This window comes from Niallia nealsonii, from assembly GCF_002835805.1.
Lineage (GTDB): Bacteria > Bacillota > Bacilli > Bacillales > Cytobacillaceae > Niallia > Niallia nealsonii.
Genome location: NZ_PISE01000006.1, coordinates 1 through 81,232, shown reverse-complemented (window position 1 = coordinate 81,232; position 81,232 = coordinate 1). Strand labels below are relative to the sequence as shown.

The window sequence follows — 81,232 nt, the reverse complement described above, 5'->3', positions numbered from 1 at the left end:
CCTAAAGCTTTTTTTATTTTTAGGAAAAGATTTATAAAAAATTCCACATCCGACAATTGTTGTTATCGCTGTTAAAAGTTAAGTGGATTGCTGACTTGTTTTTTAGGGGAATCTAGTCTTAACAACATAGGAACGGAGGAAATCGTATGAATATGAAATTAGAAGAGCTTTATACAGAACTCCGTATGACACAAATTGAATTAATAACAACACTTCGAGTAAAAAGAGCATCCAAAATTAATCAGTATATTGAAGCAGAATTAAAAGATGTGGAAGAATCAATGAAACGTTTAGAAAATGGCGATTTTGGCACATGTGAAATTTCAGGTGAACTTATTCCTGAAGATATACTAGCGATGATACCAATCGTTAAATCGAAACAAGATATACAACAAATGCAGTATTTTTATCGTAAAGGTTTTTACTATTAACAGAATGATTTTTATTTATTCAGGTTATAAAACACTTTTGAATTTAGGGAGAAAAGGGAAATCTGTCTTCGCTGGCGCGAGAATATTAATTTGTATTAACATGCCTTTGTTAATACAAATCAATGATAGAGACGATAGTGTTTTTAAGTGTTAGTGACAAAAAGAGTAAGAAATGCTTGTTGGGAGGATTAGGATAAACTATCGTTTTTATGCAGTTTATGCTAAAATGCTAAAGGAGACTCGAGAAATGGAGGAAACTTTAGTGTTTTATTACATAATTGCACTTTTTGTTATCATAGTGGATCAACTGACAAAATGGCTAGTAGTTAAAAATATGGAGCTTGGCGAAAGTATAGAAGTAATTCAAAATGTTTTTTATATTACATCCCACAGAAATGCTGGTGCAGCATGGGGGATTTTGCAAGGTAAAATGGCATTTTTCTATATTATTACAACTGTTGTGATTGTGGGGATTTGCTACTTTATTCAAACGACAACAAAAGGCAAAGTAATGTATGGCATTTCATTAGGGTTAATATTAGGCGGTGCTATTGGCAATTTTATCGACCGCATCAGACATCAATATGTAGTCGATTTTATTAATACGTATATCTTCAGTTATGATTTTCCAATATTTAATATAGCAGATTCAAGTTTAGTAATCGGCGTTATCTTATTGTTGATTGTAATGCTGAAGGAGGAAAGCGCAGCAAAAAAGGAGAAAAAACATGGATAAAAGGGAACATACTATTACTGAAGAGCAAGTAAATGAAAGAATTGATAAAATTGTTTCAACGATAGATAAAGATTGGTCTAGAACACAAGTGCAGCAATGGATTAAGGAAGGTCATGTTACCGTAAATGGGAATGTTGTGAAAACAAAATATAAAGGTGTTTTAAATGATATGGTAGCAATAGATATTCCCGATCCTACTGAATTAGATGTAGTAGCAGAAGAGATGAACTTGGATATCTATTATGAAGATGGAGATGTCATTGTTGTAAATAAACCAAAAGGCATGGTTGTCCATCCGGCGCCAGGTCATGTCTCAGGTACACTTGTAAATGGCTTAATGGCTCATTGCAAAGACCTATCCGGAATTAATGGGGTAATGCGTCCAGGAATCGTTCATCGTATTGATAAAGATACATCTGGTCTATTAATGGTTGCAAAAAATGATGCTGCTCATGAGAGTTTAGTCAATCAGTTAGTTGCAAAAACAGTTACGCGCAAATATAAAGCACTTGTTCATGGCTCAATTCCTCATGACTATGGAACAATTGATGCTCCTCTTGGTCGTGATCCGAGAGATAGGCAAAGTATGACGGTTGTTGATAATGGCAAAAATGCGGTAACTCATTTTCATGTATTAGAGCGAATGACGGACTTTTCATTTATTGAATGCCAGCTTGAAACAGGCAGAACCCATCAAATTCGTGTGCATATGAAGTACATTGGCTTTCCTCTTGCAGGAGATCCAAAATACGGACCACGCAAAACAATGGATATCGGCGGACAAGCGCTCCATGCAGGAGTTTTAGGCTTTAATCATCCAAGAACAGGGGAGTATATGGAGTTTGAAGCATCACTTCCACAATACTTTGATGCACTTCTAAATAATTTGCGAAATAATCGTTGACATAAGCTTGAATTTATATTAATATAACGTTAGTTGAATAAGTCCTTTAAGTCAATCCAGAGAGGTTGAGAAGGAAACGGATATGCCATATTTATATGGCGGGTTATACTATCAGTTTATCCTCTCAAACCTTAGGTTGAGAGGATTTTTTTATAGACAGAAGAAAGGTGAATATATATGTCGCAGAAAGCACTTGTACTAGATGAACAAGCAATTAGAAGAGGTTTAACGAGAATTGCGCATGAAATTATCGAAAAGAATAAAGGGATAGAGAATTGTATTCTAGTAGGTATTCGTACAAGAGGGATATATATTGCCAATCGTCTAGCAGAAAAAATCTCTCAAATCGAAGGTAAAAGCATTCCCGTTGGTGAACTAGATATTACATTATATCGAGATGATTTATCAGAAAAGACAAGCAATCAAGAGCCCCTGGTAAAAGGTTCGGATATTCCAACAAGCATTAAAGGGTTAAAAGTCATATTGGTGGATGATGTGCTCTATACAGGGAGAACCGTTCGAGCAGCATTGGATGCTTTAATGGATATAGGAAGACCATCTTCTATACAGCTTGCGGTATTAGTGGACAGAGGACACAGAGAACTTCCTATCCGGGCAGATTATGTCGGAAAAAACATTCCAACATCGAGCTCAGAAAAAATTGTCGTGGAATTAGCTGAAGTAGATGGTCACGATGAAGTGAATATTTATGAGAATTAAATAAAGCCCTTTTAAGAGCAGTCCTGTGAGGCTGATAAGGGGAGTAAACAAGGGAGGCTTATTTCCTCCTGCGTAAAGCCCCTTATGTGCCATCATACATGAGGGGTTTTATTTTGATCAAAAACACATACTATCTTAAAATAAGGTAGAAGAAAAGTTATCTTAGCATAATCGTACTAGAGGAGATTACAGCATGAATCATAATAAACCAATATTAGGCATTAAAGATAAACCATCTTCAGTGCAATGGTTGACATTAAGTTTACAGCATTTATTCGCCATGTTTGGCGCAACAGTTTTAGTTCCTTATTTAATTGGATTAAGTCCAGCAGTCGCCTTAATTTCAAGTGGACTTGGAACAGTGGCTTTTCTTTTGATTACAAAATTTAAAGTGCCGGCATATTTAGGATCATCCTTCGCATTTATCGCACCAGTTATTGCAGCGAAAGAATTAGGGGGACCTGGGGCTGCTATGATCGGAACCTTTATCGCAGGTATCGTTTATGGAATTGTCGCATTATGCATTAAAAAAGTTGGCTATCGCTGGATTATGAATATCCTTCCACCGATTGTAGTAGGACCAGTCATTATGGTAATTGGGTTAGGGCTTGCTGGCACAGCAGTTAATCAAGCAATGAACAACCCGACAACACAAGAATACAGTTTATTATACTTCTCAGTAGCACTTGTAACATTACTAGCAACGATTCTTTTCACCATGTTTGGCAAAGGGGTATTCAGCTTTATCCCGATTTTAGCAGGAATTATCGTTGGATACATTTACGCATTAGTGGCTGGCGTAGTTAATTTTCAGCCTGTGTTAGATGCGAAATGGGTAGAAATGCCAGACTTTATCTTCCCTTTTGTTGACTATGACATAAACATAAATACAGCAATATTGGCACTATTTATTCCAGTGGCGATTGTAACATTAGCTGAGCATATTGGACATCAGCTTGTATTAAGCAAAGTAGTAGGAAAAGATTATATTAAAGATCCCGGTCTTCACCGCAGCATTTTAGGCGATGGAACGGCAACAATGATCTCAGGACTTATGGGTGGACCGCCAAAAACGACATATGGCGAAAATATTGGAGTGCTTGCTATTACAAGAGTATACAGTGTCTATATTCTAGCGGGTGCAGCGGTACTTGCAATCTTGTTCGGCTTTATCGGCAAAGTGACAGCATTAATCAATTCTATACCAGCTCCAGTAATGGGCGGTGTATCCATCCTTTTATTCGGAATAATTGCATCATCAGGTCTAAGAATTTTAGTAGATGCAAAAATGGATTTCAGCAAAAATCGCAATTTAGTAATCGCATCAGTTATTCTAGTAACGGGAATTGGCGGAGCATCCATCCACTTCGGAGAGCAGTTTAAGTTAGAAGGAATGGCTTTGGCAGCGATTTTAGGTGTAATCTTAAATCTAGCACTGCCAGGAAAAGAAAAGGTATCAGATGATTTATTTGAAGAAGCAATAGATGTAAAAGAAACAAAATAGAAGCACCTTTTAAAAAAGTACAGAGAGACTTCAAGGGTGTTGAATGTTTATATGTAAAAGCGCTAGGCAGTTTATTTACTGCAAAGGTTGCAAACATAAAACATCTCAACTTAGACACCCTATTAATAATAGGGTGTCTTTTTTAAAGGGAAACAGCAACATTTAAGCTTTCTATTGATAAAGGAGGAAAAATAATGGAAAACTTATTAACAACATCGGAATTAACGGTTGTAGAAATTCAGCAGATCCTTCAAGATGCACAAAACTTTGCAAATGGGGCTGAATGGAAACCGAATAAACAAAGCTTTGTTGCAAACCTATTTTTTGAGCCAAGTACAAGAACGAAATGCAGCTTTGAGGTGGCGGAAAGAAAATTAGGACTTGAAGTCATTCCGTTTGAAACAACTAGTTCAAGTGTTGTTAAAGGAGAAACATTATACGATACAGTCCGTACTCTTGAATCAATCGGGGTAAATGCAGTTGTTGTAAGACATAAAGAGGATAATTATTTCAACGAGCTTGTAGGAAAAGTTAATATTCCTGTCATCAATGCCGGGGATGGATGTGGTAATCATCCGACACAGTCGCTGTTAGATCTTTTGACAATCAAACAAGAGTTCAACAAATTTGCGGGCTTAAAAATAAGTATTATTGGTGATATCCGTCATAGCCGTGTTGCTAGATCAAATGCAGATGCCTTAACAAGACTCGGAGCAGAAGTTGTTTTCTCAGGGCCGAAAGAATGGTTTGATGAAAATGTTCTAAATGATGCTAATTATGAGGATATTGATACAGCAATAGAAACATCTGATGTAGTCATGCTTCTGCGCATTCAGCATGAAAGACATGGTGAAAATGATGTAGAGATGACAAAAGAAGATTACCACAAGCAATATGGTTTGACAGTAGACAGAGAAAAACGGATGAAAAAAAGCAGCATCATTATGCATCCAGCACCTGTTAACCGCGATGTCGAGATTGCAGATGAGTTGGTTGAATGTGAACGTTCCAGAATCTTTAAACAAATGCAAAATGGTGTTTATATCCGCATGAGCGTATTAAAAAGATCACTTACAACTATTGAAGGGGGAAATTTACATGTCAATGATTATAAAAAATGGCCAATTGCTTACTAATACAGGGGAACTAGTTGAACAAGATATTCTTATTGAAAATGGTGTTATTAAAGAAATTGCTTCATCTATACAAGAAGAGGCAGCAGAAATCATTGATGCAAAAGGTAAAGTCGTTTCTCCAGGATTTATTGATGTACATGTTCATTTAAGAGAGCCAGGCGGAGAGAAAAAGGAAACAATAGCAACAGGTACAATGGCAGCGGCAAGAGGGGGATTTACAACTATTGCAAGTATGCCAAACACAAGACCGGTTCCAGATACAGTGGAACATCTACATAATTTAAATGAAAGAATAAAAGAAACGGCAAATGTTCATGTACTTCCATATGCATCTATTACGATTAGACAGCTTGGCCAAGAATTAACCGATTTTAAAGCATTAAAGGAGCTGGGAGCATTTGCTTTTACAGATGATGGTGTTGGCGTACAAGAAGCTGGCAAAATGCTTGAAGCAATGAAACTTGCAGCAAGCTTAGATATGGCAATTGTTGCCCACTGTGAAGACAATAGCTTAATTAATAAAGGCTGCGTTCATGAAGGAGAATATTCAAAAGCAAATGGACTAAACGGTATTCCATCTGTTTGTGAATCTGTACAAATTGCACGAGATGTATTATTGGCAGAAGCGGCAGACTGCCACTACCATGTATGCCATATCAGCACAAAAGAATCAGTGCGCGTTGTAAGGGATGCGAAAAAAGCAGGCATTAAAGTAACGGCAGAGGTTTCACCACATCATCTATTATTATGTGAACATGATATTGTCGGCAAAGATACAAACTATAAAATGAATCCCCCATTAAGAGGGAAAGCAGATAGAGATGCATTAATAGAAGGTTTATTAGATGGTACAATCGATTTTATTGCAACAGATCATGCCCCGCATACAGCAGAAGAAAAAGCACAGCCAATTGAAAAGGCGCCATTTGGGATTGTCGGTTTAGAAACAGCTTTTCCACTTCTTTACACACATTTTGTGAAAAATGGAAAAATGACGCTTGTAGAACTAATCAATTATTTAACAAAAAAACCTGCAGATACATTTAAATTAGCTACTGGAACATTAGAAGTAGGAGCTAAGGCAGATATTGTTATCCTTGATTTGGAAGAAAAAGAAAAAATCAACCCAGATAGCTTTTTATCAAAAGGTAGAAATACACCATTTGCAGGTTGGGAATGTCAAGGATGGCCAATTGCAACATTAGTAGATGGCAAGATTGCTTGGAGAAAGGAAAGTGTACACGCATGAAAAAACAATTGATTCTTGAAGATGGTACAGTGTTTATTGGAGAAGGATTTGGTGCAGACAAAAGCACAATCGGAGAAGTAGTATTTAATACAGGAATGACAGGCTATCAAGAAATATTATCAGATCCATCTTATTGTGGACAGATCGTAACATTAACATATCCTTTAGTAGGCAACTATGGCATTAATCGCGATGATTTTGAATCAATCACTCCGGCCATTCAAGGATTTATTGTAAAAGAAGTTTGTGATTTTCCTTCGAACTGGAGAAATGAACTTTCTTTAGATGAATATTTTAAACAAAAAAACATTCCAGGATTAGCTGGAATTGATACAAGAAAATTAACAAGAATTATTCGCCAGCATGGAGCATTAAAAGGTGCTTTCTGCAATATAGAAGAAGATGTAGAAGCAGTATTGGAAAAACTTCGCAGCACAAGACTTAGCACAGACCAAGTTAGTCGTGTTTCTACAAAAAAACCTTATCCAAGTCCAGGGCGGGGCCACAGAGTAGTGCTTGTTGATTTTGGAATGAAACATGGTATCTTGCGCGAGTTGAATCAGCGTGATTGTGATGTAATTGTAGTGCCATATAATACAACAGCAGAAGAAATTTTAAGTTTAAGCCCAGATGGCATTATGCTGTCGAATGGACCTGGAGATCCAAAGGACGTTCCAGAAGCAATTGAAATGATTCAAGGATTAGTCGGCAAAGTTCCTGTATTCGGCATTTGCTTAGGCCATCAGCTATTTGCACTTGCAATGGGTGCTGATACAGAAAAAATGAAATTTGGCCATAGAGGAAGCAATCATCCTGTAAAAGATTTATTAACAGGAAAAGTTTCTTTAACAGCACAAAACCATGGTTATACAGTAGAAGAATCATCTGTAGCAAATACAGATCTTGAAGTAACACATATTGCGTTAAATGATGGGACAATTGAGGGCTTGCAGCATAAAAACTATCCGGCATTTACCGTTCAGTATCATCCGGAAGCATCACCAGGACCAGAAGATGCAAATTACTTATTCGACCGTTTTATCTCCATGATTTTATCACATAAACAGGAAGGTGCAGCATATGTCAAAGCGTAATGATATTAAAAGTATACTAGTAATCGGATCAGGGCCAATTATTATTGGTCAAGCGGCAGAGTTTGACTATGCCGGAGCACAAGCTTGTATGGCTCTAAAGGAAGAAGGATATCGAGTAGTTCTTGTTAATTCAAATCCTGCAACTATTATGACAGATACAGAAATGGCAGATGCCGTATATATTGAACCATTAACATTAGATTTTGTAAGCAGAATTATCCGCAAAGAAAGACCGGATGCAATCTTGCCGACATTGGGCGGACAAACAGGACTAAATTTAGCAGTTGAATTATCAGAAGCTGGCGTGTTGGAAGAATGCGGTGTGGAAGTATTAGGAACAAAACTATCAGCTATCCAGCAAGCAGAAGATCGAGATCTTTTCCGAAACTTAATGAATGAGCTTGGAGAACCAGTGCCAGACAGTGATATTATTCATAATATGGAAGAAGCAAAAAGCTTTGTAGAAAAAATAGGTTATCCAGTAATTGTGCGCCCTGCCTTTACACTGGGAGGAACAGGCGGCGGAATTTGCCATAATGACGAAGAATTACAGGAAACTGTTACAAGCGGCTTAAAAAACAGCCCAGTAACACAATGTTTATTAGAAAAAAGTATTGCAGGATTTAAAGAAATTGAGTATGAAGTAATGCGCGACAGCAATGACAATGCAATTGTAGTATGTAACATGGAAAATATTGATCCAGTCGGCATTCATACTGGCGATAGTATTGTTGTGGCGCCAAGCCAAACCTTAAGTGATAGAGAATATCAATTATTGCGCAATACATCTTTAAAAATTATTCGTGCTCTAAAAATTGAAGGTGGCTGTAATGTTCAGCTTGCACTAGATCCAGATAGCTTCCAATACTATATTATTGAAGTAAATCCACGTGTAAGCCGTTCATCAGCACTTGCAAGTAAAGCAACAGGCTACCCGATTGCCAAACTTGCCGCAAAAATAGCAGTAGGTTTAACATTGGATGAGATGCTGAACCCTGTTACTGGAAAAACATATGCAAGCTTTGAACCAGCATTAGATTATGTCGTAAGTAAAATTCCTCGCTTCCCATTTGATAAATTTGAATCTGCGAAACGTAACTTAGGAACACAGATGAAAGCAACAGGGGAAGTAATGGCAATCGGGCGTACATTTGAAGAGTCCTTATTAAAAGCAATTCGTTCATTAGAGGCAAAAGTGTATCATTTTGCATTAAATGGAGCAGAAGAAATCAGTGATAGTCTATTAGAAAAACGAATCCGCAATGCAGGAGATGAGCGTTTATTCTATATTGCTGAAGCCTTAACTCGCGGTGTTACAATTGAGACAATTCATGAATGGAGCAAAATTGATTTATTCTTCTTATATAAATTAGAAGGAATCATTAAGATGGAAAAAGAACTTGCAGCACATGCATTTGATTTAGAATATGCAACAAAAGCAAAAGAAAAAGGATTTGCCGATATTCAACTAGCAAAACTATGGAATACAACAGAACTTGAAGTATACAACTGGAGAAAAGAAAATAACTTAATTCCAGTATATAAAATGGTTGATACATGTGCAGCTGAGTTTGAATCGGAAACACCATATTTCTATGGAACATACGAAGACGAAAATGAATCAGTTGTAACAGATAGAAAAAGCATTGTTGTATTAGGATCTGGCCCAATCCGCATTGGTCAAGGGATTGAATTTGATTATGCAACAGTTCACTCTGTTTGGGCAATCAAAGAAGCAGGCTATGAAGCAATCATTATCAATAACAATCCAGAAACAGTTTCAACAGATTTCAGTATCTCAGATAAACTGTATTTTGAACCATTAACAATTGAAGATGTTATGCATATTATTGATCTAGAAAAACCAGAAGGAGTAGTTGTTCAGTTTGGTGGACAAACAGCGATTAACTTAGCCGATCAACTTGTTGAACGCGGTGTAAAAATTCTTGGAACATCATTAGAAGATTTAGATCGTGCAGAAGACCGTGATAAGTTTGAACAAGCTCTTCAAGACCTAGGCATTCCACAGCCAGAAGGAAAAACAGCATTAACAGTAGAAGAAGCAATTGCAGTTGCACAAAAAATCGGCTATCCTGTACTTGTGCGCCCTTCCTATGTATTAGGCGGAAGAGCAATGCAAATTGTCTACAATGACTCAGAACTTGTTCCATACATGGAGAATGCAGTAAAAGCAAGTCCAGGACAACCAATTTTAATTGACCGCTATTTAACAGGAAAAGAAATTGAAGTAGATGCGATTTGCGATGGAACAGACGTTGTTATCCCGGGAATTATGGAACATATTGAACGAGCAGGAGTTCATTCAGGAGATTCCATTGCTGTATACCCACCGCAAAGTTTAACAAATGAAATTAAACAAACATTAATTGATTATACAACTCGCTTAGCAAAAGGATTAAATATAATCGGCCTACTAAATATTCAGTATGTTATCTCGAAAGGGGAAGTATTCGTACTTGAAGTAAATCCTCGTTCAAGCCGCACAGTACCATTCTTAAGCAAAATTACGAATGTGCCGATGGCTAACATAGCGACAAAAGTAATTTTAGGGGATACATTAAAAAATCTTGGCTATACATCAGGATTAGTTCCTGAAAAGGCTGGAGTTTTTGTAAAAGTGCCGGTATTCTCTTTTGCAAAATTAAGAAGAGTAGATATTACCCTTGGACCTGAAATGAAATCAACTGGGGAAGTAATGGGGAAAGATACTACATTAGAAAAAGCTTTATATAAAGGATTAGTTGCATCCGGAATGAAAATTCAAACATTTGGTACAGTATTGTTGACAATTGGAGATAAAGATAAAGAAGAGGCTGTTCAGCTTGCGAAACGATTTATGAATATTGGCTACAGCCTAATGGCAACAAGCGGTACAGCAACTTATTTAGAAAAACACCAAATTCCTGTAAAAGTTGTTGATAAAATTGGCGGAGACGGCACAACCTTAATTGATGTCATCAGAGATGGACAAGCGCAATTTGTCATCAACACGTTCTCAAAAGGAAGCCAGCCAACTCGTGATGGATTTAGAATCCGCAGAGAGTCTGTTGAAAATGGTGTTCCATGTTTAACATCACTAGATACTGCTGAAGCAATTTTACGTGTTGTAGAATCCATGACATTTTCTGCTGAAGCAATGCAATCAGGACAAAAAAACTTGGAGGCAGTATTTGCATGATAAAAAACGAATTATGTACAGTCGTAAGCCACGCAGAAATTGCTGAAAATATAATGGAGCTCACCCTTAGAGGTGAGCTTGTTCATGAAATGGATGAGCCAGGTAGATTTGTTCATATTAAAGTAGGGGACACGTTTGAACCATTATTAAGAAGACCTATCAGCATCTGCCGCATTGATCAAAAGAATCTAACCTTTACGATGATTTACCGTAAAGAAGGCAGAGGAACGCAATTGCTTGCAGCAAAAAAAGAAGGAGAGTTAGTGGATGTTCTTGGTCCGCTCGGAAATGGCTTTCCAGTAGAAGAAGCAAAGTCACAAGAAACAGCACTTTTAGTAGGAGGCGGCATTGGAGTGCCTCCATTATATGAACTGGCACACCGCTTAACAGCAAGTGGAGTAAAAGTAATCACTGTTTTAGGATTCCAAACTCGTGATGTTGTTTTTTATGAAGAAAAGTTTCGTGATTTAGGGGACACGTATGTTGCAACAGTGGACGGAACACATGGTACAAGAGGATTTGTAACAGATGTGATTGCACAAGAACGATTAGACTTTGACATTTTGTATTCTTGCGGTCCAACTGCAATGTTAAGAAATTTAGAAAAGTCATTTCCAAAAAAGCGTGTGTTTATCTCACTAGAAGAAAGAATGGGCTGTGGAATCGGCGCTTGTTTTGCATGTGTTTGTCATACACAAGAAGATCCAACAGGCTTTACGTATAAAAAGGTATGTACAGATGGACCAGTGTTTAAGGCAGGGGAGGTAGTAATATGAATCGATTACAGGTCAGTTTGCCTGGATTAGAGTTAAAAAATCCTATTATGCCTGCATCCGGCTGTTTTGGATTTGGACGCGAATTCAGCAATTTATATGATTTAAGCAAACTTGGAGCAATTATGATTAAAGCAACAACCGCAGAACCTCGTTTTGGCAATCCAACACCACGTGTAGCAGAAACAACAGCAGGCATGTTAAATGCAATTGGGCTGCAAAATCCTGGCTTAGAAAAAGTGCGGGACGTGGAACTGGCATGGCTTGCAAACTTTGATGTGCCAATTATTGCAAATGTGGCTGGGTCATTGGAAGAAGATTATGTGGAAGTAGCAAAAGAAATTTCAAAGGCTCCTAATGTACAAGCATTAGAATTAAATATTTCTTGTCCGAATGTAAAAACAGGCGGAATTGCTTTTGGCACCATTCCGGAAGTTGCGAAAAACTTAACAAAAAAAGTAAAAGAAGTGTCAGAGAAACCTGTTTATGTGAAACTATCTCCAAATGTTACCAATATTGTAGAAATGGCAAAAGCGGTAGAAGACGGTGGAGCAGACGGTTTAACGATGATTAACACATTGCTTGGAATGCGTTTGGATTTAAGAACAGGTAAACCAATTTTAGCTAATAAAACAGGGGGGCTATCTGGTCCTGCAGTAAAACCTGTTGCCATCCGCATGATTTACGAAGTAAGCCAAGCGGTAAACCTGCCAATCATCGGCATGGGTGGTGTGACAACAGCTGAAGATGTATTGGAATTTTTCTACGCAGGTGCAAGTGCAGTCGCTGTGGGGACAGCAAACTTCGTAGATCCATTTGTATGTCCAAAAATTATTGATGAATTGCCAGAATTGCTAGATCGATACGGGTTTGAACACATCTCAGAATTAACTGGAAGGAGCTGGGGAAAACATGAGCAATTCGCTTATCATCGCTCTTGATTTTGCTAATAAAAAAGAAGTAGATATATTTCTTAGCCAGTTTGAACAAGAACAGCTGTTTTTAAAAGTAGGCATGGAACTATTTTATAAAGAAGGACCAAGTATTATTGCTGCATTAAAAGAAAAAAATCATCAAATTTTCCTTGATTTAAAACTTCATGATATTCCTAATACAGTAAAAAGCGCTATGCGCAATATGGCTTCACTTGGGGTAGATTTGGTTAATGTCCATGCTGCAGGGGGCATTCCAATGATGCAAGGCGCTCTGGAAGGCTTAGAAGCAGGCACATTGTCTGGAAGCAAACGTCCAGATTGCATTGCAGTAACCCAGCTTACAAGTACGTCTGAGGAGCAAATGCAACAGCAACAGCTAATTAATGTACCATTATTAGATTCTGTGCTGCATTATGCGTCCATTACAAAGGAAGCAGGCTTAAATGGTGTCGTTTGTTCCACATTGGAAGCAGGTGCCATCCGCGAAAAAATAGGAACTGACTTTTTAACGGTTACACCAGGAATTCGTTTAGATTCAGATAATGTTCAAGATCAAGTCCGTGTTGCAACGCCAAAAAAGGCAAAAGAAAATGGCGTTTCATCTATTGTTGTCGGCAGATCAATTACAAGAAGTGCAAATCCATATGAAAGCTATCTATTGTTTAAAAATGAGTGGGAGGGCGTTACACAATGAAACAACAAATCGCAGAACAACTATTAGAAATAAAGGCAGTTTTTTTACAGCCATCAAATCCATTTACATGGGCTTCTGGCATTAAATCACCTATTTATTGCGATAATCGTTTAACACTTTCCTATCCTTCTGTCAGAAAAGATATTGCGAATGGATTGGCACAATTAATTAAAGAGAAGTTTCCAGAAACAGAAGTAGTGGCTGGAACGGCAACAGCCGGGATACCACATGCAGCATGGGTAAGTGATGTATTGAATTTGCCAATGTGTTATGTTCGTTCGAAAGCAAAAGAGCATGGAAAAGGCAATCAAATTGAAGGAAAAATCGAAAAAGGGCAAAAAGTGGTTGTGGTAGAAGATCTTATTTCAACAGGAGGCAGTGTCATCACAGCAGTCAAGGGACTTCGTGATGCAGGTTGTGATGTGTTAGGGGTTGTTTCCATCTTTACATATGAACTGCCAAAAGGAAAAGGATTATTGCAAGAAGCAGAAATTACAGCTTATTCTTTAACAGATTATACAACTCTATTAGAAGTAGCAGAAAAAAGCGGCTATATTCAAGCAGAGGATATGCAAAGTCTACAAAACTGGCAAAAAAATCCCGGAGAATGGGGTAAATAATTGAAAAAGGCCGATATCGATGAATTTCATTGATATCGGCCTTTTTAGGTTTTTAATGCTGTTTTAAGCGTAGTACGGTATCCTCGTCTGGCGTAACATAAACAGTCTGTTGATTATCATAAATAACAAAACCAGGTTTTGCACCGCTCGGTTTTTTCACATAACGAACTAATGTGTAATCAACTGGCACGGAACTGGATTGTTTTGCTTTGCTGAAATATGCCGCCAATTTTGCCGCCTCTATTATTGTTTCTTCACTAGGCTCTTTGCTGCGAATGACTACATGAGATCCTGGAATATCCTTTGTATGCAGCCAAATTTCATCACGAGCCGCCACTTTATTTGTTAAGTAATCGTTTTGTTTATTGTTTTTGCCTACTAATATTTCTGTGCTGTCACTAGCAAAATACTGGTCAAGCACAGGTTTTAGGTTTTGCTGTTTTTTTGTTTGCTTTTTCTGCCGTTCTCGAAGATAGCCTTCTTCTATCAGCTCTTCCCTAATTTCCTGAATATCTTTAGGAGATGCGGAAATGATTTGCTGCAGCAATGTGTCGAAATACACTAATTCTTTTTCAGCTAGGCTTATTTGTTCTTTAATAATATCAATTGAATTTTTTGCTTTTTGATAGCGTGTAAAATACTTTTGCGCATTCTCGGAAGGCGTTTTTCTTGGATCAAGAGAAATTGTCACCATTTCTCCATCTGGATGATAATAATTTGTGACTTCTATTTCTTTCATGCCTTTTTTTGCTGCATAAATATTGGCTGTCAACAATTCCCCAAGCAATTGATATTGTTCTGCATTTTCTGCTTCTTGCAGTGATCTTTTCAGCTTTTTGATTTTTTTTTCATTTTTATCCCGTTCATTTACGATAAAGCGTTCTAAATCATTGCTTTGCTGTTTTACCCGATCCCGTTCTGCTTTGCCAAAATAAAAACGGTCAAGCATTTTGCTTAAAGTGGAAAAGGATTTACTTTCTCCTTTTAAATGAAGCAAATTTTGAAAATAAAAATATTCTTTGTCTGCTGTCTGTATAATAGAAGGATTATATTGTGCCTCTTTTATTTCTTTCATTTTGGCAAGAAAGGCTTGCGGCAATGTATCTCGATTAGCTAAACCTGCTTGGAAAACAATTTCTTTTGCTAGCAGTGGAGAAATGCCAGAAAACTGCTGCACAATTTGTTTATCTAGTTTCCCGCTATTAAAGTCAAGCGCTTTTAAAATATCCTCTTTTTCTGTAGCAAGAGGGTCTTGTTTATCCTGTGCAGGCGGCGCTTTGTATTCATAGCCTGGAAGAATAGCCCGATGGCTGTTAACTGCATAGGAAACATGTTTTATACTATCAAGAATCGTGTTTTTTTCCTGATCCACTAAAATAATATTGCTGTGGCGTCCCATAATCTCAATCATCAATTTTTTATAGGATGTATCGCCAATCTCATTTCTTCCCCTTACTTCTAGGACAATGATCCGATCATGGCCAATTTGATACAAATTATCGATAAAATAGCCTTCTAAGTGTTTACGCAAAAGCATGCAAAACATTGGGGGCTCTTTTGGGTTTTCATATGTTTCTTCTGTTAATTGAATGCGGGCATAACTAGGATGAACAGAAAGAAGAAGTTTTTGATTTTTTCCATTTGCCCGAACAACAAGGACAATTTCATTAGTAAAGGGCTGCTGAACCTTTGTGATACGGCCGCCTTTTAAGCTTTCTAGCAATTCAGAAGTCATTGCTCTTGTAAATAATCCATCAAATGACATGTTTAACATCCTTTTCTTTATGTATCTATTTGTTTTTCATTAACTATCTTTTTATCCCTTCTCTTATATTGGCTAAAGATTTATGCTTTGTCAAAAAGAAGTGATCTCTTTCTAGCATTTTTTTTAATTTGGCTGAATATGATTTGTTAAGAGTGGTGTTGGGACAACTTTGCAGTTAGGTTTTGCTTATGTTTTGTTCAGAACAACTACGATTTTTTTCATCGCCAATAGGAAGAACAAAATTTTTGCTTTTTTGTTTTGGCGAGCTTGAATTGAAAAGGGGGAAGTGAGGTGGCCGGATGAATTATCATGAAATGAACGAAAAAGAAGTGGAGCGAACATTAAATACGGATTTTTCGGCTGGACTGACAAATGAAGATGCTAGTAAAAGGCGCAAACAGTTTGGGAAGAATGAACTGGATGAAGGAGAGAAGCAATCTGCGCTGCTTTTATTTTTTAGTCAATTTAAAGACTTTATGGTTCTAGTGCTGTTGGCGGCAACATTAATTTCTGGACTTCTCGGAGAATATATTGATGCAATTGCAATTATTGCAATCATCATTTTAAATAGTTTTTTAGGTTTTTTTCAAGAAAGACGAGCAGAAAAGTCTTTATCCGCATTAAAAGAGCTTTCGCAGCCGCAAGTGCAAGCATTAAGAGATGGGGAATGGGTAAAGATTTTATCAAAAGAATTAGTGCCTGGCGATATTATTAAGTTTGTCAGTGGAGACAGGATCGGGGCAGATGTCCGCATTATTGAATCAAGAAGTCTAGAAGTAGAAGAATCTGCATTAACAGGAGAATCAGTGCCTGTTCAAAAAACAGTATCTCCAATACAAAATGCGAATCTAACACTTGGAGATATGGAAAATATGGGCTTTATGGGCACAATGGTTTCAAGAGGAAGCGGCGTGGGTGTTGTTATTGCCACAGGAATGAAAACAGCGATGGGACAAATTGCAGACCTGCTGCAAAATGCTGAATCACAAACAACACCGCTGCAGCGGCGTTTAGAGCAGCTTGGAAAAATATTAATTGTAACTGCTTTATTATTAACCGTTCTTGTTGTCGCTATTGGTGTTATTCGAGGAAATGATTTATATGAAATGGTGCTAGCTGGTGTATCACTTGCTGTTGCGGCTATTCCTGAAGGATTGCCAGCCATTGTTACCATTGCTTTATCGCTTGGCGTGCAAAAAATGATTCGAAAAAATGCGGTTGTCCGTAAATTGCCTGCTGTTGAAACATTAGGCTGTGCAAGTGTCATCTGTTCTGATAAAACAGGTACGTTAACACAAAATAAAATGACCGTTACAAAGGTTTGGAGCGGCGGCAAAATTTGGACGGTAGATGGAATTGGCTATGAGCCTCAAGGAAAGTACTATGAGGATAATGAAATCATTGACCCACGAAAAGATAAAGTGCTGCAGCAGCTGTTGACATTCGGCATGCTTTGCAATCATGCAGAAATTCTCCAAAAAGACGATGAGTTTGTTTTAAATGGCGATCCAACAGAAGGAGCAATGCTTGTTGCTGGGATGAAAGCAGGGTTTACGAGAAAACAGCTGTTAACTCAATTTGAGATCGTTAATGAATTTCCTTTTGATTCTACAAGGAAAATGATGAGTATTGTGGTGAAAGATTCTTCTGGAAGACAGTTTATTGTGACAAAAGGGGCACCAGATGTATTAGCAGGAAAAAGTAGCTCTATTTTAATGGGAAATAAAACACAAGCCTATGGAAAAGATGTCAAAAATATGGTGCAAGAAGCAATTAATGGACTTGCCTCCCAAGCTTTAAGAACCATTGCGATTGGTTTTAAAGAAATATCGCCAAATACGCTTATACTGCATGAACAAGAAGCAGAAAAAGATTTAACCTTTATTGGTCTTCAAGGGATTATTGATCCGCCAAGACCTGAGGTGAAACAAGCAGTAAAAGAATGCAAAGAAGCAGGCATTAAAACCGTTATGATCACAGGGGACCATGTGATTACAGCAAAAGCAATTGCAACAGAACTCGGCATTGCCAATAAGCGCTCCAAAGTATTAGAGGGAAAAGATTTAGCTAAGATGAATTTGAAGGAATTGGAAGAGGTAGTAGATGAAGTAAGTGTATTTGCAAGGGTATCCCCTGAACATAAGCTGAAAATTGTGCAGGCATTCCAAAATAGAGGCCATATCGTTGCCATGACAGGAGATGGTGTCAATGATGCACCAGCAATCAAAACAGCGGATATAGGAATTGCAATGGGCATAACAGGTACAGATGTTGCCAAGGAAGCTTCATCTCTTGTACTAATGGATGATAACTTTGCAAGCATTAAAGCTGCAATTATTGAAGGAAGAAATATTTATGAAAATATTCGCAAGTTTATCCGTTATTTATTGGCTTCAAATGTAGGGGAAATATTGGTGATGCTGTTTGCCATGCTTTTGGCGCTGCCTTTGCCACTTGTTCCTATTCAAATACTGTGGGTTAACTTAGTAACAGATGGCCTTCCAGCAATGGCGCTAGGGCTGGATCGACCGGAAGATAATGTGATGAAGCGGCATCCGCGGAATCCAAGTGAAGGAGTATTTGCAAGAGGGTTAGGATGGAAAGTCATTTCCCGAGGCATTTTAATTGGATTAGCTACCATACTTGCGTTTATGTTTGCATATGACAATAATCCTGAAAATTTGCAATATGCACAAACGGTTGCTTTTATCACATTAGTATTGGCACAGCTGATTCATGTATTTGACTGCCGCAGTGAAAAATCTATTCTCTCCCGTAATCCCTTTGGCAATATGTACCTAGTATGGGCAGTTATTTCTTCACTAGTACTTGCCCTTATTGTTATCTATGTACCATTTTTGCAAGAAATCTTCCATACCGTTCCAATTCTTGCCAAAGATTGGCCGATGATTATCGGGCTTGCTTCTGTTCCAACTTTTTTACTTGCAGGATCATTTTTGTTAAGTAAATCAAAATAAAATATGTTATAATCCAAAAGGTACTAGAGACAATCTCTACTACCTTTTGTTTTTGTATTAGGTATTATTTATATATACACGGTAAAACATATTTGGAAGCCTTGGATGAAGTTGTTGCGTAGATAATAGATATGCATAGAGGCTTATTGGCTTGTTAAAATCAATGTTAACAATTGCCTGGCAAGTTTTAAATAAATGGATGTGTGATTATGGTTAAAAGTATGACAGGTTTTGGAAAAAGCAGAAAACAAGGTGATGGTTTCACTGTAAATGTGGAAATGAAAACAGTAAATCATCGTTTTTGTGAACAATTGATTAAACTGCCTAAGCAGTTTTTAATGATAGAAGAACAAATCAAAAAAACTATTTCAACATGTATACATAGAGGTAGAGCAGAAGTATTTATTGCAGTAGAGGGCAATGCGCTGAACAACCAAAAAGTAGAAGTAGACTGGTTGCTGCTTGATCGTTATCACCAATTATTAACCGATATAAAAAATAGATATTCTATACAACAAACAATAACAATTGATGATCTTCTTCAAAATAAAGATTGTTTCCAGCTTGTAGATGCTGAATTAAATAAGGAAGAAATAGAAAAATTGATTCTTCTTGCAGTAGAGGATGCTGTTTTGGAATTAGATAAAATGCGAGAAAAAGAAGGAGAAACTTTAAAAAAAGATATTCTTTTTCTTTTAGAAAGTTTTAAGCAGTCTACTAGCGTTCTAGAAAAACTAGCACCCCAAGTTATTGTTAGCTACCGGGAGAAAATCAAAGCAAGAGTAGAAAGTTATTTGCAAGATGTTCTGGATGAGTCAAGGCTTGCTTCTGAGGTTGCTGTTTTTAGTGAAAAAGCAGATATTAATGAAGAGCTTATCCGCCTTAAAAGCCATCTTCAGCAATTCCATGAAATTATCGAAGAGAAAAAAATGATTGGAAGAAAGCTGGACTTTTTGCTGCAGGAAATGAATAGAGAAGTTAATACGATTGGTTCGAAAGCAAATTCTGCAGAAATCGGCAAAGAAGTAGTCGAAATGAAAAGTTATCTAGAAAAAATAAAAGAACAAATTCAAAACATGGAGTAACATGGGTTTAGAAAGATGCTGACCCGTTAAAAATAAAATAATATGATTGGAGAAAAAACATGTCCATCAAGTTAATCAATATCGGTTTTGGCAATATTGTCTCTGCCAACCGAATTATATCGATTGTAAGTCCTGAATCGGCTCCAATTAAACGTATTATCCAAGATGCACGGGATCGAGGCTCGCTAATTGATGCCACCTATGGAAGAAGAACAAGGGCCGTGATTGTAACAGACAGCGACCATGTTATTCTTTCAGCGGTTCAGCCAGAGACAGTTGCACACCGGCTAAATGATCGCGATGAAATTATGGATGAAGGGTAGGAGAAGACCTTGATAGAAAAAGGGCTGTTAATAGTATTGTCAGGACCTTCCGGTGTAGGAAAGGGAACTGTAAGAAAAGAAATTTTTTCTCAAAAAAATAATGCATTTGAATATTCTATTTCCATGACAACAAGACTTCCACGTGAAGGAGAAGTGGATGGCACTGATTATTTTTTTAAAACAAGAGAAGAGTTTGAAACATTAATTGAACAGGGGAAATTGCTTGAATATGCAGAGTTTGTCGGCAATTATTATGGCACTCCTGTTGATTATGTAAGAGAAACAACAGATAGAGGAAAAGATGTTTTTTTAGAAATTGAAGTAGAAGGCGCTAAGCAAGTTAGAGATAAATTCCCCGACGGGTTATTTATCTTCCTAAGCCCTCCAAGTTTGTCTGAATTGAAAAATAGGATTGTAACAAGAGGAACAGAAACAGAAGAAATTATCAATAATCGTATGAATGTAGCAAAAGAAGAGATTGAAATGATGCATCTATATGATTATGTAGTAGAAAATGATACAGTAGAAAATGCATGTGAAAAAATCAAAGCAATTATTATTGCAGAACATTGCAGAAGAGAACGTGTTGAACCAAAATACAAAAAAATGCTGGAGGCCAATTAATTATGTTATACCCATCTATTGACTCACTATTAACAAAAATTGATTCTAAATATTCACTAGTTTCTGTAGCGGCAAAAAGAGCGAGAAAAATGCAGCTTCATGCAAAACCACAATTAAACAAATATGTTTCCCATAAAAATGTTGGTAAAGCTTTAGAAGAAATTCATGCAGATCAATTAACATACCGTGTGAATTTGGCAGAAGGCGAAGAATAAAAGCACGGCAAAAATTAGATACAAATTAAATGAAAGGCTTGATCGAACAAAGAATTTTTCTTTATTCTCGATCAGTCTTTTTTCATGAAAACTAATGCTGCTTTATCCTAGCAAAAGACCGTTATATTCAAAAAATCGACTATCTATTGATTAGGCATTTATGTTAATGTACTGTTATTAAATAACAAGGATAAAATCGTTTTTTATTAGGGAGAAAGGAGAAGCGCGATGCTAAAAGGAAAAAAAATCTTATTGTGTATAACAGGAGGAATTGCTGTTTATAAAATGTGTGCTTTAACAAGCAAATTAACACAAAAGGGCGCACATGTAAAAGTAATCATGTCAGAGTCCGCAACAGAATTTGTTGCGCCTTTAACTTTTAAAGCATTATCAAAAAATGAAGTGTATACAGATACTTTTGATGAAAAAGATGCAAGGGTTATTGCGCATATTGATTTGGCAGATTGGGCGGATTTGATTTTGGTAGGACCTGCAACAGCAAATACCATCGGTAAATTGGCAAATGGTATTGCTGATAATATGGTGACAACCACATTGCTTGCGGCAACCTCTGATGTTTGGATCGCTCCTGCAATGAATGTACATATGTATGATCATCCAGCTGTGCAAAAAAATATTCAAACATTATATGATTATGGATATCGATTTATCAATCCAGGAGAAGGCTATCTTGCTTGCGGATATATCGGAAAAGGCAGATTAGAAGAGCCAGAGAAAATCATTGCACATATAGAAGAATATTTTTCGAAAGAAAACCAATTTTTAAAAAATCAAAGGGTACTTGTAACAGCAGGCCCAACGAGAGAAAAAATTGATCCAGTACGTTTTATTTCAAACAGCTCAACAGGAAAAATGGGCTATAGCGTAGCACAACAAGCACTAAATTTGGGAGCAGAGGTTATTCTGGTAACAGGTCCAAGCCATCTGACGCCGCCAAAAGGGGCGAAAGTAATTTCTGTCGAAAGTGCAGAGGAAATGTATGAGGCGGTTATGGATCATTACGATAAGACAGATATTGTCATTAAAACAGCAGCAGTTAGCGACTATAAACCTACTTTTGCATATGAACATAAAGTGAAAAAGCAAGAAGGAAAAGAATCCATTGAATTTGTGCGTACAAAAGATATATTGCTAGAACTAGGCAAACGAAAAAAACATCAGATATTAATTGGTTTTGCTGCAGAAACACAAAATATGGAGAAATATGCAAAAGATAAATTAGCAAAAAAAAATGCAGATATGATTGTTGCTAATAATGTGAACAGCAAAGATTCTGGATTTGGCACAGATACAAATCGTGTCAGCTTGTATTTGAAAAATGGGGAAGCAATAGAATTGCCTCTATTATCAAAAGAGGAAGCAGCTTTTAAAATTTTAGAAAAAGCTTACCAGATGAAGGGTATGGTAAATAAATGACAGTAGCAAAAGTGATTGTGGATGTTCCTGCAAAACAAACAGATAGACCATTTGATTATCTTATTCCAGAACATTTAGAAGAAATGATCCAACCAGGCATGCGAGTAATAGTTCCTTTTGGCCCAAGAAAGGTACAAGGATTTGTTGAAAGATTGGAAAGTGAATCTTCTTTTTCTTCTTTACGAAAAATTAGTGAACCAATGGATCTTGTTCCTGTATTAAATAAGGAATTGCTTGATTTAGCAGAATGGTTATCCATTCATACACTTTGTTATAAAATATCGGCTTTTCAAGCTATGCTGCCTCCAGCTTTAAAAGCAAAATATCAGCGGAAAATAAAATTACTTGCTGCAAAAGAGGTTGTTTCAGAGCCATTCCACTTTTTATTCCATGAACGTTCGGAAATATTGTGGGAGGATGCATTACAAACAGTTTCTCTTTCTTCTATTCAAAAGGAAGTGAAAAATGGGAATTTAGAAGTAATCTATGAAGTTCAATCCCGTGCTAATAAAAAAAAGGTGAAGCATATTTATTCCCGTTTAGATGAGCATGAGCTGAAGACAGCATTAGAATCCCTTAATAAGCAGGCAAATAAGCAGCGAACTGTCATCGAATATTTTTTGAAACATAATCAATCGATCGAGCAAAGGCTTTTATTAAGTGAATTGAACACATCTAGTGCTGTAATAAAAGGGTTAATAGAAAAAGGCATTTTAGCGGAACAAGAAGTAGAAATGTACCGGGATCCTTATAAAGAAAGAGAATTTGAAAAAACTTTCCCGTTAAAGCTGACAGATGAACAAACGAAAGTGATTCAACCTATTCATGCGTCTATTCACAATAAAGAGCATGAAGTATTTTTATTATACGGAGTAACAGGAAGCGGGAAAACAGAAGTATATTTGCAGTCAATTGATAAAGTGCTAAAAAAAGGGGAGGAAGCCATTGTACTCGTTCCAGAAATTGCGTTAACGCCACAAATGGTCAACCGCTTTAAAGGACGTTTTGGCGATAAAGTGGCTGTCCTTCACAGTGGGCTTTCTGTTGGAGAAAAATACGATGAATGGAGAAAAATCCAGCGTAAAGAAGTGCAAGTAGTAGTTGGAGCACGATCTGCCATTTTTGCCCCATTCGAAAATTTAGGCATTATTATTATCGATGAAGAGCATGAGATGACGTATAAACAAGAAGAAAACCCAAAATATCATGCAAAAGATGTTTCAATTAAAAGAGGAATGACCCATAACTGTCCCATTATATTAGGAAGTGCGACACCTTCTTTAGAAAGCTTTGCACGTGCACAAAAGGGAGTTTATACCCTATTGACATTGCAAAAAAGAATGAATAATAATCCCCTTCCACCTGTTGAGATTGTTGATATGCGGGAAGAGCTTCGCGAAGGAAACCGTTCCATGTTTTCAAGGTTGCTATTAGAAAAGCTTGCTGATCGACTGGTAAAAAAAGAACAGACGGTTTTGTTTTTAAACAAACGGGGTCACTCCTCTTTTGTTATGTGCCGAGATTGTGGGTATGTGATGAAATGTCCCCATTGTGATATTAGTTTAACGTATCATCAATATAATAATCTAATGAAATGTCATTACTGCGGCTATGAGGAACCTACAGCAAAAATTTGTCCAGAATGTTCAAGTGAACATATTCGCTACTTTGGAACAGGGACACAAAAGGTAGAAGAAGAATTGACAAAAATTATGCCAGAGGCTCGTGTCATTCGCATGGATGTAGATACAACAAGCCGTAAAGGAGCCCATGAAAAATTATTAAATCAATTCCAAGACGGCAAAGCAGATATTCTTTTAGGAACACAAATGATTGCAAAAGGTTTGGATTTCCCAAGAATTACTCTTGTTGGTGTTTTATCTGCCGATACGATGCTTCATTTGCCAGATTTTCGCTCTTCAGAAAAAACATTTCAATTGTTGACCCAAGTAAGCGGCCGTGCTGGAAGACATGAATTAGAAGGAGAAGTAATATTTCAGACATACACTCCAGAGCATTATAGTATTGAGCTTAGCAGCCAGCAAGATTATGATTTATTTTATTCTCGGGAAATGATGATAAGAAAATCTCACTCCTACCCTCCTTATTATTATATTACGCTTATCACCGTCAGTCATGAGCAGTTAACAAAGGCAGTTAGTGTAACGGAGCAAATTACAAAAGTCGTCAGACAAAAACTGCTTCCAAATACGGTTGTGCTCGGACCAGTTGCTTCCCCAATTTCCAGAATAAAAAATAGATATCGGTATCAGTGTCTGATAAAATACAAACAGGAGCCTAACTTAAAAACCGTGCTAAAATCTATTTTAGATCATTATCAAGGTGACATTTCGTCAAATGGGCTGCAAATTTCGATTGATGTTAATCCCTTTTTATTAATGTAGAAAAAGGGCTATTCAGGTAAAGAAATTTATAAGTTATTGGAATGACCTTTTTATCTGCTGAAATAGCCTCTTTTCATCACAATGCTTGTATTATCTCTCTATTAGGTTTAAAATAGATCGTTATGTGATTGAAATAGATAGACATAAATGTTTGGAGGAAATAAAGTGGCAGTAAAAAAAATTGTAATGTTTCCAAATGAAGTATTAGAACGTTCATGCGAAACAGTTACAGTCTTTGATAAAAAATTAACAAAACTATTAAATGATATGTATGATACGATGATTGCGTTTGATGGGGTAGGTTTAGCTGCACCGCAAATCGGCATAGGAAAAAGAATTGCAGTGGTGGACATAGATGATGAAATGGGAACAATTGAGCTGATTAATCCAATATTGCTTTCTTTTTCAGGGGAACAAATTGGGCCAGAGGGCTGTTTAAGTTTTCCAGGACTATATGGGGAAGTAAACCGTCCTTTCTCCATTAAAGTACAAGCCCAAAACCGCAGAGGAAAAACATTTATTATGGAAGCAGAAGACTTTTTAGCGAGAGCCATTTTACATGAAATGGACCATTTGGATGGTGTGCTGTTTACATCAAAAGTCATTCGTTATTTAGAGGAAGAAGAGTTAGAAGGAGTGGAATCTTAAATGACAAAAATCGTATTTATGGGGACTCCCGATTTTTCTGTGCCAGTACTGCAGCAAATTTTAAAAGATGGGTATGAAGTGATTGCAGTTGTAACACAGCCAGATCGACCTGTTGGCAGAAAAAAAACGTTAACGCCGCCACCTGTTAAAGTGGAGGCGGAAAAACATAATATCCCTGTATATCAGCCGGAAAAAATTCGTCAATCGGAAGAATTAACAGCCATTATTAACTTGCAGCCAGATTTAATTGTAACAGCAGCATTTGGTCAAATACTGCCGAACGAATTATTGGAAGCGCCGAAATTCGGCTGCATTAATGTACATGCATCTTTGCTTCCTGAACTTCGCGGCGGAGCCCCTATTCATTACAGCATTATACAAGGAAAAGAGAAAACAGGCATTACAATCATGTATATGGCTGAAAAACTGGATGCAGGCGATATTTTAACACAAGTGGAGGTTACGATTGCTGAAAGTGATACAGTAGGCACACTGCATGATAAATTAAGTTTAGCTGGAAGCAAACTTCTTTCCGAAACATTGCCAAAACTCTTAAGTGGATCGTTAACGCCTATTCCACAAGAGGATACTCTTGCAACATTTGCATCTAATATAAAAAGAGTAGATGAACAGATCGACTGGTCGAAAAACGGGGAAGACATATATAACCAGGTTCGGGGTATGAATCCGTGGCCGGTTGCTTTTACAACGTATAAAAAGGAAATAATGAAAATCTGGTCGGTACAAAAGGTAGCACAAAAAAATGATAGCGCTCCTGGAAGGATTCTTGCAATTGAAGAAGACGGATTTATTATCGGAACAGGTAATGATACAGCAATCAAAATTATCGAACTTCAGCCAGCAGGCAAAAAGAAAATGACAGCAGAAGTATACTTAAGAGGCGCTGGAGCAAAAATGGAACTACAAGAAACTTTAGGAGCTTAAGAAATGACAAGTAAAAAAAATGTTCGGGAATCGGCTTTAGATATTTTAGAGACAATAAACAATAATCAAGCATACAGCAACCTACTGTTAAACAATGCGATTAAAAAAAATGAAATTCCAGCGAAAGATGTTGGTCTATTAACAGAATTGGTATATGGAACACTGCAAAGAAAAATGACCTTATCTTATTATTTGCAGCCATTCTTAAAAAACAGCAAAAAAATGCAAAGCTGGGTAGTAACATTATTGCAGCTGACACTTTACCAAATTATTTATTTAGATCGCATTCCCGATCATGCAGCCATTCATGAAGCTGTAGAAATTGCCAAAAAACGTGGGCATAAAGGCATTTCAGGTTTAGTTAATGCTGTGTTAAGAAGCATACAAAGACAAGGTTTAGCAAAAACGGAATTCATAGAAGATCCAATTGAGCGTATTGCTATTGAGACAAGCCATCCAAATTGGCTGGTAAAACGCTGGGCAGAACAGTTTGGCTTAGAAGAAACACAAAAAATGTGCGAATTAAACTTAACGCCGCCAACACAAACAGCGAGGATTAATACAACAAAAACAACAGTAGAAGAATGTATTAGCCTATTAGAAGCAGAAGGCTATAATGTAAAAAATAGTGAGATTATTCCAGAAGGGATTCATTGTCTAAAAGGAAATTTAGCCAATTCCCGTTGTTTTAAAGAGGGATTTTTCACCATACAAGATGAAAGTTCGATGCTTGTCGCATATGCATTAAATGTGAAAGAACCTTTATCCGTGTTAGATGCATGTGCAGCACCTGGCGGTAAATCGACTCATATTGCTGAAAAAATGGGCAATAAAGGAAATGTTCTGTCTGTTGACCTTCATGAACATAAAGTAAAGCTAATCCGCCAAAATGCAGAGAGACTTCATTTAGACAATATTGAAACAAAAGCAATGGATGCAAAAAAACTGGCAGATGTACTAGAAGCCAATTCTTTTGATCGAATCCTTATTGATGCCCCATGTTCTGGTTTAGGTGTTATGAGAAGAAAACCGGATATTAAATATACAAAAGACGAAAAAGATATGGACCGTTTGCAGATGATTCAACTTAAGCTTTTAGAGGAAGTTTCCCCTTTATTGAAAAAAGGTGGTTTGTTAATCTATAGCACATGTACTGTTGATCGCAAAGAAAACGAAGAGGTGGTCGCAAGTTTTTTAGAAACTCATCAAGAATTTACAAAAGATACAACATTGGCTAGTCGCCTGCCAGAAAGTGTACAAAGTTTTGTAGAAGATTATCAATTACAAATAATGCCCCAACATTTTGGGTCAGACGGCTTTTATATTGCCGCATTAAAAAAAGAGGTGTAAAAATGGAACAAGTAAGAACATCGAAGAAAGAAGCAGCAATTGAGACATTGCCGTCTATTTATTCTTTGCAATTAGATGAATTAAAAACATGGTTAAAAGAAAACAACGAAAAAGCATTTAGAGCAGATCAAATATTTGAATGGTTATATAAACAAAGAGTAACGTCTTTTGAAGACATGTCCAATCTGTCGAAAAGTTTACGTCAATTATTGGCAGATAACTTTACGATTACGACATTAAAAACAATTATTGAACAAACTTCAAGTGATGGCACGATTAAATTTTTATTTGAACTTCATGATGGATATTCAATCGAAACAGTTTTAATGAGACATGAGTATGGCAATTCTGTATGTGTAACAACACAAGTAGGCTGTAGAATTGGCTGTACATTCTGTGCTTCTACTCTTGGCGGATTAAAAAGAAATTTAGAAGCAGGAGAAATTGTTGCACAGGTCGTAAAAGTACAACAAGCTCTTGATCAAACAGATGAGCGTGTCAGCTCTGTTGTTATTATGGGAATAGGAGAGCCCTTCGATAATTTCAATAATATGTTAAGTTTCTTAAAAATTATCAATCATGACCAGGCGTTAAATATTGGAGCAAGACATATTACTGTTTCTACAAGCGGAATTGTTCCAAAAATTTATGAATTTGCCGATCAAAATATGCAAATTAATTTTGCTGTGTCCCTACATGCTCCAAATACAGAATTAAGAAGCAGATTAATGCCAATTAATAGAGCATATAAACTGCCTCAATTAATGGAAGCAATCCGCTATTATGTAGAAAAAACAGGTCGCCGTGTAAGTTTTGAATATGGTTTATTCGGAAATGTAAATGACCAAGTAGAACATGCGGAAGAATTGGCTAAACTGGTAAAAGGCATTAAATGCCATGTTAACTTAATTCCAGTAAACTATGTACCAGAAAGAGACTATGTTCGCACACCAAAAGATCAAATCTTCTTATTTGAAAAAACATTAAAAAACCATGGTGTAAATGTAACCATTCGCAGAGAGCAAGGCTCCGATATTGATGCTGCTTGTGGCCAGCTTCGTGCTAAGGAGAGACAAGAAGAGACGAGGTGACAAGTTTTGAAACAAGTGTTTAAAACAGATAAAGGAAAAGTACGCCAGCATAATGAAGACAATGGAACAATATGCTTTAACCAAAACGGCCAACGCCTTGCCATCGTAGCAGATGGCATGGGCGGGCACCGTGCTGGTGATGTTGCAAGCCGTTTAACGGTTGATAAATTATCAGAGTTTTGGTTGGCTAATGATGAAATTGAGACAGCAGACGATGCAGAGAATTGGCTGAAAGCAAAAATCCTGGAAGTGAATCAATATGTTTATCAATATGCTTTAAACCATCCTGAATGCGACGGAATGGGCACGACCGTTATAGCTTGTATATGCACGGAGAATTTTTCTACTATTGCACATGTTGGCGACAGCCGCTGCTACCTTTACAATGAAGATGGTTTTAAACAAATAACAGAGGATCATTCATTAGTAAATGAATTAGTGAGAATGGGAGAAATATCAAAAGAAGATGCAGAACATCATCCAAGGAAAAATGTTGTTCTTAGGGCTTTAGGAACGGATGAAAAGTTAAATGTAGATATTATGACGATTATGTTTGAAGAAGGAGATGTTATTTTAATCTGCTCTGATGGCTTATCGAATAAAGTGTCAGAAGTCGAATTAATGACCGTTCTACAAAAAGAAGCTTCCCTTGATGAAAAAGCGTCTATGCTTGTGCAGTCAGCCAATGACAGTGGCGGAGAAGATAATATTACAGTTATTATCTTAGAGCATTTGGATGCCCATCAAGCAGGTGAAGCACCATGATGGTTGGCAAAAGAATAAACGGCCGCTATAAAGTAATGGATATGATTGGCGGCGGTGGAATGGCAAATGTCTATCTGGCTCATGATATGATTTTAGATAGGGATGTTGCTGTAAAAATGCTTCGTCTAGATTTTGTAAACGATGAAGAATTTATTAGACGTTTTCATAGAGAAGCGCAATCTGCTACAAGTTTAACCCATCCTAATATTGTCACTATTTATGATGTGGGGGAAGAAGGTTCCATCTATTATATTGTGATGGAATATGTGGAAGGCTACACATTAAAACAATACATACAAAAACACTCCCCTGTACCTGTTGAAACAGCAATTGAAATGATGAAACAGTTAACTTCTGCCATAACCCATGCTCATCAAAATAGCATTGTTCATCGGGATATTAAGCCCCATAATATTTTGGTTGATAAACAGGGAAATGTAAAAATTACTGATTTTGGCATTGCGATGGCTTTAAGTGCAACAAGTATTACACAGACAAATTCTGTTCTCGGTTCTGTTCATTATCTATCTCCAGAGCAAGCCCGAGGAGGAATGGCCAATAAAAAGTCTGATATTTATTCCCTTGGAATTGTTATGTTTGAACTGTTGACAGGAAGATTGCCGTTTTCAGGAGAATCAGCTGTGTCTATTGCTCTAAAACATTTGCAGTCAGAAACACCAAGTGTAAGACGGTGGAATGAAACAATTCCTCAATCTGTTGAAAATATTGTATTAAAAGCTACAGCAAAAGATCCATTTCATCGTTATGCGAGTGTAGAAGAAATGGAAGCGGATTTAAGGACTGCACTTAATCCGGAAAGAGGAAACGAAAAAAAATTCGTGGAGCCAATTGATGAAGAAGCAACAAAAGCGATCCCAATTATAACAAATGACATACCTTATCAAAATTTGGAAGAAACCATTGTTCATGGCAAAGAAGAAAAAAAACTTCAAGGTAACAAACAAGAAGGACAAGAAAAAAAGCAAGCTGCTCCCAAAAAGAAAAAGAAAGATGGAAAAAAGCTGACGGTTGTATTATTGTCTGTTTTTTTTACCCTTTTATTAGTGGGAGTGCTTATAATTACGGTTCTTCCAGGACTGTTGCTCCCTAAAGATGTGACCATTCCAGATGTAAGCGGCGCGGAAGTAGAAGATGCTGTTAAATCATTAGAGTCAGCAGGTTTTGTAATTGGCAAAACGCTTCCGTTAAACGATGAGGAAGTGGACGCCGGATTGATTATTCGCACAAGCCCTAAGGCAGGAAGAAAAGCGAAAGAAGGCGCTGAAATTGATCTTTATGAAAGTTTAGGAAAAGAAAAGTTTGAGTTGGATAATTATGTTGGAAAACAATATGAAGATGTTTTGGAACAGCTGACGAAAGAAGGGTTTAAAAACATCGATAAAATCGAACAGTTCGATGAAAATGAACCCTCAGGAACCATTATTGCTCAAAATCTAACTAGCGGACAAGAAGTGGTGCCAGAAGATGCTGAATTAGAGTTTACCGTTAGCAAAGGTGCTGAACTTATCTCCTTGCAGGATTTAACCGGATATAATAAAAAAGGTGTGACTGAATACGCTAGTTCGAATGGGATTGTAGTAAACTTTACGGAAGAATACAGCGACACGGTCGGCGAAGGACTAGTGATTTCGCAATCGCCAGCTGCGGATACAAATATAAGAGTAGGCTCGACTCTGGATGTCGTTATTTCAAAAGGTGCAAAAGAGATTCCAACTAAAGAGGTAACCGAAGAGATTACAATTCCCTATGAGCCGTTAGTCGAGGGAGAACCCCAAGAAGTATTAATTTATGTACAAGATTTAGATAATAGCATGACAGAACCGTATGAAACATTGACGATAACGGAAACAACGAAAAAAACGTTAACTTTGCGAATAGCAAAAGGAGAAAAAGCAGGTTATAAAATTATTCGTGATAAAAGCGTTATTATTGATCAAGTAGTGCCATATCCAGATTAAGGAGAGTTAAAGCATGCCAGAAGGCAAAATCGTTAAAGCATTAAGTGGTTTTTATTATGTATTAGATGAAGATGGAATTGTGACACAATGCCGAGGCCGTGGTGTATTTCGTAAAAAAAAAATTACTCCCCTTGTAGGAGATGAGGTAGTTTTTCAAGCGGAAAACGAAACAGATGGCTATATTTTAGAAGTGAAACAACGAAAAAATGAATTGGTGCGCCCTCCTGTTGCCAATGTGGACCAGGCCATTCTCGTGTTTTCTAGTGTAGAGCCAAGTTTTAGCACTGCTCTTTTAGACCGATTTCTTGTGCTGGTGGAATTTAATCATATTGAACCGATTATCTGTATAACAAAAATGGATTTAGCAACAAAAGAAGAAGGAAAAAAGATGGAGGAATACGCCGATCATTACCAAAAAGTTGGCTACCCTGTTATCCTTACATCATCGGAAACAGATGAAGGAATCCATGATTTAGCTCCTTTTCTAGCAGGAAAAATATCCGTTTTTGCAGGGCAATCAGGTGTTGGGAAGTCCTCTTTACTAAATGCTATTCGTCCAGATTTAGCATTAAAAACAGATGAAATATCGACACATCTAGGCAGAGGAAAGCATACGACAAGACATGTAGAGCTTATAACAATCGATAATGGTTTAGTGGCGGATACCCCAGGGTTCAGCTCCTTAGAATTTACCGATATAGAGCTGGAAGATTTAAATTATTGTTTTCCAGAAATTCAAAAAGCGAGTGAAGACTGTAAATTTAGAGGCTGTCTTCATTTATCTGAACCGAAATGCAAGGTAAAAGAAGAAGTGGCAGCTTTTAAAATTCCAGCTTATCGATATGAACACTATACAGAATTTATTCAAGAAATAAAGGATCGAAAACCTAAATATTAAGATTTTTTTCCTAATATTTAGGTTGCGATTGACACATATTCATGAAGCATAGATGGTTGATAGAAGGAAGTCTTCTTTTGAGCATGGGGGATTTATCCCATGCTTTTTTTTACATTATCAGATAAAAAAGCTAATATAGAGCAATAGAATGCGTGGGATTGAAAGGAAGGATAGGGGAAAAATGGATATATATATTATGGCAGGTGGACCAGAACAATATGTGCCAGATCTTGTCCGATATACAAAAGAGGAGTGCATCTGGGTTGGGGTTGATAAAGGGGTGCTTTATTTAATCAACCGATCTATTCCTGTGGAGGCAGCTTTCGGGGATTTCGATTCTGTAAGTGAGGAAGAGTGGGAGACAATTTGTGAGCATTCTGCAACTATAAAAAAATTTAAACCAGAAAAAGATGAAACAGATATGGAACTGGCACTAAATTGGTCTATAAAACAGCAACCAAAAAGAATAGGTATCTTTGGAGCGACAGGTGGACGACTTGATCACACAATCGCAAACATTCAGCTGTTATTAAAAGAACTGCTTAGAAATGAGCAGATTCATATTGAGTTAATCGATGATAAAAATAAAGTTCATATTGCAACAAGTGGTGTACATATAATAGAAAGAGAGGAAATATATCCATATATCTCCTTCTTTCCCTATAGTGAAGAGACTGTAGGTTTAACTTTAGAAGGCTTTAAATATCCTTTGAAGGATAAATATCTTTCTGTCAGCAGTGCACTTTGTATCAGCAACGAACTTATTAGTGAATATGGTACTTTTTCTTTTGCTAAAGGCATATTATTGGTAATAAGAAGTCGTGATTAATAATAAAAATTCAAGTACTATTTTGCATGTTTTGAATAGGATGTAAATGGTGTTACTGGTTAATTCGCTTTTAAGGAGGGACAGTATTCATGAGATTTTATACCATTAAACTGCCAAAATTTTTAGGAGGACTTGTCCGCGCAATGTTAGGAACATTTAAAAAAGAATAGAACAAATGTTTTTTGCCTTTTTTTGAACGTACAACCTTTAAAAGATGAGGCGATAAAGGGGAGAGGAAGCTTCTTTCTTTTCTCTTTTTAAAACATATTTTAGCAGGCCCTAAAAATTAGCCAAAATAAAAAAGGACATAAAAATGTCCTTTTTTATTTATTGTCCAGTTTAGTAATTTCACCTTTTTTGTTTCCTTTAGCATATGTTAACAAACACTAAAGGATAAGGAGAAAAGCGTGCTAATTAAACGCGCTCTACTTTACCAGATTTAAGTGCTCTAGCAGAAACCCAAACACGTTTAGGTTTTCCATCTACTAAGATACGAACCTTTTGAAGGTTTGCTCCCCAAGTACGCTTGTTAGCATTCATGGCATGGGAACGAGCATTACCTGTAGTTGTTTTTTTACCAGTTACAACACATTTACGTGGCATGTATATTTCCCTCCTTATAACCAAAACTCTTGAATAAAGAGTTTCCAAATTCCTAGTTAACGTTTTAATCCCTTAGAAAATCATAAATAATCCTCATAAAGATACTTTAATAATTTATCATACAACTACTTTGAATGCAATAGTTGTGATAAAACCTTTCAAGAAAATTTCCTTGACATTGTTTTTTTGCGTATCTTATAAATAAGATGCGGCTTTTCATATATAATAGGAATAGATAGGCGATGATTCAGTTAAAAACAGGTGGGGAATGAAGCTCTTTGCCCTATTAAAGATTTCGCTTTAACTTGTCGAATGTTTTCTCTTTGGAAGGGATTTCTTTCAAAAAGGCAAATAAATAGAGGGCAATCACAGTCTAATTCAACTATCGCTTTTAAAAATTATTATGTTATAGTAAAATGTCAGTAGTCAAGGAGCAATTCCAAAGGGGGAAGACTCATGTCCATCGAACTAAAAACAAATTTCGGGCAAATAGATATTTCAACAGAAGTTATTGCAACAATTGCAGGAGGAGCAGCAGTAGACTGCTACGGCATTGTAGGAATGGCGTCGAAGCATCAAATTAAAGATGGTCTGACGGATATTTTGCGCAAAGAAAACTTCACACGTGGGGTAATTGTTCGAAAAGAGAATGAAGAAGAGGTACATATTGATATGTATATTATTGTAAGTTACGGAACAAAAATTTCCGAAGTTGCGCATAATGTTCAATCAAAAGTGAAATATACACTCAATAAAACAGTTGGACTTGCCGTTGACTCGGTTAATATTTACGTTCAGGGAGTTCGTGTGACGAACCCGTAGTGAGGAGGAAACGAATAGTGTCGATTACAGTTTTAGAAGGAAAGAGATTTGCCGAAATGGTTATCCAAGGAGCAAACCATTTATCCTCTAATGCTAAATATGTAGATGCGTTAAATGTTTTTCCAGTACCAGATGGAGATACCGGGACAAATATGAATTTATCGATGACATCAGGTGCTAAGGAAGTTCAAAATAATATTCAATCACATATAGGTAAAGTAGGGCTGAGTTTATCAAAGGGTTTGTTAATGGGAGCAAGAGGGAATTCTGGTGTTATTCTTTCGCAATTGTTCCGTGGATTTTCTAAATCGATTGAACAAAAGGAAAGCATTACAGGCAAAGATTTTGCTGAAGCCTTGCAATTTGGAGTGGAAACAGCTTATAAAGCAGTAATGAAGCCTGTTGAAGGAACGATTTTAACAGTTGCAAAAGACGCTGCAAAAAAAGGGCTTCAAGCAGCTGAACAACATGATGATATCATCACGATATTGGAAGAAGTGGTAAAAGAAGCGAATGCATCGTTAAATCGCACTCCAGATTTGCTTCCTGTTTTAAAAGAAGTGGGAGTAGTAGACAGTGGAGGCCAAGGCCTTGTGTTTGTGTACGAAGGATTTCTTGCAGAACTTAAAGGGGAAAAACTGCCTGATACTGTGAAAGCGGTTGTTTCCATGAATGAGCTTGTTAATGCAGAGCATCATAAAAATGTTCATAGTGTGATTAATACAGACGATATTGAATTTGGCTATTGCACAGAGTTTATGGTTCGTTTAGAACAAGAAAAGTTAGGAAATAAACCTTTTTCTGAAGAAGAATTTAGAAAAGATTTAAGTTCATATGGAGATTCTCTTTTAGTAATTGCAGATGATGAAATGGTGAAAATACATATTCACTCCAATGTGCCTGGCGAAGTATTAACGTACGGCCAAAAATACGGCAATCTGATAAAAATGAAAATTGAAAATATGCGCGAACAGCACAGCACATTAGTGGAAAATGCAGAAAAAGAAGCAACAGCAGCATATTCAGCTCCAAAGGAACAAAAGGAATATGGAATCGTAACGGTTTCAATGGGCTCAGGAATTGCAGAACTGTTTAAAAGCATCGGTGCTCATTATGTAATTGAAGGTGGACAAACAATGAATCCAAGTACGGAGGATATTGTCAATGCCATTCAAAAAGTGCATGCAAAAAAAGTGTTTATTCTTCCAAATAATAAAAATATTATTATGGCAGCAGAACAAGCAGTTGATGTACTGGGCGATCATGTCGTTGTAATCCCTTCTAAAACGGTGCCACAAGGGATGGCGGCGCTTCTTGCGTTTAATCCAAGTGCAACAAAAATGGATGCCAATACAAAAAGCATGACAAGCGCAATGGAACATGTAAAAACAGGACAGATAACATATGCTGTCAGGGATACAAATATTGATGGCCTTGCTATTGAAACAGGCGATTTTATGGGGATAGCAGATGGCAAGATTGTTGTAAAAAGCAAAAAAAAGCTTGAATCTGCACAAAAATTATTAACTTCGATGATAAATGAAGATGCAGAAATTTTAACGATTATTAAAGGGGAAGATGCATCTGATGAAGATGTAGCAGCACTTGCTTCCTTTGTAGAAGAAGAATTCTCTGATGTTGAAGTAGAAATTCATGATGGAAATCAACCTTTATATGCGTTTATTTTTTCTATCGAATAATTAATTTATGTAAACTGCATGCTTAAATATGAGCATGCAGTTTTTTGTTTTTTGAGAAATAAAGAAAAACGTTATAATCTAAAATCATGTGGTAAGATGGAAAATGGTTATTTAAAAAACGATTTTATATTAATATAATGATATAACATAAAAATTAATGGTTTGCGATAATAAATAGTGAAGCAAATTAAGAGGGGGACGTATCTGAGAATGAAATTTAAAAGTGTTTTTGATATTATCGGGCCTGTGATGATTGGTCCTTCAAGCTCTCATACAGCAGGAGCGGCCAGAATTGGCAGAGTGGCAAGAAACCTTTTTGATCGACAGCCTAAAACAGCATCGATTCATTTATATGGTTCCTTTGCACAAACATATAAAGGTCATGGAACAGATGTGGCGATTGTTGGTGGGTTACTTGATTTTGATACATTTGACGAAAGAATTAAAAACTCGCTGCACCTAGCCAAAAATCTTGGGATGGAAGTATCTTTTCATGTAGAAGAGGCAATTCCTGAACATCCAAATACAGCAAAAATTGTTTTATCAGACGATCAAGGAGAACTGGAGCTTGTGGGCATCTCTATAGGCGGAGGAAAAATAGAGATAACAGAACTAAATGGTTTTAAACTGAGATTATCTGGACATCATCCAGCAATATTGGTTGTTCATAATGATAAGTTTGGTGCGATTGCAAAAGTATCTAATATTTTAGCAAAATATGAAATCAATATTGGACATATGGAAGTAAGCCGGAAAGAAAAAGGCATGCTTGCTCTTATGACAATTGAGGTGGATCAAAATATAGATGAAGTGATTTTAAAAGAAATTGAAAGCCTGGAGGCAATTGAGAAAGTAACGACAATAGTCGAATAATAGAGAAGTTTGATATTTATCTTAATGATTAGGGAGAAAGGGAGGAATCTGATATGTTCCGTAATGTGGCAGAATTAGTGGAAATGGCAAAAACAAAAGGGATACCGATATCGGAGTTAATGATTTTACAGGAAATCGAAGTGACAGGGAGAAAAAGAGAGGAAATTATCGCCCAAATGGATATTAATCTAACAGTAATGGAACAAGCTGTTGAACGGGGGTTAAATGGAGTGTCTTCCCATTCCGGATTAACAGGTGGGGATGCTGTTCTGCTGCAGAATTATATAAAAAAAGGCAATTACTTATCTGGTGAAATTATCTTAGACGCTGTCAGCAAAGCGGTTGCAACAAATGAGGTGAATGCAGCAATGGGAACAATCTGTGCAACGCCAACGGCTGGCTCTGCTGGTGTGGTGCCTGGAACATTATTTGCAGTAAAAAATAAATTAAATCCAACAAGAGAACAAATGTTGGCATTTTTATTTACAGCAGGTGCATTTGGTTTTATAGTTGCTAATAACGCTAGCATTTCCGGTGCTGCTGGAGGATGCCAAGCGGAAGTAGGTTCTGCTAGCGGCATGGCTGCAGCAGCGATTGTTGAAATGGCTGGCGGGACTCCAGAACAAAGTGCCCATGCGATGGCAATTACTTTAAAGAATATGTTAGGGCTTGTATGTGATCCTGTAGCAGGGTTAGTAGAAGTGCCGTGTGTCAAAAGAAATGCAATGGGGGCAGCAAATGCCATGATAGCAGCAGATATGGCTCTTGCAGGCATTACAAGCCGCATTCCTTGTGATGAAGTAATTGACAGCATGTACCGTATTGGACAATCGATGCCGAACTCGTTAAAAGAAACTGCACAAGGAGGGTTGGCGGCAACACCAACTGCACGGAAACTAGAAGCAGAAATCTTTGGTAAAGCTGCATTATAAGGTGAATGAACAACTAAACAAAAGTCTCGATAAGCTAAAAGGAATTGGTCCTGAAACAAAAAAGCAGTTAGAAGAAATGAATATTGATACGATTTATGATTTGCTCGAATACTTCCCTTATCGTTATGAAGACTATCGGCTGCGTAATTTAGAAGAGATCAAACATGAAGAAAAAGTGACGGTAGAAGGGAAGGTTCATAGTGAACCATCCCTTGTTTTTTACGGAAAAAAAAGATCCCGTTTAACCATTAAGCTATTAGTAGAGAACTATTTAATAAGTGTTGTTTTTTTTAATCAGCATTATTTAAAAAGTAAATTAGCTGTAAATGAACTAATTACTGTTACTGGCAAGTGGGACCAGCATAGACAAACAATTACTGCGAATCACTTGCAGATTGGCAGCAATCAAAAAGCACAGGATTTTGAGCCGGTATATACAGTAAAAGGAAGCATTACGGTAAAAGGACTAAGAAAATTTATTTCCAATGCATTATCCCAATATGAAGGGGAAGTAGAAGAAATTTTCCCCGATTCTTTATTGACCAAATATCGTCTTCTTAGAAGAAAAGAGGCGTTGCGCATTATTCACTTTCCTAAAGACAGGGAAGAGCTAAAGCAAGCAAGACGCCGATTTGTGTATGAAGAGTTTTTATTGTTTCAGCTGAAAATGCAAGGATTGAGAAAATATGAAAGAGAACATTCAAAAGGAATTTCACAAAATCATGATGTTAATCAATTAAGAGCATTTATCGACTCCTTGCCATTTCCCTTAACTTCTGCACAAAAAAGAGTCGTAAATGAAATTATAAAAGATATGAAATCGCCATATAGGATGAATCGTCTTCTTCAGGGGGACGTAGGATCAGGAAAAACAGTGGTAGCTGCTGTTGTGTTATATGCAACTATTTTAGCTGGTTTTCAAGGTGCGCTCATGGTCCCAACTGAAATACTTGCAGAACAGCATGCGGAGTCGCTTCAGAAGCTGTTCGAGCCTTTTGGCATTACCTGCGCATTACTTACTAGTTCAGTAAAAGGCAAAAGAAGAAGGGAATTGTTGGCTCATCTCAAAGAAGGAAAGATTGATGTGTTAATCGGCACACATGCACTAATTCAAGAGGAGGTGGAATTTAAGGCGTTAGGGCTTGTTATTACAGATGAACAGCATCGATTCGGGGTTAATCAAAGGCGAGTCCTTCGGGAAAAAGGCACAAATCCCGATGTTTTATTTATGACAGCAACGCCAATACCAAGAACTCTTGCCATCACTGTTTTTGGAGAAATGGATGTCAGTATTATCGATGAAATGCCTGCAGGGCGAAAAACAATCGAAACATATTGGGCAAAACATGATATGCTAACAAGAATTCTGCAATTTATGGAAAAGGAATTATCGCAAGGCAGACAAAGTTATGTTATTTGCCCACTTATTGAAGAGTCAGAAAAACTTGATTTACAAAATGCAGTAGATGTGCACGCAACACTCTCACAGTTTTTTCAAAATCGCTATCAAGTCGGCTTGATGCACGGCAAACTTCATCCAGATGAAAAAGATGCCATGATGAAACAATTCAGCGATAATAAAATTCAAGTTCTTGTCAGTACAACCGTTGTGGAAGTTGGGGTTAATGTGCCTAATGCGACCTTTATGCTTGTATATGATGCAGAGCGATTTGGACTATCCCAACTTCACCAACTTAGAGGCCGTGTTGGACGTGGAGATGCCCAATCTTATTGTGTGTTGATTGCCGATCCAAAAACAGATGTTGGCAAAGAGCGAATGAAAATTATGACAGAAACAAATGATGGGTTTGTGCTAAGTGAAAAGGATTTGGAATTAAGAGGGCCAGGAGACTTTTTCGGTAAAAAGCAAAGTGGGATGCCCGAGTTTAAAATGGCAGATATGGTCCATGACTATAGAACGCTGGAGACAGCTAGAAATGATGCGGCAGTGCTTATCGATTCTCCGGTATTTTGGGAAGGGGAGGAATATAAAAACTTGCGAAAATATGTAACAGATACAGGTGTTTTTTCAGGAGAAAAACTGGATTAGGATGTTTTTCTGATGAAAAGACTATGTTAAAGCTCATTGTTGATTTGAACACTTTACTGATTGGAGAGGCTGGGGGATTAGCGAAACAGAGCTTTGATCTGAACAGGAGCAAAGCGATGAAGCGACTCGGCGTTTGCCCTCACGGAAAGCGAACGCCTCTTCCTACAATCAATAGGCAATTGTAAGAGAGCCTATGAAAAGGTGAACAAAATGAACTTTGTCTATACTAAAAAAGGTAGGTGCAATATTCCTTGCAATCTACCTTTTTTAATTATATACTACTATTAGTACCTAGTCTTAATATCACGGACGGTGTTGCAAATGAGAAGAAATAAAAAAGAGCGCCAAGCATTATTGGTCACGACGATCAAAGAAACACCTTTTATTACAGATGAAGATTTGGCGGAAAAATTTTCTGTTAGCGTACAAACCATTCGTCTTGATCGTTTGGAATTATCGATTCCGGAATTAAGAGAGCGAATAAAGAATGTGGCAGAAAAAACATTTGATGATGAAGTTAAATCATTGCCGCTGGATGAAGTAATAGGGGAAATCATCGATATGGAACTGGATCATGCCGCTATATCGATTTTTGAAGTGAAAGAAGAACATGCGTTTAAACGGAACGGCATTGCAAGAGGCCATTATTTATTTGCACAAGCAAATTCCTTAGCTGTTGCCCTTATTAATGATGATTTTGCTCTGACTGCTAAAGCGAATATTCATTTTACCAGATCAGTTAAATTAGGCGAAAGAATTATAGCAAAAGCAAAAGTGGTAAATATAGATACAGAGACCGGCAGAACATATGTCGAAGTAAAGAGCTTTGTTAATGCAGAATTAGTTTTTGTTGGAGAATTTGAAATGTATCGCGTAAAAAAATAAAGAAAGCAGGAACATGTTTATGAAGATCGCAATTGATGCAATGGGCGGAGATCATGCACCAAAAGAAATTGTATTAGGTGCGATGAAAGCTGTTCAAGCATTTCCTGATATCGAAATCTTGCTTATCGGAAATGAAGAGAAAATCACTTCCTACTTAACGGATAAAAATAGAATAGAAATTTTACATACAGAAGAAATGATTTTGGCAACAGACGAGCCAGTTCGTGCTGTTCGCAAAAAAAAGAACGCCAGCATGGTGCTTGGAGCGAATGAAGTGAAAGAGGGACGAGCAGATGCTTTTATCTCAGCAGGAAATACCGGTGCTTTAATGGCAGCAGGATTATTTGTCGTTGGTCGAATTGACGGTATTGAACGTCCTGCTTTGTCTCCGACACTCCCAACAATTGGCGGAGATGGTTTTCTCTTATTGGATGTAGGAGCGAATGTGGATGCAAAACCTAATCATTTAGTGCAATATGCCATTATGGGAAGCATTTATACGGAAAACGTGCTTGGTATTAAAAATCCAAGAGTTGGTTTATTAAACATTGGAGCGGAAGAAAAAAAAGGCAATGAATTAACGAAAAAAACATTTGAATTATTGCAAGAGGAAAAAATTAATTTTATTGGCAATGTAGAAGCAAGGGATTTGTTAAGTGGTGTTTGCGATGTGGTTGTAACAGATGGCTTTACAGGCAATATGGTCTTAAAATCAATTGAAGGAACGGCTCTTTCCATCTTTAAAATGCTGAAGGGGACGTTGATGAGCAGTATGAAGTCAAAACTTGCCGCAGCGGTTTTAAAGCCGGATTTAAAAGGTTTGAGGGCTAAACTTGATTATTCAGAATATGGTGGTGCTGCCTTGTTCGGATTAAATGCGCCAGTGATAAAAGCACATGGGTCATCAGACAGCAACGCTATTTATAATGCGATTAGACAAGCAAGAGATGTCGTAAAGTCAGAAGTGATAACAACAATAAAAAAAGCGATTGAATTATAAAAAAGAATTTCTATCGGCAGATTTTAGAACTGCCACAGAGATTGGCGAATAGAGAAAGGAAGATTAAGAATGGGCAAAATTGCGTTTGTATTTCCTGGGCAAGGCTCACAAGCGGTAGGCATGGGAAAAGAATTGGCTGCTAATTTTGAACAAGCACAAGCTTTGTTTAAAAAAGCGGATGAAAAATTAAATTTTCCTTTAAGTGAATTGATATTTGAAGGACCAAAAGAGGAATTGACTTTAACACATAATACACAGCCAGCACTGCTTACAACAAGTATGGCTCTACTTTCCCATTTTGAGCAATCGGGCATAAAAGCTGATTATGTTGCAGGACACAGTTTGGGAGAATATTCTGCACTTGTTGCAAGTGGTGTTGTATCTTTTGAAGATGCTGTGTATGCTGTGCGAAAAAGAGGGGAATTTATGCAAGAGGCGGTTCCACAAGGTGAAGGTGCCATGGCAGCTGTTCTAGGATTAGACCGGGAGGCACTTATTCATGTGACGGAAACGGTTACAAATGAAGGCTTTGACGTGCAGCTTGCGAATTTAAACTGTCCAGGACAAATTGTCATTTCTGGTACAGCTAAAGGTGTGGAGCTTGCAAGTGCAAAAGCGAAAGAAGCTGGAGCAAAAAGAGCGCTTCCTCTTGAAGTAAGCGGTCCTTTTCATTCCGAGTTAATGAAGCCGGCAGCAGACAAATTTGCAAGCGTTTTGGATGAGATAACGATGAATGATGCAAAAATTCCTGTTATTGCTAATGTGACAGCAAGCCCAATCAGCAAAAAAGAAGAAATAAAAGAGCTGTTAATTGAGCAATTATATTCTTCTGTACTTTGGGAAGATTCTGTGCAAAAGCTAATTGATTTAGGTGTTGATACATTTATTGAAATTGGACCTGGAAAAGTATTAGCAGGTTTAATCAAAAAAATAGATCGTAAAGTGAAAATTTACTCTGTTTATGATGAAGAAACAAGTTCAGCTGTTGCGAATGTGTTAAAGGAGGAGAATTAAGATGAAACTACAAGGAAAAGTAGCACTAGTTACAGGAGCCTCCCGCGGTATCGGCAAATCCATTGCCATTGAACTTGCAAAACAAGGAGCAAATATTGCTGTAAACTATGCAGGAAGCGTAGATCGCGCTAATGAAGTAGTAGCAGAAATTAAAAGCTTAGGAAGAGAAGCTGTTGTCATTCAATGTGATGTGGCAAATGCAGATTCCGTTAGCCAAATGATAAAAACAACGCTTGATGCATTTGGCACGATTGATATTCTCGTGAATAATGCAGGCATTACAAAAGATAATTTATTAATGCGCATGAAAGAAACAGAATGGGACGATGTTATTAATACGAACTTAAAAGGAGTATTTCTTTGCACAAAAGCAGTTACTCGTCCAATGATGAAACAAAGAAAAGGCCGAATTATTAATATTACTTCCATTGTAGGCGTTACAGGCAATCCTGGTCAAGCAAACTATGTGGCAGCAAAAGCAGGAGTAATCGGCTTTACAAAAACAACTGCAAAAGAATTGGCGCAAAGAAATATTACCGTTAATGCAATTGCCCCAGGTTTTATTACAACAGATATGACAGATAAACTGACAGATGAAGTAAAACAGGCGATGCTTGGCCAAATTCCGTTAGGGGCATTTGGCAATCCAGAAGATATCGCAAATGCTGTTGTATTTTTAGCATCGGAAGAAAGCGGGTATATTACAGGCCAGACTCTGCATATAGATGGCGGTATGTATATGTAAAACAAATTTAATTTTAGATTTTTGCTGATTTAATGCAACTGTAAAAAAAAGAGCATTTATTATTTGGCGAAAATACACTATAATGCATTGAGGGGAGGTGAAAAGAATGGCAGATGTTTTAGAACGTGTAACAAAAATCGTTGTTGATCGTCTTGGTGTAGAAGAATCTGAAGTAACACTTGAAGCTTCTTTTAAAGATGATTTAGGTGCAGATTCTCTTGATGTAGTGGAACTTGTTATGGAATTAGAAGATGAGTTTGACATGGAAATCTCTGACGACGACGCTGAAAAGATTGCTACAGTAGGTGATGCTGTTAATTACATAAGTAATCGATAAGTCGCAAACACTAAAGCTCCGATTATTCGGAGCTTTTCCGGTGTGTTGATTCAAAATTTTAACATATCGGTACCTATAGAAATGCTTGGAAAGAAAAAAACTTTCCAAGTTTCTTTGCGTTTTTTATCTTTTTTACTTAAACTTGATATTGATTGTAAACTTAGCTTAAGGTGGAGGCAAAATGCGAGGCAACGGAAAAGACAAACGAACTATTCGTCCAAATGAAAAAAAATTAAAAGAACTACAATTAAAACTTGGTATAGAATTTCAAAATGAAAAATTGCTAAAACAAGCTTTTACCCATTCATCATATGTGAATGAGCATCGAAGAAAGCCGCATGAAGATAATGAAAGACTTGAATTTCTTGGAGACGCCGTTCTAGAGTTGACTGTTTCTCAATTTCTTTTTAAAAAATATCCACTGATGTCAGAAGGGGAATTAACGAAATTAAGAGCGGCTATTGTATGTGAGCCTTCCCTTGTTGCTTTTGCAAACGACCAATTATTTGGCAGTTTTGTGCTACTCGGAAAGGGAGAAGAAATGACTGGCGGAAGAACAAGACCAGCGTTGCTTGCCGATGTTTTTGAAGCATTTATCGGTGCCCTTTATTTAGACCAGGGAATGGATACTGTAATTGCCTTTTTAGATAAGGCAGTCTTTCCAAAAATAAATGCCGGTGCTTTTTCTCATGTGATGGATTTTAAAAGTCAACTTCAAGAGTATGTGCAAAGAGATGCGTATGGATCTATTGAATATCGAATTCTAATGGAGAAGGGGCCTGCCCATAATAGAGAGTTTATTTCCCAAGTATTATTGAATGGCAATGAACTTGGTACAGGGACTGGGCGGTCAAAAAAAGAAGCAGAGCAGCATGCTGCTCAAATGGCGCTTGCTATGCTGAAAGCAGACTTAAATAAAGAATTTGTGCAAAAAAAAGAAAAATAAACGATAGAGATAAAAAACAATATTAGTTCTACAATCACCTTTTGAAGACAGCAGGAAATAGACAAACTAAAAAAACTTGGGGGTGAGGATATGTTTTTAAAACGCTTGGATTGTTTAGGCTTTAAATCTTTTGCAGACCGTATTTCTGTTGATTTTGTTCCAGGCGTAACGGCAGTTGTCGGCCCAAATGGAAGCGGAAAAAGCAATATTATCGATGCAATACGTTGGGTGCTTGGAGAACAGTCTGCAAAGTCACTTAGGGGAAGCAAAATGGAAGATGTTATTTTTGCTGGAAGCGATACAAGAAATGCCGTAAACTTTGCAGAAGTAACATTAACATTAGAAAATGAGGATCATTTTCTCCCCCTTGACTTTCACGAAGTAAGCATTACGCGCAGAGTCTATCGTTCTGGCGATAGTGAGTATCTTATTAATAAACAAACGTGCCGTTTAAAAGATATTGTCGATTTGTTTATGGATTCCGGTTTGGGAAGAGAAGCATTTTCGATTATTAGTCAAGGGAAAGTAGAAGAAATATTAAATAGCAAAGCAGAAGAACGGCGCTCTATTTTTGAAGAAGCTGCTGGTGTTTTGAAATATAAAACAAGAAAAAAGAAAGCAGAAACGAAGCTTGTGGAAACACAAGGGAATTTAAATCGAGTCAACGATATTTTGTCTGAACTAGAAGGGCAAGTAGAACCTCTAAAAATTCAAGCTTCCATAGCAAAAGACTATTTAGAACAAAAAGAGAATTTAGAGCAAATTGAAGTAGCTTTAATGGTTTATGATATTGAAGAAGCCCATCAAAAATATCAAAAAGCAACTAATAGTCTAGAAAAGTACAAGCAAGAGGAATTGACATTGTCTTCTTTATTGCAAGGCAAAGAAGCAAAGATGGAAGAAATAAAAAATCATATTTCGGCGCTAGATGAATCGATTGATGATCTTCAAGCAGTGTTGCTTCTAGTCAGTGAAGAACTTGAAAAATTAGAGGGCAAAAAAGAGGTTCTGAAAGAAAGAAAAAAGAATGCTACACAAAATAGGGAACAGTTAGAGAAAAATAAGCTGGAACTAAAAAATCGTGTAGATGGGTTAGAGAAAGAAAAAAGCAAACAACAGTATCTTGTAAGCAATTTGCAAGTAGAGGCAGCACAAATTGAAGAAAAGCTAAAGAAAAATGAACAAAACTTACAATTATATAGTGAAAATTTAGAAGAAAAGCTCGAAACATTAAAAAGCGATTATTTTGAGTTCCTCAGTGAACAGGCTGCCGCTAAAAATGAAAGCAATTATATTAAACAGCAGTTAGACACTCAAAGCCGCAGAACAACGGAGCTTGAAGCAGATAATGAAAAATATATCCGTGAAAGACAAAGCATTTTCGGCCAAAAACAGGAGATAATAGCGAAAATAGAAAGCTTGTCTAGGGAACTAGAAGAAGTAAATGGTTTTTTGAAAGAAAAGTTAGCAGTTGTCGATCAAACAAAAGCGAAACTAGAAAAAATTGAAAAGTCTATGTATCAATCTTATCAGTTTATTCAACAAGCCAAGTCGAGAAAAGAGATGCTTGAGGAATTAGAAGAGGATTATGCAGGCTTTTTCCAAGGGGTTAAAGAGGTATTAAAAGCGCGGGGCAAATCATTAATGGGTATTCACGGGGCAGTTGCAGAATTAATGCAAGTGCCGAAAAATTACAGTGTCAGCATGGAAATTGCTCTTGGTGGCAGCATGCAGCATATTGTGGTCGAAACAGAAGCAAATGGTCGGGAAGCCATTAACTTCTTAAAGAAAAATGGCTACGGACGAGCAACCTTTTTGCCGATGAATGTGATTAAAGGAAAAATCCTGGCAGAATCTCAGCGCCGTTTAATAGAAAATCATCCTTCTTATATGGGGGTAGCGGCAGAGCTTATTAGTTATGATCTTAAATATAAAGAAATTATTGGCAATCTACTCGGAAATGTTGTGATTACGAAAGATTTAAAAGGCGCCAATGAAATGGCGAAGCTTTTGCAATATCGTTCGCGCTTTGTAACATTAGAGGGAGAAATTGTCAATCCAGGCGGTTCTATGACAGGCGGTGCCATCAAACAAAAATCTGCATCCATTCTAACGCGAAAAGGAGAATTGGAAGAGCTAAAACAGAAGATTTTTGAAATGGAAAAAACATCTCTTAAATGGGAAGACCAATTAAGAAATGGCAAAGAGCTGCTTTTGATAGAAGAAGACAGTGTAGGAAAACTTCGTTTGCATGAAGAAGATCTCCGTTTTCAAATGCAAGGAAGGAAAGATGATTTAAAAGAGATTGAATTTGCAGAACGAACCATGAACGAAAAATTAACTCAATATGATCGCAATAAAACAGATTTTCAAAAAGAAAAAGAGACGCTCGAAACAAGACAAAATGAGCTTTTTTCTTTATTAAATGAGCAAAAGCAAAAAATAGTCGTGTTAGAGAAAGAGATTGCCCAATTAACAGAGCAAAAAAATAAACAAAGTGTTTCAAAAGATGCTGTTTCAAAAGAAATTGGGGAATTAAGGGTTCAAGATGCAGCAAAGAAAGAGCAATTGGCTCATGCAGAAGAAAAGCTTGCTGCATTAACTTTTGAGTGGGATGAGAATCAAAAAAAATGGGGCAATGTAACAGAGGATTTGGAGCTGCTTTCCTCTGAAATGACATCCAGCAATTCTGGAGAAGAATATTTAGAAACGGCAGCGGAGCAAAAATCTGCGGAGAAAAAGGAAACAATCCAACTGATTTCCAGTAGAAGAGAAGAGCGTTTAAAACTGCAAACAGCGCTTGAAGACCTTGAAATGGAAACAAAGGAAAATCGCCGAATCCATCGTGGAATGGTTCAAGCGCTAAAGGATGAAGAGATTAAATTAAATCGTATTGATGTAGAATTGGATACAAGACTTTCTCAGCTTAGAGAAGAATATTTGTTGACATATGAAGGGGCGAAAGTAGATTATCCTCTTACAATGGAAGTAGAAGTGGCGCGCAAAAAGGTGAAATTAATCAAACTTGTCATTGAAGAACTTGGGACAGTTAATTTAGGCGCCATTGAAGAATATGAGCGAGTTTCAGAGCGTCATGACTTTTTATTAGAACAAAAAACGGATCTAGAAAATGCAAAAGATACTTTGTACCAAGTTATTGATGAAATGGACGATGAAATGACAAAACGATTTAAAGAAACATTTGAGGGAATCAGAACCCATTTTGAACCGATTTTCCAAAGTTTATTTGGCGGGGGACGAGCAGATTTGCGTTTAACGAATCCAGAAGACTTATTAAATACAGGAGTCGAAATTGTTGCACAGCCTCCTGGGAAAAAGCTGCAAAATCTTGGACTTTTATCAGGCGGCGAAAGAGCGTTGACTGCAATAGCTTTGTTATTTTCCATTCTAAAAATCCGTCCTGTTCCATTTTGCATTTTGGATGAAGTAGAAGCAGCTTTGGATGAGGCAAATGTATTTCGTTTTAGTTCCTATTTAAAATCATACAGCTCCGAAACACAATTTATTGTGATTACACACCGCAAAGGAACAATGGAAGAAGCAGATGTTTTATATGGAGTGACGATGCAAGAATCAGGTGTGTCAAAATTAGTATCTGTGCGCATAAGTGAAATGGATGAACTTGTTGCAACATAATTAATTTTACTTAGATAGAGAGAGAAGGGTAACTATGAGCTTTTTTAAGAAATTAAAGGAAAAGATGTCTCAGCAGACAAATGCAGTGACAGAAAAATTTAAAGACGGTTTATCTAAAACAAGAAATAATTTTTCTGAAAAAGTAAATGATCTTGTATCACGCTATCGCAAAGTGGATGAAGATTTTTTCGAAGAGCTGGAAGAAATTCTAATTGGTGCAGATGTTGGTTTCGATACAGTAATGGAATTAGTCGATGAATTGAAAAAAGAAGTAAAAAGAAAAAACATTCAAGATCCAAGAGAAGTGCAAGCTGTTATTTCTGAGAAATTGGTTACTATTTATGAACAAGCTGGCGATGAATCTATGTCTGCCATTAATATGCAAAAAGATGGATTAACAGTTATTTTATTTGTTGGTGTAAATGGTGTAGGAAAAACGACGACAATTGGAAAATTGGCTCACCTTTATAAATCAGAAGGCAAAAAAGTGCTTATGGCTGCAGGAGATACTTTTCGTGCTGGTGCAATTGAACAGCTTGAGGTATGGGGAGAACGTGTTGGAGTGGATGTAATTAAACAAGTCGCTGGCTCTGACCCGGCAGCTGTTATGTATGATGCTATTCATGCAGCTAAATCACGCCAAGCAGATATTTTATTATGTGATACAGCAGGTCGCCTGCAAAATAAAGTAAACTTAATGAATGAGTTGGAAAAGGTGAAACGAGTAATAGAACGAGAAGTTCCAGGAGCGCCTCATGAGGTATTGTTGGTGCTCGATGCAACAACAGGACAAAATGCACTGGTGCAGGCTAAAACCTTTAAAGAAGCGACAAATGTGAGTGGTATCGTTCTTACAAAATTAGATGGCACTGCAAAGGGTGGAATTGTACTTGCCATCCGCAATGAACTGAAAATCCCAGTTAAACTAGTTGGTTTAGGGGAAAAAATGGATGATCTGCAAAACTTTGATGCAGAAAAATATGTGTACGGATTATTTTCTAATCTTGTGGAAGAAGCTGAAGAATAAAAAACAGCGGAGAAATGAACTTCTCCGCTATTTTTTATGAATAAGATAAAATTTACCAATTGATTAAAGGTTATAAATATAAAAAAAGGATTCATACTAAAAACAGAGCAAAAAGTAGGGAGGGATTCCCATTTTTCTGCAAATATTTATATCCATTTTTATTGTTATTGGTATTCTTCTATTGGTAAAAGGCCATCTTATTCAGCATAAAGCTTATTATCATTTAGGAAATATGCTAAATAGCCCCAGCTATTTAACAAATGAAGAGAATATTTTAACAGTGGAAGCAGAAACGTTATTTTTAACGAGTCTTTCTGGCGTGCGCCTAAAAATCATTGGCGTTTTGCTGATTGCTATTCCAAGTAGTATTCTGATACTAGTGAGTATTTGAGTGAACATCTAAAGTGAAAAGAGGGGGATTTATAGTTCCTCTCTTTTTGCTTTAACCATGATTGGTCTAATATAAAGAAAAGACGAATTTTTTGGCAACTCATCAGCCTTACGAGATGGGAAAGAACTCTAGCTTACCAGTATACACCCCAAACAGTATCTTACCGGCAGAGAATTTCATCTGTTTTAAAGAAAAATGTAAAAGTCCTCGATTATCTTCCTGTAAAAAATACTATAAAAAATGATATGCTAATATTCTTGTAAAGATAAAATCTTGACATATATATATACTCTGTGTAAAATATTCAATGTAAAGGCTTTTGACTTAACACGGAGGTATTTTCGATGCTTGAAAAAACAACACGCATGAATTATCTTTACGATTTTTATCAATCGCTGTTGACACCGAAGCAACGAAGCTATATGTCTCTTTATTATTTGGATGATTATTCTCTTGGTGAAATTGCAGACGAATATGATGTAAGTCGTCAAGCGGTTTATGATAATATTAAACGTACAGAAGCAATGCTTGAGGAATATGAGAATAAATTATTATTGCTCCAGAAGTTTCAAGAGCGCACTGCACTTTTGGCACAGATGAAAGAAATGCTCGATAAAGGCAACTATTCTGTTTCTGCGCTGCAAAAGGCAATTATTGAGCTGGAGGAATTAGATTAAGGAGGCTGACGTATGGCATTTGAAGGGTTAGCTGACCGACTGCAGAATACAATTCAAAAGATTCGCGGAAAAGGGAAAGTTAATGAAGCGGATGTAAAAGAAATGATGCGTGAAGTTCGCCTTGCCTTATTAGAAGCGGATGTTAACTTTAAAGTAGTGAAAGAGTTCGTGAAAAAAGTTGGCGAACGTGCAGTTGGACAAGAAGTGCTGAAAAGTTTAACTCCTGGGCAGCAAGTTATTAAAGTAGTAAAAGAAGAGCTGACAGAACTGATGGGTGGGGAACAAAGCAAAATTGCTGTTTCCAATCGTCCCCCAACTGTTATTATGATGGTTGGATTGCAAGGGGCAGGGAAAACCACTACAACTGGAAAATTAGCTAATTTATTGCGTAAAAAACATAATCGAAACCCTCTTCTTGTTGCAGCGGATATTTATCGTCCCGCAGCCATTAAACAGCTAGAAACTTTAGGGAAACAATTAGATTTCCCGGTTTTTTCTCTTGGTGATCAAGTCAGCCCTGTTGAAATTGCCAAACAAGCAATTGCAAAGGCAAAAGAAGATCATCATGATTATGTTTTAATTGATACAGCAGGTCGTTTGCATGTAGATGAAGCTCTAATGGATGAATTAAAGCAGATAAAAGAACTAACAAAACCTGATGAAATTTTCCTTGTTGTTGACGCAATGACAGGACAAGATGCTGTTAATGTTGCTGGCAGCTTTAATGACCAGCTTGGATTAACAGGGGTTGTATTAACCAAACTCGATGGAGATACACGAGGCGGGGCAGCTCTTTCTATACGTTCTGTTACCCAAACGCCGATTAAGTTTGTCGGTTTAGGGGAAAAAATGGATGCGTTAGAGCCATTTCATCCAGAACGTATGGCATCCAGAATACTTGGGATGGGTGATGTTTTAAGCTTAATTGAAAAAGCGCAGATTAATGTAGATGAGGAAAAAGCGAGAGAATTGGAAAAGAAAATAAAAACAGCTTCTTTCACTTTTGATGATTTCCTTGAACAATTAGGACAGGTAAGAAATATGGGACCACTTGATGAACTCCTAAAAATGATGCCTGGCGCAAATAAAATTAAAGGCTTAAATAATTTGCAGGTAGATGAAAAGCAAATTGCCCATGTGGAAGCGATTATCCGCTCCATGACAAAAGAGGAAAAAGAACATCCAGAAATTATCAATGCCAATAGAAGAAAACGTATTGCAAAAGGAAGCGGCAGAACCGTTCCTGAAGTAAACAGACTTCTAAAACAGTTTGAAGACATGAAAAAAATGATGAAACAAATGACCAATATGGGTCAAAAAGGCAAGAAAAAAGGTGGCTTTAAATTACCTTTTAATCCATTTTAAACAGGAAAAAACCGCAAGATAAAAAGAATTTGCTAAGAATGTAAAGTCTGACAAGAAAAAACACTTTACAAACAGGCAAACAATTGATAATATACTATCTTGTGTGAAACTATTCGGAGGTGCAATTTTAAATGGCAGTAAAAATTCGTTTAAAACGTATGGGAGCAAATAAATCTCCTTTTTATCGTATCGTAGTAGCAGATTCTCGTTCACCACGTGATGGACGTTTCATTGAAACAGTAGGAACTTACAATCCAGTAGCAAATCCTGCTATCGTAGACATCAACGAAGAAAAAGCTCTACAATGGTTACAAAATGGTGCAAAACCATCTGATACAGTTCGTAACCTATTATCAAGCCAAGGTATTATGGAAAAATTCCACAATATCAAAAACGGCAAGTAATTAGTTCTGGAAATGAAAGAGCTTATAGAAACGATTGTTAAGCCCCTTGTTGATTTTCCAGATGAAGTAACGGTACAAGTTACGGAAGAGGATAATCACATCATTTATTTGCTTTCTGTCAACAAGAATGACATCGGAAAGGTAATTGGAAAGCAAGGAAGAGTTGCAAAAGCGATTCGAACGATTGTTTACTCGGCAGGATCATTACAACAGAAGAAGCTAATTATCGAAATAGGCAAATGAGAGGAGGAGGGGAAACCCTTCTCCTTTTTTAATAGAATGAATCTGTTAAGGAGGAAAAGATGAAAATACTCCAGTCCGTTATTGTAAAGCAGATACTAACAGAGAAAACAAAAGCCAGATTGACTGAAAAATATAAACATGAAATAATGCAGCTAGATAAAGAGCATGAACAATTGCTTTTTGAAGAGAAAAAGCAGCTGCGCAACTATGTATTGCAAGAAACAAAGATAAAAAGCTATTATAAAAACGAACGAAATAAAAGAATGAAAAAAAAGACAGCGATTGAGTTTCAATTGGAACAAATACATATACTACCACTAGGCAGTGAAATAGAAGAACGAGAAGCAACTGCGATTGTGGAGATTAAAGAAGGCGATAGCTGGGAAGACCAGACTGCTTTGAAAACGATTGTTATTAAAGATGGAATCGTTCATGAAATTCATTAGAGGTGAAAATATGGAAAAATGGTTTAATGTTGGGAAAATAGTTAATACACATGGTATTAGAGGCGAAGTTCGTGTAATTTCACGGACTGATTTTCCGGAAGAACGCTATAAAGTAGGCAATGAAATTTACTTTTTTCAAACAGATAAAAGTGATCCGCTAGAACTTGTAATTAAAAGTCATCGTGTACATAAAAATTTTAATCTGTTAACTTTTGCTGATTTGGATAATGTGAATCAAGTAGAGTATATGAAAGGCGGATTATTAAAAGTTCCAGAAAGTCATTTAGGGGAGCTTGCAGAAAATGAATACTATTTTCATGAAATTATCGGCTGTAAGGTTCAAACGATAGAAGGAAATGAGCTTGGCGAGATTACAGAAATTTTAACACCTGGTGCCAATGATGTTTGGGTAGTGAAGGGTGAAAATAAGGAAGAAATCCTTATTCCTTATATTGAAGAAGTGGTAATGAAGGTAGATGTAAAAGAAAAGCTAGTGATTATTGAGCCGATGGAAGGGCTGTTTTAATGAAAATTGATGTATTAACACTATTTCCAGAAATGTTTGATGGGGTTTTTAATAGTTCTATATTAAAAAAAGCAAAAGAAGCAGAAAAGGTTTCCTATAATATCGTCAATTTTCGAGACTACTCTGATAATAAACATCAATCTGTTGACGATTATCCGTATGGAGGGGGCGCTGGCATGGTTTTAAAGCCACAGCCTATCTTTGATGCGGTTAGTGATTTAAAAGGCAAAGGAAGTGCCTCACCTCGCGTTATTTTAATGTGCCCCCAAGGAGAAAGATACTCTCAGAAAAAGGCAGAAGAGCTTGCCAAAGACGATCATTTAATATTTATTTGCGGCCACTATGAAGGCTATGATGAAAGAATTAGAGAACATTTAGTAACAGATGAGATTTCTATCGGCGATTATGTCCTTACTGGCGGCGAACTCGGTTCCATGGTCGTTATAGACAGTGTTGTCCGCCTTCTTCCTGGGGTACTAGGGAAAGTTGCGTCACATGAAAATGATTCTTTTAGTACAGGTCTGCTTGAACACCCTCACTACACCCGTCCAGCAGATTTTAGAGGAATGAAGGTTCCTGATACACTTCTTTCTGGCAATCATGCTTATATTGAAGAATGGCGAGAGAAGGAATCTCTTAGAAGAACGCTCAAGAGGCGCCCTGATCTGTTAGAAAACTATCTGTTAACAGATAAACAGAAAAAAATGCTAGAAGAATTGAAAAAAACAATAGATTAGATATTGATGTTGCATGTTTTTTATGATAAGATAACACTTGTGACTTAAGCAGAATTTATTTCTGAACTTTTGTCTTATAAACGATGTTCCGCTGCAAGAGTTCTCTTATATATGAGTGCAAGAGCGTCCGTTGGAAGGAGTTGAAAACGATGCAAAAATTAATAGAAGAAATCACAAAAGAACAACTTCGTTCAGATCTTCCTGCGTTCCGTCCTGGTGACACTGTACGTGTACACGTTAAAGTTGTTGAGGGTACTCGCGAGCGTATTCAGGTATACGAAGGTGTTGTGATTAAGCGTCGTGGTGGTGGAATTAGCGAAACTTTTACAGTGCGTAAAGTTTCTTACGGAGTAGGCGTTGAACGTACTTTCCCTGTTAACACACCAAAAATTGCGAAGCTTGAAGTTATTCGTCGCGGTAAAGTTCGCCGTGCTAAACTTTACTACCTACGTAACCTACGTGGTAAAAAAGCTCGTATTAAAGAAATTCGATAATCGCAATCAAAAAAGAGCTTGTGCTTACAGCAAGCTCTTTTTTATTTTCTAAATTACTATTATTCATTTAACTAGCAATAGCTTCTATAAAAAATCCTAGTCACAGTGGTTAAAACGTTTATTTTTTACAATAATGATGGACATAAAGCGTAAAGTTTACTTTAATATAGCATTTCGATTAAAATAGAGATGGATTTAGTGTGCATTCATAAAAAGAAGAAACCATCATTTTTATAATCGATTACTGCATTTTTAATAATGGTGTGATAAGAGGTTTGATTATAAAAAAGTGGATTAAGGAAGTATACAAAAAGTAAGCATACAATGGACAAGGATCGGTGAATAAAATGGCTAAAAAGAAGAAAAGCGAAGTGTGGGAATGGAGCAAAGCACTTATTATCGCTGTATTATTGGCGTTTGTTATTCGTTACTTTTTATTTGCGCCAATTGTGGTAGATGGAGAATCAATGATGCCGACACTTCATGATCAAGACAGGATGATCGTCAATAAGCTGAATTATAAAATTAGCGATCCTAAACGCTTTGATATTATTGTTTTTCATGCACCAGAAGGAAAAGATTATATAAAAAGAATTATTGGGCTTCCAGGAGATACATTGGAGTATAAAGACGATGTTCTTTATATCAATGGCAAGGCATATGAAGAACCTTATCTAGAGGAATATAAAAAACAAGTAGTGGATGGCCCGCTGACAGAATCATTTACACTAGAAGAAAAAACAGGTGAAAAGACTGTGCCTGAAGGGGAATTATTTGTAATGGGGGATAACAGACGAGACAGCAAAGACTCCAGGCATATTGGAACTGTTTCCTTTGAAAAAGTGCTGGGGAATACAAGTGTGATTTACTGGCCAATATCTGATATCCGCATTATTAAATAAGGCTATGTTCTAAAAGATTATTGTTTTTGAATAGGTTTTGTTCACTCAAATTGTTCATAAAGAAGTTGATTGGAGTGGGTGTGCGAGACTCCTATGGGAATGCTCACCGCCCGTCCCGCAGAAAGAGGGCATCACGGAGCGGAAATTAACTACTCCTTTTTTATTAAATAGCAACAAAGATTACGAAAACAGCCTTAAATAAAAGGATAGAAACGGACAGCTTAAAGGAATTAGAGATAGGTGGTTAATAATGACAATTCAATGGTTTCCAGGCCATATGGCGAAAGCAAGAAGACAAGTAACAGAAAAGCTTAAACTTGTAGATATTATATTTGAATTAGTAGATGCGAGGATTCCACAATCTTCTCGCAATCCAATGATTGATGAGATTATTCAGCATAAACCAAGATTAGTGCTTTTAAACAAGGCAGATATGGCAGATAAAGAGAAAACAAAAGCATGGATAGCTTATTTTCAAAAACAAGGAATAAAAGCAATTGCTATTAATTCCCAAGCTGGTGTCGGTATGAAAGAAATTACAGCACTTGCGAAAGAAGTGCTGGCCGAAAAATTTGACCGCATGAAGGCAAAAGGTGTTAGACCGAGAGCGATTCGTGCGATGATTGTTGGTATTCCAAATGCGGGTAAATCGACTTTGATTAACCGCCTTGCGAAAAAAAATATTGCCAAAACGGGCAATACCCCTGGTGTAACAAAAGCACAGCAGTGGATTAAAGTAGGCAAAGAACTTGAACTTTTGGACACGCCAGGAATATTGTGGCCAAAATTTGAGGATCAAAATGTGGGGCTAAAGCTTGCGTTGACAGGGGCGATTAAAGACACGATTTTAAATTTACAGGATATTGCGATTTATGGCTTGCGGTTCTTAGAAAAAGAATACCCAGCCCGCTTAAAAGAACGATATCAGCTAAAAGAGATTCCAGAAGATATTGTGGAGCTGTTTGATCAAATCGGTCAAGTGCGTGGATGTTTAACAGGCGGTGGAATCGTCGACTATGATAAAGTCACAGAGCTTGTCATTAGAGACATCCGCAGTGAAAAATTAGGACCGCTAACATTGGAAAATGCAGGCGAACTAGAGACAGCAAACAATAATGAATAAGCAAGTACAATAGGGGATTTGTCTGCAGATGGCAGATCCCTTTTTTTCTTTGTATATAATAAAAAAGCGGCAATCCGTTGCTTTAAGCAGAAGCTAGTTAAGACGATATAAAAGGAAACGTCAATAGCAGAAAAGGAAGCATTAGCGCTGCGAAATAAAAAAGGAGTCGGTTTACAGTGAGCACAATAACAATAAAAGAAATAAAAGCCAAATTAGCATCGATAACAACAAGTGATGATCCATTTATTGAAGAGATAACAAACGATGAAAGAAAAGGGGTTCAGACGCTTTTAAAAGGATGGAAAAACAAACGGGAAAAAGAGTTAGTGCTCCATGAAAAGTTTTTGGCTTTAACATCATATGAACAAGATTTGTACAAGAGAGGATATCAATATATAGCAGGGATTGATGAAGTTGGAAGAGGCCCTCTTGCAGGCCCTGTTGTAACAGCTGCTGTGATACTTCCTGATGATTTTTATTTGCCAGGAATTGATGACTCAAAAAAGCTTTCTGAACAGAAACGAGAAGAATATTTTACAATTATCCAAAAAGAAGCGATTGCAATAGGCATTGGCATGATGGATGCAAAAGAAATAGACAGAATTAATATTTATGAAGCAACAAAACAAGCAATGTTAATGGCAATTGAGGAACTACCGACTAAACCAGATTATTTATTAATAGATGCGATGAAGTTAGCTACCCCAATTCCTAGCACTTCCATTATTAAAGGAGACAGCAAAAGCGTGTCTATTGCAGCAGCAAGCATTATTGCTAAGGTAACAAGAGATCATTTGATGAAAGAACTAGATAAAGAGCTTCCTGCTTATGGTTTTGGAAAAAATATGGGGTATGGCACAAAAGAACATATAGAAGCATTAAAAAAAGAAGGAGTCACAGAGTATCATCGCAAAAGCTTTTCGCCAGTAAAGGAAATGGCTCTATCCTCTATTAATGGGCAATAAACATCTGGGAATAGTTAAAAAACTAGCTATAACAATCAACTATAGCAGCAGCTAACATAGTGTCCTCTCTTAACAATCAGAAAGAGAGGTGGAAATTTTCCTTAGCTGCTAGTTTTATTTTTCTATAGACGGATCCGAGGAGGAAAAAGATGAATTATTCTACCAACATTGTTTCGTTTTTTAAACAAGAATTGCCAGTAAATCAGCCGCTTAGTTTAAGGCAAGGACAAATTATTTTCGGAAAAATCAACAAAATTTTTCCAAATCAAATGGCTGAAGTGCAGATTGGACAGCAGAAGCTATTAGCAGAGTTGTCGATTCCTTTATCTGTTGATAGCAATTATTGGTTTCAAGTGCAAAAAGGGGATAAAAAACCGCAGCTGAAAGTGTTGACAACTATGAAAACAGCAGCAAATACTCAACAAAATCAAATTGAATCTCTCCTTGAGCAGCTATCTTTGCCGAAAACAACGGAAACTCGAGCAGTTATCGCTTCGTTTGTACATAATAAACTTCCGTTAACGAGTGAAATTTTAGAACAAGCAGCAAGCTGGCTCAAAAACAGCAAAGAGCTAAAACAAGATATAGAAATTATTAAACAGATGGCCGATAAAGAACTGCCTTTTACAAAAGAGGTGTTTGCGAGTCTGTCTGCTGTACAATCAGGAAAATCATTTCCTAAGCTGCTTGAACTATTGCAAGACGAATTAACCGTACATTCAGTCAAAAATGCTCCATTAATGGAATTGTTGGCAACTGTGAATGGACGAGAGCCGCTTAATTTAGAAGACAGCAGGGAAATAAAAAATTTTTTAAGTCAAATACTTCGAAATTTAGGTTTTTCCTATGAAGCAGAATTGGCAGGTCATCTTACATCAAATACTGAGATAAAAGAAGATGTTCAGCAATTAAAGCCACTTTTGCTTGATTTGTTAAAAGCAGATATTTCTCCATCTATTAAAGAGGCAGCACAGCAGCTTGTAGATAAAATAACAGGCTTGCAATTATTATCCCAAGAAGTAGGTCCGGTAACACAATTGGTTATGCAACTCCCATTTTCTTTCAGGGAGCATGAGATGGAAGCAAGTCTTCAATTTACAGGGAGAAAAACAAAAGATGGCAAAATTGATAGTGACTTTTGCCGAATTCTTTTTTATTTGGATTTACAGCATATAAAAGAAACAGCCATTGATATGAAAATTCAAAATAGAGTGATGAATGTAACTATTATGAATAATCAGCCTCTTTTATTTAAACTTGTAGAGATGTTTACAAAAGAATTAAAAGAAAAAATGCAAGAGGCCAATTATACGTTATTATCGATTGCATGTAAACCATTTGGTGACAAAAATCAGGACGGAAAAAGTTCTCATGCTGCCTATCAATTAGGTTATTCTTCCTATAAGGGAGTGGATATCAAAATATGAAACAGGAGAAAAAAGAAAAACGTCAAGAAGCAGTTGCGTTAAGTTATAACAAGCATACACAAGATGCTCCGATAGTTGTTGCTAAAGGAGGAGGACTAATTGCCGAGACCATTATTGAAAAAGCAAAAGAAAATGGCGTACCAATACAGGAAGATCCCTCTTTAGTAGAACTTTTATCCAAACTAAATATACAAGAAAAGATACCTGAAGACTTATACCAAGCAGTAGCAGAAGTTTTTGCCTTTATTTATAAAATGGATCAAGAATATGAGCAAACGAAGCAAAAAAAGAACTAAATCAATCTAGAAAAGGATATACGATGATTTAATGAAATGGTATTTTATAGAGTATATTGCAAATAATTTTTTTCGGAATTATATGGATAAAAAATCAACGGATTCATCTTATAGTAGCCTTCATTTCCATAATCATAATCTTCCATACTATTAGGAGAAAATTATTTTCCTAAACCTCAAGCCTTTTTTGTGGACAAAGGCTGAAGTTTTTTTATAGAATGAAAGCGTGAACATTTCTAAATTATTGCATTATTCTTTTGGAAATATGAAAATTTTTTTGAAAAAAAGAATATTAGTAACTTATTAACGATATTTTTAAAAGAAGCAGATTTTCAAAAAGAAAGTAAGTTTAGAAATTGTGTAATGCAAAAATATGGTTTAGAAAAAAGAAAACGGGAAAGTTAGGGGTGTGGGAATTGAATATTCATGAATATCAGGGGAAAGAGATTTTAGCAAAAAATGGCGTTAGTGTACCAAAAGGAAATGTAGCTTTTACTGTAGAAGAAGCAGTAGAAGGGGCTAAACAATTAGGTGGAGATGTTTGGGTAGTGAAAGCGCAAATTCATGCTGGAGGAAGAGGAAAAGCAGGCGGCGTGAAGGTAGCAAAATCTCTCGAAGAAGTAAAAAATTATTCAGAATCTATATTAGGAAGCACATTAGTTACCCATCAAACAGGTCCCGAAGGCAAAGAGGTAAAGCGATTACTTATTGAAGAAGGCTGCCATATTAAAAAAGAATATTACATAGGGTTAGTGTTGGACAGGGCAACAAGCCGGATTGTTATGATGGGGTCAGAAGAAGGCGGAACAGAGATTGAAGAAATCGCAGAAAATCAGCCAGAAAAAATCTTTAAAGAAGTAGTGGATCCCATTGTTGGATTAACAGCTTTTCAAGCAAGAAGACTTGCTTTTTCCATTAATATTCCTGCTAAGCAAATAAATAAAGCGGTTTCGTTTATGACTGGTCTTTATAATGTGTTTGTGGAAAAAGACTGTTCCATCGCTGAAATTAATCCACTTGTGTTAACAGAAGAAGGAGACATTATGGCATTGGATGCAAAATTAAATTTCGATTCCAATGCGTTATATAAACATCCAGATATTGTAGCGTATCGAGATCTAGAGGAAGAAGATCCAAAAGAGCTAGAAGCGTCTAAATATGATTTAAGCTATATTGCATTAAGCGGCAATATTGGCTGTATGGTTAATGGCGCAGGACTTGCTATGGCAACAATGGATATTGTCAAACATTACGGAGGAGAACCGGCCAATTTCCTTGATGTTGGGGGCGGTGCTACAGCAGAAAAGGTAACGGAAGCATTTAAGATTATTTTATCCGACCAAAATGTAAAAGGAATATTTGTTAATATTTTTGGCGGAATTATGAAATGTGATGTCATTGCAACAGGAATTGTGGAAGCTGCGAAGCAAGTAAGTTTAAACGTTCCTCTTGTCGTACGCCTAGAAGGGACGAATGTTGAGTTAGGCAAACAAATTCTGCAAGAATCAAGCATTGATATTATTGCAGCAGAATCAATGGCAGACGGTGCAGAAAAAATTGTTGCGGCTGTGCAGGAGGGGAAATAAAATGAGCGTATTTATTAATAAAGAGACTAAAGTGCTTGTACAAGGAATCACAGGTTCAACTGCCCTTTTTCATACAAAACAAATGTTAGAATATGGAACAAATATAGTTGGTGGGATAACTCCTGGAAAAGGTGGCACAGAAGTAGAAGGAGTTCCTGTTTTTAATACAGTGCAGGATGCTGTTGCTCAAACAAATGCAACTGCTTCGGTTATTTATGTGCCGGCAAAATTTGCAGCAGATGCCATCTTAGAGGCAGTAGATGCACAACTTGATTTAGTCATTTGTATTACAGAACATATTCCAGTATTAGATATGGTAAAAGTAAAACGATATATGGAAGGCAAAAAAACAAGATTAGTTGGGCCGAACTGTCCAGGTGTCATTACTCCAGAAGAATGCAAAATTGGCATTATGCCAGGATATATTCATAAAAAGGGCCATGTTGGGGTTGTTTCCCGTTCAGGTACATTAACATATGAAGCGGTTCATCAGCTTACACAGGCAGGAATCGGGCAATCAACAGCTGTTGGAATTGGGGGAGATCCTGTTAATGGCACAGACTTCATTGATACATTAAAAGCATTCAATGAAGATAAAGACACGTATGCAGTTATTATGATTGGCGAAATTGGCGGAACAGCAGAAGAAGAGGCTGCTAGATGGATTAAAGCTAATATGACAAAGCCAGTAGTAGGGTTTATTGGCGGAAGAACAGCGCCTCCAGGAAAAAGAATGGGGCATGCTGGTGCGATTATTTCTGGGGGAAAAGGGACAGCTGACGAAAAAATCAGTGTATTAAATGAATGCGGGATTAAAGTAGCTGAAACTCCAGCGGTCATGGGTGCCACGTTAATTGAAGTGTTGAAAGAACAATCTCTTTACGATAAATGCAAAACACATTAATAGATTTCGAGTGAAAAAGGTGGGTACTATTTGTGCACACCTTTTTTGTTGCTCAAAAGTAAGAAGCTTTAGAATCATGTATTAAAAAAGTATAAAAAGTTTTATAATATAGGTGTAATTCCTTATTTTTTCTAGTTTTAAATGTATGTATACTTATACAAATTTCTTCTATTATATATTTTTTATTATTGTAGGAAAGGAAGAGAAAAGGAATTTGTATACATTAAATGAAAACCTCATCAAACTCCATCATTGTAGAAAAATGAGTTGGAAAACAATATTTACTCTTTTAAAAATGGATCCAGAGCTCCACATGTTTTATTCCACTTCAAATAAAAAACTTCCTTTGCCCATTGCCAAAGAAACAATGGAAGACTTTCATTCTACCTTTATTCAAGAGCAAATCAGCCAATATAAACATAATGGCATAACTGCAATCACTTATTTTGATTCCCGCTATCCAAAACTTTTAAAGGAAATTTATCAGCCTCCATGGGTATTATATACAAAGGGAGATGCTTCCCTTATGAATATGCCTAAAAAACTTGCTGTTGTTGGTTCAAGGCTTGCAACAAACTATAGTCACCAAGTAATAGAGAAATTAATGCCTGATTTAGTTCAAAACGGAATTATTATTGCCAGTGGTTTAGCTGCTGGTGTAGATACACTGGCACACAAAGCAACAATGGCCAATGGGGGCAAAACAATAGCTGTAATTGCTGGGGGGCTTTTTCAAATCTATCCAAAACAAAATATTCCTTTAGCAAGAGAAATGATGAAAAAACATCTTATTATATCCGAATATCCCCCTTTATCTAAACCAATGAAATGGCAGTTCCCGATGAGGAACCGGATTATAAGCGGGATATGTAATGGAACACTAGTAATGGAAGCAAAAAGAAAAAGCGGATCATTAATAACAGCGAATTTTGCCTTAAACGAAGGAAGAGATGTTTTTGCTATTCCTGGCAGCATTTTTAGCCCTTTTTCTGTCGGAGCTAATGAATTAATTAAAGCAGGAGCAAAACCAGTGCTATCTGCCGAAGATATATTAGAAGAATGGCATTATTAAAGGTCTGTGGGAATAAATTGCAGCAAAAAAGCTGGTTCATTTGCATAGAATGTTTCCCTTTTATAACTAAAATAAAATGAAGCGGCTTATTTGATAGAGACAAAAAGATAAAAATTTGTATTTTCTTTGTATAAAGTAAATGATACAGTATAGATATTGGAAAAAATAAGGAATTGCATCACTTGATTTTATCACGCAGTAACGGGCTTTTGTTCCTTACTAACGAGAAATCTAGTTGGGTAGAAGCTTGCTGAGTAAAGGCCTGATTGAACTTTCACTTTATTTCCCATTAAACATGCAGGAGGCTCTCGCTTAAAAGAAAAGATTAGAGAGGGTGTAAGAAATTCAGGATTTAAGAAAACTTTGTGTAAAATTCTAGTTGGGTCAATTGCTGATCAGTTAGAAGTGGATAAAATAACCACTGATTGCTGTTTTATTTTATAAAAAGAATAAATTATATGTATTTTTTTTGACTTTTTGTATATATAATAGAAAAAATAAATGTTTATTTTTAAGTAATAAAAGAAAAAGGGGTTGCTATTTTTTGAAATTTGTTATACATTGTGCAACAGATAAAAAAATTGGCAATAGAAAATTATCCGTATAAAAAATAGTTGAAAACGTTTACTTTTTATCGTATTATTTGACAAGTAGAAACATAGTATACAATAATCAATATTTAGAATCCCTCTTAAGGAGGACAGTTAATGTCAGAGTTTCTTGTAATCGTTGAGTCGCCAGCAAAGGCAAAAACGATTGAACGTTATTTAGGAAAAAAATATAAAGTAAAAGCATCTATGGGTCATATCCGTGATTTGCCTAGAAGCCAAACAGGTATTGATATAGAGAATGAATACGAACCTAAGTACATAACAATTCGGGGAAAAGGTCCCATTTTGAAAGATTTGAAGACCGCTGCCAAAAAAGCGAAAAAAATATACTTAGCGGCTGACCCCGATAGAGAAGGGGAAGCAATTGCTTGGCATCTAGCCCAAAGTTTGAAAGTGGATATTAATTCTGATTGCCGTGTTGTTTTTAATGAAATTACAAAGGATGCAATTAAAGAATCCTTTAAACATCCACGGCCGATAAATATGGATTTAGTGGACTCTCAACAGGCTAGAAGAATTTTGGATCGTTTAGTTGGCTATAATATTTCGCCGCTGCTTTGGAAAAAAGTGAAAAAAGGATTAAGTGCTGGCAGAGTGCAATCTGTAGCTGTTCGTTTGATCATTGATAGGGAACATGAGATAAAACAATTTGTTCCAGAAGAATATTGGACAATCGAAGGCAGTTTTGTAAAAGGCAAATCATCTTTTGAAGCAGGATTTTATGGGGTGAAGGGTGAGAGAATCGATCTTAAATCAGAAGAAGAAGTAAATAGCATTAAAGCACAATTAGCAGGAAATCAATTTACTGTTTCGAAAGTATCAAAAAGGGAAAGAAAAAGAAATCCAGCTGTGCCTTTTACTACATCTTCCCTACAGCAGGAGGCAGCAAGAAAGTTAAACTTTAGAGCCAAAAAAACAATGATGCTTGCCCAACAGTTATATGAAGGAATTGATCTAGGCAAAGAAGGAACAGTCGGGTTAATTACATATATGAGAACAGATTCAACCCGTATTTCGGAAGTGGCGCAAAAAGAAGCATATGAGTTTATTACGCAAAATTATGGTAGTGAATATACAAAAGGCGATACAGGGAAAGAAAAGAAAAACAGCAATATCCAGGATGCCCATGAAGCGGTTCGTCCAACAAGCACGGTCAGAGAGCCGAATTCTTTGAAAGAATTTCTATCAAGGGATCAACTTCGCCTGTATAAGCTGATATGGGAAAGATTTATTGCGAGTCAAATGAGTCCAGCGGTGATGGATACAATGAGCGTGGATTTAGTAAACGGAGATGTTGTATTCCGTGCTACTGGCTCAAAAGTAAAATTTCCTGGATTTATGAAAGTATATGTGGAAGGAACAGATGATGCTGTTGAAGAAAAAGATCGCATGCTTCCTGATTTAAAAGAGGGAGATGTAGTAATCAATAAAGACATTGATCCAAAACAGCATTTCACTCAGCCGCCTCCTCGCTATACGGAAGCAAGACTTGTGAAAACTTTAGAAGAGCTAAGAATAGGCAGACCTTCTACTTTTGCACCAACGTTAGATACCATTCAAAAACGGGGCTATGTGTCATTAGAGAATAAACGATTTGTACCAACAGAGCTTGGTGAAATTGTTTTAGAGTTGCTACTAGAATTTTTCCCTGAAATATTAAATGTTGAATTTACTGCCAATATGGAACAAGATTTGGATAATATTGAAGCAGGAGAAGTAAACTGGGTAAAAATAATTGATCAATTTTACAAAGTATTTGAGCAAAGTTTAGCAAAAGCTGAAAAAGAAATGCAATCAGTCGAAATAAAAGATGAGCCTGCCGGTGAAGATTGTGAGCAATGCGGCAGTCCCATGGTATTTAAAATGGGGCGCTACGGCAAGTTTATGGCATGCAGCAATTTTCCAGACTGTCGCAATACAAAAGCAATTGTAAAAGAAATTGGAGTAAAATGCCCGAATTGTAAAGAAGGAAACATCATTGAAAGAAAAAGCAAAAAACGGCGTATTTTTTATGGGTGCGATCAGTTCCCAACTTGCGAATTCATTTCTTGGGACAAACCAATTTCTCGTCCATGTCCAAAATGTGAAGGCATGCTCGCTGAGAAAAAGTTGAAAAAAGGGATACAAGTTCAATGTGTTAGCTGTGATTACAAAGAAGAGCCACAAAGCTAAAAAAGGGTGAGCAAGCTGCTCACTCTTTTAGCTTTGGAAAAGACAATTCAAAATTTATCCATAACTGTTGCTAGGTGGGTGTCATAATTCCTTACAGTTCTAAATAGCTAACAAGTTGAAACTTTTTTAAGAGTTAAACGTAAAAGGATAGTAGCGAATTACAGCTATTTCAATTAGAATATAATGTCCCATCAAAAAGTAAAAAAGTGAAAGAAGCAGTTGTTTTGCTTTTTGATGGGGCGTTGTATAAATCAATCAAACATTTGTTATTTTGAGAAAAAAGGAAAAAAGACCTAATTGTTGGAGTATCCTTTTCTTGTCCATACTATTAAATGATCAAACTAGAATAAAACTTGGAGGATTAGCAATGCAAGAAAATCAAAAATATGTAAATGTAATAGGAGCAGGTCTTGCTGGAAGTGAGGCAGCTTGGCAATTAGCGAAAAGAGGAATTAATGTAAATTTATATGAAATGAGACCTGTTAAACAAACACCTGCACATCATACAGATAAATTTGCAGAACTTGTCTGCAGTAATTCATTAAGAGGAAATGCTTTAACAAACGCTGTTGGGGTATTAAAAGAAGAAATGAGAAGATTAGATTCTGTAATCATTGAATCTGCTGACTTATGTGCTGTACCAGCAGGAGGAGCATTAGCGGTTGATCGTCATGAATTTGCGGCAAGAGTAACAGATACAGTGAAAAATCATCCGAATGTGACTGTTTTTAATGAAGAAGTAACCTCTATTCCAGAAGGTCCGACCATTATTGCAACAGGTCCTTTAACAAGTGAAGGTTTATCGGAAAGTTTAAAATCATTGACTGGGGAAGATTATCTTTATTTTTATGATGCAGCAGCACCTATTTTGGAAAAGGATAGCATAGATTTAAATAAAGTATATCTAAAATCCCGTTATGATAAAGGAGAGGCTGCTTATTTAAACTGTCCAATGACAGAAGAGGAGTTTAATCGTTTTTATGAAGCATTAATCTCAGCTGAAACAGTTCCGTTGAAAGAATTTGAAAAAGAAATTTATTTTGAAGGCTGTATGCCAATAGAGGTAATGGCTTCACGTGGGAAAAAGACAATGTTATTTGGTCCAATGAAACCTGTTGGCCTAGAGGATCCACGCACAGGAAAACGTCCATATGCGGTTGTTCAGCTGCGCCAAGATGATGCAGCAGGCACATTGTACAATATTGTCGGTTTTCAGACTCATTTAAAATGGGGAGCACAAAAAGAAGTGCTGCAATTAATTCCAGGTCTTGAAAATGTGGAAATTGTGCGTTATGGAGTGATGCATCGCAATACATTTATTAATTCACCAAAAGTGTTGGAGCCTACTTATCAATTTAAAAATCGCCAAGATTTATTTTTTGCAGGTCAAATGACTGGTGTAGAAGGATATGTAGAATCTGCAGCAAGCGGATTAGTGGCAGGCATTAATGCTGCACGTGTAATCAATGGAGAAGAGCCTCTTGTTTTTCCTGCTGAAACAGCGATTGGAAGCATGGCAAGATATATTACATCAACAAACGCAAAAAATTTCCAGCCAATGAATGCTAATTTTGGACTATTCCCTGAGTTGCCTGTTAGAATTAAAGGGAAGAAAGAAAGATATGAGCAACATGCTGAAAGGGCATTAGGAACAATTCAGAACTTTGTGAAAAATACGTAAATTAATTGCTTGTGTAAACAAAGTATGTTAATATAGTGAAGCCGTCTGCGAGGTGAAGCAATGGATACGGAAGAAAACGCTTCTTTACAGCTTTTTATCGAGTATTTGCAAATAGAAAAAAATTGCTCACCCTATACGATTGAATTTTATCAACAGGATATAAAACAATTCTTTCTTTTTATGACAAATCAAGCAATAGTTGATTTAAACGAGGTAAATTCTTCTGATGTCAGAATATATTTAACAAAATTATTTGATGAACAATTGGCAAGAAAATCAATTGCCCGGAAAATATCCAGTTTGAGAAGCTTTTATCGCTTTTTAGTAAGAGAAGAAATAATAGAGGCAAATCCTTTTTCTACTATATCAATTCCGAAGTTAGAAAAAAGGCTGCCAGGTTTTTTTTATGAAGAAGAGCTACAGCAACTTTTTTTGTCATGTGATTCTTTGACGCCTTTAGGATTAAGAAATAAAGCACTTCTTGAATTATTATATGCTACAGGTATTCGAGTTGGTGAATGTACGAAAATTCAGTTGAAAGATATTGATTTCAGTATTTCTACTATTTTAATAAAAGGAAAAGGTCAAAAAGAGCGGTATGTACCATTTGGGAGTTTTGCTCATGCCGCTTTGGAATCTTACATAAAAGAAGGAAGAATAAAGTTGGTGGGGAATAATGGAAACAAACACAACTTTCTATTTGTCAATTATAGAGGAGGAGTGTTAACAGATAGAGGTGTTCGGGATATTTTAAATAAAATGATGAACACACTATCTAGTGGCGACAAAATATATCCCCATAAACTAAGACATTCATTTGCTACACATTTATTGGCAAATGGAGCCGATATGAGGACTGTACAGGAACTTTTGGGTCATTCCTCTTTATCTTCTACCCAAATATACACACATGTTACAAATGAGTATTTAAAAAAAACATATATGTCCTATCATCCTAGGGCCTAGGGATAATTGCTAAAGGAGGAAGTTTACATGTCTGAATTACCACAATTTCATGCAACAACTATATTTGCCGTACAGCATAAAGGGAAATGCGCGATGTCTGGCGATGGTCAGGTGACTTTTGGGAATGCTGTTGTGATGAAGCATACAGCAAAAAAAGTCCGTAAGCTTTTTAATGGAAAAGTAATTGCTGGATTTGCTGGATCAGTTGCTGACGCCTTTACACTATTTGAACTATTTGAAGGGAAATTGGAAGAATTCAATGGTAATTTACAAAGAGCGGCAGTAGAGCTTGCTAAACTGTGGAGAAGCGATAAAATTCTTCGCAGGTTAGAAGCTATGTTAATTGTAATGAATGATACGGATTTATTATTAGTATCTGGCACTGGAGAAGTAATAGAACCAGATGATGGGATTCTTGCAATTGGTTCAGGTGGAAACTATGCCTTATCTGCTGGAAGGGCGTTAAAAAAATACTCTGGCGAACAGTTGACAGCATACGAAATTGCTAAAGCTGCTTTAGAAATAGCAGGGGACATATGCGTATATACAAATAACAATATTATCGTAGAAGAGTTATAAGGAGGAGTTTTTTCATGCAAAAAAAAGCAGGCTTAACACCACGCCAAATAGTAGAACGACTTGATCAGTATATTGTTGGCCAAAAAGATGCAAAAAAAGCAGTGGCTGTGGCGCTTAGAAATCGTTTTCGTCGAAGTTTATTAGATGAAAAGCTGCGAGATGAAATTAGCCCCAAAAATATTCTTATGATAGGACCTACAGGTGTTGGTAAAACAGAAATCGCAAGACGTATTGCTAAAATAGTAAGTGCGCCTTTTGTAAAAGTGGAAGCAACAAAATTTACAGAAGTAGGCTATGTTGGTAGAGATGTAGAATCAATGGTTAGAGACCTTGTAGAAACATCTGTACGATTAGTAAAAGAAGAAAAAATGATAGATGTAAAAGAAAGAGCAGAAATGGCTGCAAATAATCGACTAGTCGATTTATTGGTGCCCTCTTCTGCAAAAAAACAGGCCAATTACAAAAACCCTCTTGAAATGCTGTTTGGCGGTGGAAGTTCGGATGCTGAAGCAGAAGAATCTACTGTTGAAGAAACAAGCAAAAGAGAAAAACGCAAAATAATTAAAGAAAAGCTCGCACTAGGTGAACTGGAAAATGAGCAAATCACAGTAGAAGTAGAAGAACAACAAGCTTCTATGTTTGATATGCTGCAAGGTTCTGGCATGGAGCAAATGGGCATGAATATGCAAGATGCGTTAAGCGGTTTTATGCCAAAGAAAAAGAAAAAAAGAAAATTGGCAGTGAGAGAAGCTCGTATTGTGCTGACAAATGAGGAAGCTCAAAAATTAATCGATATGGATGAAGTGACTCAAGAAGCTGTACAGCGTGCGGAGCAAATGGGTATCATCTTTATTGATGAAATTGACAAGATTGCAAGCAAATCAAGTGGCGGTTCTTCACAAGACGTATCAAGAGAAGGTGTGCAGCGAGATATTTTGCCAATTGTCGAAGGATCTACTGTTGTGACAAAATACGGTTCTGTAAAAACAGATCATGTGCTGTTTATTGCAGCAGGAGCATTTCACATTACCAAGCCATCTGATTTAATTCCAGAACTGCAAGGGCGCATGCCGATACGAGTAGAGCTGACTAAATTGACGGTGGAAGACTTTTACCGTATTCTTGTAGAGCCGGATAATGCACTTATTAAACAATATAAAGCACTTTTATTAACAGAAGGTATAGAAATTGAATTTTCTGACGATGCTATTCGTAAGATTGCCGAAGTAGCATTTGAAGTGAATCAAAATACAGATAATATTGGTGCAAGAAGATTGCATACTATTTTGGAAAAGTTACTGGAAGATTTATCATTCGAAGCACCAGATATTACGATGGATAAAATTACAATTACTCCTCAATATGTGGAAGAAAAACTCGGAGCAATCTCTCGCAATAAAGATTTAAGCCAGTTTATTCTATAATGCTAAGGATGCTTAAAAAGTAATAATCTCCTAAAAAGCAATCTTTGCGGATCAGTCTTAGAACGAAAAGAAATAGATTTAGAGTTATGGTTTTATTTATAGGAGGAAAAAAAGAATGGATTTATTATCAAAAACAAGAAAAATTAATGCAATGCTTCAAAGAGCGGCTGGAAAACCTGTAAACTTCAAAGAGATGTCAGAAACGTTAACTGACGTAATCGAGGCAAATAGTTTTGTTGTGAGCAGAAGAGGAAAATTATTAGGATTTGCGATCAATCAACAAATTGAAAATGATCGTATGAAAAAAATGCTTGAGGATCGCCAATTTCCAGAAGAATATACAAACAGCCTATTCAATATTCAAAATACATCTAGTAATTTGGATGTAGAAAGTGAATATACAGCATTTCCAATTGAAAACAAAGAGTTATTTGAAAAAGGTTTAACTACAATTGTTCCAATTATCGGTGGAGGAGAAAGACTTGGCACATTAATTTTAGCTCGACTTTCTGATCAATTCCATGACGATGATTTAATTTTGGCTGAATACGGGGCAACTGTAGTAGGAATGGAAATACTTCGTGAAAAAGCAGAAGAAATCGAAGAAGAAGCAAGAAGCAAAGCGGTTGTGCAAATGGCAATCAGTTCATTATCATACAGTGAATTAGAAGCAATTGAACATATTTTTGAAGAGCTAAATGGCAGTGAAGGTTTGCTTGTAGCTTCAAAGATTGCAGACCGTGTTGGAATTACAAGATCTGTAATTGTAAATGCATTGCGTAAATTAGAAAGCGCTGGTGTAATTGAATCTCGTTCACTAGGAATGAAAGGTACTTATATTAAAGTGCTTAATGATAAATTCCTTTTAGAATTAGAAAAATTGAAAGCAAACTAAAACGAATGCAAGATCATTGTAGATAAAAACAGGGGTAACTTCATATTAGATTTGTTTAGATAATCACACTTTTGCATAAAAAGAGGTGAGAGCAGACGAATTTAATAGAAGCTTATCCTTGTTTTTTTATGTTCCTTCATTCAATGTTTGTTCTATTAAGTAAAGATTAGAAAAGACAAAAAAGCAGTAGAATTATTTAACAAAAGTTACTTGTTATTTCGTTAGGGTGAATAACAATATTGTTTCTTCATTCTTTGTGATTTTTTTTTCGACAAATTTCAGCAATTTACCAAATTCTTAGTATTTACTTCCATCTGTTTATAGCATATATTTTTTGATAGTAAATAAATAATAATAGTTCGAAATCACCACGAATTTTTTATGATATTTTAAGTATAAAGGTATATAATAATGAAAGATTTGTATTTTTTTATATAATTGTTCTAAAATAGGACTAACGACTTATTAAAATTATCCTTATGTCCATAGACAACTTATTCCAAATTCATTACAATAAAAGACATCGTGTTCTTTTTTCGTCATAAAAATGCAATATTCTACAAATATATATAATTATTAATTTTGAGGTGTGCCATGAAACTTTTCTCAGATACAATCTCTACGCTTGAAAACGCCATTAATTATTCCAATACAAAACAAAAAGTAATTGCGCAAAATATAGCAAATGTAGATACACCAAATTACAAAGCAAAGGATGTTACCTTTAAAGAATCTTTATCCAATGCTATTGAAGCCACTAAAACTGATACAAGACATATCGACTTTACAGGAACCACTAAGACTGGAAGTTCGAGTATTGTGACGAAATCCAATTCTGTCTATAATAACAGCGGTAATAGCGTTGATGTGGACAAGGAAATGACGGAGCTTGCGACAAATCAAATTTACTATAATGCTTTAATAGATAGAATTAGCGGCAAATTCACTTCTCTAGAAAATGTCATTAAAGGAGGCAGATAATATGTCCATATTTCAAGGTATTAATACAACTGGATCTGCTTTAACTGCGCAGCGATTAAGAATGGATGTCATTTCTTCCAATATGGCAAATGCGGATTCTACGAGAGGCAAACTTGTGGACGGAGAATGGGAGCCATACAAAAGAAAATCGGTTGTCCTTCAAGCACAAGAAAGTACTACATTTGCCTCCCATTTAAATGCTGCAAAAAGTGTTGGCGATGGTGTAAAAGTATCCGGAATTGTCGAAGATGAGACACCATTTGAGTTAGTATATGATCCAGATAATGCAGATGCCAATGAAGATGGTTATGTGGAAATGCCAAATGTTGACCCATTAAGGGAAATGGTCGATTTAATGAGTGCTTCTAGGTCATATGAAGCAAATATTACAGTTTTAAATGCATCTAAAAGTATGCTGATGAAAACATTAGAAATAGGCAAATAGGGAGAGGAATTAAATGGCTTCAATTAATTTTCCGGCAGTATCAAACGTATTGCCAACAACAAATGCGAATGCAGCAGCTGTGAGTACAACTGCTTCTGATAAAAGCAAAAGCTTTGCAACGTTCTTAAAAGATTCTCTTAACAAAGTAAATCAAGCCCAAAATGAGTCAGATAGCTTAACAACTAAGTTGGCTAAAGGAGAAAATATAGACTTATCACAAGTGATGATTGCTTCACAAAAGGCAAGTATTACGATGCAGGCAACGATTGAGATCCGTAATAAAGCAGTAGAAGCATATCAGGAAATGATGAGAATGACAGTTTAATAAATTAAGCGGTTATTAGCTTATAATCTTACGGTAACCGGGGGAAAAGAATGAACGAGAATATTCAAAAGTTTTTTAATCCATTAAAAATGTATTGGGGAAATCGCACCAAAATGCAAAAAACGATGCTCATTTCAAGCATCGTTTTGCTAATCGGTATTATTGCAGCGTCTGTTTACTTTTTTTCAAGAGAAAAATTAGTGCCGTTATATAGCAATTTATCTCCTTCTGAAACAGGGACGATTAAAGAGAGTTTAGATGGTAGAGGGATTACGTCAGAAATATCAGATGGCGGGAAAACAATTAGTGTTCCAGAAGAAGTAGTAGATACGCTCAAAGTTGAGCTTGCAGCAGAAGGTATTCCAAAATCAGGAAGTATTGATTATTCTTTTTTTAGTGAAAATGCGAGTTTTGGAATGACAGACAATGAATTTAATGTGCTAAAATTAGATGCTTTGCAAACAGAAATCGCTGATTTGATAAAGGGCGTTGATGGAATAAATGATGCAAAGGTTGTTATTACACTGCCTAAAGAAGGCGTGTTTGTATCAGATGAAAATGGAGAAGCCTCTGCTTCTATTGTATTAAATACAAAAGCAGGCTATAACTTCTCCGAAAGTCAAATAAAAGGGTTATATACACTCGTGTCCAAAAGTGTACCAAACCTTCCTACAGATAATATCGTCATAACCAACCAAAACTTTGAGTATTTTGATTTAAATTCTTCAACAAATTCTGCATCAGATACTTTTACTGCTCAGAATGATGTGAAGAAACAAATAGAACGAGATATTCAAAGACAGGTCCAAACGATGTTAGGAACATTGATGGGACAAAATAAAGTAATGGTTTCTGTTACTGCTGATATTGATTTTACCCAAGAAAATAGAGAAGAAAACCTTGTATCACCAGTAGATGAAGAAAATATGGAAGGAATTGCGGTTAGTGCGCAAAAACTTTCTGAAACATATTCTGGTGATACTGCTGCTGCAGAAGGTGTAGTGCAAGCGGAGGAAGACGCTGATACAACTGCCTATAATACAGATACGGCAACGGGATCAGGCGGAGAATCGGAAAAAACGGAAGATACAATCAACTATGAAGTAAACCGTATTAAAAAACAAATTGTAGAAAGTCCATACAAAGTGCGAGACTTAGGCATTCAAGTAATGGTAGAACCACCTGATGCTAATGATACAGCATCACTTCCGCAAGAGAGCATTGATCAAATTAACAATATTTTAGGTACTATTATTCGAACATCCATTGATAAATCGTCTGTCAACAACGGTGTAATTTCAGATCAAGATCTGCAAAATAAAATTGCTGTTTCTGTTCAGAAATTTAATGGGAAAACAGAAACCCAGACTCAAAGTGCAGCCAGCACGATTCCTTGGTGGGTATATGTCGTTGGTGGTGTACTGCTTGCAATTATTGCTCTATTAATCTTCTTATTTATTAGAGCTCGCAAAAAACAGATGCCGGCAGAAGAAATAATAGAAAAAATTATTGAACCTATAACGATACCTGATGTAAATGAAGAAAAAGAATCAGAAGGTACGCTTCGAAGAAAACAATTAGAAAAAATGGCAAAAGAGAAGCCGGAAGATTTCGCTAAACTTCTGCGTACATGGATCACAGAGGATTAAGGAGAGTAGACAAATGGCAAAACGGGATACAAAAGAGTTAACAGGGAAACAAAAAGCAGCTATTCTCCTTATATCAATGGGACCAGACGTAGCTGCTTCCATTTATAAGCATTTGAGTGAAGAAGAAATAGAACAGCTTTCTTTGGAAATATCGGGAGTAAAAAAAGTGGAATTTTCCGCAAAAGATGAGGTTATAGAAGAGTTTCATAATATTGCCCTTGCCCAAGAATATATAACTCAAGGTGGAATTGGCTATGCAAAAACAGTCCTAGAAAAAGCTGTAGGTGTAGAACAGGCAAATATTATACTCAATCGTCTAACATCCAGCTTACAAGTAAGGCCATTTGATTTTGCGCGGAAAGCAGATCCAAGTCAGATATTAAATTTTATTCAGAATGAGCATCCACAAACGATTGCACTGATACTTTCTTATTTAGATCCATCACAGGCAGGGCAAATATTATCCGAATTGCCACAAGAAATGCAAGCAGATATTGCTAAAAGGATTGCTGTAATGGACAGCACTTCACCAGAAATCATTAACGAAGTAGAGCAAGTGCTAGAAAGAAAATTATCAAGTACTGTAACTCAAGATCAAACACAAACGGGTGGAATTGAAGCAGTTGTTGAGGTATTAAATGGAGTAGACCGCACGACAGAACGAACGATATTAGATGCCTTGGAAATTCAAGATCCTGAATTAGCAGAAGAAATTAAGAAAAGAATGTTTGTATTTGAAGACATTGTTACATTAGATAACCGAGCGATTCAACGTATCATTCGTGATTGTGAAAATGAAGATTTATTGCTTTCATTAAAAGTTTCTAGTGAAGAAGTTAAAGAAGTTGTTTACAGCAATATGTCTACAAGAATGGTGGAATCATTTAAAGAAGAAATGGAATTTATGGGTCCAGTTAAGCTGAAAGACGTGGAAGAAGCACAATCTCGAATTGTCGCTATTATTCGCCGCTTAGAAGATGCTGGGGAAATCGTTGTAGCACGTGGCGGAGGAGATGATATTATTGTCTAGGTTAATCAAATCGAATTGGGCTAACCAAAAACAAGCGGAACAAAAAGTCATCTCCATTAAATATATGAATTCTTTAGAAGAAATAGATATTTTTTCAAATCAAGAACATTCTAAAATAATCGAGCAAGCAAACGAAGAAGCAAATGCAATCTTAATGCAAGCACACCAACAAATCGAACAAGAAAAACAGCAGCTGCAAATCGAAAAGCAAAATTGGCAAGAAGAAAAAATGCAGCTAATAGAAGAAGCAAAGCAGCACGGGTATAATGTTGGCTTAGAAGAAGGCAGAACGATTGGCTATCAAGAGTATGGAGAGTATATTCAAATGGCAAAAGATGTTATAGAACTTTCCAAACATGATTACCAAAGCTATCTGGATTCTGCAGAAAGGACCATTTTAAACCTTGCAATAAAAGCTGCTGAAAAAATTATGAATAGTAAAATTGAACAAGATAAATCGCATTTTTTAAATGTAGTGAAAAAAGTGTTGCAAGAAGGCCGTGGAATAAAAGAAGTGCAGCTTCACGTTCATCCAGTACATTATCAATATGTTTTGTCAGAAAAAGAAGAGTTATTAAGTTTATTTCCAATTCAACCTAATTTGTTTATTTTTCCGAATACAGGAATATCGGAAAATGGCTGTGTAATAGAAACTAATAATGGGAAAATAGACGCAACAATCGATACACAATTAAAGATGCTAAAACAAAAACTACTAGATTTATTGGAGAGTGAACAAGAGGAATGAAAGCTTCTGAGCTCCTTTCTACAATAGATGCAATCGATTCATACAAGCGGTATGGCAGAGTAAAAAAAGTGATTGGATTAATGATTGAATCACAAGGTCCTGAAAGTTCCATTGGAGATGTTTGTTTAATTCATATTGGCACGAAAAATAAACGGGTGATAAAAGCCGAAGTAGTTGGGTTTAAAGAAGAAAATATTATCTTAATGCCCTATACAACCGTTAACGATATTTCACCAGGCTGTTTAGTAGAAGGTACCTCTGATCCATTAGAGATAAAAGTAGGAGCAGCATTAATTGGAAGTGTCCTTGATGCATTAGGCAACCCGTTGGATGGATCTTCTTTGCCAAGAGGGCTAAAATCAGTGCCAATTGAACAAGAGCCGCCTAATCCGCTAAGTAGACCACCTATTTCTGCCTCTATGGAAATGGGTGTCCGGCTAATCGATGGCTTGTTGACTGTTGGAACTGGACAGCGCCTTGGCATATTTGCCGGCAGTGGAGTTGGAAAAAGTACATTGCTTGGAATGATTGCAAGAAATACGAAAGCAGATTTAAATGTCATCGCTCTTATAGGGGAACGGGGCAGAGAAGTTAGGGAATTTATTGAACGGGATTTAGGTCCAGAGGGGCTAAAAAGATCTATCGTCGTAGTGGCAACATCAGATACTCCCGCTTTAATGAGAATTAAAGGTGCTTATACAGCAACGGCCATTGCGGAATATTTTCGGGATAAAGGCTTAAATGTCATGTTGATGATGGATTCAGTTACACGTGTTGCCATGGCGCAAAGAGAAGTGGGACTTGCAATTGGTGAGCCCCCGACCACCAAAGGATACACACCATCTGTTTTTGCCATCTTGCCGAAACTATTAGAACGTACGGGAACAAATGAATTTGGAAGCATTACGGCTATTTATACAGTATTGGTAGACGGGGATGATATGAATGAACCAATCGCTGATACTGTTCGAGGCATTTTGGACGGGCATTATGTCTTAGATAGAGAGCTTGCGAATAAAGGGCAATATCCAGCTGTTAATGTTCTAAAAAGTGTCAGCAGGGTAATGAATCATATTGTACCAAAAGAACATGTCCAGGCAGCGGAGAAATTAAGAGATTATTTAAGCACCTATATTAATTCAGAAGATTTAATAAATATTGGCGCATATAAAAAGGGATCTTCCAAAGAAATTGATACTGCTATTCAATTATATCCAGCGATTATTTCGTATTTAAAACAAGCTACAGATGAAAAAATATCTATGGAGGAAAGTTTTCATTCCTTAGTGTCATTAATAGGAACAGGTGACTAATGTTATGGCATACAAATATAAATTCGAAAAAATTTTGACCATAAAAGAAAGAGAAAAAGAGGAAGTAAGCACCACATATAACCAGTCGGTGAAACGATTTGAAGAGGCTGCCGAAAAATTGTACGAGGTATTAAAAAAGAAAGAAGACCTTGAGCAATTTCAGTTAGAAAAGTTAACAACGGGCCTTTCTGTTCGTGAAATAAGGCATCATCAACGCTTTGTGGGAAATTTAGAAAAAACGATTGAACATAATCAAAAAATGGTAGTTAATGCTCGAAATACGATGAGTTTTTATCAAGAAAAGCTGGTAGAAAAAAATTTAGAAGTAAAAAAATATATAAAAATAAAAGAAAAAGACTTTACTAAATTCATAGAATTGGAAAAAGCGCTGGAAGCAAAACAAATGGATGACATTTCCCTTCAAGTGTATATGCAACCAGGAAAGTTAGGTGGCTAATATGGACAATTTAGAAGAAGAAAAAAAGAAAAAATTTAACATTTTTCAGCGTATTCTATTAGTAGTTATTATTCCAATATTGTTTGCAGTCGTTGTTGTTTTATTGTTGCTGATCTATTCAGGGGTAGATGTGGCAGATAAAGGAAAGGATCTAGTAAATGCTATTCCCTTTTTAACATCGGAAAAAGCATCCACAGAAACAAGTACAAGTGAACAAACGCAAAAGGATGCAGCGTCAATAAAAAAGCTTGAAGCTAAAATTGCAGAACAAGAAGAGACAATCGCTAATTTGCAAACAGAAATAGACAATAAAGACAAGATTAATAAAAACATAACAGAAGAAAGAGAAAAACTGCAAAAAGAACTGGATGCATTAAAAAGCGAACAAACGCAAACAAAAACAGCTTTTGATGATATTGTGAAAACCTATGAAACAATGTCAGCCAAAAATGCTGCAGCCATCATTTCAGAGATGGGGGAAAATGAAGGATTGAAAATTTTGGCATCTGTTAAACCTGCCGAACTTGCGTCGATATTAGAGAAAATGGAACCTTCCGTCGCATCAAAATATACAGAATTATTGGCCGATAATTCTTCAAGTGACCAAGGATCAACTAGCAGTTCAACAGGAGATGACGCAGATAATGAATAATCAATTAAAGATCCCCAAGTTAAAGGAAAGGGGGTGAAAGGATGAAAATTGGCGAATTTGGGTTAATATCTAAATCTAGCGCTCAAACTGAATCAACAAAGTTGACAGTCAGTTCTAATAGATTTAACGCATTATTTCAATCGTTGGCAAAAAGCGGTGCAACTTCCGTAAAAGTGTCTGAAGATACTAACGATACTGTTCCTTCAAAAACAGGATTACAGACCCTCTTAAAAGTGTTAACAAACAACGATGTGACAAAGCTGGAGTCTTTTTCTTCTACAGCTGATTCAGAAGGGGAAAAAGCGGATCCAATTAATATCCTTCATACTATATTAAATGATGGGGATACAAATTCTGATCTAAACGAAAATACGCTCCATCAGATGGCTGAAAAAGTGGAAAAAGCATTTTCTAAAGTAGAAAAGCAACTGTTTAATTTTATTCAATCTTTTAACTTTGATGCTCCGACTGAAAATATGTTTGCAGAAACACCGTTGCCAAAGCTTGTGGACACCCTAAAGGGGATTCAACTTGCAGGAAAAGAAACATCTTTATTACAAAATGAAAAAGAAGTTATTGAAACGGTTGAGGCTGTAACTAATCTTGTGAGCCAACTAATAAAACAATCTAGCAGTGTAGTCGGTAGCAATGTAGATAATGACAACATATCCGATTTAACGGATACAGAGGATTCTTTAACAGTAGCTGATTCAATCATCCAAGACTTCAATCGACCGAATGATGAGAAAGAAGGATATATTGATGGCACTAAGCTTGATAAAAACAATGGGCTAATGATAGATATAGCAAATGAAAAAGTGCAGCCAGGAATAGTAACTGATAGTGCCTTTGAAACAAAAAAGAAGACACAACAAACAGTCTCTCAAAAAGCAAATGATCTAACTGCATCGGATTTCTCAACTGGTAAAACAGAGCAAACAAAAGAAGAAACGGCTAATGTCTTAACGGAGAACAATGAGCGGTTATTAAAAAACGGTAAAATAATTAGCGAAGATAAAATCATCCATGATCCATTTTCTTTATCAAATGATGAATTGAAAAATCGAGGGAAAAAAGCTTCTCTAGTTAATCAAGAAAAAATTAATACTGCGACTGATGAAAATAACAAAGTTTCCCCAAGCAGTCAATTAGAAAAGTTTGAAGAAATTCCGAATATTGTGGATGAAAACATTCCTGATTTTCAATTTGGCAAAGAATCAAATAAAACAAATTCTGAATTATTATCATTTTTACAAATTGGAAATAGAATCAGTCCACAAATGACAACAATTGAGTCTACTGGAAAATCAGCAGATTCAGATGTGGAAATTATCGAAAGTAAGAACAAAAGTACAATACAAAGTAAAAGTGGCAAGGCAAGTGAAATAAATACGAATATTTTCTCTACGAGCTTTTTAGAAGAAACGGTATTGCGTGAAAAAATTATCCCTATTGATAAAATGGTGGAACAGTTTGAGAAGGTACTAGATTTCGAGAGTAGTCAGGGACAAATTCCAATAGACCATGATAGTGCTGCAATAAATACTACCTCTTTAGAAGAAATTGATTTAAATGGGAGAAAACAGCCTATTGCAAAAGGCCAAACAGGGTTACCTAATCAAATGTCAAATCAAGGAGAAGAAAAGAATACAAACAATTTATTCTCAAGCATCTCTTCAGAAGAGACAGGAAATAATTCAGGAATTCCAATGGGACAATTCAATAGGAAAGCAACAGAACAATCGATTCCGGTAAGGCAGGCAGCTAGCATAAGTCAAGGAACTAATCAATTGGTCCAAGAAAAAGAAGGGAATGCAGCGGAT

General features: G+C 36.5%; 77 protein-coding genes. 75 read left to right on the top strand and 2 right to left on the bottom strand.

The window, feature by feature from the left end:
- Nucleotides 1-146 precede the first annotated feature (146 nt).
- The 13 genes from CWS01_RS02965 (at nucleotide 147) to pyrE (ending at nucleotide 13,995) form a co-directional block, all read left to right on the top strand.
- The gene (locus CWS01_RS02965) at nucleotides 147-431 is read left to right on the top strand and encodes a hypothetical protein (protein ID WP_101175558.1); all 285 of its coding nucleotides are present in this window, start codon (nucleotides 147-149) and stop codon (nucleotides 429-431) included.
- Nucleotides 432-678: 247 nt separating this feature from the next.
- Entirely contained in the window at nucleotides 679-1,167 is a 489-nt protein-coding gene (gene lspA, locus CWS01_RS02960) for a signal peptidase II (RefSeq protein ID WP_268877037.1), read from the top strand.
- Entirely contained in the window at nucleotides 1,160-2,071 is a 912-nt protein-coding gene (locus CWS01_RS02955) for an RluA family pseudouridine synthase (RefSeq protein WP_101175557.1), read from the top strand. Before lspA ends, CWS01_RS02955 begins: the two co-directional genes overlap by 8 nt.
- Before the next feature lie 177 nt (nucleotides 2,072-2,248).
- Nucleotides 2,249-2,791: a bifunctional pyr operon transcriptional regulator/uracil phosphoribosyltransferase PyrR gene (gene pyrR / locus CWS01_RS02950; protein ID WP_101175556.1), complete on the top strand. Its 543-nt coding sequence runs from the start codon at nucleotides 2,249-2,251 to the stop codon at nucleotides 2,789-2,791.
- 193 nt (nucleotides 2,792-2,984) lie between these two features.
- A complete protein-coding gene (locus CWS01_RS02945) occupies nucleotides 2,985-4,295 on the top strand; it encodes a solute carrier family 23 protein (RefSeq protein WP_101175555.1) in 1,311 nt (436 codons plus the stop codon).
- Between the two features lie 194 nt (nucleotides 4,296-4,489).
- On the top strand, nucleotides 4,490-5,431 hold the full coding sequence (locus CWS01_RS02940) for an aspartate carbamoyltransferase catalytic subunit (protein ID WP_101175554.1): 942 nt from the start codon (nucleotides 4,490-4,492) through the stop codon (nucleotides 5,429-5,431).
- The gene (locus CWS01_RS02935; protein ID WP_101175553.1) at nucleotides 5,394-6,680 is read left to right on the top strand and encodes a dihydroorotase; all 1,287 of its coding nucleotides are present in this window, start codon (nucleotides 5,394-5,396) and stop codon (nucleotides 6,678-6,680) included. The genes CWS01_RS02940 and CWS01_RS02935 overlap by 38 nt, the downstream gene beginning before the upstream one ends.
- The gene (locus CWS01_RS02930) at nucleotides 6,677-7,774 is read left to right on the top strand and encodes a carbamoyl phosphate synthase small subunit (RefSeq protein WP_101175552.1); all 1,098 of its coding nucleotides are present in this window, start codon (nucleotides 6,677-6,679) and stop codon (nucleotides 7,772-7,774) included. The genes CWS01_RS02935 and CWS01_RS02930 overlap by 4 nt, the downstream gene beginning before the upstream one ends.
- A complete protein-coding gene (gene carB, locus CWS01_RS02925) occupies nucleotides 7,761-10,973 on the top strand; it encodes a carbamoyl-phosphate synthase large subunit (protein WP_101175551.1) in 3,213 nt (1,070 codons plus the stop codon). Before CWS01_RS02930 ends, carB begins: the two co-directional genes overlap by 14 nt.
- Nucleotides 10,970-11,749 carry a dihydroorotate dehydrogenase electron transfer subunit gene (locus CWS01_RS02920; protein WP_101175550.1) on the top strand — a complete coding sequence of 260 codons (780 nt, stop codon included), beginning with the start codon at nucleotides 10,970-10,972 and terminating at the stop codon, nucleotides 11,747-11,749. The genes carB and CWS01_RS02920 overlap by 4 nt, the downstream gene beginning before the upstream one ends.
- Entirely contained in the window at nucleotides 11,746-12,687 is a 942-nt protein-coding gene (locus CWS01_RS02915) for a dihydroorotate dehydrogenase (protein ID WP_101175549.1), read from the top strand. Before CWS01_RS02920 ends, CWS01_RS02915 begins: the two co-directional genes overlap by 4 nt.
- On the top strand, nucleotides 12,659-13,375 hold the full coding sequence (gene pyrF / locus CWS01_RS02910) for an orotidine-5'-phosphate decarboxylase (RefSeq protein WP_101175548.1): 717 nt from the start codon (nucleotides 12,659-12,661) through the stop codon (nucleotides 13,373-13,375). The genes CWS01_RS02915 and pyrF overlap by 29 nt, the downstream gene beginning before the upstream one ends.
- Nucleotides 13,372-13,995 (top strand): orotate phosphoribosyltransferase, encoded by a 624-nt coding sequence (pyrE, locus tag CWS01_RS02905; protein ID WP_101175547.1) that lies wholly within the window; start codon nucleotides 13,372-13,374, stop codon nucleotides 13,993-13,995. Before pyrF ends, pyrE begins: the two co-directional genes overlap by 4 nt.
- A 52-nt stretch (nucleotides 13,996-14,047) precedes the next feature.
- On the opposite strand, the gene CWS01_RS02900 is transcribed toward pyrE, so the two are convergent.
- Nucleotides 14,048-15,760 (bottom strand): Rqc2 family fibronectin-binding protein, encoded by a 1,713-nt coding sequence (locus CWS01_RS02900; protein WP_101175546.1) that lies wholly within the window; start codon nucleotides 15,758-15,760, stop codon nucleotides 14,048-14,050.
- A gap of 299 nt (nucleotides 15,761-16,059) precedes the next feature.
- Here CWS01_RS02900 and CWS01_RS02895 point away from each other — a divergent pair, with 299 nt between their 5' ends.
- The 16 genes from CWS01_RS02895 to spoVM all read left to right on the top strand — a co-directional run bounded on the left by CWS01_RS02895 (nucleotide 16,060) and on the right by spoVM (nucleotide 33,502).
- Nucleotides 16,060-18,738 carry a calcium-translocating P-type ATPase, SERCA-type gene (locus CWS01_RS02895; protein WP_101175545.1) on the top strand — a complete coding sequence of 893 codons (2,679 nt, stop codon included), beginning with the start codon at nucleotides 16,060-16,062 and terminating at the stop codon, nucleotides 18,736-18,738.
- A 209-nt stretch (nucleotides 18,739-18,947) separates the two neighbouring features.
- Entirely contained in the window at nucleotides 18,948-19,823 is an 876-nt protein-coding gene (locus CWS01_RS02890) for a YicC/YloC family endoribonuclease (protein ID WP_101175544.1), read from the top strand.
- A gap of 59 nt (nucleotides 19,824-19,882) precedes the next feature.
- Nucleotides 19,883-20,146: an extracellular matrix/biofilm regulator RemA gene (gene remA / locus CWS01_RS02885; RefSeq protein WP_101175543.1), complete on the top strand. Its 264-nt coding sequence runs from the start codon at nucleotides 19,883-19,885 to the stop codon at nucleotides 20,144-20,146.
- Between the two features lie 9 nt (nucleotides 20,147-20,155).
- Nucleotides 20,156-20,770, top strand: a complete 615-nt coding sequence (gene gmk / locus CWS01_RS02880) for a guanylate kinase (RefSeq protein WP_101175542.1) — start codon at nucleotides 20,156-20,158, stop codon at nucleotides 20,768-20,770.
- A gap of 2 nt (nucleotides 20,771-20,772) precedes the next feature.
- Complete coding sequence (gene rpoZ, locus CWS01_RS02875) at nucleotides 20,773-20,985, top strand: DNA-directed RNA polymerase subunit omega (RefSeq protein WP_101175541.1); 213 nt, start codon at nucleotides 20,773-20,775, stop codon at nucleotides 20,983-20,985.
- A gap of 228 nt (nucleotides 20,986-21,213) precedes the next feature.
- On the top strand, nucleotides 21,214-22,422 hold the full coding sequence (gene coaBC / locus CWS01_RS02870) for a bifunctional phosphopantothenoylcysteine decarboxylase/phosphopantothenate--cysteine ligase CoaBC (RefSeq protein ID WP_101175540.1): 1,209 nt from the start codon (nucleotides 21,214-21,216) through the stop codon (nucleotides 22,420-22,422).
- The gene (gene priA, locus CWS01_RS02865; RefSeq protein WP_101175539.1) at nucleotides 22,419-24,827 is read left to right on the top strand and encodes a primosomal protein N'; all 2,409 of its coding nucleotides are present in this window, start codon (nucleotides 22,419-22,421) and stop codon (nucleotides 24,825-24,827) included. The genes coaBC and priA overlap by 4 nt, the downstream gene beginning before the upstream one ends.
- A gap of 165 nt (nucleotides 24,828-24,992) precedes the next feature.
- Nucleotides 24,993-25,475 (top strand): peptide deformylase, encoded by a 483-nt coding sequence (gene def, locus CWS01_RS02860; protein ID WP_101175538.1) that lies wholly within the window; start codon nucleotides 24,993-24,995, stop codon nucleotides 25,473-25,475.
- Complete coding sequence (fmt, locus tag CWS01_RS02855) at nucleotides 25,476-26,420, top strand: methionyl-tRNA formyltransferase (protein ID WP_101175537.1); 945 nt, start codon at nucleotides 25,476-25,478, stop codon at nucleotides 26,418-26,420.
- 3 nt (nucleotides 26,421-26,423) lie between these two features.
- Nucleotides 26,424-27,770, top strand: coding sequence for a 16S rRNA (cytosine(967)-C(5))-methyltransferase RsmB (gene rsmB, locus CWS01_RS02850; protein WP_101175536.1), 1,347 nt, complete (start codon nucleotides 26,424-26,426; stop codon nucleotides 27,768-27,770).
- Nucleotides 27,771-27,772: 2 nt separating this feature from the next.
- Nucleotides 27,773-28,861, top strand: coding sequence for a 23S rRNA (adenine(2503)-C(2))-methyltransferase RlmN (gene rlmN, locus CWS01_RS02845; protein WP_101175535.1), 1,089 nt, complete (start codon nucleotides 27,773-27,775; stop codon nucleotides 28,859-28,861).
- 6 nt (nucleotides 28,862-28,867) lie between these two features.
- The gene (locus CWS01_RS02840) at nucleotides 28,868-29,626 is read left to right on the top strand and encodes a Stp1/IreP family PP2C-type Ser/Thr phosphatase (RefSeq protein ID WP_101175534.1); all 759 of its coding nucleotides are present in this window, start codon (nucleotides 28,868-28,870) and stop codon (nucleotides 29,624-29,626) included.
- Nucleotides 29,623-31,605 (top strand): Stk1 family PASTA domain-containing Ser/Thr kinase, encoded by a 1,983-nt coding sequence (pknB, locus tag CWS01_RS02835; protein ID WP_101175533.1) that lies wholly within the window; start codon nucleotides 29,623-29,625, stop codon nucleotides 31,603-31,605. The genes CWS01_RS02840 and pknB overlap by 4 nt, the downstream gene beginning before the upstream one ends.
- Nucleotides 31,606-31,618: 13 nt before the next feature.
- Nucleotides 31,619-32,503 (top strand): ribosome small subunit-dependent GTPase A, encoded by an 885-nt coding sequence (rsgA, locus tag CWS01_RS02830; protein WP_101175532.1) that lies wholly within the window; start codon nucleotides 31,619-31,621, stop codon nucleotides 32,501-32,503.
- Between the two features lie 181 nt (nucleotides 32,504-32,684).
- Entirely contained in the window at nucleotides 32,685-33,332 is a 648-nt protein-coding gene (locus CWS01_RS02825; RefSeq protein ID WP_101175531.1) for a thiamine diphosphokinase, read from the top strand.
- 89 nt (nucleotides 33,333-33,421) lie between these two features.
- Nucleotides 33,422-33,502: a stage V sporulation protein SpoVM gene (gene spoVM, locus CWS01_RS02820; RefSeq protein WP_032088878.1), complete on the top strand. Its 81-nt coding sequence runs from the start codon at nucleotides 33,422-33,424 to the stop codon at nucleotides 33,500-33,502.
- Nucleotides 33,503-33,746: 244 nt separating this feature from the next.
- Here the strand turns inward: spoVM and rpmB are convergent, their stop codons facing one another.
- Complete coding sequence (rpmB, locus tag CWS01_RS02815) at nucleotides 33,747-33,935, bottom strand: 50S ribosomal protein L28 (RefSeq protein ID WP_066393509.1); 189 nt, start codon at nucleotides 33,933-33,935, stop codon at nucleotides 33,747-33,749.
- 456 nt (nucleotides 33,936-34,391) lie between these two features.
- Between rpmB and CWS01_RS02810 the strand changes: the two genes are divergently transcribed.
- From CWS01_RS02810 to CWS01_RS02585, 46 genes are all read left to right on the top strand, one after another.
- Nucleotides 34,392-34,757, top strand: coding sequence for an Asp23/Gls24 family envelope stress response protein (locus CWS01_RS02810; RefSeq protein ID WP_101175530.1), 366 nt, complete (start codon nucleotides 34,392-34,394; stop codon nucleotides 34,755-34,757).
- 17 nt (nucleotides 34,758-34,774) lie between these two features.
- Nucleotides 34,775-36,457: a DAK2 domain-containing protein gene (locus CWS01_RS02805; RefSeq protein ID WP_101175529.1), complete on the top strand. Its 1,683-nt coding sequence runs from the start codon at nucleotides 34,775-34,777 to the stop codon at nucleotides 36,455-36,457.
- 210 nt (nucleotides 36,458-36,667) lie between these two features.
- The gene (gene sdaAB, locus CWS01_RS02800) at nucleotides 36,668-37,330 is read left to right on the top strand and encodes an L-serine ammonia-lyase, iron-sulfur-dependent subunit beta (RefSeq protein ID WP_101175528.1); all 663 of its coding nucleotides are present in this window, start codon (nucleotides 36,668-36,670) and stop codon (nucleotides 37,328-37,330) included.
- A 53-nt stretch (nucleotides 37,331-37,383) separates the two neighbouring features.
- On the top strand, nucleotides 37,384-38,262 hold the full coding sequence (sdaAA, locus tag CWS01_RS02795; RefSeq protein WP_101175527.1) for an L-serine ammonia-lyase, iron-sulfur-dependent, subunit alpha: 879 nt from the start codon (nucleotides 37,384-37,386) through the stop codon (nucleotides 38,260-38,262).
- 1 nt (nucleotide 38,263) lies between these two features.
- Nucleotides 38,264-40,312, top strand: a complete 2,049-nt coding sequence (gene recG / locus CWS01_RS02790; protein ID WP_101175560.1) for an ATP-dependent DNA helicase RecG — start codon at nucleotides 38,264-38,266, stop codon at nucleotides 40,310-40,312.
- Between the two features lie 321 nt (nucleotides 40,313-40,633).
- On the top strand, nucleotides 40,634-41,197 hold the full coding sequence (fapR, locus tag CWS01_RS02785; protein ID WP_101175526.1) for a transcription factor FapR: 564 nt from the start codon (nucleotides 40,634-40,636) through the stop codon (nucleotides 41,195-41,197).
- A 19-nt stretch (nucleotides 41,198-41,216) separates the two neighbouring features.
- A complete protein-coding gene (gene plsX, locus CWS01_RS02780; RefSeq protein WP_101175525.1) occupies nucleotides 41,217-42,197 on the top strand; it encodes a phosphate acyltransferase PlsX in 981 nt (326 codons plus the stop codon).
- 69 nt (nucleotides 42,198-42,266) lie between these two features.
- The gene (gene fabD, locus CWS01_RS02775) at nucleotides 42,267-43,211 is read left to right on the top strand and encodes an ACP S-malonyltransferase (RefSeq protein ID WP_101175524.1); all 945 of its coding nucleotides are present in this window, start codon (nucleotides 42,267-42,269) and stop codon (nucleotides 43,209-43,211) included.
- Nucleotide 43,212: 1 nt separating this feature from the next.
- Nucleotides 43,213-43,956 (top strand): 3-oxoacyl-[acyl-carrier-protein] reductase, encoded by a 744-nt coding sequence (gene fabG, locus CWS01_RS02770; protein WP_101175523.1) that lies wholly within the window; start codon nucleotides 43,213-43,215, stop codon nucleotides 43,954-43,956.
- Nucleotides 43,957-44,062: 106 nt separating this feature from the next.
- Entirely contained in the window at nucleotides 44,063-44,293 is a 231-nt protein-coding gene (locus tag CWS01_RS02765; RefSeq protein ID WP_101175522.1) for an acyl carrier protein, read from the top strand.
- Nucleotides 44,294-44,474: 181 nt separating this feature from the next.
- A complete protein-coding gene (rnc, locus tag CWS01_RS02760; RefSeq protein ID WP_101175521.1) occupies nucleotides 44,475-45,239 on the top strand; it encodes a ribonuclease III in 765 nt (254 codons plus the stop codon).
- Nucleotides 45,240-45,329: 90 nt separating this feature from the next.
- On the top strand, nucleotides 45,330-48,896 hold the full coding sequence (smc, locus tag CWS01_RS02755) for a chromosome segregation protein SMC (protein ID WP_101175520.1): 3,567 nt from the start codon (nucleotides 45,330-45,332) through the stop codon (nucleotides 48,894-48,896).
- 34 nt (nucleotides 48,897-48,930) lie between these two features.
- Nucleotides 48,931-49,923 carry a signal recognition particle-docking protein FtsY gene (ftsY, locus tag CWS01_RS02750; protein ID WP_101175519.1) on the top strand — a complete coding sequence of 331 codons (993 nt, stop codon included), beginning with the start codon at nucleotides 48,931-48,933 and terminating at the stop codon, nucleotides 49,921-49,923.
- 181 nt (nucleotides 49,924-50,104) lie between these two features.
- Complete coding sequence (locus tag CWS01_RS02745; RefSeq protein WP_101175518.1) at nucleotides 50,105-50,314, top strand: hypothetical protein; 210 nt, start codon at nucleotides 50,105-50,107, stop codon at nucleotides 50,312-50,314.
- Between the two features lie 344 nt (nucleotides 50,315-50,658).
- Entirely contained in the window at nucleotides 50,659-50,991 is a 333-nt protein-coding gene (locus tag CWS01_RS02740; protein ID WP_101175517.1) for a putative DNA-binding protein, read from the top strand.
- Nucleotides 50,992-51,003: 12 nt separating this feature from the next.
- Entirely contained in the window at nucleotides 51,004-52,356 is a 1,353-nt protein-coding gene (gene ffh, locus CWS01_RS02735) for a signal recognition particle protein (protein ID WP_101175516.1), read from the top strand.
- A 131-nt stretch (nucleotides 52,357-52,487) separates the two neighbouring features.
- The gene (gene rpsP / locus CWS01_RS02730) at nucleotides 52,488-52,760 is read left to right on the top strand and encodes a 30S ribosomal protein S16 (RefSeq protein ID WP_101175515.1); all 273 of its coding nucleotides are present in this window, start codon (nucleotides 52,488-52,490) and stop codon (nucleotides 52,758-52,760) included.
- Nucleotides 52,761-52,772: 12 nt separating this feature from the next.
- Entirely contained in the window at nucleotides 52,773-53,003 is a 231-nt protein-coding gene (locus tag CWS01_RS02725; protein WP_101175514.1) for a KH domain-containing protein, read from the top strand.
- 59 nt (nucleotides 53,004-53,062) lie between these two features.
- On the top strand, nucleotides 53,063-53,449 hold the full coding sequence (locus tag CWS01_RS02720) for a YlqD family protein (RefSeq protein ID WP_101175513.1): 387 nt from the start codon (nucleotides 53,063-53,065) through the stop codon (nucleotides 53,447-53,449).
- A 10-nt stretch (nucleotides 53,450-53,459) separates the two neighbouring features.
- Nucleotides 53,460-53,975, top strand: a complete 516-nt coding sequence (gene rimM, locus CWS01_RS02715; protein ID WP_101175559.1) for a ribosome maturation factor RimM — start codon at nucleotides 53,460-53,462, stop codon at nucleotides 53,973-53,975.
- Complete coding sequence (trmD, locus tag CWS01_RS02710) at nucleotides 53,975-54,712, top strand: tRNA (guanosine(37)-N1)-methyltransferase TrmD (RefSeq protein WP_101175512.1); 738 nt, start codon at nucleotides 53,975-53,977, stop codon at nucleotides 54,710-54,712. The genes rimM and trmD overlap by 1 nt, the downstream gene beginning before the upstream one ends.
- Nucleotides 54,713-54,861: 149 nt before the next feature.
- Complete coding sequence (gene rplS, locus CWS01_RS02705) at nucleotides 54,862-55,206, top strand: 50S ribosomal protein L19 (protein ID WP_101175511.1); 345 nt, start codon at nucleotides 54,862-54,864, stop codon at nucleotides 55,204-55,206.
- A 347-nt stretch (nucleotides 55,207-55,553) separates the two neighbouring features.
- Entirely contained in the window at nucleotides 55,554-56,108 is a 555-nt protein-coding gene (lepB, locus tag CWS01_RS02700; protein WP_101175510.1) for a signal peptidase I, read from the top strand.
- Nucleotides 56,109-56,358: 250 nt separating this feature from the next.
- Complete coding sequence (ylqF, locus tag CWS01_RS02695; protein ID WP_101175509.1) at nucleotides 56,359-57,231, top strand: ribosome biogenesis GTPase YlqF; 873 nt, start codon at nucleotides 56,359-56,361, stop codon at nucleotides 57,229-57,231.
- Nucleotides 57,232-57,407: 176 nt separating this feature from the next.
- Nucleotides 57,408-58,196: a ribonuclease HII gene (locus CWS01_RS02690; protein ID WP_101175508.1), complete on the top strand. Its 789-nt coding sequence runs from the start codon at nucleotides 57,408-57,410 to the stop codon at nucleotides 58,194-58,196.
- A gap of 149 nt (nucleotides 58,197-58,345) precedes the next feature.
- Entirely contained in the window at nucleotides 58,346-59,623 is a 1,278-nt protein-coding gene (locus tag CWS01_RS02685) for a hypothetical protein (protein WP_101175507.1), read from the top strand.
- Entirely contained in the window at nucleotides 59,620-59,919 is a 300-nt protein-coding gene (locus CWS01_RS02680; RefSeq protein ID WP_101175506.1) for an EscU/YscU/HrcU family type III secretion system export apparatus switch protein, read from the top strand. The genes CWS01_RS02685 and CWS01_RS02680 overlap by 4 nt, the downstream gene beginning before the upstream one ends.
- 416 nt (nucleotides 59,920-60,335) lie before the next feature.
- On the top strand, nucleotides 60,336-61,505 hold the full coding sequence (gene sucC / locus CWS01_RS02675) for an ADP-forming succinate--CoA ligase subunit beta (protein ID WP_101175505.1): 1,170 nt from the start codon (nucleotides 60,336-60,338) through the stop codon (nucleotides 61,503-61,505).
- A 1-nt stretch (nucleotide 61,506) separates the two neighbouring features.
- The gene (gene sucD, locus CWS01_RS02670) at nucleotides 61,507-62,409 is read left to right on the top strand and encodes a succinate--CoA ligase subunit alpha (protein ID WP_101175504.1); all 903 of its coding nucleotides are present in this window, start codon (nucleotides 61,507-61,509) and stop codon (nucleotides 62,407-62,409) included.
- 214 nt (nucleotides 62,410-62,623) lie between these two features.
- Nucleotides 62,624-63,481, top strand: a complete 858-nt coding sequence (dprA, locus tag CWS01_RS02665; RefSeq protein ID WP_407938527.1) for a DNA-processing protein DprA — start codon at nucleotides 62,624-62,626, stop codon at nucleotides 63,479-63,481.
- Nucleotides 63,482-64,188: 707 nt separating this feature from the next.
- Complete coding sequence (topA, locus tag CWS01_RS02660; RefSeq protein ID WP_101175502.1) at nucleotides 64,189-66,264, top strand: type I DNA topoisomerase; 2,076 nt, start codon at nucleotides 64,189-64,191, stop codon at nucleotides 66,262-66,264.
- Nucleotides 66,265-66,631: 367 nt separating this feature from the next.
- The gene (trmFO, locus tag CWS01_RS02655) at nucleotides 66,632-67,945 is read left to right on the top strand and encodes an FADH(2)-oxidizing methylenetetrahydrofolate--tRNA-(uracil(54)-C(5))-methyltransferase TrmFO (RefSeq protein ID WP_101175501.1); all 1,314 of its coding nucleotides are present in this window, start codon (nucleotides 66,632-66,634) and stop codon (nucleotides 67,943-67,945) included.
- Between the two features lie 60 nt (nucleotides 67,946-68,005).
- Nucleotides 68,006-68,911 (top strand): tyrosine recombinase XerC, encoded by a 906-nt coding sequence (xerC, locus tag CWS01_RS02650; RefSeq protein ID WP_101175500.1) that lies wholly within the window; start codon nucleotides 68,006-68,008, stop codon nucleotides 68,909-68,911.
- Between the two features lie 27 nt (nucleotides 68,912-68,938).
- Nucleotides 68,939-69,490 carry an ATP-dependent protease subunit HslV gene (hslV, locus tag CWS01_RS02645; RefSeq protein WP_101175499.1) on the top strand — a complete coding sequence of 184 codons (552 nt, stop codon included), beginning with the start codon at nucleotides 68,939-68,941 and terminating at the stop codon, nucleotides 69,488-69,490.
- Nucleotides 69,491-69,504: 14 nt separating this feature from the next.
- The gene (gene hslU, locus CWS01_RS02640; protein ID WP_101175498.1) at nucleotides 69,505-70,914 is read left to right on the top strand and encodes an HslU--HslV peptidase ATPase subunit; all 1,410 of its coding nucleotides are present in this window, start codon (nucleotides 69,505-69,507) and stop codon (nucleotides 70,912-70,914) included.
- 115 nt (nucleotides 70,915-71,029) lie between these two features.
- Nucleotides 71,030-71,809 carry a GTP-sensing pleiotropic transcriptional regulator CodY gene (gene codY / locus CWS01_RS02635; protein WP_101175497.1) on the top strand — a complete coding sequence of 260 codons (780 nt, stop codon included), beginning with the start codon at nucleotides 71,030-71,032 and terminating at the stop codon, nucleotides 71,807-71,809.
- Nucleotides 71,810-72,403: 594 nt separating this feature from the next.
- The gene (flgB, locus tag CWS01_RS02630) at nucleotides 72,404-72,790 is read left to right on the top strand and encodes a flagellar basal body rod protein FlgB (RefSeq protein WP_101175496.1); all 387 of its coding nucleotides are present in this window, start codon (nucleotides 72,404-72,406) and stop codon (nucleotides 72,788-72,790) included.
- A gap of 1 nt (nucleotide 72,791) precedes the next feature.
- Nucleotides 72,792-73,235: a flagellar basal body rod protein FlgC gene (gene flgC / locus CWS01_RS02625; RefSeq protein WP_101175495.1), complete on the top strand. Its 444-nt coding sequence runs from the start codon at nucleotides 72,792-72,794 to the stop codon at nucleotides 73,233-73,235.
- Nucleotides 73,236-73,248: 13 nt separating this feature from the next.
- Nucleotides 73,249-73,560, top strand: coding sequence for a flagellar hook-basal body complex protein FliE (gene fliE / locus CWS01_RS02620; protein WP_101175494.1), 312 nt, complete (start codon nucleotides 73,249-73,251; stop codon nucleotides 73,558-73,560).
- A 50-nt stretch (nucleotides 73,561-73,610) separates the two neighbouring features.
- Nucleotides 73,611-75,209 (top strand): flagellar basal-body MS-ring/collar protein FliF, encoded by a 1,599-nt coding sequence (fliF, locus tag CWS01_RS02615; RefSeq protein WP_101175493.1) that lies wholly within the window; start codon nucleotides 73,611-73,613, stop codon nucleotides 75,207-75,209.
- A 13-nt stretch (nucleotides 75,210-75,222) separates the two neighbouring features.
- Nucleotides 75,223-76,239: a flagellar motor switch protein FliG gene (gene fliG / locus CWS01_RS02610; RefSeq protein WP_101175492.1), complete on the top strand. Its 1,017-nt coding sequence runs from the start codon at nucleotides 75,223-75,225 to the stop codon at nucleotides 76,237-76,239.
- Nucleotides 76,232-76,987: a flagellar assembly protein FliH gene (fliH, locus tag CWS01_RS02605; RefSeq protein WP_157827529.1), complete on the top strand. Its 756-nt coding sequence runs from the start codon at nucleotides 76,232-76,234 to the stop codon at nucleotides 76,985-76,987. The genes fliG and fliH overlap by 8 nt, the downstream gene beginning before the upstream one ends.
- Nucleotides 76,984-78,300, top strand: coding sequence for a flagellar protein export ATPase FliI (gene fliI, locus CWS01_RS02600; RefSeq protein WP_101175490.1), 1,317 nt, complete (start codon nucleotides 76,984-76,986; stop codon nucleotides 78,298-78,300). The genes fliH and fliI overlap by 4 nt, the downstream gene beginning before the upstream one ends.
- Before the next feature lie 4 nt (nucleotides 78,301-78,304).
- The gene (gene fliJ, locus CWS01_RS02595) at nucleotides 78,305-78,757 is read left to right on the top strand and encodes a flagellar export protein FliJ (protein ID WP_101175489.1); all 453 of its coding nucleotides are present in this window, start codon (nucleotides 78,305-78,307) and stop codon (nucleotides 78,755-78,757) included.
- Between the two features lies 1 nt (nucleotide 78,758).
- On the top strand, nucleotides 78,759-79,409 hold the full coding sequence (locus tag CWS01_RS02590; protein WP_101175488.1) for a MotE family protein: 651 nt from the start codon (nucleotides 78,759-78,761) through the stop codon (nucleotides 79,407-79,409).
- Nucleotides 79,410-79,450: 41 nt separating this feature from the next.
- The coding region (locus CWS01_RS02585) for a hypothetical protein (protein ID WP_157827528.1) at nucleotides 79,451-81,232 on the top strand (1,782 nt) is incomplete at its 3' end.

Excerpts from the sequence above, each read along its gene's own strand:
- CWS01_RS02965 (WP_101175558.1), top strand. The coding sequence starts at position 147 with ATGAATATGAAATTAGAAGAGCTTTATACAGAACTCCGTATGACACAA.
- lspA (WP_268877037.1), top strand. The coding sequence starts at position 679 with ATGGAGGAAACTTTAGTGTTTTATTACATAATTGCACTTTTTGTTATC.
- CWS01_RS02955 (WP_101175557.1), top strand. The coding sequence starts at position 1,160 with ATGGATAAAAGGGAACATACTATTACTGAAGAGCAAGTAAATGAAAGA.
- pyrR (WP_101175556.1), top strand. The coding sequence starts at position 2,249 with ATGTCGCAGAAAGCACTTGTACTAGATGAACAAGCAATTAGAAGAGGT.
- CWS01_RS02945 (WP_101175555.1), top strand. The coding sequence starts at position 2,985 with ATGAATCATAATAAACCAATATTAGGCATTAAAGATAAACCATCTTCA.
- CWS01_RS02940 (WP_101175554.1), top strand. The coding sequence starts at position 4,490 with ATGGAAAACTTATTAACAACATCGGAATTAACGGTTGTAGAAATTCAG.
- CWS01_RS02935 (WP_101175553.1), top strand. The coding sequence starts at position 5,394 with ATGTCAATGATTATAAAAAATGGCCAATTGCTTACTAATACAGGGGAA.
- CWS01_RS02930 (WP_101175552.1), top strand. The coding sequence starts at position 6,677 with ATGAAAAAACAATTGATTCTTGAAGATGGTACAGTGTTTATTGGAGAA.
- carB (WP_101175551.1), top strand. The coding sequence starts at position 7,761 with ATGTCAAAGCGTAATGATATTAAAAGTATACTAGTAATCGGATCAGGG.
- CWS01_RS02920 (WP_101175550.1), top strand. The coding sequence starts at position 10,970 with ATGATAAAAAACGAATTATGTACAGTCGTAAGCCACGCAGAAATTGCT.
- CWS01_RS02915 (WP_101175549.1), top strand. The coding sequence starts at position 11,746 with ATGAATCGATTACAGGTCAGTTTGCCTGGATTAGAGTTAAAAAATCCT.
- pyrF (WP_101175548.1), top strand. The coding sequence starts at position 12,659 with ATGAGCAATTCGCTTATCATCGCTCTTGATTTTGCTAATAAAAAAGAA.
- pyrE (WP_101175547.1), top strand. The coding sequence starts at position 13,372 with ATGAAACAACAAATCGCAGAACAACTATTAGAAATAAAGGCAGTTTTT.
- CWS01_RS02900 (WP_101175546.1), bottom strand. The coding sequence starts at position 15,760 with ATGTCATTTGATGGATTATTTACAAGAGCAATGACTTCTGAATTGCTA.
- CWS01_RS02895 (WP_101175545.1), top strand. The coding sequence starts at position 16,060 with ATGAATTATCATGAAATGAACGAAAAAGAAGTGGAGCGAACATTAAAT.
- CWS01_RS02890 (WP_101175544.1), top strand. The coding sequence starts at position 18,948 with ATGGTTAAAAGTATGACAGGTTTTGGAAAAAGCAGAAAACAAGGTGAT.
- remA (WP_101175543.1), top strand. The coding sequence starts at position 19,883 with ATGTCCATCAAGTTAATCAATATCGGTTTTGGCAATATTGTCTCTGCC.
- rpoZ (WP_101175541.1), top strand. The coding sequence starts at position 20,773 with ATGTTATACCCATCTATTGACTCACTATTAACAAAAATTGATTCTAAA.
- coaBC (WP_101175540.1), top strand. The coding sequence starts at position 21,214 with ATGCTAAAAGGAAAAAAAATCTTATTGTGTATAACAGGAGGAATTGCT.
- priA (WP_101175539.1), top strand. The coding sequence starts at position 22,419 with ATGACAGTAGCAAAAGTGATTGTGGATGTTCCTGCAAAACAAACAGAT.
- fmt (WP_101175537.1), top strand. The coding sequence starts at position 25,476 with ATGACAAAAATCGTATTTATGGGGACTCCCGATTTTTCTGTGCCAGTA.
- rsmB (WP_101175536.1), top strand. The coding sequence starts at position 26,424 with ATGACAAGTAAAAAAAATGTTCGGGAATCGGCTTTAGATATTTTAGAG.
- rlmN (WP_101175535.1), top strand. The coding sequence starts at position 27,773 with ATGGAACAAGTAAGAACATCGAAGAAAGAAGCAGCAATTGAGACATTG.
- pknB (WP_101175533.1), top strand. The coding sequence starts at position 29,623 with ATGATGGTTGGCAAAAGAATAAACGGCCGCTATAAAGTAATGGATATG.
- rsgA (WP_101175532.1), top strand. The coding sequence starts at position 31,619 with ATGCCAGAAGGCAAAATCGTTAAAGCATTAAGTGGTTTTTATTATGTA.
- CWS01_RS02825 (WP_101175531.1), top strand. The coding sequence starts at position 32,685 with ATGGATATATATATTATGGCAGGTGGACCAGAACAATATGTGCCAGAT.
- spoVM (WP_032088878.1), top strand. The coding sequence starts at position 33,422 with ATGAGATTTTATACCATTAAACTGCCAAAATTTTTAGGAGGACTTGTC.
- rpmB (WP_066393509.1), bottom strand. The coding sequence starts at position 33,935 with ATGCCACGTAAATGTGTTGTAACTGGTAAAAAAACAACTACAGGTAAT.
- CWS01_RS02810 (WP_101175530.1), top strand. The coding sequence starts at position 34,392 with ATGTCCATCGAACTAAAAACAAATTTCGGGCAAATAGATATTTCAACA.
- sdaAB (WP_101175528.1), top strand. The coding sequence starts at position 36,668 with ATGAAATTTAAAAGTGTTTTTGATATTATCGGGCCTGTGATGATTGGT.
- sdaAA (WP_101175527.1), top strand. The coding sequence starts at position 37,384 with ATGTTCCGTAATGTGGCAGAATTAGTGGAAATGGCAAAAACAAAAGGG.
- fapR (WP_101175526.1), top strand. The coding sequence starts at position 40,634 with ATGAGAAGAAATAAAAAAGAGCGCCAAGCATTATTGGTCACGACGATC.
- plsX (WP_101175525.1), top strand. The coding sequence starts at position 41,217 with ATGAAGATCGCAATTGATGCAATGGGCGGAGATCATGCACCAAAAGAA.
- fabD (WP_101175524.1), top strand. The coding sequence starts at position 42,267 with ATGGGCAAAATTGCGTTTGTATTTCCTGGGCAAGGCTCACAAGCGGTA.
- fabG (WP_101175523.1), top strand. The coding sequence starts at position 43,213 with ATGAAACTACAAGGAAAAGTAGCACTAGTTACAGGAGCCTCCCGCGGT.
- CWS01_RS02765 (WP_101175522.1), top strand. The coding sequence starts at position 44,063 with ATGGCAGATGTTTTAGAACGTGTAACAAAAATCGTTGTTGATCGTCTT.
- rnc (WP_101175521.1), top strand. The coding sequence starts at position 44,475 with ATGCGAGGCAACGGAAAAGACAAACGAACTATTCGTCCAAATGAAAAA.
- smc (WP_101175520.1), top strand. The coding sequence starts at position 45,330 with ATGTTTTTAAAACGCTTGGATTGTTTAGGCTTTAAATCTTTTGCAGAC.
- ftsY (WP_101175519.1), top strand. The coding sequence starts at position 48,931 with ATGAGCTTTTTTAAGAAATTAAAGGAAAAGATGTCTCAGCAGACAAAT.
- CWS01_RS02740 (WP_101175517.1), top strand. The coding sequence starts at position 50,659 with ATGCTTGAAAAAACAACACGCATGAATTATCTTTACGATTTTTATCAA.
- ffh (WP_101175516.1), top strand. The coding sequence starts at position 51,004 with ATGGCATTTGAAGGGTTAGCTGACCGACTGCAGAATACAATTCAAAAG.
- rpsP (WP_101175515.1), top strand. The coding sequence starts at position 52,488 with ATGGCAGTAAAAATTCGTTTAAAACGTATGGGAGCAAATAAATCTCCT.
- CWS01_RS02725 (WP_101175514.1), top strand. The coding sequence starts at position 52,773 with ATGAAAGAGCTTATAGAAACGATTGTTAAGCCCCTTGTTGATTTTCCA.
- CWS01_RS02720 (WP_101175513.1), top strand. The coding sequence starts at position 53,063 with ATGAAAATACTCCAGTCCGTTATTGTAAAGCAGATACTAACAGAGAAA.
- rimM (WP_101175559.1), top strand. The coding sequence starts at position 53,460 with ATGGAAAAATGGTTTAATGTTGGGAAAATAGTTAATACACATGGTATT.
- trmD (WP_101175512.1), top strand. The coding sequence starts at position 53,975 with ATGAAAATTGATGTATTAACACTATTTCCAGAAATGTTTGATGGGGTT.
- rplS (WP_101175511.1), top strand. The coding sequence starts at position 54,862 with ATGCAAAAATTAATAGAAGAAATCACAAAAGAACAACTTCGTTCAGAT.
- lepB (WP_101175510.1), top strand. The coding sequence starts at position 55,554 with ATGGCTAAAAAGAAGAAAAGCGAAGTGTGGGAATGGAGCAAAGCACTT.
- ylqF (WP_101175509.1), top strand. The coding sequence starts at position 56,359 with ATGACAATTCAATGGTTTCCAGGCCATATGGCGAAAGCAAGAAGACAA.
- CWS01_RS02685 (WP_101175507.1), top strand. The coding sequence starts at position 58,346 with ATGAATTATTCTACCAACATTGTTTCGTTTTTTAAACAAGAATTGCCA.
- CWS01_RS02680 (WP_101175506.1), top strand. The coding sequence starts at position 59,620 with ATGAAACAGGAGAAAAAAGAAAAACGTCAAGAAGCAGTTGCGTTAAGT.
- sucD (WP_101175504.1), top strand. The coding sequence starts at position 61,507 with ATGAGCGTATTTATTAATAAAGAGACTAAAGTGCTTGTACAAGGAATC.
- topA (WP_101175502.1), top strand. The coding sequence starts at position 64,189 with ATGTCAGAGTTTCTTGTAATCGTTGAGTCGCCAGCAAAGGCAAAAACG.
- trmFO (WP_101175501.1), top strand. The coding sequence starts at position 66,632 with ATGCAAGAAAATCAAAAATATGTAAATGTAATAGGAGCAGGTCTTGCT.
- xerC (WP_101175500.1), top strand. The coding sequence starts at position 68,006 with ATGGATACGGAAGAAAACGCTTCTTTACAGCTTTTTATCGAGTATTTG.
- hslV (WP_101175499.1), top strand. The coding sequence starts at position 68,939 with ATGTCTGAATTACCACAATTTCATGCAACAACTATATTTGCCGTACAG.
- hslU (WP_101175498.1), top strand. The coding sequence starts at position 69,505 with ATGCAAAAAAAAGCAGGCTTAACACCACGCCAAATAGTAGAACGACTT.
- codY (WP_101175497.1), top strand. The coding sequence starts at position 71,030 with ATGGATTTATTATCAAAAACAAGAAAAATTAATGCAATGCTTCAAAGA.
- flgB (WP_101175496.1), top strand. The coding sequence starts at position 72,404 with ATGAAACTTTTCTCAGATACAATCTCTACGCTTGAAAACGCCATTAAT.
- flgC (WP_101175495.1), top strand. The coding sequence starts at position 72,792 with ATGTCCATATTTCAAGGTATTAATACAACTGGATCTGCTTTAACTGCG.
- fliE (WP_101175494.1), top strand. The coding sequence starts at position 73,249 with ATGGCTTCAATTAATTTTCCGGCAGTATCAAACGTATTGCCAACAACA.
- fliF (WP_101175493.1), top strand. The coding sequence starts at position 73,611 with ATGAACGAGAATATTCAAAAGTTTTTTAATCCATTAAAAATGTATTGG.
- fliG (WP_101175492.1), top strand. The coding sequence starts at position 75,223 with ATGGCAAAACGGGATACAAAAGAGTTAACAGGGAAACAAAAAGCAGCT.
- fliI (WP_101175490.1), top strand. The coding sequence starts at position 76,984 with ATGAAAGCTTCTGAGCTCCTTTCTACAATAGATGCAATCGATTCATAC.
- fliJ (WP_101175489.1), top strand. The coding sequence starts at position 78,305 with ATGGCATACAAATATAAATTCGAAAAAATTTTGACCATAAAAGAAAGA.
- CWS01_RS02590 (WP_101175488.1), top strand. The coding sequence starts at position 78,759 with ATGGACAATTTAGAAGAAGAAAAAAAGAAAAAATTTAACATTTTTCAG.